The following is an 80984-nucleotide window of genomic DNA, read 5'->3' as shown; positions in this document are numbered from 1 at the left end:
GCCACACGATATGAGAAAACCGTTCGAAACTACAAAGCCATGATCGCTCTGGCCGCAACAATCCTATGGCTCAGATAAGTGTCCACAGCTCCTAGGGTGAGGGGCAGCCACAGGCGCAAAACCTCATCCAGCCATTCTTCTGAATCCCGCCCTACTTGACGATATCGAGATCGTTGATGACGCGCTTGCCGTCGACCTCGGTGTAGAAGACGATCACCTTGACGCCGGCCGCCAGCCCATCGAAATTGAATTCCTCGGGCGCCTGATAGGTCTTGCCGTCATCGAGCGTCAGCACGAGATTGGCGGTGTCGACCTTCTTGATCGTCGCCTCGACATCGGCGCTCTCGGCAAAACCGCTCATTGGCGACAGGAAACTTGCTGTTGCCAAAAGCGTGGCGACGACGAAACGCATGGCGACAATCCTTTTGAAACGCTGCACGAGAACATGACTGGCCACAGATAGCCTCCTGAATATGGCGAAAATTGCCCGTAAGAATGGCTTTTCCCGCCTAATTGATGAATAGGATTTTAAATATAATCAAGACAAAGCGTTAACCGCGGCTTTTCCCTCCCCATGACGTGTCGGCATCGCCTGCGGGCAATCGTAAATTAACCCCCTCGCCCTACAGTTACCCAGAATCTGAGGGTTTCATTTTGCTATCCAGGCTGAGCGACAACAAGCAATTACGGCGCGTGTTGAAGAATACCCGCGTCTCGTTTCTGGTTTCATCGCTTGTCGCCCTTGTCGTCATCATGGTCGGCTTCGGCCTCGACCGGGCCAATACTCAATCTTATGTGCGCGAACTTCATATCCGCACCGAAAGCGAGGCGAACCTCATCCGCGCCCGGGTGATGGCTGAGATCAACATGGATCTCAGCATGGTCCGCGACCTTGCCAATCTGATCTCCGTCAGCGCCGCAAACGGAGAGGAGATGGAGCGGCAGATCAACTGGCTGCTGATCCAGAACCCGTCCTTCATTCAAATCGCCGTCGCACCGGATTTCATCATCGACAACGTCTATCCCAGGCTACCCGGCAATGAGCAGATCGGCCGCGACGTGCGCGCAACGCTGTTTTCACGCCAGGCGATGACGCCGGCGGCCGGCGATCAGTCGGCCCGCTTCTACGGCCCTGTCAGCATCGACGGCCGGGACGGCTTTGCCATATTCTTCCCGGTCTTCGTCAAGGAGAACGGCCAGCGGCGGCTCTGGGGGGCGGTCGAGCTCGTCATCGACCAGCAGATGTTCTACGAGGCGACCGGGCTAATGCCGGCGCGCGACCGCGAGAACCGGGAACGTTTTCCGCATCTCAACCATCTTTCGATCGCCATGCGGGATATCGGCTCACCGGCGAGGGCCGCGACAACAGCGCCCTTCTTCGGGTCGTCCGAGATCGACGACAAGGATCCGATGCGCCAGAAGATCGGCTTTGCCGGCGGCAAGTGGGAACTCTCCGTCGTCCCGAACAGCGGCTGGAACGCGATACCGGAAAACCGAACCGAGCTGCGCCTGATCGTCCTTGCCGCCGGCTGCATCATCATCATCCCGATCTTCTTCGCAACTCTGCTGCTCGGCGAGCGCAATCGCAACATCACCGAGCTGGAGACGCGCGAGACGAAACTCAAGGAACTGTCGCAGCGGCTCGATCTGGCGCTGAAATCCTCGAATATCGGCATCTGGGAACTGCAGGATCATTCGAGCAGCCTGCTCTGGGATGCGCGCGCCGCAGCCCTGCACGGCAAGCCGGCGCAGGAGGGCAGCCGGGCGCTCGACGAATGGCTGGCAGCGATCCTGCCCGAGGACCGCGACATCGCCGAAGTGCATTTCTTCAGCTGCAGCATCGCCGGCACTGCCTGCACGGCGCAATACCGCATCCTGCTTGCCGATGGCGGCATCCGGCATCTGCGCTCGGTCGGCGCCTTCTATACGGATGCCGGCGGCGTCAGCAAGACGATCGGCATCGTCTGGGACGTGACCGCCGATGCGGAAACGACCGACACGCTGCGCAAGGCGAAAGACATGAGCGAGGTCAAGAATGCCGAGTTGGAGCTGGCGCTTGAAGAGCTTTCCAGCCGCGAGGGGCAGCTCGCCGAACTGTCGAGCCGGCTCGATCTGGCGCTCAATTCCTATCAATGCGGCATCTGGGAAGCGCGGCCCGACCGCGGCGGTTCGCTCTGGAACGAGCGTATGCACGAACTCTACGGGCTGGCGCCGCGCAACGGCTTCATGACCGAGGAGACCTGGCTCGGCTGCATCCACCCCGAGGATCGGGGGCTGGCGTTGGAAAGCGCGCGCCACTTCAAGAAGAACGGCGATACCCACACCCTCGTCTGCCGGGTGATCGCCGATAACGGCGCGGTGCGTTATGTCCGCTCGGTCGGCAAGGTCCACCAGACGGGGACCGGCGAGATGAAGATCATGGGCATCGCCTTCGATGCTACCGAAGACGTGCTGATGACGATCCGGCTGAAGGCTGCCAAGGACGAGGCGGTCGCCAAGAATATCGAACTCGAGCTTGCCAAAAACAGGATCGAGCACAATTCGCTGCACGACCCACTGACCGCGCTCGCCAATCGCCGCAAGCTCGACATCGCCCTCGAAGAGCTGACGAATGACGGCCGCCGGCAGCGGCAGAAATTCTCGATCCTGCACATCGACCTCGACCGGTTCAAGGAGATCAACGACACGCTCGGCCACGCCGCCGGCGATGCCATGCTGGTGCATGCCTCGAAGGTGCTCGCCAAGAATGTCCGCGGCAGTGATCTCGTGGCGCGCATCGGCGGCGACGAATTCGTCATCCTCGCCGTCGATGTCGGCGACACGGAGATGGCGGAGCTTTCGACGCGGATCATCGAGGAGATGCGCCAGCCGATCGATTTCCAGGGTTTTTCCTGCCGCTGCGGCGTGTCGATCGGCGTGGCGCTTGCCAACGGCATTCATGTCGATGCGCGCAAGGTGCTGATCAATGCCGATATCGCGCTCTACCGCGCCAAGAGCATGGGCCGCAACCGCTTCGAATTCTTCAACCACAATCTCCAGGCCGATATCATCAACACCAAACGCACCGCCGACGAGATCCTCGCCGGCATCGACAATGGCGAATTCACCGCCTGGTATCAGCCGCAATTCTCAGCCAGGACGATGGAACTGACGGGCGTGGAGGCGCTGGTGCGCTGGAACCATCCGGCCAAGGGGCTGTTGACCCCCGACAAATTCCTGCGCATCGCCGACGAGATCAATGTCGTGCAGATGCTCGACCGGATCGTGCTGGAAACGGCGCTACGCGACAAGATGCGCTGGACGGCGCTGGGGATTGCGGTTCCGAAGGTCTCGGTCAATGTCTCGGCGCGGCGGCTGCATGACGGCAGCCTGCTGGAATCACTTACAGATCTGCAGATCCGCCCCGGCGAGATCTCTTTCGAACTGGTGGAATCGATCTTCCTCGACGAGAGCGAGGATGTCGCGTCGCACAATCTCGAGCGCATCAAGGCGCTCGGCATCGATATCGAGATCGACGATTTCGGCACCGGCCATACCTCGATCGTCAGCCTGTTGAAGCTGAAGCCGAAGCGGCTGAAGATCGATCGCCAGCTGGTGCAGCCGATCGTCGGCGCCACGCAGGAGCGGGCGCTGGTCCGCTCGATCATCGACATTGCCCGCTCGCTCGGCGTCGAGACGGTGGCCGAAGGCGTGGAGACGGCAGCCCATGCCGAACTGCTGCGCGATCTCGGCTGCGATATCCTGCAGGGCTATGCCTTCTCGCGGCCGCTCTCCTTCGACGATTTCACCACCGAAGCCACCGGAACGGGATGGCGGCTGGCGTCCTGACCGTCTTCCTTTGATCTGGACGGAACAGCATTTCCGCCGCCGCCGGTTTGGCGCAAAGAAAGGCTTTTGCCTCGATGGCTTTTTGGCCTATGAGTGTCGCGCCTTTTCAAGCAATGGCGCGACCGGCTTTGGCGCGCCACCGTGGGAACACATGTCGCACAATACATTCGGTCACCTCTTCCGCGTAACCACCTGGGGCGAAAGCCATGGGCCGGCGCTCGGCTGCGTCGTCGACGGCTGCCCTCCAGGGCTGCGCTTCACGCTCGCCGATCTGCAGGTCTGGCTCGACAAGCGCAAGCCCGGACAATCCCGCTTCGTCACGCAGCGGCGCGAGGACGATCTGGTGAAGGTACTGTCCGGCGTCATGCTCGATGCCGACGGCGAGACGATGACGACAACCGGCACGCCGATCTCGATGCTGATCGAAAACACCGACCAGCGCTCCAAGGATTACGGCGAGATCGCCCGGCAATACCGCCCCGGCCATGCCGATTTTACCTATGATCTCAAATACGGCATTCGCGACTATCGCGGCGGCGGCCGTTCCTCGGCGCGCGAGACTGCAGCAAGGGTTGCCGCCGGCGGCATCGCCCGGCTCGTCGTGCCCGGCGTGACGGTGCGCGGCGCGCTGGTGCAGATCGGCAAGCACAAGATCGACCGGCGCAACTGGGACTGGGATCAGGTCGGGCAGAACCCGTTCTTCTCCCCCGATGCGGCGATCGTGCCGGTCTGGGAGGAATATCTCGACGGCATCCGCAAGGCGGGCTCGTCGATCGGCGCCGTCGTCGAAGTGATCGCCGAAGGCGTGCCGGCCGGCCTCGGCGCACCGATCTATGCCAAGCTCGACCAGGATATCGCCTCGCTGCTGATGTCGATCAACGCCGTGAAGGGTGTGGAGATCGGCAATGGCTTTGCCGCCGCCGAAACATCGGGCGAAGACAATGCCGACGAGATGCGCATGGGCAATGACGGCACGCCGATCTTCCTTTCCAACAATGCCGGCGGTATTCTTGGCGGCATCTCGACCGGACAGCCTGTTGTGGCGCGTTTTGCCGTCAAGCCGACCTCCTCGATCCTGACCGAACGCCAGTCGATCGATGCCGACGGCAAGAATGTCGACATCCGCACCAAGGGCCGGCACGACCCCTGCGTCGGCATCCGCGCCGTGCCGATCGGCGAAGCGATGGTCGCCTGCGCCGTCGCCGACCATTATCTTCGCGACCGCGGCCAGACCGGCCGTCTGAAATAGGAGCGCCCCATGTCTTATGATCAGAAGCGCGTCGTCGACGCCATCCGGGCCTTCGAGGCCGGCGAAATCGTCGTCGTCATGGACGACAATGACCGCGAAAACGAGGGCGACCTGATCGTCGCCGCCGTGCATACGACGCCTGAAAAGATGGCCTTCATCGTGCGCCACACCTCAGGCATCGTCTGCGCGCCGATGCCGAAGGAAGAGGCGAAACGCCTCAACCTCAACGCCATGGTGGCGGAAAACGATTCGGCCCATACGACGGCCTTTACCGTCTCGGTCGATTTCAAGCATGGCACGACGACCGGCATCTCAGCCGACGACCGGACGCTGACGGTGCGCAACCTGGCCAATCCGAATGTCGGCGCCGCCGATTTCGTCCGTCCCGGCCACATCTTCCCGCTGGTTTCGCGCGAAGGCGGCGTGCTGATGCGCTCCGGCCATACGGAAGCGGCCGTCGACCTCTGCAAGCTCGCCGGCCTGCCGCCGATCGGCGTCATCTCGGAACTGGTCAATGACGACGGCACCGTCACGCGCGGCCCGCAGGTGGTCGATTTCGCCGAGCAGCACGGGCTGAAGCTCGTCTCCGTCGCCGATCTCATCGCTTATCGCCAGCGCAAGGAAACGCTGGTCGAGCACGGCACCAGCTTCGACATCGACACCCCGTTCGGCAAGGCCAAGGCCCATACCTATGCCCTGCCCTGGGATCCGATGCAGCATCTCGCCGTCGTCTTCGGCGACATCCGCGACGGCGTCGACATCCCGGTGCGCCTGCATCCGGAAAATGTTGCCGAGGATCTGTTCGGCAAGAACAGCCCGGTCGATTTCTACATGCAGAAGATTTCCGAGGAAGGCCGCGGCGTCATCGTCTATCTGCGCGAGGGCTCGGTCGGCGTCGGCCATTACGACAACGGCCGCAAGGCCCGCAACCAGGGCCGCGAAGCCCATGCCGAAGCCCAGAGCCGCGACAGCGAATGGCTGGAAATCGGCCTCGGCGCCCAAATCCTCAAGGACCTCGGCGTCAGCTCGATCAAATTGCTGACCAGCCGCGAGCGCCACTATGTCGGGCTGGAAGGTTTCGGGATCAAGATCAGCAAGACGGAGATTTGCTGAGGTTTCCTCTTTCTCCCCAGCGAGAGAAAGGCCCCTCCCCAACCCCTCCCCACAAGGGGAGGGACTAACCCGTGGCGAGCCCTGCCCCAAAAAATACGCGACCACATGCTGCAGCATCAGGAATGAAATGCGACGGGTGCCACACGGCAGCCCCTCCCCCTTGTGGGGAGGGGTTGGGGAGGGGTTTTCCCACAAGGCGCTACATCTCCGGCGAAGAGACTACCCTCTCCACCCCTCCATCAACACCACCTTCTCCACCCCCGCAAACCGCGCCACCCGGTCGAGTTCCGCCTCCAGCCGCTCCAGCCGTCCCGCCGAAGCCTTCACGCCGGGCTCCAGCCAGAGCCTCTTGACATCGAGCGTCGATTTCTTCCGGTCCGCCTTCATGTCGATGCGGCCGATCAGCCTGTCGCCTTCGAGCAGCGGGAAGACGTAATAGCCATATTCGCGCTTCGGCTCGGGCACGAAAATCTCGATGCGGTAGAAGAAGCCGAACAGGCGTTCGGTGCGGTTGCGGTCGCGGATCATCGGGTCGAAGGGGCTGAGCACGCGGATGCGCGGCGGTGCGCCGGGGTAGCTGTCGAGCGTCGAGAGGAAATCCGCAAAGGCCCAGGAGGGGCGCGGCTTGGCCCCGAGCGCCGGTTCGATCAGCACCTCGATCAGCTCGTCGCGATGAGCGGCGACCCAGGTTTTGGCCTCTTCAGGCGAGACGAGGCTCCAGAAGGCCGATATCTCGCCATGGGTGGCAAAGCCGAGGCGGCTGAGAGCGCTGCGGCAGGCCCAGTCGATAAATTCCTCGCGGCTCACCTCCGGCTCGCGGAACTCGGTCGGAATGACGCGCTCGGTGAGATCATAGATCTTCTGGAAGTTCGAGCGGCCGGCGATGGCGAACTTGCCGGTGTGCCAGAAATATTCGAGCGCCGTCTTGTTCGGATGCCAGTTCCACCAGCCGCCGGAAACATGGCCGTCGGCCTTGATGTCACGCGCCAGGATCGCGCCGTCGCGCTCTACGCGCTGATAGGTCTCGTCGAATGCGGCCTCGAACCCCTCGCCGCGCCATTTGCGCCAGCGCTCGACGATGACCTTCTCCTGATGGCGGAACTTGTGCTTCCAATAGACGAAGAAGGCGCTCGGCAGGATCGAGGCGTCATGCGTCCAGTGCTCGAACAGCGTGCCGTCCTTTTCGAGCAGCGCGGTCAGATGTTCGCGCCTGTAGGTCTGGTTGCGGGAAAACAGGATCTGGTGATGCGCCCGCTCGACCGTCTGGATGCTGTCCACCTGGACGAAACCCAGCTCACGGATGAGCTGCAGTAGGCCCTCCTTGGTCAGGGCGCGGTTCGGTGGCGTGCTCAATCCCTGCTTGGCAAGGAAGACACGGCGGGCGTCGGCATTGGAGAGCAGATTCGTCATGGATGCATCATAACGCGGAAAATCTTCCTAGCCACCCGATATCGAGATTTGCTCTTCATCACCCTCGATTACCCGTATAGAAGCGCTGCTGTCAGGTTGGCGCGAATGGCTGCCCCTCACCCTAACCCTCTCCCCGCTCGCGGGGAGAGGGGACGTGCCCTGCGAGACGTTGGCGAGGGACGGAGAGGTTGCGGCATGTTCCCTTCTCCCCGCGCGCGGGGAGAAGGTGGCGGCAGCCGGATGAGGGGCTGGTCTTCGCAGATCTGCCCATTGAAGGCCGGATGCGAGGAACTGGTTTGGACATACGATTCGAAGGTGCCGGGGTCAGTTTCGGGGCACGAGTGGCGCTGGAGCCGCTGACGCTCGGCATCAGCGGCAAGCGCATCGGCGTCATCGGGCTGAACGGCTCGGGCAAGACCACCTTTGCGCGGCTGATCAACGGGCTGACCAGGCCGACGGTCGGGCGCGTCACCGTCAACGGCCGCGACACGGCCGATGAGAAGGCTGCCGCGGTCGATGTCGGCTTCATCTTCCAGTCGCCGCAGAACCAGATCATCCTGCCGATCGTCCGCGACGACATCGCCTTCGGGCTGAAGCGGCACGGTTTCAGCAAGGCGGAGATCGAGGCGAAGGTCGAGCGTGTTCTCGCTCGCTTCGGGGCCGAAGCGCTCGCCGACCGCCGGGCGCATGAGCTTTCCGGCGGCGAGTTGCAGGTGGCAGCCCTCTGCTCGGTGCTGGTGACGGGGCCAGGCATTCTCATCCTCGATGAACCCACAAACCAGCTCGACCTGAAGAACCGGGCGCTGGTCGAGCGGATTATCGCCGGGTTGCCGGAAAGCGCCATCGTCATCACCCATGATCTGGAGCTGATCGCCGATTTCGAACGGGTGCTGCTGTTTCATCAAGGACGGCTGGCCGCCGATGCGCCGGCGACGGAGGCGATCGCCCGCTACAAGGAGATCGCCGCCTGATGCAGTCGCTCTATGTCGAAGGCAACAGCCCGATGCACCGGCTTTCGCCGCGGGTCAAGCTGGTGTCGCTTGCGGTCTTCGGCATCGTGCTGTTCATCAGCCAGAACATCGCCCTGCTTTCCGGCTTGGTGGTGCTGATGGCGGTTCTCTACCGCACGACCGGCCTACCGCTCGGCGAGGGCCTTCGGCGGCTGCGGCCGGTCTTCCTGACCATTGCGGTGGTGGCGCTGTTCAATCTCCTCTTCAATCCCTGGCAGGCGGCACTCGTGCCGGTGCTGCGGCTGACGGCGCTGATGCTTCTTGCCGCCGCGGTGACGGCGACGACGTCGATCACTGCCTTCATCGACGAGGTGACGGCACTCGCCCGCCCGCTGGAGCGCACCGGCTTTGTGCAGGCCGACGATATCGGCCTGGCGCTCGGGCTCGTCCTGCGCTTCGTGCCCGACATCATCGGCCGTTATCAGGCGATCCGCGAGGCCCATAAAGCGCGCGGGCTGAAGGCCCGGCCGACGACGCTGCTGGCGCCGCTGATCATCCTGACGCTCAGGGATGCGGATAATGTCGCCGCGGCGATTGACGCGCGCCGCATTCGGCGGCATGGGAGTTAACCAGTTTTAACCACGGAGTTCATGATGAGCACCCGCGACCTCGTCCTTACCGCCCTCTTCGCCGCGATCATCGTGGCACTGGGCCTGCTGCCGCCGATCTCCCTCGGCTTCATTCCGGTGCCGATCACCGCCCAATCACTTGGCGTCATGATGGCCGGTGTCGTGCTCGGCGCCCGCCGCGGCGCGATTGCCGTGCTGATCGTGCTGCTGCTCGTCGCCATCGGCCTGCCGGTGCTTTCCGGCGGCCGCGGCGGCCTTGCCATCTTCGCCTCGCCGTCGGCCGGCTTCCTCGTCGGCTGGATCTTCGGCGCCTTCGTCACCGGCTATCTCAGCGAGCGCCTGGTCAACCACGGCCAATCCGGCCTGGTGCAGACGGTGAGCTTCTTCCTCGCCGCCATGGTCGGCGGGGTCGTCGTGCTCTATGCCTTCGGCATTGCCTATCTCGCCACCGTCGCAGGCCTCGGCTTCACCAAAGCCTTCGTCGGCTCGATGGCCTTCATTCCGGGCGACGTCATCAAGGCGTTCGTCGCAGCCCTCCTCGGCCGCGCCGTCATGGTCGGCTATCCCCTGCTGCCGGCGCGCGCATAACCGTCCCTTCGCAAATGCTCGCAATGGCCGTCTTCGTCAAAAGGCGGCCATTGTGCGTTAATGGCGCGCGCAATATCCATCGCTCGACATAGGAGGCGAGCCACACGTCTCTATAACGTGGGATAAGGGACCGTCTTCGTTGCGATCTTGGCATGACCTGGAATCCGGGCAACAAAAAACCGCCTTGAGGCGGTCGGGCATTCTATCGATTTCAGTTTGATTTAGTCTCCTCCTCCATCTCCACCTCCTCCGTCGCCACCGTCACAGCCGCCACCGTGGCAGTCGCTGCCATGTGAGACATCGCACCCAGCTCCAGCTCCATCGCCATCACTGCCCAACTTATTGCTAGTGACGGAGATCACGGCAAACAGGATGAAGCAGGTAATGAACAAGCCATCCGAGAAAAATTTGTCCAATCAGTGTCCTTTCGTTTGCATCGGGAAATCTCGTTTCCCTATTGAAATAATAGAGTAATTTCCCGATCCCGACAATTGCTGCAATATGAAACTTTTATGACATCCGGGATCGCGTCGAAACGCCCTCTCTTGTCACCGCCAGGTAGCCCCGGCTCTGCGCTGCGTGACAGCCCAGAGTCGGGCTGGGTTGATTCAAGCCGTCGCCCTTCGGGGAAAGAGCACGGCTTGCGGGGCGGCTTTGGCCCCTGCCACGATCAGGGGATCCCGATAGAGACGCGGGGACGCTATTCCCAGCCTGGAATGCAGCGTTGCGGCCGAGCCGGGTAGAAACGGGAGGAGGCAGCGGGCAACGATCGCCAGGCCGTAGATCTGCTCGGCCAGGCAGGCGCCGAGACGTTCGGCGGTCGCCTTGCGATCCTGCGGAGAGGGATGACCAAGCAGCGTTTTCGCATCCGCCCATGGCGCCTGCTTTGTAAACTGCCGGTTCGCCTCGCCGACAAACTCAAAGATATCGGCGAGGCCGACATGGAGCTCGTAGGCCTCGAAAGCCTCCACCACCTTCCCCGGAAGGCAGGCGGCCTGCTGGACGAACGCGCTGTTCGGCACGGGTGGTACGATGCCGTCGAACGATTGATTGAGAAGAGCAAGGACCCGGTTGGCGAGGTTGCCGAGCTGGCCTGCGAGCTCTCCCGACCATGCGGCGTCGAGACGTTCGCCCGAGAAGTCGCCATCATCTCCCGAGCGTATATGCCTGAGCAGGTAATATCGCAGTGCATCCGGCGTTCCGTAGGCGTCGATGACGCCTTCCGGATCGATGCCGTTGCCGGCCGATTTGCCGATCTTCCTGCCGTCCAGCGTGACGTAGCCGTGCACGAGGATCGACGATGGCGGCGGCAGGCCGGCGGAGAGCAGGATGGCCGGCCAGTAGATGGCATGGAACTTGGAGATGCCCTTGCCGACGACATGAATGCGGTCTCCACCGTTCCAATAGCGCTGGAGGAGCGCCCGATCGGACCCGTGCCCCAGGCCTGTGAGATAGTTCGCCAGGGCATCGAACCAGACGTAGACGACGTCACCTCCACTGGGCTCTTCGCCATCGGGAACCGGCACGCCCCAGCCTCGCGCCCGTTCGGCGCTGCGCGACACGCTGATGTCGGTCAGGCCGCGCCGCAGCAGGGCAAGGATCTCGTTGCGCCGATGGGCTGGAACGATCCGAAGCTCACCGGTTTCGACGAGTTCGAGAAGCCGGCCGCCATATCGGGAGAGGCGGAAGAACCAGTTCTCCTCGCGGACGACCTCAAGGGCAATGCCATGTTCCGGGCAGCGCCCGTCATTGAGTTCCGATGGCTCGTAGAATTGCTCGCAGCCGACGCAGTAGAGGCCCTCATAGGCCTTGCGATAGAGATCGCCATTTCCCGCGCATGCCCGCCACAAGGCGTGGACGCAGGCGGCATGCCTTGGATCGCGGGAGGTGCGGACGAATTCCTCACTGGAGATATCGAGCCGGCCGCCAAGGCGCGCGAACCTGTCGGCATTGGCATTGACGAAGTCCCTCACCTGCAGTCCCGCGGCCTCCGCCGCCCTGACATTCTTCAGGCTGTTGTCGTCGGTTCCGCACTGGAACCTGACGTCATGGCCGAGAAGCCTGAAATGACGGGCATAGGCATCGGCCTGGACGAGTTCGAGGGCAAAGCCCACATGCGGCGCGGCATTGACGTAGGGAATGGAGGAGGTGATGTAGATCTCGTTCATCGGCGTTTCCTTTCGAAGGCTGTTGTTGCCGGCGAGACGGATCGACCCATGAAAAAACCGCCTCGAGGGCGGTCGCTGGTGCATTATGGACGCACGAAACCCGCCACGCTATGAGCGCGGCATCATCATCACGAAAGTGCTGATCGTGTTGTTGTCCATGCCATTTTCTAGCATCAAGGGCGGTTTCGAACAAGCGCCGCTTGAAGCCGCTGCGCTTTGCCACCCGCCCGTTTGATCATCAAAACGGGTTCTTAGTCTTAGGGTTCTTCTCGACGATCGGGAGACACGGGAGGATTTCGCTTGTCAGCCCAAGCTGAACAAAATGCTTTCCAGAAATCCCGCAACGCCAGTAGGAGTGCGCCGTTGTATTTTCCGTACACGAACGTCACCACGTCATCGGTATCCCACCGCCCTTTCTCTCGCTTGTCTTTCACCGAAAACTCCACATGTGAAGGGCGATCAGCACGTCCGATGACGCGCACCATTTTGCGAGGTGCGAGCCATAGCTCAAAATAAGTTGATGTCAGGTGCCGAATTTTTCAACGGCACCCACCCAATCTTGCCCGTCTATTGCGAAGAAGCTATCCCGATGCGGTCATGCGGAGCAATAGATTCACTTATCCTCGACAGGATGAAGGCGGCCCGTTCTCTCACTGAGGGGCTCGGATCAGATCTCAAAGTCAACGCAAGTTCCTGAGCCTCGCGGCTTCCGCCCCAGTGCTGAATAACCGCCGTCAGTGCAGCGCGCCGGACAATCGGCGATGCATCTGAACCAGCAGCTCTAATGACTCCTGCTTGGTCGATTGAGAGCTTGATATCGCGAAAATCGAATTTAGGCGCTCGCGTCCTTCGTCCCATAGACTTGTCTATCCACTGCCACTCCCTACCCACAAGCCAAGCTGCGCGCATGTCCGCGATGGCTTGAACCGCCACGGCACGGACCCAAGGTTGTCTCGCGTTCGCTGCCAATTGCGGTAAATGGGGATCCATCGAACTATTCTTCAGCACGAGACGAAAAATCCGAGAAACAGGCCCGGTTTGCCCTTCGCGGAGGATACGGGCCAACTCTTCAGCGACGTCAGGCCTTGCCAGCGCTTCTTCCATCGCTTGCCGTTCAACACCCCATCGTCCCCAACTGTCCTGATGCAGAACCAGGGAGGCCGCGGCATTGGCGATCACCTCGGCCGACGTCAGTGGGAAACAGCGTTTCGCACAGGCAAACGCGGCAACGCGAACCGGCTGAGCCCAGTCATTCAGACGCATGGCGACAGCAGCGAACAGAAAAGGACTCTCCAGTGCCCCGGTTATCCTCTGGAGGGCAGCTTCCCTCATTCGCCCGTCGCGGTGAAATATGAACAGGTAACGGAGATCGGGCAATCTCAATAACTGTTCTCGATCTGAGAGATGAGGCCAAAATAGCTTGTCAAGCCATGCGGGCTTGGGACGCCAACGAGTTAGATTTGCAGCTGTCGCGATCGCCGGATCGGCTTGGCTGATCGATGCGGCCGGGAGAGCGGACATGTGAGCCAAAACGGCAGGAAGCTCAGCTTTGACGCTTCGGCCACTATGCAGGCGTTCACCAACGGCAGCGAGCGTTTTTCCAAGATCGGGTGGCAAGATATCTGATTTGGTCATTAGCTCATTTTGGGTCACCAACAACTGCAGATCAATGGGCGTAAAAACATTCTCCTCAAACGGTCGCTTGTGGGGAAAGACCTTTAATTTCCAAGCGTTATGCTCGAGGCTTTCGTCGCCGCTCTGCTCGACCGCGCCCATTGACGCCGGCCGCTTCTCTCAATGTCTTCATCAGCGCATCGAGCGCCCGGCTTGGTGGCGCTTATTCGATGATCGGCGGACCGGCGGATCGGCATTCCTTCATGAACCATTCGGTAAAACGGCGCACCGGCTTTTTCGCCCACGAGCTGGTGATCAGGTAATATCCCTGGGTCTCTGCCGTCGAGATGTCCGAAAGCACGACGAGGTCGCCGCGATCGATCTCTCGCCGAAACACTTCGACCGGGCACAATGCCACGCCATGCCCGGCGATCACCGCCGTGGCAAGAATATTGAAGTCCTGAAATATCGGCCCCCGGACCGGCTCGGGCGGCTTTGCATCGGACTTTCGGAACCATTCTTTCCAGCCGTCCACGGATTCGTCGTGCAGCAGGTCGGCCGCGGCAAAGGAAACGTTGTCGATCGTCCAATTCCGCTTTGCCAGATAGTGAAGGCTGGCCACCGGCTGGTTGCGGCGGGAGAACAGCAGGCGGCTCTCCCGTCCCCCCGACAGGTCTTCTCCCATGGTAATCAGAACATCCAGGCTTTCGTCGTCGAAGCGCTCCTCCGCTTTTGCATAGACGATCCTGACGTCGAGCTCGGGATCGCTCTCCCGGAAGGACGGAAGTGCGGGAACCAGCCAGCGCGACGCGATCGAAGGAATGCATCCGACGGTGATCGAACGCATATTGTGGTCTCGGCGCATATTGCCCGTGGCGTGGGCGATCGCTGCCAAGGAGCCCGAGATCGCCAGATAATATTCGCTGCCCGCCGGGGTCAGCGCAACGCCGCGCCCGGATTTTTGCAGCAGCTTGCGTCCCAGCCATGCCTCCAGATGTTTCAGCTGATGGCTGATCGCTGCATGGGTCACATGCAGTTCGTCTCCGGCCTTTGAGAGACTCATGAGCCGGGCGGTCGCTTCGAAGGCTCTCAAGGCGTTCAGCGGCGGCAGCTGCATATGTTCGAATTCCTCACATGACCGGCAGAATTTATTATCCGGCAGAAATGTCAAATCTATTCAGATCTATCCTAGGATAGCGCAACGCATTCAAACACTATATGTAAATTATTCTAACAGTTTTCGCAATTTTGATCATTTGAAGCAACCGGCGATTTCGATGCCTAATGGATCATGGAGATCGGAAACATTTCCATCATTCACAGGAGAAAGAACATGTTTGTGAGAAGCCTGAAAGACGTGGAGCAGACCGAGCGCTTCGTCGATTGGGGCAATGGCACCAGCCATCGCCTGCTGACGAATGATGACGGGATGGGATTTACGGTCTGCCACACCGTCGTTCGCGCCAACACGCAAGCCCTGCTGCAGTATCGCAACCACCTGGAGGCCTGCTTTTGCATCCAGGGAGAAGGCGAGGTCGAGGATATGGACGGGAACGTCTTTCCCATCCGCGTCGGCGATATCTACGTCCTCGACCAACATGATCGACACTATCTGCGGGGCGGCAAGGACAAGGACCTCATTCTCGTCAGCGTCTTCAATCCGCCATTGAAAGGGACGGAACGTCACGATCTGAACAACAGAAGCGGTTCCGAATATTGAGGCCCGGCGACGCGGCGGGGTGCTGCGATTTCCCGAGCGGTTTCAAGACCTTCACCATCATTGCCGTATTGGTCAGGTGCCGACTATCCTTGGCGAACGGTTCGGCGACGTGATAGCAAGGGGTGGGAATTGCACGCTTCGCTGCGGCGTGCCCACATTGGATGGAGGGGCCTGCTGCCGTGATCCGCACGAAGATCGATACGCTGTGGTTCAAGCGGTGTTGCGCCTTTCACCTGCAGTTTCTTCCCGATCGCGATACGCTGTCAAAGCTCTGCGTCTTGCAAGACAGTATCGAGCGGGACAGCGCCGGCCCGCTCTTACGCGTTCCGGCGACCAGCCTGCACATGACGGTCGTCACCCTGGTCAACGCGGCGGCCCAATTCAGCATTCCGAACAACGAGGTCTGGAAGCGCAACGGGGGAAGATGGAAGGAGATCGTCGCGAGACTGATCGAAGCGACCCCATCGTTTGATCTTCATTTTGATGAGGTGGCGGTTTCGGAAGCCGCTGTCTTCGTCAAAGCGGAAGAACCGGCGGAATTGCGCCAGCTTCGTTCGGCCATTTCGCAGGCCATCGGCTTCGAAGAGTGGCATCCAAGCCCGCCTGATATAGCGCATATGACACTGTTCCGGTTTTTTGCCGAAGAGCCGGTGCCGACGGTCGGCTTCGACGCCGGTTGTTTGCCCATAGGAGTGCGGGCTGGATCCCTCACCTTGCTGGAAGAGCGCGTTTATCCAAATGTCGACACCAATATACTCAGCGCACCGCTCCTTTGCGGCAAAAGCGCGGAATAACAACTCCGGCCGGCGGCCGAACCGCTCAGCTGGCTGATGCCGTTTCAGCGCATCAGCAGCGAGACCAGGCCAGCCTGGGAGTTGACCCCGAGCTTGGAATAGATGTTCCTCAGGTGGGTTCTGACCGTCTCGTAGCTGATGTCGTCGGCGACAGCCACTTCCCTGGCGGAATGGCCCGATGCGATGCTCGATGCGATCCGGACTTCGGTTGCGGTCAGTCTGTAGAGCTGCATCAGCAGATCGCGCCGCTCACCGAGGGGGCTCGCCATCATCGGCTCGGCAATCACGGCCACGGTCGGCCCCTCCAGGAACTCCGTGAACGCATCGGACTGAAGCCGGACGAGCGTGAGGCGGTAGTTATCCTGGTTCCGGCCCTTGACGATCGCCGTGTGCGGTTTTGTCTGCGCACCGTTTCGGGAGGTCAGGAATTCGAGAACGGCGGCGGACTTCTGGCATTGAAGTCCAAGCTTGCCATCAGCGGTGATCCGCACCGGCAAGCCGGCTTCCATCAAGGCGGCCGCGCTTTTATTGCAGCGACGAACTTTCCCTTGCTCCGAAACATAGATCAAGCCGACCCCGATGCTGTCGAACAGGGTCTGGGATGCGTGTTCGTGCGGCGCGAACAGATCGCGCTTGCGAATGAAATCGAACGCCCTCTTCAGATGCGGCGCCAGGATCGTGTACCGCGCGGCCGCCTCTCTGTTGACATCGGGGTCCGCCGAAGACGTCGAGGTCGACAGGATGAAGGTGCGGCTTTCCTCCCGAATGATGGAAACGCCGACACTCGTCTCGCATCCGGCCTGCGACTTCAGCCAGTCATTGTAAAATTCCGATTTGAGCAGCTCTTCCCGCGGAAAGATCTCGTCCCCGCACAGGCCCTGGCCGACGGGCACCAGGCTCAATCTCGGAATCCACGGATTGACCGCGGCAAAGTGGCTGCTGAACTGGTCGACCTCGGCCTGCGAGAAGCCCGACATGAAGGGAACATGGGCAACGGACGCGCTCAGATCGTGGTAATGCAGCGCGGCCTTGCCGCCCGGCGACGTCTGTGCAACCCGATCCAGGAAATCCTGCCAGCTGCACTCGCCGAAGAGGCTCCCGTAAATCAAATCCGTCAAATGAGATGAGACGTCAGTCGAGTGAACCATGATCGATTTTCAACATCGGCGAATAAAAGCATCTTCGAATAATCAATAGGGTTGAATTCGGAAATGCAATGGAATTCACACGTCGATTTCGGATGAAACTGCCGCACGCGTCCTGATGACAGGCTTTAATCCAGAAACCCATAGAGCCAGTCCCGCGTCTCCTCCGGCAAAGACACCGGCTGCTGATCCTCGCGAGCGCGGGCCTGCCAGATGATCTCCACCTCGGCGGCGCGTTCCTCTCCCGTATCGATCGAGACGATGAAGCCGATGGAGCGCACGCCGATCTTGTCGACGGCCGCGGTAAAAAGGGCCGGCTCGTCGTAATGCAGCGGGCGGTGGAGAACGCAGGTAATCTTGCTGGCGCTGTAGACGGGTTCGTCCTCGACCTCGGGCCGCGACGACCAGAAGCTTGCAATGACGGATTCGGCATAAGAAATATAGGAGGCCAGGAACATCCGGCCGGTCATATCGACATCGCGAAACGGCACATGTATTTCCGTCACACCCGGGCGTTTAGACTGACTCATCAACAACTCTGCCTACAAAATTCCCCGTCCATGAGAGTAGCACGGGGTTTTTCGAAGTAAACGGCTGAGATGACAGGAATTTATAATGACGCCGGCGGCGAGATGGTACGGCAGGAGCGCTTGTTGAAATCGTCAGGCGATGCCCCATCTGCTGTGGAACATGACATAAGCGACCGATAGAGTGTCTCCATGAGCACCCGTCTTTATGAACATCCGATCTTCCTGGAACATGTGACGCCCGCCGGCCATCCGGAGCGATCGGACAGGATCCGCGCCATCAATGTCGCGCTCGAACATCCGAATTTCGAGCGGCTGGAGCGCCGGCAGGCGCCTGAGGCAAGCGAGGATGCGGTGCTGCTGGCCCATCCGGAAGAGCATCTCAAAGCCGTGATGCGGGAGATCCCCGACGAGGAGGGTCGGATCAACCAGCTCGAAGCCGATACCTATGCCAGCGTCAAAAGCCTGCAGGCGGCGTTGACCGGCATCGGCGGGGCGATGGCGGCGGTGGACGACGTCTTTTCCGGCGCCGCCGACAATGTCTTCGTCGCCGCCCGCCCACCGGGGCATCATGCCGAGAAGATGACGGCGATGGGCTTCTGCTTCTTCAACAATGCGGCGATCGCCGCCCGCCATGCGCAGAAAAGACATGGCGCCGAGCGCGTCGCCATCATCGACTGGGACGTACACCACGGCAACGGCACCCAGGATATCTTCTGGGACGACCCCTCGGTGCTGTTCTGCTCGACGCATCAGATGCCGCTCTACCCCGGCAGTGGCGCCAAGGACGAGAAGGGCAAGCACAACACCATCGTCAATGCGCCGCTTTCTCCGAATGTCGGCAGCGACCATTTCCGCGAGGCGTTCAAATCGCGCGTGCTGCCGGCCGTTGCCGATTTCCGGCCGGATCTCGTCATCATCTCCGCCGGTTTCGACGCGCATCACCGCGACCCGCTGGCGCAGATCAACCTGACGGGCGAGGATTTCGACTGGGCGACCGGGCGGGTCCTGGAGCTCGCCGATCGCTACGCGAAGAACCGGGTCGTCAGCCTGCTCGAAGGCGGTTATGATCTCGAAGGCCTCGCCGAATCGGCGGGCATGCATATTCTGCGAATGATGAAGGGTTGAGAATGACTGACAGCGCCAAGCCTGAGGTATCGGGCCTTTCCTTCGAAAAGGCGGTGGCCGAACTCGAAAGCATCGTCGCCCGGCTGGAACGCGGCGACGTGGCGCTGGACGAATCGATCGAGATCTATGAGCGCGGCGAAGCGCTGAAAAAACATTGCGAGACGCTGCTTTCGGCCGCCGAGAACCGCATCGAGAAGATCCGGCTCGACCGCGCCGGCAAGCCGCAGGCCGTCGAACCGCTCGACGGGGCCTGAGGCGAAACCGCTGCCGGGGCGCTTGGCGATCGGCTTGCGACCGATCTATGATCCCCTTCCAGAATCTTGAGGGGACAGAAATGACGGACAGATTGAAGGGCAAGGTCGCCATCATCTCGGGCGGCGCGACCGGTATGGGCGGGGCCGCCTCGAAGCTTTTTGCGGCGGAAGGCGCGCGTGTCGCGATCGTCGACCGCAATGGAGAGGCGGCAGCCGAGACCGTCAAACAGATCCGTGATGCCGGCGGCGAGGCCGATTATTGGACGGCCGATGTCTCTGACGAAGCCGCCGTCAACGCCGCCGTTGCGGGCGTCGAGGACCGCTACGGTGCGGTGACCGTGCTCTTCAACCATGCCGGCACCATCGTCATCAAACCCTTCCTGGAAACGACGCTGCAGGAATGGGACTGGCTGCATGCGGTCAATGTGCGCTCGATGTTCCTGATGACCAGGGCGGTGCTGCCGAAGATGATTGCGGCCGGCGGCGGATCGATCGTCTGCACCTCGTCGATCTCGGCGGTCGCCGCCACGCCGATGGAAGTGCTTTACGACACGACCAAGGGCGCCGTGCACATGTTTGCCCGGGCGATCGCGGTGGAATTCCGCGACCGCAACATCCGCTGCAACGCCGTCTGCCCCGGCTTCATCCGCACGCCGCACGGGTTGCGCGAGGTCGCCGACCTGCAGGCGCTCGGCGTCGATGTCTCGGATGCCGCCATCGCCGCGCAGCAGGGGCGGATCGGCGAGCCCGAAGACGTGGCCCGGGCCGCGCTTTACCTCGCCAGCGACGAATCGAACTTCGTCAACGGCGCCCATCTCTTCGTCGACAATGGTTTTACGGCGATCTGAGATAGAGCGGGCTCAGCGCCCGATTGGACGCGCGGCGCTTCAGGCACTATCTCTAGCCCACACCCTAGCGATCGGAGATCCGCCATGTCCTTCTTTCCCGGTAAAGATCCCCTGCCTGGCGATGCCTTCGCTTGTGATGCGATCGAGAATCTGATCATTCCGCGCACCAGCGATATCGGCGGGTTTCAGGTGCGGCGAGCGCTGCCGACGCGGCAGCGGCGCCTCGTCGGGCCGTTCATCTTCTTCGACCGCATGGGGCCGGCGATCCTGAAGCCCAACGAGGCGCTCGACGTGAAGCCGCATCCGCATATCGGGCTGTCGACGGTTACCTATCTCTTCGACGGCGAGATCCGCCATCGCGACAGCCTCGGCACCGAAAAGGTCATCCGTCCCGGAGATATCAACCTGATGACGGCAGGCCGCGGCATCGTGCATTCCGAGCGCACGCCCGACAATCTGCGCGGCCATCCGCTGCTGATGTCGGGGCTGCAGACCTGGCTGGCGCTGCCCGACGACAAGGAGGAGATCGATCCTTCCTTCGCCCATACGGAAAAGTCCGAAATGCCGCTGATCGAGACGCCAGGCGTGCGCGGGCGCGTCGTCATCGGCTCGTTCGAAGGCATGGCATCGCCGGTCGGGGTTTTCTCCGACACGCTCTATGTCGATCTGAGCCTGCAGACGGGCGCAAAGTTTCCCTTCGGCGCGGCGCATGAAGAACGCGCCGTCTACGTACTGTCAGGCGAGGTCGTCATCTCGGGCGACCGTTTCGCCGCCGACCAGCTGCTGGTCTTCCGGCCGGGCGATCCGATCACGCTGGAAGCCGGGACCGACGGCTGTCACCTGATGCTGTTCGGCGGCGCGGCGCTGAATTCGAAACGCTATATCTGGTGGAATTTCGTCTCCTCCTCGAAGGAGCGGATCGAAAAGGCCAAGGAGGAATGGCGCAGCGGCCGTTTCGATATCGTTCCCGGCGACGAAGAGGAATTCGTGCCTTTGCCGGAAGGGTGACGGTGGCGGCGATGCGCCGCCGCCGACGGGCGGCGGAATCTCAACCCGCGAAATACCGCGTCAGCGCGCCCTTGGTGCGGTTCACGTAGCCGTCCTGCCAGCTGTCGTCGACGTTGAGAAAGCCCGACCAGCCCTTCTTGCCCTGGCGCTTCAATTCCGCCTCGACGGCGCGGAAGCGATAGTGGTCATAGACGTCGAGGATATGGACGGAATAGGCCTCGGCGAGCGCGCGGTCGCCTTTGACGATCAGCATGTTTTCGTCATTGGCGTAGGAGGCCTTGAAGCCGAGATTGTGGCTGCCGAGGACGACGACGCATTCGTCCGACAGGGGATCGATCACCAGCACCTTGTCGTGAATGATGGCGCCGACCTTCTTGGCCGTCAGTTCTTCGGCGCCGAAATCCGCCAGCAGCTGGCGGTCGTCAATGCGCGAGGCGCGGACGATCGAGACATTGGCCTCGTCGAACGTATGGGGCGAGATAGCGTCGGTATCGTCGTCCTCATCGTCGGGATCGTTCCCCTTGCCGGCGACGTAGTTGGGCATGGCCTGGGCGCTTGAAACGGCGCCGGTGATGATCAGCTTCTGATCCTTGAGGCCGATATCGATCGCCTCGCCGACAATGCAATCCCTGCCCGACTGGCCGGGATAGAAGGCCAGAAACAGCACCGCGTGCTCGGCACGGCGCATCAGGCGGTAGACTTCACGAAGATCGGGCGGAATTGCCTTGCCTTTTCTGCGGCTCTGCATGTTCGGCGAGAACCAGGCTTCGAGTGAAGCGCCGTTGCCGGCCGAGACGATGGAAGGTGTCTCGTTCGAGCGCCGGAATTTCTTGCTCTGCTGGTTGTCGGGCATGCCGTCATCGAATTCGACGGGCGCCTCCAGCGTCGCATTGTCTTCCAGCATCCGCTCCCAATAGGCGACATAGGCCGCGGCAACCGCATCGTTGCGGACAATCAAGGCGTTGTTGGACTGGCCGGCCAGTCCGGTCGCCGTCCAGTTGGTGCTGCCGGTGAAGACGCTGCGCGGAGCGCCATCCGGCGGTATGTGCACGACGAATTTGTTGTGGCCGATCTGGCTCGAATTGTTGAACATCCGGTGGTGAATCTCGACGCCGGCATCGATCAGCGCCTGGCGTGCATGCTCATTGCGCACATCCCAGGCGTCCCCGACCTTTCCGGTATTGGCAAGGATGATGCGCAGCTTCTCCTTGTTGGCAATCAGCAGCGCCAGCAGCTCCTCGTCCTCCAGTTCGTAGAGGGCGACAAGGAAGCGGCCTGGCGCATTCATAAATTCCCTGAGCATCGGAATGACATCGCCGGCCAGATATTTGCGGATGCCGTTTTCAGGATTGGAAATCATGTCGATCAGCTCGTTCGGCTGTTTCACGCCGTCCTCGAGCAGGACGTTGCGCAGCCACTGCGCGGCGAGAATGCCGTTGGTGAAGGTCGACTCGAACTGGCCGCGCTTGCGCGTCACATGGACCGGGTTGGTGGAGACGGCCGGCCCGAGATAACCGAGCGGCCGCGGGGCGCCCTCATAGGCCTTGACCGCAACCTTCTCGTAGCTGCCGTCGGCCTTCCTGATCGGCTTGCCGTTTTGATCCCGCTTGTTGATCTCGACCAGCGCAGGCGTCGGATCGGGGGCTGCCTGCATGCCCGGCTTCAGATCGCCGAGCGGACGGATCTCGTAACGCACGCGGACCTCGTCCGGCCGCCGTTTCATTTCATTGCGCCGCTTGCGCAGCGTCAGGTCGCGCCAGGAAAGCTTCTGCACCGGCCAGAGCGACGTCGTCTGCGGCAGCCAGTGAGGGTTGCGCTGGCCCTTGAAGGCGACCCAGGCGGCGCAGGTCACGCGGTCCTCGCTGCCATCGGGTCTTTTCGACACGTTTCCCTGCTCGTCGAGATAGACGCGGACGACTTCAAAGCCGAGGCATCCGTCGATCTTGGCGTCGATGTCCCAGGCCACGAAGGCGACCTCGTTGTTCACATAGGCATGCGCTGCAACAATCGTTCCCATGGCCCGCCCCCAAGTCAGTGCGAGCCAACATTGCTACCATTCCGTGTCATATTCAAGCGGCTCGCCGGCGCTTGGCGCTTCGATCGGCGGGGTGGAAAACCAGGGCGGAAGCAGGCCAAGATCAGGTGAATGCAACTCACAGAAATAGAATGTGATATCCCCCGAAACCGCTCACACATTTTTCCGCCATGCTCTAAGGTGAAAACCTTCGGTTCCTGAAACCACTTGTTTTGCCTCGTTCTAATCGAATAAAGCGGTACAAGGAAAAGTAAGAAAGAGCGCCCGCCCGTGACACAACTGCCGAAGACCCCCCTGCTCGACCAGGTCATTTACCCCGCCGACCTGCGCAAGCTCGAGGATCGCGAGCTGCCGCAGCTTGCCCGCGAAGTCCGGGACGAAATGATCGATGCGGTGTCGCGCACCGGCGGCCATCTTGGCGCCGGTCTCGGCGTGGTCGAGCTGACGATCGCCATTCATAACGTTTTCAACACGCCCGACGATCGGCTGATCTTCGATGTCGGCCATCAATGTTATCCGCACAAGATCCTCACCGGCCGGCGCGACCGGATCCGCACGCTGCGCCAGGAAGACGGGCTGTCCGGTTTCACCCGCCGGGCCGAGAGCGAATATGATCCCTTCGGGGCGGCGCATTCCTCGACCTCGATCTCGGCCGGCCTCGGCATGGCGATCGCCGCCGATCTCGACAAGACCGACCGACGCGTCATCGCCGTCATCGGCGACGGGGCGATGTCGGCCGGCATGGCCTATGAGGCGCTGAACAATGCCGGCGCGCTCGACGCGCGGCTCATCGTCATCCTCAACGACAACGACATGTCGATCGCGCCGCCGACAGGGGCGATGAGCGCCTATCTCGCCCGCCTTGCCTCCGGTCGCACCTATATGGGCTTCCGCGACTTCGGCAAGAAGCTGACCGCCTATCTCGGCAAGAACATCGACCGGGCGATCACCCGCGCCGTCGAGCATGCGCGCGGCTACGTCACCGGCGGCACCATGTTCGAGGAGATGGGCTTCTATCATATCGGGCCGATCGACGGGCATTCCTTCGACCATCTGCTGCCGGTGCTGCGCAACGTACGCGATAATGGCCGCGGACCGGTGCTGATCCATGTCGTCACCCAGAAGGGCAAGGGCTATCCGCCGGCGGAAGCCGCGGCTGACAAATATCACGGCGTCAACAAGTTCGACGTCATCACCGGCGCCCAGGCCAGGGTCAAGCCGAATGCGCCGAGCTATACCAGCGTCTTTGCCGAAGCGCTGGTTCAGGAAGCGACCCTCGACGACAAGATCGTCGGCATCACCGCCGCCATGCCGAACGGAACCGGCCTCGACAAGCTCGCCGACGCCTTTCCGTCGCGCTGTTTCGATGTCGGCATTGCCGAGCAGCATGCCGTGACCTTCGCCGCCGGCCTTGCGGCGGAAGGCTACAAGCCGTTTGCGGCGCTCTATTCCACCTTCCTGCAGCGCGCCTACGACCAGGTCGTGCACGACGTGGCGATCCAGGGACTGCCGGTGCGTTTTCCGATCGACCGCGCCGGCTTCGTCGGCGCCGACGGACCGACCCATGCCGGCTCCTTCGACACCGCCTTCCTGACCACCCTGCCCGGCTTCGTGGTGATGGCGGCGGCCGACGAGGCCGAACTCAAGCACATGGTGCGCACGGCTGTCGCCTATGACGCCGGGCCGATCTCCTTCCGTTATCCGCGCGGCGAAGGGGTCGGCGTCGACATGCCGGCGCGCGGCGAAATCCTGCAGATCGGCAAGGGCCGCATCGTCAAGGAAGGCACCAAGGTGGCGCTGCTCTCCTTCGGCAGCCGGCTTGCCGATTGCCTGCTTGCCGCCGAAGACCTCGATGCCGCCGGGCTTTCGACGACGGTCGCCGATGCGCGCTTCGCCAAGCCGCTCGACCACGATCTGATCCGCCAGCTCGCCCGCCACCACGAGATGGTGATCACCGTCGAAGAAGGCTCCGTCGGCGGCTTCGGCAGCCAGGTGATGCAATATCTCTCAAGCGAGGGCCTGCTTGACAACGGCCTGAAGATCCGCTCGCTTGTCATGCCCGACATCTGGATGGAACAAGCCAAACCCGAAGCGATGATCGCCCATGCCGGCCTCGACCGCGCCGGGATTGTTTCGACCGTGTTCAGGGCGCTGGGGCGCGGGGTTGCAGTTGGGGTTGCGGGGTAGGTGAATTTGTGAGGGTGTGCCGTGTGAAGGCCCCTCATCCGCCTGCCGGCACCTTCTCCCCGTAAACGGGGCGAAGGGGATATGCCGTAACCTTTCCGTCCCTCGCCAACGTCTCGCAGGGCACGTCCCCTCGCCCCGTTTTTACGGGGAGAGGGTTAGGGTGAGGGGCAGGCTCTTGCTCCCGCCTATGCCGTTCGACCGTGAAAAAGGGCGCGCGTCGGCTGCTCATCGCTATACTTGCTCCAGCAGCCACCCCACCCTCCGTCATGCTCGGCCTCGAGCAACATCCGCCTCCTAAGAAAAGCGTCTTCAGAACTCCGTCCAGTCTTCCTGAACCGCAACCGCAGCGCTCGCCTGCCTGCCGCCGAAGGCTTTGGTGACCTTGCTGGCGAGGGCGCGGGCGGGAGAAGCGACCGGGCGGGTGTTGGGGGCGGCGACGGTGGCGCGCGGTGCTGCGGCGTCCGGCCTGGTCTGGCCGAGTTTGAACTGGCGCAGCAGCTCGTCCAGCGCGCTTGCCTCGCTGGCGAGCGCATGGCTTGCCGCGGTCTGTTCCTCGACCATGGCGGCATTCTGCTGGGTGCCCTGGTCCATGTTGTTGACGGCGGTGTTGATCTCCTGCAGGCCGATCGACTGTTCGCGGGTGGCGGTGACGATCGCGCCGACGTGGTGGTTGATCTCCTGCACCTCGGCGACGATGGCCTCAAGTGCCTTGCCGGTCTCGCCGACGAGGGAGACGCCGGCAACGACCTGTTCGCCCGACGTGGTGATCAGCGCCTTGATCTCTTTCGCCGCCTTGGCCGAGCGCTGGGCAAGCTCGCGCACTTCCTGGGCGACGACGGCAAAACCCTTGCCGGCTTCGCCGGCGCGCGCAGCTTCGACGCCGGCATTCAGAGCCAAGAGATTGGTCTGGAAGGCGATGTCGTCGATGACGCCGATGATGTTGGAGATCTCGCCCGAGGATTTTTCGATCTGCTGCATGGCGGAGACCGCCTTGCGGACGACTTCGCCGGATTTTTCGGCGCCGAGGCGGGTGCGCTCGACGAGATTGCCGGCATCCTCGGCGCGCTTGGCGCTGTCGCGGACGGTGGTCGTCACCTGCTCGAGCGCTGCGGCGGTCTCCTCGACGGCGGCAGCCTGCTGTTCGGTGCGGTGGGCAAGATCGTCGGCGGCCGAGCGGATTTCGCCGGCGCCGGCATTGATCGCCGAGGCGTTGCGGCCAACCGATTGCAGGGCTGCCTGCAGCTTTTCGACGGCATGATTGAAGTCGTTGCGCAGGCTGTCATATTGCGGCGCGAATGGCGTCTGGATACGGCCGGCCATATCGCCATTGGCAAGCTCGGCAAGGCCGCCGGCCAGGGCATCGATCGCATGGCGGATCTCGCCTTCCTCGCGGGCCTTCTGCTCGTCGGCTGCCCGGCGCTGGCGCTCGGCGTCATCACGCATGCGGTCGGTTTCACCGGCAAGGCGCAGCTTCTCGATCGCCGCCTGCTTGAAGACCAGCACCGACTGGGCCATGCGGCCGACTTCGTCGCCGCGGTCGGTCGCCGGGACCTCGATATCGTTCTCACCGCCGGCGAGGCGATCCATAGCCCCGGTCATGCCGACGATCGGGCGGACGATGGTGCGCGACATCAGCCAGGCGAGCACGGCGGCGGCAAGCGAGGCGACAATACCGCCGGCCAGCAGCGTCGTCTTCAGATCGCTATTGGCCTCGGCGCGGATTTCAGCAAGCGCTTCGGACTTCTCGCGGGCGCTGGCCTTGATCTTGGCCGAGGCCTGGCGGAAGCCGTCGAGCTGGCCCTTGGTGGCGTTGACGCCGATCTTGACGACCTCTTCGATCGGCATGTCGGTCTCCTTGCGCGCCTTGGTCTGCGGCTCGGCCAGTTCATGGAAGTAGAGGTCGGCGGCCTTCTGCATGCCGTCGATCATCTCGACCAGTTCCGGCTCGGCCGCGGCCGTCTGCCTGGCGGCGGCAATCGCCTTCAGCATACGCTCGCGGTTGGCGAAGACATCGCCATAGGTGCTGTCGCTGCGGAACAGGATGAAGCCGCGCAGGTTGACGGCCTGTTCGAGCATCGCCTGCAGCGCATCGTCGATCTGGTTGACGAGCAGCTCCGACTTTTCCTGCTCGGCCGACGCGGCCGCCGACGCCGTCGCCTTGGAATAGACGAAGGCGGAAACGGCGACGAAAATAAGAATGAGGGCTGCGAACGTGGCCGCGAGCTTCCCGTTCAAGGATATGTTTTTAGCGGACATCGGTGAATTTCTCCTGACGACAGTCGACGCGGCGAAAGTGGGTCGCGCGTGAGGCGCAACCGCAAGACCTTCTGAATTGAGACCATGATCGGCGTTGAAACGCTTGCGCCGTCATGGCGCCGAGCGGTCCGGACGAACCGCTGCAATCGAAGCGAAGCTATGCGGGCGAGCTTTAGATTTGCTTAAATTAGCCGCCGTCGAAGCGGCGCGGACCATGATTAAAGTTGCTTAAATCAAGGCTGCTTCGGTTCCGCTTCCGGCGGATTGAGGATGAGAATGTCGAAATCCTTTGCCGGATCGAAATCCTCTGATGTCATCCGGAAGGTCGTCGGGCCGATCTTTTCGACATTGCTTCCGCAGAAGCTGATGAGACTGTCGGGCTTGCCCTTGTCGACCGTCAGCTGGAAGCGCCGGATCGGTCCCGCCCAGTTGGCGCCGGTCGACAGCACATAGGAGATCCAGCTTTCGGTATAGTTGGCGCCGCCCGCCTCGGCTTCGCCTGCACGCTGCTGAGCGACCCTGACGAAGTCCGCATCCAGGCAGTATTTGCGAGAATATTCCTCGAAGCGCTCGCCCTTCGGCTGGCCGTTATCGAGAAAGCTGATGGCGACGGTGCCGCCGACCGCCGGCTGATAGCTGTGTTCGACGCTGACCTTCTTCTTGGCCGGAAAGGTGGTGCGCCACCAATAGGTCGAGCGCAGCGTCCAGAGCGGTACCAGATCGGCGTCGGTCATGGGATAGATCAGCCCGCGGGCGATCCAGTCCTTGCGGACGGTGTCGGGGAGCTTGGCGAGCGCATCGCGGGTCTTCTGGCTGTAAGGCAGGACGGGAATCTTGTTTTTGGCTAACTCGTCGGTGACGTCGATGCCGAGCGAGACGACACGCTGCTGCAGCTTGGCGGTGATCGGCCTGCCATCCTGCACGGTGGAGAAATGCAGGAAATTGTCGCTGTCATAGTCTGAAATGGCGGAGTTGCTGTCAACTTGACCTGAGATATCGGGCATCGGGAAGGCGACCAGGCTTTCGACATCCTTGTCTGATGTGTTCTCGAACACGTAATCGACACGCACCTGCGAAGCGGAGATGAAGAGATCCTCCTGCACCATGCTGACATCGTCGGACTGGGCAAAGATCAGCCCACCGGTCTTGACCTCGGCCATGGTGTCGTTCGCCAGCGCCGGCGATGCGATCCCCGCGGCGACAAGAAGAGTGAAGAGCTTCAGCATAAAACACCCCCGTGTCTGCGGCCCGCCCCGTCATCGCCGCCGCAGGATTATCGCCGAAAGCTTTCGAGGGTCAATGAGGCTGTCTGGAACAAAATGCTTGCAACCGGCGGCTTTGCCGGTCATTCACAGCCGATGTCCGATCAAAACAGCCAACGCCTCGACCAACTTCTTGTCTCCCGCGGTCTCTTCGCCAGCCGCTCGCGAGCCCGCGACGCCGTGCAGCGCGGCACCGTCAGGATCGCCGGCCTGGTGGTGACGAAGGCCGGCGCGCTCGTCGTCGACGACGCTGCCATCGAGATCGACGATCCGGCGCAGGACTATGTCTCGCGTGCGGCGCTGAAGCTTGCTAGCGCCCTCGAGCATTTCCGGCTCGATCCGGCCGGCCATCACTGTCTCGATATCGGCGCGTCCACCGGTGGCTTCACCGAGGTGCTGCTGCAGCGCGGCGCTCGGCATGTGACGGCGATCGATGTCGGCCATGGGCAGATGCATCCGCGCATTGCAGCCGATCCGCGGGTGACCAACAAGGAAGGCCTCAACGCCCGCAACCTGACGGCAGACGATATCGGCGAGCCCGCCACATTCATCGTCTCCGACGTCTCCTTCATCTCGCTGAAGCTGGCGCTGGCGCCGGCTCTCGACATCGCCGAAGCGGGTGCGGTCGCCGTGCTCCTGGTCAAACCGCAGTTCGAGGCGGGGCGCGAGGCGATCGGCAAGGGCGGGCTGCTGAAGGATCCCTCGTCTGCGCCCGCCGTCGCTGCGCAACTCGCGCGCTGGTTCACCGAGGACATGGGCTGGAACAGCCTCGGCCTCATCCCCTCCCCGATTGCCGGCGGCGACGGCAATCAGGAATATCTTCTGGCAGGATTGAAACCGTGAGCACCGAAACCGTCACGATCGAAAAACTCGGCGCCCAGGGCGACGGCATCGCCGGCAGCGCCGGCGGGCCTGTCTATGTGCCCTTCTCGCTGCCGGGGGAAACCGTCGCCATCGCCCGCGTCAAAAGCCAGGGCACGATCATGTCGATCACGACAGCCTCGCCCGACCGGCAGGAGCCGCCCTGCCGGCATTTCGGCCCGGATGGCGTCAACGGCACCTGCGGCGGCTGCACGCTGCAGCATATGGCCGATAGCCCTTATCGCGCCTTCAAGCGCCAGCTGGTCATCGATGCGCTGCGATCGAAGGGGCTGACGCCTGAGGTCGGCGAGATCGTGCCGGCCCGGCCGGGCGAGCGCCGGCGCGTGGTGTTTGCGGCGCGCAAGACCGAGAAGGACATGCTGATCGGCTTCAACCAGGCCGAAAGCCACCATATCGTCGCGATCGAGGAATGTCCGATCTCGTCGGCAGGGCTCGTCACCCGGCTGCCGGCGATCCGGGCGATTGCAGCATCGCTCGCGACCAACGCCGAACCCTTCCGCGTCTCCGTGCTCGAAACGCTGTCCGGCCTCGATATCGCGGTCGACGAGGTGAAAAAACTCTCCGATGCGCAGCGGCGCAAGGCGGTGGAGATCGTGCTCAGCCTGCGCGGCATTGCCCGTGTTTCTTTGAACGGCGAAATCCTCATCGAGCCGTCGAAGCCGCTGATCGATTTCGGCGGCGTCCAGGTCTCGCCGCCGCCGGGCGGCTTTGCCCAGGCGACAAAGCCGGCGGAAGAGGCGATGGCCGAGCTGGTGCTTGCCCATGCCGGCAAGGCCAAACGGATCGCCGATCTTTTTGCCGGCGCCGGCACATTTTCGCTGCGGCTGGCGCGGATCGGCCGCGTGCATGCTGTCGAAGCCGAAGCAAAGGCGCTTGCCGCCCTCGACCACGCCGCCCGCAACACGCAGGGGCTGAAGCCGGTCAGCATCGAAAAGCGCGATCTCTTCCGCCGCCCCTTGATGACGCAGGAGTTCAAGCCCTATGATGCCGTCGTCTTCGATCCGCCGCGCGCCGGTGCGGAGTTCCAGTGCAAGGAGCTTGCCCGCTCCGCGGTGAAGAAGATCGCCGCCGTCAGCTGCAATCCGCTGACGCTGGCGCGCGACCTCGCAATCCTCGTCGAGGGCGGTTACCGGATCACCGGCGTGACGCCGATCGACCAGTTCCTCTGGACCTCGCATGTCGAGGTGGTGGCGACGCTGGAGAAATAGTCGGCCGCCCGCCGACTCACCCCGTCCATATCAATGCCGAGGGCGCGATGCCCTCAAGCATCTTTATTGCGTGCCGGATTCGCGCTCCGCACCCACATTCAGCCGAATTGCCCGCGTTCCAAGTTTCGCACCGCTGACGCCATCGATGGCGATCGGCTCGATCTCCAAGCCCGTTTCGACATCGACATAGCGGGCGAGTTCGCCATCGCAATGGCGGTGCGCCCACGCCCCGATCATCATCAGCACCGGCAGGAAATCCCGGCCTGCTTCCGTCAGCACGTACTCCTCGCGGGGCGGCCGCTCGGAATAGAGGCGCTTTTCCAGCAGGCCGTCATCCGTCAGCGCCTTGAGGCGCTTGGTGAGCATGGTCGGCACGATGCCGAGGCTCTTCCTGAACTGGTCGAAGCGGGTAAGGCCGGTATGGGCGTCGCGCAAGACCAGAATGCTCCAGGCATCGCCGACGGATTGAAGGCCGCGGGCGACCGGGCACTGCGGAATCGGATTTTTTTTCATTAGGTATCTTTTCGATAGTGACACGATATCGAAAAGATAGTAACAGATCGGCCAACAATGATCCACCCTTTGAAAGCGGACAGTATGATCGACAAAAGCAGAAACGTTGCACTGGTCACCGGTGCGTCCTCCGGCATTGGCCTTGTCACGGCCCAATCGCTGGTGAAGGCCGGCTATCGCGTCTATGGAACAAGCCGCAAACCAGTCGCCAACAGGCCCGGGATAACGATGCTGATCTGCGACGTGACGGATAAAGCATCGGTGGAGGCTGCCATTGCCGAGATCCTGCAACAGGCCGGCCGGATCGATCTTGTCGTCAACAATGCCGGGATCGGCCTGCTCGGCGGCGCCGAAGAATCATCGATCGACCAGGCCCAGCGGCTTTTCGACGTCAACCTTTTCGGTGTCGCCCGCGTCGTCAATGCCGTGCTGCCGGTCATGCGCAAGCAGAAGAGCGGCCGGATCGTCAACATGAGCTCGATCCTGGGACTTATCCCATCCCCCTACAACGCCTTCTATGCCGCAACCAAACATGCGCTCGAGGGCTATTCGGAATCGCTCGATCACGAAGTGCGCAACTTCGGCATTCGTGTCGTTCTCGTCCAACCCGGCGTCACCAGAACATCCTTCGAGGAAAACCTGACACGCGCAGACCAACCGCTTCCGGTCTATGCGTCGGAGCGGACCCGCAGCGAAGCGCTGATGCGCAAATGGGTGGAAACGGGCGACGCGCCGCAGGTCGTCGCCGACATGGTCGTCAAAGCCGCAACAGCCAAGAAGCCGAAGCTGCGCTATTCCGCCGGCAAGCAGTCACGCCAGGTCCGCTCGCTTCGTCGCTACCTGCCGGAGCGGCTGGTCGACAGCCTCTTGCGCAAGGTCAACGAGTTTCCGGCCTCGGCTTGAACCTTTTAATCGAGGACAGGATTCAGATTTCGAGCCGACACGCTTAAAGTCACCCTGTTCTCGGCCAAGGAAACCGATTCTGAATGCGCAAGACCAAAAGACGAAATCCCTACTATACCGGCCCGGTGTCCGATCACTTCGACGGCACATACTTCTTCAATCCCGACGGTATTGAGCCCCTTGGTTTCCGCGATTTGCTGCGGTGGCAATTCGGTGGTGGCCGTGAGCGTTGGCCACGGTCGGTCCCAAGCCCATATCCGGCGGTCAAGCCGAATCCACGTGTCGACGGCGGAGATCTGCGGGTGACCATGGTTGGGCATGCGACCATGCTGGTGCAGGTCGCCGGGCTCAATATCCTCACCGACCCGGTATGGTCGGAGCGCGTCAGCCCCTTCACCTTTGCCGGGCCCAAACGCGTCGTCCGACCGGGCATCGCATTCGATGATCTGCCGCCGATCGATCTCGTGCTGATCTCGCACAATCATTATGATCATCTCGATATCGCAACGCTCAGGCGGCTGCATGCGAAGCATCGGCCGCGTGTGGTGACGCCGCTCGGCAATGACACGATCATCCGCCGCGCCGTGCCCGATCTACAGACAACAGTGATGGACTGGGGCGAGTGCATTGCGCACGCCGGAATCAGCATCGATGCGGAACCTGCGCATCATTGGTCCGCCCGCGGCGGCACCGACCGCCGCATGGCGCTCTGGGCCTCGTTCGTTTTGTCGACTCCGGCCGGAAAGATCTATCACGTCGGCGATACAGGCTTTCACCACGGCATCAATTACAAAGCGGCACAGCAGAAGCATGGCGGCTTTCGCCTGGCCATTCTACCCTTCGGCGCCTATGAGCCGCGATGGTTCATGCAAGGCCAGCACCAGAATCCGCAGGAGGCGGTGATCGGAATGACGCTGGCAAACGCTGCCTATGTGGCGGGGCATCACTTCGCGACGTTCCAACTGACGAATGAAGCGGTCGATGCGCCGACGAGGGCATTGCAAGATGCAATGCGCGAGCATGATATTTCCCCGGAACGGTTCCGGCCGCTCAGGGCCGGCGAGGTCTTCGATGTGCCGGCGGTTTAAAGCAGCTCCAGCAAAAATGTGAAGCGCTTCAGCGGCGCATAAAGGCTTCGAAGGCGGCCCGGGCCTCGGCGCTTTTCAGACGGGCGGAGAAATGGCGGGCCTCTTCGTCGATGCGAGCGATGATTTCGTCCCTGTCGCCACGGATGAGATCGCGGGCGATACGCAGCGCCTGCGGCGGCTTGGCGGCAAGGCGAGCGGCGGTCGTCAGCGTCATAGCATCGACTTCACCGGGTTCGACCACCTTCCAGATGAGACCGGCCTCCTTTGCCTCCGCTGCGGAAAAGGCCTCTCCGGCCGCGAGCATGGCGAAGGCGCGCTGGTGGCCCATCAGGCGCGGCGCAACCAGACTGGAGCCAGCCTCCGGCACCAGCGCCAGATCGACAAAGGGGGTACGGAACTGGCTGCGGCTCGAGGCGATCGTCAGGTCACAATGGAGATGGATGGTCGAGCCGATGCCGATCGCCAGACCGTCAACGCCGGAGACCACCGGTTTTTCGGCCTTCACCAGCGCATAGAGGAAATCGAGGATTTCCTGCTCCAGGCCGCCGCCGCCGACCGCGGCGGCAAGGAAGTCGTTCAGATCATTGCCTGAGGAAAAGCAGCCCTCGGTGCCGAGAAAGGCTATGGCGCGGATGGCGGGATCGGCATCGGCCGCCTTCAGCGCATCGGCCATTGTCCGGTACATGGCACGGGTGATGGCGTTCTTCTTCTCCGGCCGGTTGAAGCGGATGAGCTGGACGCCGGGATGGGCGGACGGCTGCTCGACGATGATGTGATCGGTCATGGAATCTCCTCAGAGGTCTTGGGGTCGCCTCAGGCGAGCAGGATGCGGGCGGCGGCAAGGCTTGCCGCGCCATTGACCACGCGGTCGCCAAGGGCTGCGGTCTCGGCCAGCAGGTTTTCGGCGGCGAAGCGGCAGAGCGCGACGCGGCCCTCGCCCCTGCCGTCGCCGCTTTCGGCAAGAGCGCCCTTGGCGAGATAGCAGCCGGTGAGCACGAGGCCGAACAGGCGCTGATAGGGTGTCGCACCCGAGAGCGCCTCGGCCGCCTTGCCATCGGCCAGCATCTTCGTCAGCCAGGCGGTCGCCGCGTCGAGATCTGAAATCGCTGCGTCGAGCCTGACGGCGGTCTCGCCGAAACCATCGAGATTGGAGCGTCGGACGCTATCGGCAATCTCCTTCAATTCAGCGATGAAGCCCGTCACCTGATCGCCGCCCGAGAGCGGCAGCTTGCGGGTGACGAGGTCGATCGCCTGGATGCCGTTGGTGCCCTCGTAGATCGGCGCGATCCGGGCGTCGCGGAGATACCGCGCCGCACCGGTCTCCTCGATGAAGCCCATGCCGCCATGCACCTGAATGCCGAGCGAGGCGACGTCGACGCCGGCATCGGTGGAAAAGGACTTGGCGATCGGCGTCAGCAGCGCGGCGCGCTCCTGCCAGTGGCGGCTGGCATCGTCTGCCCGGTGGGACATGTCGATCGCATGGGCGCAGGCATAGGAAATGGCGCGCGACCCTTGGGTCAGCGCCTTCATCGTCAGCAGCATCCTGATGACATCGGGATGTTCGACGATCGGGCTCATACCGGGCCCGCTCCAGCCGGGCGCCTTGCCCTGGGTGCGCTCCCTGGCATAGGCGAGCGCCTTCTGGGTGGCGGCCTCGGCGATCGCCACGCCCTGCATGCCGACGGCGAGACGGGCATTGTTCATCATCGTGAACATGCAGGCGAGCCCCTTGTTCTCCTCGCCGACCAGCCATCCGACAGCACCTTTTTCGTCGCCGAACCGGCCGTCGCCATAGATCATCGTGCAGGTCGGCGAGCCGTGGATGCCGAGCTTGTGCTCGAGCGAGTGGCAGAACAGATCGTTGCGGGGGCCAAGCGAGCCGTCGTCGTTCACCAGGAATTTCGGCACCAGAAAGAGCGAAATGCCGCGGGTGCCGGCCGGCGCATCCGGCAGGCGGGCCAGCACCAGATGAATGATATTGTCGGCCGCGTCATGCTCGCCCCAGGTGATGAAGATCTTCTGGCCGAAGATGCGGTAGCTGCCGTCGGCGTGGCGCTCGGCGCGAGCTTTCAGTACACCGAGATCGGAGCCGGCATGCGGCTCGGTCAGGTTCATGGTGCCGGTCCATTCGCCGGACACCATCCTTGCCAGATATGTCTCCTTCAGCGCAGCGCTGCCATGGGCGCTGACCGCCTCGATGGCGCCCATCGTCAGCGTCGGGGCGAGCGCAAAGGCCATGGAACCGGAATTCCACATTTCGAGGGCTGCGACATTCAGCATATGCGGCAGAGCCTGGCCGCCGAAAGCTTCGGGCGCCGTCAGGCCGTTCCAGCCGCCGGCGATCCAATTGCGATAGAGATCGCGCCAGCCGTCCGGCAGCCTGACCTCGTCCCCTTCCAGACGGGCGCCCTGGCGGTCGCCGATGTCGGCGAGCGGCGCCACCTCCTCTGTGGCAAAACGTCCCGCTTCGGAGAGGATCGCGTCGATCAGATCTTCGCCGAGATCGCCGAGATGCCCTTGGGAAACCGCCTCTCCCATGCCGGCTACGTGCTTCAACGTGAACGCGATTTCCTCGACGGGCGCCTTGTACATTGTCTTCCTCCGCGGGACCGGCCTGCATTGTCTGCCCTTGGGCAAAGCCTTCCGTGGCAAAGGGCTAATTGATTTTTACGTAAACGTCAATTTCGATTTCCCGGCCTGCCATGTGATAATTCACCGGAAACAGCGCTTGGCCCTTGCACCCTCGCACAAATGGACGTCATGAAGTCTCTCTAGGGGAAATCTCCGAAAACGACATCGCCTTCGCAAAGGATCGGCGACCAATGGATACATTGCCCGCCAACATACCCGGCTTCGTCTGGGCCTACCGCTTTTCGCCGGGTGAAAAGACCGCGGTGCGGCTGAATAACAGTGCGACGGTGGCGGATCTGACCGCCGACGATTGTTTCTACTGGCTGCACCTCAACCTTGTCGACGCCCGCGTGCCGGCATTGCTCGAAACCCTCACCGGGCTGACGGAGGATGCGAAATCGGCACTGACGACGCGTGACACGCATGCGACCATCACCGTCGACGAGCAGATGCTCTACGGCACGCTCGTCGACTGCCAGCGCGATTTCGCTGAGGACACCAGCAATCTCGGCTGGCTGCATTTCGCCATGTCCGACCGCTTCATCATCACCACCAGGCTGCAGCCGCTGCGCAGCGTCGAGCGGGCGCGGGCGCTGATCGAGAAGAATCCGGGCAAATTCTCACGGCCGGTCGATCTCTTCGAACTGCTGGTGATCGAGTTTCAGCGCACGCTGATCGCCATCGTCATCGAGCTCACCGATGAACTGAACCTGATCGAGGATTTCGTCTACGACAATGCGCCGCGCGACGAACGCCGACGGCTGGCGCCGGTGCGGCGCACCGTGGTCAGGCTGCACCGGCATCTGCGCACGGTGCTGGCGCTGATGCGCCGCGCGGCGGCCGCCGACGACGACGAAATGCCCTTCGGCTTCGACGATGTGGCGCGGCGGCTGACGAGCCGGCTGGAAACGGTCGACCACGACATCTATGCGCTGCAGGACCGGGCGCGCCTGCTGCACGAAGAAATCGACTCGAAGCAATCCTCCGAGACCAACCGCCACCTCTATCTGCTGTCGATCATAACGGCCTTCCTGCTGCCGCCGACCCTGGTGACCGGTTTCTTCGGCATGAACACCGCCAACCTGCCCTTCGCCGTCGGCGACTACGGCACCGAATACGCCGTCGCCCTCATCGTCGCCTCGATCGCCTTTGCCTGGTGGCTGCTGCGGCGGGTGGATATTCTTTGAATTGAGACGGTGGGTGTTGGCAATTCCGCTGCTATTCAGCAAACGTCACCGTTCTAGCCGCAGAGATTGCCCCACGCTCCGTCCTCCTCGGGTTTGACCCGAGGAGGACGGAGCGTGGGGTTACGTTCGGCGAAACTCACCGTCGGCACAACGCAATTGCGCGACGCTGCGCGTACCCCACCTCACCCGGAACGGTTCTTGCACGGTTACTAATACATTTACCGTGGGGAGGCCAATTGTTATGGAATGGTGCATATCCGAAGAGTTCGTCCCTCTGATGCTCGTTGTGAGTGGGCCGGAAAAATACAAGCTTGTTGCAAGTCTTGTGCAGGCTGCCGAGATGCTGACGGTTGGCTGGCCGATCGACGATGGAGACGAATATCTCATTGCGATTAGGGCATGCCGGGATGCGATTCGTGGGGAAATTCCGGCTGACGACGCGCGAGCAGCGCTGATCCGGGCCGCCGACGAAGCTGGCATGTCGGTGATAACAGCCGTTCACTGAGTTTTTCGCAGCCGACGATGAAATGGTTCACCGGCTTTCATGCCAGCGCCCTCTCGTTGCGCCGCATGCGCAGGTCCATGAGCGGTTGCTGACGGAAGCCCGTCCAACAAAGTCGCGGCGCATCGTATCTCGGACCACGGGCGCTTCTGACCCGGATATCCCACGGAATTAGGGGCAGAGCTTCCCCCACCCTCCGTCATCTCGACTCAAGCCCGAGGAGGAAGGAGGGTGGGTGATGTTTCGGCCAATTCCTCCGCCGAAGCAACTCGCGTCGCGCTTGCCTCAGCTCACCTCAATACGGCGAATAGCATTGCTGGCGGGGGCCGTTATAGGGCTGGAAGGTGTTGTCGTAGGCGCGATAGGAGCGGTAGCGGTTGGCGCACCAGGCGACGTGGCTTGAACCCATGCGGGGCGCGGGCTCGACATAACGCGGCTGGGCGACAATGGCGCCGCCGATGACCGCGCCGGCGCCGAAGGCGGCGAGCGGGTACCAGTAGCCGTTATAGTGACGATAGCCCGGGCGGTAGTAGGAATATCCGCGATAGCCGCCGTAATAGCCGGGACGGTAATAGGCCCCGGGGCGATAGCCGGGACGGTAATAATCACGGCGATAGTAGCGGCGGTATTGGACATTCTCGACGGCGGAGGATTTTTCCACCTGCGGGGCGGTCGGCATCTGGATTGCCTGCGACGGCACGAACCCTGTCAGAACGACGGCGGCAGCCAGAACTGCGGTCGCGATCTTGTTACTCAAACCGAACATTCTTCTCTCCCATTCAACAGCGGTAACCGCCTGCTCAGCAACGCTTTCGTGCCGGAATGGTTCCGAAAGCGGCCGGGGGGCCGGCTGCTTTCGTATTTTTAAAGAAATCGATCTGAACCGGGCATTAACCGGGACGGAGCCCGTTCAATCCATCTCTTCCGAAGTGTGGTTAGGCAACGGCAGAGATCTTGGCCTTATCACCCTGCAGACGGTTGACCATGAAGTTCGAATACCATTCGAGGAACTGCATGACGCCGCCCTCGTGCAGGGAAGAATAGGGGCCGGGTTCATAGGCCGGAGAGTGAATGCCGAAGGCGTTCTCCTCGACGATGCGGCGGTCCTGGTCGTTGGTCTCGGTCCAGACGTGGGTCAGTTCCTCGAGATTGTAATCCACGCCTTCGACGGCGTCCTTGTGGACGAGCCACTTGGTCGTCACCGCCGTCTCGTTGGCGCTGAGCGGCAGCACCCGGAAGGAGATGGCATGGTCACCAAGCAGGTGGTTCCACGTCGTCGGATAGTGGAAGAGCAGCATGGTGCCGATACGGTCGATCGCGATATCGTCGGCAATCCGGCGCTTGACGGCCGGCTTGCCCGACATGGTGTAGCTCTCGGCATCCTCGATCAGCGGCATGCGGGCGGTGCGGAACTGGCCGTCCGGCGAAATCTGGAACTTGCTCGGCAGGCCGGCGGCCTCGCAGCGCGCCCAATGGCCGGCAATTTCTGGATCGTCGGCGCCGCCATCCGTGCCGGTGACGCTCGGGGCTTCGGGATAGGTGCGGCAGAGTTCGGGGTGATTGGCGGCGCAGTGATAGCACTCGCGGTTGTTTTCCCAGACGAGCTTCCAGTTGCCCTTCTCGATGATCGTGCTCTGGAAGGCGACCTTGCTCTCGCTGATCCGGTGCGGCGCGACATAGGGCTCGATCTTGTCGCGCACCGGCTGGAAGTCCGGAGCAGTGTCGGCAAGGCAGATGAAGACATAGCCTGCGACGATTTCGCAATGGACGGGCTTCAGGTTGAAGCCGGTCTTGTCGAAATCATCGCCCATGTGGCGGGCGAAGGCGAGCTTGCCTTCGAGATCGTAGGTCCACTGGTGATAGGGGCAGACCAGACGCACGGAGGAGCCGTGCTCCTTGGTGCAGACGCGCGAGCCACGATGGCGACAGCTGTTGTGGAAGGCGCGGATGACATTGTCGCGGCCGCGGACGACGACGACGGGGTAGCTGCCGATCTGGACGGTGAAATAGGCGCCCGGCTTCGGCAGCTCGCAATCATGGCCGATGAACAGCCAGTCGCGATAATAGATCATCTCCATGTCGAGCTGGAAATAATCCTCGTCGATGTAGAATGGCCGCTCGAGGCTGAAGCCCTCACGGCGGTTCTTGAGCTGACGCAAAACGTTGTTGCGAATATCCATCTTCATGTCCTCGTGCACCCGGCGGAAGCGCGCCCGCTTCCTTCTCCTTCGGGAGAATTGTTCATGGCGCCCATTTAATCACCTGGACCCATTTAATCACCTGGCATCTCTGCCGCTCGGTTGTAATGCGACATCGGCTTCGAAATTGACGACAGGATGCGGCAGGGCTTAAATTCGCTCACCCGGTCGATCGCCTCGGCCGACTCTGCCGGCAATTATCGTCAATTGCGACATGGCGTAAAGACCCGATCCACAAAGAGGCCTGCGGCCCGACAGAGACCGCCATCGCATTTGCGACATGGGCCGATATCTGCCTGCCACGCGGGCGGCAACCCGCACCATTTTAACACCGCCTTAAGCATACGGTCCTATCCTCATGATGATCCGAGACCGACGAAGCACGCGAACCATGGCCAAACTCCGTTATTTCGACGCTAGAGATGCAAGCAGATCGCAGGAGCGGCAGCCGATTGCCGCGCATTCCGAATTTCTGCGCACCGGCCGCATCCCCCGCGAGCGGCGGCACTGGTTAGCCGAGGAAAAGCGCTATTTCACCCATGACGAAGTCGCTGCAAAGACCGGCCGCAAGCTGCAGGTGGCCGGCGAGAAGACGCATCAGCACATCAACGGCTTTCACCACTCGATCCAGTTTCCGAAGATGATCTTTCACCGGACGCTGGAGGACAGCCCGCATCTCGGCTATTGCCACGTCACCGCAGCACGGACGAAGTTCGCCCATTACGAAGAGGTCAGCTGGGCCTTCTACATCGCCAATTTCTATTCCGACATCGGCGAGAACGACAATTTCTTCGAACGCATCGATGTCGGCTATTCCCGTATGTATTTCGCCGTCGCCATCAAGGCGGGCGAGAACTCCCAGGAAAAGATGAGCATCGACCGGTCGGTGCGCGGCAACGGCCTGCTCTTCCGCACCCACGATCCGCAGGCGGCGATCCGCAACATCCTGCTGCTCGGCGCCCGCAACGAACAGCTGCGCGAAATCATCCGCCAGCTGTGACGCGTACGCATGGGTGAGACCAACAACGCGATTGATCGCAAGCAGCGGAAAGCCTAATGACTGCCGGGACCAAAGCATCGGGCAGCACATGGCACGCATCATCGACATAGAGGCAGACAGGCGGGCAGCACTCGAGGCGGCCTCAGCCGCTCTTGCCGACGGCTTTGCCATCGCCATCCCGACCGAGACCGTCTACGGCCTTGCCGCCGACGCCACCAATCCGGCGGCGATCACCCGCATCTACGAGACCAAGGGACGGCCGCGCTTCAATCCGCTGATCTGCCATATGGCCGATCTTCAAATGGCCGAGGAGCACGCCGAATTCGACCCCGTCTCGCGGGCGCTCGCCACGGCCTTCTGGCCGGGGCCATTGACCCTGGTGCTGCCGCTGAAACCGCAAAGCCCGATCCATTCGCTGGCGACCGCCGGTCTCGACAGCGTCGGCGTGCGCGTGCCGAAAGGTTTTGCGGGCGCCCTGATCGGCGCCTTCGGACGGCCGCTCGCCGCCCCCAGTGCCAATACGTCGGGCGCCGTCAGCGCGACGAGTGCGGCCCATGTCGAGGCCGATCTTGGGGCGAAGGTCCCGTTGATCCTCGATGCGGGCCCCAGCACCGTCGGTGTCGAATCGACCATCGTCAAGGTGGAGGGTGACCGGGTGAGGCTGCTACGCCCTGGCGGCCTGGCGGCGCGCGAGATCGAGCGGGTCGCAGGCCGGCCGCTGCTCCGGGCGAAGACGGCATCGGCGGCGATCGAAGCGCCGGGCATGCTGGCCTCGCATTACGCGCCGGGCGCTTCGGTGCGCCTCAATGCGACGACGGTCGAACCCGGCGAAGCGCTGATCGCCTTTGGCGGCGCGGCCGTCTCCGGCACAAACAGTGCCCGGATCGTCCTCGATCTCAGCCCGCGCGGCGACTTGGCGGAGGCGGCGGCCAATCTTTTCGACTATATGAAGCGGGCCGATGCCAGCGGCGCGTCGAGCATCGCCTTCTCAGCCATTCCCGAGGAGGGGCTCGGCGAAGCGATCAACGATCGCCTGCAGCGGGCGGCGGCTCCGCGCGACTGACAGACCTGATCAAATCGACGAAGGACCGACCCCGATGAGCAGCACCGGCATTTCCACCGAACTTCTCGACCGCTTCGCAGCCATCGTCGGCGACAAATACGCGCTTCGGGGCGAGGCCGATCTTGCACCGCATCTGATCGAGAATCGCGGGCTCTATCACGGCTCCTCCCCTCTCCTGTTGAGGCCCGGCTCGGTCGAGGAAGTCTCCGATATCATGAAGCTGGCGACCGAGACCGGGACGGCGATCGTGCCGCAGACCGGCAATACCGGTCTCGTCGGCGGCCAGACGCCACGCGCCGGCAAATGCGATATCATCCTGTCGCTCGAGCGCATGAACCGGATCCGCGATGTCGATCCGGTGGCGAACGTGCTGGTGGCCGACGGCGGCGCCATTCTGGCCGAGGTGCAGAAGGCGGCCGAGGCGCATGGGCGGCTGTTTCCGCTGTCGCTCGGCTCGGAGGGCTCCTGCCGCATCGGCGGCAACCTCTCCACCAATGCCGGCGGCACGGCGGTGCTGGCCTACGGCAATATGCGCCAGCTCTGCCTCGGCCTTGAAGTGGTGCTGCCGACCGGCGAGATCTGGGATGGCCTGCGCCGCCTGAAGAAGGACAATACCGGCTACGACCTGCGCGACCTTTTCATCGGCGCCGAAGGCACGCTCGGCATCATTACCGGCGCGGTGCTGAAGCTGTTTCCCCAGCCGCTCGGCCATCAGGTGGCATTCGCCGGGCTGAATTCGGTGGCGGATGCGCTTGGTCTCTTCAACCTTGCCTCCAGCCTCTGCGGCGCCTCGCTCACCGGATTCGAGCTGATGCCGCGTTTCGGCGTGGAAATCACCACCCGCCACATCGACGGCGTGCGCGATCCGCTGGAGGCGGCCTATCCCTGGTACGTGCTGATCGACATTTCGACGTCCGATTCGGCGGAGACGGCCGAGCGGATGATGAACGGCGTGCTCGAACAGGGTTTTGAGGCCGGGCTGGTGCTCGATGCGGCGATTGCCGCATCCGTAGCACAGCAGAAAGCCATCTGGCACATGCGCGAAAGCATGTCGGATGCCCAGAAGCCGGAAGGCGGCTCGATCAAGCACGATGTTTCCGTGCCGGTGTCGCGGATCCCGCATTTCATGGCCGAGGCCGAAGAAGCCGTCATGGCGGCGATGCCCGGAGCCCGCATCTGCGCCTTCGGCCATATGGGCGACGGCAATATCCATTACAATATTTCCCAGCCGGTCGGCGCCGACAAGGCCGCCTTCATCGCCCGCTGGCGCGAAATGAACCACATCGTGCATGGGCTGGTGCTCGCCCATGGCGGCTCGATCTCGGCCGAACACGGCATCGGCCAGTTGAAGCGCGACGAATTGGCGGCGATCCGCCCGGCCATCGAAATCGAGCTGATGCGCCGCATCAAGCGCGCCTTCGATCCGGCTGGTGTCATGAACCCGGGGAAGGTGGTCAGCCTCGACGTGTGAGGGTGGCGGTCACGGGGTCCCCTCATCCGCCTGCCGGCACCGACCGGGGTCGAACCGCGGGTCTCGACCCGTCCTTCGGACCCCCGCTTGCGGGGCGAAGGGCATATGCAGCGATCTCTCCGTCCCTCGCCCACCTCCCGCAGGGCACGTCCCCTCGCCCCGTTTTTACGAGGGAGGATGAGGGGCAAACTATTGAAACTGAAGGGTAATTATGACTGCGTACCGCCGCCGGTCAGGATCTGCAGGGCCGGCGATTGCTGGGTGGCGTTCTGGACGTCGTACATCGCGGTGAAGCGGCGCAGCAGCTTGTCGACCTTCTTCGGATCCTGGAGATCCTCGAGCTTGACGAAGCGATTGATAAGGTCGGCCTGCTTGGCAACGTCCATGCCCGATATCTGCGAGGGCAGGCTGTAGGCTGTCGTGATCACCTGATACAGCGCCTTGTCGCCGAGGATCGAATAGATCGAAGTGATGCTCGGGGCCTTGCGGCTGAAATAGAGCGCCAGGCGCACACCATCGTTGCTTTCGCCCTGCTGGGCTTCCAGCGTCTGCTGGACGAAAAGCTTCTGGGTGTGATCCTCGGCCGCCTTGTTCTGGATGGTGCCTATCTTGGCGCGGGTCAGATTGCCGTCCTTGTCGAAGTTGAAGGCAGCGACGATATCCTGGAAGCGGGCATCGGCCTTGGCGTTCAGGTAGCTCTTCTTGTCGTCGGGATCTGACGTGAAGATCTTCTTCAGCGTCGCCTTGTCGTAATCCTTCGGGTCGAGGTTATTGGCCTTCAGCACCAGACCGGTCAGACGGCTGTCGTCGAGGAAATCGTCGAGCGACTTCACCTTCGCCATGCCCTTGGCGAAATAATCCACCTCGGCCGTCGCGTCCTTCGATGCCTTGTCCTTTACCGGGCCGGCCTTCAGCAGCATGGTCATATGCGCCTTGTAGTCGGTGGCGTATTTGGCCATGGTCGCGTCGGGCAGCGCCTGGAAGGGTGACGCCGCCTTGCCGTCGGGGCCGAAGTTGAAGGCCCGGGCAAGATTGGTGATGCGTTCGTCCTTCAAGGAGGCGATATAGCCGTCCGGATCATAGGCATCGCTCGTCAGGATCTTGCGCATCATCGAGCGCGGCACCTCCTGGTCGGTCAGACCGAAGGCCTGCAGCGCCACATGATAGGGATCCGGCAGTTTGTCGTTGCTCTTCTTGAAATCGGCCGCGGAATTGGTGCGCAGGAAATCGTTGACGGACTTGATCTCGGCAGTATCGAGCAGGCTGGTGCTGTCGGCCATCATGCTCGAATAGTTGGACACAACCTCGTCGATCGCCTCGTCGCGCTCGTCGTCATAGCGCGCCATATAATTGTCATTGGTGGTCTGCGCCTGATCGGCCGTCTGGACCGAGCTTACGACCGGCAGCGAGCCATCGGCGGCGAAGTTGAAATCGGCGTTGAGATCGGCATATCCGGCGGCCGAGGCGGCGGTCGCATCGGTCAGGAAGCTCTTCAGATCGGCGTCCGAAATATTGGACGGCAGATTGTAGGTGCTCTTCAGGAAATTGGTTATGGCGGGATCGGCGATGAGATCGTCGACATTGGCGATCGTCGCCATCCGGGCGGAATAGTCGTCGGTGCGGGCTCCGGCAGCAATTTTCGTGTTGGTGATCTGTGCCGCCGTCTGCGCCTGCATGCCGTCCTCGAGCGTGCCGTCCGCCTTGAAATTGAAGGCGGCGGCGACGTCGGCATAGGTGCCGGTGCCGCTCTGATCGGTCAGGATGGCGCGAAGAGCGACGTCGGTCACGGTGGACGGGATGCCGAAGGCGTTGCGGACGAAATTGTTGAGCTTCTGGTCAGCCAGCAGCTGATCGACGTTCGAGATCCCGGCGATGGTCGACTGGTAATAGACCGCCGCGCTGTCGGCCTTGCTTGATGTGCTTGCGCTTTGCGTAGCCGTCTGCGAGGCGTAGAGGGTGGCGACCGAACCGTCCGTCTTGAAATTGAAGAGATCGTGGACGTCGCTATAGCCCTGGGCGCTGGCGGCGGCGGGATCGACGAGGAAGGTCCTCAACGTCGCATCGGAGACGCTGTCGGCGATCTGCATGCTGGTTCTGAGATAGCTGACCGCGACGGGATCGGACATGATGTCGTCGACATTGGTGACATTGTCGATCATGGCGTTGAAGTGGGCCGCGTTCGCCGCCGATTTGTCGGTGGTCGACTTGCGCTGCGTGTCCGTCTGGATCACCGCACCGTTGATCGAGCCGTCGGCATTGAAGTTGAAGTCGGCATTGATGCCGGCCTTCCCCTGGGCGGTGGCATAGGCCGGGTCGGTCAGGATGTTCTTCAGCTCGGCATTGCTGAAATCGGTGCCGAGACCATAGGCGTCCTTGATATAGCGCGCCATGTTTCCATCGGCGAGCAGGTCGTCGACATTGGTGATGCCGCTCGATTGCGACGTCACCTTATAGTAGTTGGCGGTCTGCGACGCCGCCGACGACAGCTTGTTCGCCTGGTCGAGCGTGCGGACGCGCGCCGTGTTCGAGGTCGAACCGTCCGACTTGAAGTTGAAAGCGTTATAGACATTGGTAAAGCCCATCAGCTGGGCATAGCCGGGATCGGTCAGGACCGTGCGGAGCGCCGCCGCAGTGAAATCGGCGCCCATGCTGTAGGCCGTCGTGATGTAGGAGGTCAGGCGTTTGTCGGCGACCAGATCGTCGACGTTGGTGATCGTGCCGATCTTGGCGGTATAATAGGCCTTGTTGTAGTCGGCCGCCGTCTTGTTGACGTAGACGACGTCGGAACCGACCGAATTGTCGATGATGACGGACTGGGAATTCAGCGTATAGGCCTCGATGACCGAAGCCTTCTGCGCCGCGGTCTGGGCCGTGCCGGTGACCGTGCCGTCGGCGTTGAAGCTGAACTGGGCGGCAAGCGCCTTGTACTTGTCGCCGCCCTGCGTGTTGACGAAGCTTGTGGGGTCGCTGAGATCGCTCGTCAGCACCTGGCGCAGAAAATCCTTCGACGCATAGGTGGGATCGATGTTGAAGGTCTTCAGCACATAGGTGCGAAGCCTTGTGTTGTTGACCAGATCGTCGACGCTTTGCACGCTGTCGATATTGTTGCCGTAATAGGTGCTCTCGGCGGTCGCCGCCTTGTCGGCGTCGACGAAGGACTGCTTGTAGAGGCCGATGAGATCGTCCTCCTGCGCGTCCGTCTGCACGTCCTTGTCAGGCGCGTTGAAATTGAAGGCGGCGGCGAATTCGCGGTAGCGCGTATCGGAGAGCTTGTTGGCGTAGCTGTTGGGGTCGGTGAGATCGCTTTCCAGCACCTTCTTCATGAAGGCCTTGGCGTAGGTCATGTCCTCGAGGCCATAGGCCTTCATCGCATAGCTGTAGAGCTTGTAATCGCCGAGGAAGTCATCAACATCAGTCACCTTGTTGATATGGTCGGCGTAATACTGAGCGTCCTTCTTGACCGTCGCCTGGGACGCGACCTTGTTCAGGCTCGACGTCATGTCCTTCGACAGGATCGTGTAAGCGAGGGAAGCCGTGATCATTAAACGCGCCCTTTTCGGCAGAATCTCTAAAAGAACGAACTGCTGGTAAGCATATTTTGCCACAGAAAGCTTACCTGAGACTTACCTCAGGATGCATCACTTCAGCACAGCATGGCGTTCACCTTCCGGAAACCCTGCCGGATTCGGTTTTGATAACCATCAGAGGACGCAAAGTTTTCTTAACCGCAATTTTTAAGCTGTACGGAACGGCAGGCCCCTATTGTCGGCCATAGAGGACGAAAAGTCCCAAGGAGAAGACCGGAAATCGGCTCTCAGGTAAGACAAGGGTAGAATGACATGAACAATCCCGTAATGAAGCCCGCCTGGGCTGGTACGACGCTGCGCCTCGATCCGTCCCGCTTTCCGCAGCAGGTCAGCTACGCCATCCATGATTGTTCGGATGACGTGAATATTACCATAGACGAACGCGGTGCGGTCCTGCGCAAGGTCCTCCCCTCCAGCGGCCTGCCGCTCTCGATTGCGCTACCGAAGCGCGTCTTCCAAGGTGTCGCCGCCCGCGCCATCGACCATGGCGACGGCGAAGTTACCGTCACCCTCGAACTCCATCATGCCGATCCGGAGCTCTGCATTCCGCTGCTCGTCGCCCATGATCTCAGCGATATCGCCGCCGACTGGCGCGGCTGGTCGGAAGCTTTCCGCATTCCGATGCTGATGGTCGAGGCCGACGGTGTCGCCCGGCCGCTCGAAGACCATATCGGCGGCTTACGCACCAGCGATCTCAAGCCGCGCCGCCGCCATTCCTACTTCGCCAACCGCCGCCCGCGCTTCCTCGTGCGCCGCACCACCGGCCAACTCGGCGTCGCCATGCGGATCGAGGGCAAGGAAATCATCGCCCGCAACTGAGCGATTTCGCGACACTTCGTTTTCGCACGCATTTGAAACCCGGCGCCCGCGCCGGGTTTGTCGTTTTACCATCGCTGCAATCAGGGCCCCAATCAGGGAATCGCGAAGAGCAGCGAAATGAAGAGGCCGAAGAAGATGATCAGGCCGACACGATTGTTCGACTTGAAGAGCGCCAGGCATTGGGCGGCATCATCGATATCGAGCCGAACGATCTGCCAAGCAAACATGCCGGCGGCGCCGAGCAAGGCCAGGAAGGCGATGAGATTGGCGCCGGCGAGCGCGAAAGCGGCAAACATCAGCACCAGCGTCAGCCCGTAAAGGCCGATCAGCCATGCCCTCGTCCTGTCGCCGAAGAGGCGCGCGGTCGAGCGGACGCCGATGAGTTCGTCGTCCTCCTTGTCCTGATGGGCGTAGATCGTGTCGTAGCCGATCGTCCAGGCGACCGAGGCGGCGTAGAGCAGGACGGAAGCAAAAGAAAACCCGCCCAAAATGCCGGCCCAGCCCATCAGCGCGCCCCAGGAAAAGGCAAGCCCCAGGTAGAATTGCGGCCAGTCAGTGAAGCGTTTGGCATAGGGATAAAGCGCGACGATGCCGAGCGACAGCAGGCCGAGGAAAACGGTGAACCAGTTGAACTGCAAGAGCACGAAAAACCCGACCAGCGCCTGCAGGCCGATGAAGATCTTCGCATGGGCGCGCGTTACGCGGCCGGAGGGCAGCGGACGCGAGCGCGTGCGCGCCACTTCCATGTCGATCTCGTGGTCGACGAGATCGTTATAGGTGCAGCCGGCACCGCGCATGGCGACCGCGCCGATGAAATAAAGGAACAGGTGCGACACCAGCAGGCTGCCGGAATAGAGCCCCTCGCCGATCGCCGCATTGGCGGCAAGGGTCGCCGACCAGAAACACGGCCACATCAGCAGCTGCCAGCCGATCGGGCGATCCCAGCGCGCGAGCTGCGCATAGGGCCAGAGCCATGGCGGCAGGATCCGGTAGACCCAGTTGTCGGAAGGTGCGTCGGAGACGCGGTCGTTGAAATCGCCGGAATCTTGCATGCCGCCATCTAGCGACCGGCCGGCGATCCGGTCAAGAAGCGATCTCTCCGTCTTATGCATGTCGTTATCCCGGAACCGCGCACACTTCCGGGCGACATGCACTGGATGTTTAATGCATGTCGTTATCCCGGAACCGCTACACACTTCCGGGCGACATGCATTGGATCACTGCAGGGAGAAATTGAACTTGTAGGTCGCCGAAACGCCGATCACGATCTGGTTCTTCGAACCGCGGTCGCGCACCAGGCTGCTGTCGGCGGCCGGACCGGCCAGCCGCTTATATTCGAGGAAGGAGCTGGCCGAGAGATTTTCCGTCGCCTTCCAGGTGATGGCCGTTCCGGCGCCGTAGGACTGGATGCCCGACGACGGCTTGTAAGGATCAAGGCCGCTTGCCGCGGCATGTTTGGCGCTGACGCCGTAATAGGCGTCGTAATAGCCGGCGGTGGCAAATGTCGCGCGCGGGCCGCCCGACAGCTGCAGGTTGGGCGCGATATCGGTGAAGGCATCGACGGCGAGATCGGCGACGATGCCGTCGTGGGAACGAATGCCCTGGCGGACTTCGGCGCGGGCGCGCAGGAAATCTGTGGGGTAAACCTCGACGAAGCCGCCGGCTTCCGCCCCCCATTTGACCTTCCTCAAGCCCTTCAGGTCACTGTCGTCACCGGCATCGCGCGACGGCACGAATTTGCCAACGAGGCCGGCGCGGAAGGCGCCCTTGTCGATGAGGGCGAAGGACGGGTTGTCGTTGCGCGAGGAAAAACGCGGGCCTGCACCCTGGCGGCCGACCGAGATCAGCGGGCTGAACTTGAATTCATTATGCGACGAGCCTTCGAATTTCGGCGCGGAGAAGCCGGCGACGCCGACGCTCAGATACCAGTCGCCGGACCAGAAGGGCTGGCCGCTTTCTTGCGCGAGCGCCAAAGCTGGGGATAAAAGGGCAATAGCCAAAGAGATCGATACGACTGATCGATGAGACACGTCCGCACTCCAGAAAAACGCAAAAACAAAGCCGCGGAGAGCGGCGATGGCTACATTTATCGTGAGGTCGTTACCCCAATGTTAACCACGGGGGACAAAGGACGCTATTGAAAGTCATGCCGGGCGGGCCACACGGCTGATGGCATCCTATCTCTGGTTCCACCGGCGAATGACCGGCTCCGTCAGATCATGTTCGTAACCGAGCACGCTGATAGAAGCCGTATCCAGCACGAAATGCGCGCCGCCTTGCGGCGGCAGGCCGAGCCAGCGGGCGGCGAGCACGCGCAGGAAATGCGAGCTTGAGAAGATCAGGATGCTGCCAGCCGCCTCGCGAAGCGCGTGGATGATGCTGTCTGCACGGGCGCCTGCGTCGGCGGCGAATTCGCCATCCGGGCAGCCGTCGCGAAAGAGCTGCCAGCCGGGGCGCTCCGCCAGGATCGCCTTGGTGGTGATGCCTTCATAAGCGCCATAATCCCATTCGGCGAGATCGTCGCGGATCACCGCACCCGATCCGAAGCCGGCGAGCGCGCAGGTTTTGCGGGCACGCGCCGAAGGGCTCGACCAGACGGCGGAGAAGGTGTGGCCGGCGAGCCGCTCGGCGAGCTTGCGGGCGGCGACCTCGCCGTTTCCCGTCAGCGGAATATCGCTGCGGCCGGTATGGCGGCCGGACAGGCTCCATTCGGTTTCACCGTGGCGCACCAGATAGATCTCGGGAAACGCACTGCTCATCGGCATGTCCTTTCATCACATCTCGCTGCTGCCGCTCAGAACGTCACCTTTTCGAGCGGCGGGCGCCTTGCCTCGAATTCCCTGAGCCTGGCTTCGTTTCGGGCGATATAACTGCGATTGTCGGGAACGGTGAACTGGTTCTTGGCGATCTGGACCTGCAGGATGAAGAGCTCATCCCAGCGGAAGCCCATTTCCGAGCCGGCCAGATAGAATTCCCACATGCGGAAGAACTGCTCGTCGTAAAGGGCCACCGCTTCGGCCTTGCGCGCCACGAAACGCTCGCGCCAATGGCGCAGCGTATAGGCATAATGCATCGGCAGGATTTCGACGTCCCTGACCAGGAGCCCGGCCTTTTCGAGCGGCGGCACGACCTCGCCGACGGAGGGGATATAGCCGCCGGGGAAAATATACTTCTCGATGAAGGCGTTGGTGCCGAAGCTCGGCTTCGGACGGGCGATCGAATGCAGCACCATGACGCCGTTGTCGTCGAGCAGGTCGGCGACCTTGCGGAAGAAATTGGGGTAATTGCCGATCCCGACATGCTCGAACATGCCGACCGAGACGATGCGGTCGAACTTCCTGCCGGTTATGCTGCGGTAATCCTGCAGCTCGAAACGCACGCGCTCGGCAAGGCCGCGCTTTTCGGCGCGGCTGCGGGAAACCTTGAGCTGCTCTTCGCTCAGCGTAATGCCGGTGAAATCGGCGCCTTCGGTCGCCTCGGTCAGATACATGCCCATACCGCCCCAGCCGGAGCCGATCTCCAGGATGCGCTGGTTGGGCTCGAGCAGCAGCTTGGCGGCGATATGGCGTTTCTTGGCGAGCTGCGCCTCGTCGAGACCGATGCCGGCCGGTTCGAAATAGCCGCAGGAATATTGCCAGTCCTCGTCGAGGAACAGATCGAAGAGCTTGGCCGACAGGTCGTAATGATGGGCGACATTGTGCTTGTTGCGATTGACCGGCACGCGGCTCTTCAACTGCTGCCAGGCAATACGGCCGACGAGCAGTGCCGCCATCTTGAAATCGAAGATTTCATTGGTGGTGTTCTGTTTCACCAGCGACAGGAAATCGTAAATATTGCCCTGTTCGAGAATGAACCTGCCCTGCATGTACATCTCGCCGAGCTTCATCGTCGGGTCGCGGCGGATGGCGTCCTCAGCCTCCTGATCGGCAAGCCGGGCGACCACCGTGTCGCCGGTGCCGTCGCCGATCATGTAGGTGTCGCCATTGGCAAGGGTAAGTTCCAACGAACCCTTGCGGATGATTTGCTGGACGATCGAAAGGAAAGCCGACGCCATGGACGCCTCGCAAATGTGACAGGATGGTCACATCAACTTAGGCGATCTCTTTCGCCTTACAAGCGCCGGATTTAGCACTCTCGAAATTACGCTGCCAAACTGTTGCATTTTTGCCGATATGGCGGCTAAGCCTTTATTTTCGCTTCATGGCCTCGGCAAGGGCGGCGCCGAAAGCGCCCTGGCTCTCCGGCTTCGGTGCGGCCGGCCGGCGCTCGTTCTGCGGCCGCGAGCCCTGGTTTGCGCGAGAATCACCACGGGGCGGCGGCGCTGCGGAACCGTCGTCGCGTTTCATCGACAGAGCGATGCGCTTGCGCTTGGCGTCGACCTCGACGACTCGCACCTTGACGACATCGCCGGCCTTGACGACCTCGTGCGGATCCTTGACGAAGCGGTCGGCGAGCTGGGACACATGCACCAGGCCATCCTGATGCACGCCGATATCGACGAAAGCGCCGAAGGCGGCGACATTGGTCACCGTTCCCTCAAGCACCATGCCGGGCTTCAGGTCGGAAATTTCGTTGACGCCCTCGGCGAAGGTCGCGGTCTTGAAGCTCGGGCGCGGGTCCCGGCCGGGCTTTTCCAGTTCCGAGATGATGTCCCTGACGGTCGGCAGACCGAATTTCTCGTCGATGAACTGCCGCGGATCGACCGATTTCAGCATGGCGCTGTCGCCCATCAATGCGCGCAGATCGCGGCCGCAGGCGGCGACGATCTTCTTGGCGACGCCATAGGCCTCCGGGTGAACCGAGGAGGCGTCGAGCGGCTCCTTGCCGTTCGGGATGCGCAGGAAGCCGGCACATTGCTCGAAGGTGCGGCCGCCGAGCCTGGCGACCTTCATGAGGTCCCGCCGGGTCTCGAAACGGCCCTCGCTGTCGCGGTGGCGGACGATGGCATCGGCAATCGACGGACCGAGGCCGGAGACGCGGGAAAGCAGCGGCGCCGACGCCGTGTTGAGATCGACGCCAACGGCGTTGACCGCGTCTTCGACCACGGCATCGAGCGAGCGCGACAGCTTCTGCTGGTCGACATCGTGCTGATACTGGCCGACGCCGATCGACTTCGGCTCGATCTTGACCAGTTCGGCGAGCGGATCCTGCAGACGGCGGGCGATGGAGACGGCGCCGCGTAGCGACACGTCGAGATCGGGAAACTCGGCCGCTGCGGTTGCCGAGGCGGAATAGACCGAGGCGCCGGCTTCCGAGACGATGACCTTGGTCGGCTTCGGCGCCGGCAGTTCGGTCAGCATGTCGGCCACCAGCTTTTCCGTCTCGCGGCTGCCGGTGCCGTTGCCGATCGAGATCAGCTCGACATTGTGCTTGCGGATCAGCGAGGCGAGTTCGATCTGGGCGCCGCGCACGTCGTTTCGCGGCTGGAAGGGATAGACGGTCGATGTCGCCACGACCTTGCCGGTGCCGTCGACGACGGCGACCTTGACGCCGGTGCGGATGCCGGGGTCGAGGCCCATCGTCGCGCGCGAGCCGGCGGGGGCGGCGAGCAGCAGATCCTTGAGATTGCGGGCGAAGACATGGATCGCCTCCTCTTCGGCCCTCTCGCGCAGTTCGCGCATCAGATCGAGCGACAGCGACATGGAAAGCTTGACGCGCCAGGTCCAGCTCGCGACCTCCATCAGCCAGCGGTCGCCGGGGCGGCTCGTCCCGATCTCATAGGCCGCGGCGATCATCCGTTCGACCGGCTTGTTCGGCGAGGCGATCTCGGCGTCGGCCTCGATCGTCAGCGTCAGCACCTCCTCGTTCCAGCCGCGCAGCATGGCGAGCGCGCGGTGGCCGGGGGCGGTCGCCCAACGTTCGGAATGGTCGAAATAATCGGAAAATTTTTCGCCCGCCGCCTGTTTGCCGTCGACGACCTTGGCCTTCAGCAGCGACGCCTGGCGCATATGGCCGCGCAACCTGCCGAGCAGGTCGGCATTTTCGGCAATGCCTTCAGCGATGATATCACGCGCGCCTTCGAGCGCCGTCTTCACGTCGGCCACATCTGCGGTGACGAAGCCTTCGGCGAGCCCCACCGGTTCCCTGTTGCGCTCGGCAAGGATCGCCTCGGCAAGCGGGCCGAGGCCGCGTTCGCGGGCAATTTCGGCCCGCGTGCGGCGCTTCGGCTTATAGGGCAGATAGAGGTCTTCGAGTTCGGCCTTGGTTTCGGCGCCGGCCACTTTACCCATCAGTTCGTCGGTCATCTTGCCCTGACCGGTGATCGATTCGACGATCGCCGCGCGCCGGGCTTCGAGTTCGCGCAGATAGACCAGCCGCTCGGCGAGATTGCGCAGCTGCGTGTCATCGAGCCCGCCCGTCACCTCCTTGCGGTAGCGCGCGATGAAGGGCACGGTGGCGCCCTCGTCGAGCAGCTCGATCGCGGCTTTGGCCTGATCCGGCCGGGCATTGATTTCGGCCGAGATGCGGGCTGCGAGAAAACGAAGGTCAGCGGCCATAGGGTTTCCTGGGATTTCCTGTTTCGACGAAAGTTGCGGGACCATAGCGGCGAAAAGCGGCAAGGCAATGCCCGACTGTGGTTTTCACAGCGGAAGTTGAAGGATGGAGGATCATCGGCATTGTGCCGTGTGGCCCCCTCATCCGACCCTACGGGCCACCTTCTCCCCGCTGGGGAGAAGAGGGGAACAAGCCGCTTGCCTCTCTTTCCACTGCAGACGTTTCTAGGAAAAGGGACGTTGCCACGATTCCCCTTCTCCCCAGCGGGGAGAAGATGCCGGCAGGCAGATGAGGGGGCCATGCGGCAACACGCCTGCCAGGTCGCCCCACCCTATCGCCCTCTTCCGTTTTTGCGGTTGTGCAGATGCGGCATTCTTTGATAGCAGAAGCAACGTTTTGGATCGCCCTGCCCGCGGGCGCAAGGAAAAGTGTGACATGCCAAACCTTCTTCTCGAACTCCGCTCCGAAGAGATTCCGGCCCGCATGCAGCGCAAGGCTGCCGGCGACCTGAAGAAGCTCGTCACCGATGCGCTTGTCGAAGCCGGTCTTTCCTATGAGGGCGTCCGCGAATACTGGACGCCGCGGCGGCTGGCGCTCGACATTCACGGGCTGACGGCGCGCTCGGCCGACGTGCGCGAGGAGCGAAAGGGGCCGCGCACCGACGCCAACGAGAAGGCGATCGAAGGCTTTCTGCGCGGCGCCGGGCTGTCGTCGGTCTCCGAGGCGCAGGTGATCAGCGATCCGAAGAAGGGCGATTTCTACGTCGCGGTCATTTCGAAGCCCGGCCGCGCGGCCGAGGAGATCGTCGCCGAGGTAATGCCCGGCATCATCCGCGACTTTCCCTGGCCGAAGTCGATGCGCTGGGGCACGGCCTCTTCCAGGCCGGGCGCACTGCGCTGGGTGCGGCCGCTGCAGTCGATCATCTGCACCTTCGGGCCTGAGCACGAGGAGACTGTCGTCATCCCCTTCGAGATCGACGGCATCACCGCCTCAAACGTCACCTACGGCCATCGTTTCCACGCGCCCGAGCCGATCACTGTCCGCCGCTTCGACGATTATGCCGCGAGCCTGGAGAAGGCGAAGGTCATCCTCGATGCCGAGCGGCGCAAGGACATCATCCTGCATGACGCCCGCGACATCGCTTTTGCCAACGGTCTCGAACTGGTCGAAGACGAGGGCCTGCTTGAGGAAGTCTCCGGCCTCGTCGAATGGCCGCAGGTGCTGATGGGTTCCTTCGAGGAGGATTACCTGTCGATCCCCTCCGAGATCATCCGGCTGACGATCAAGACCAACCAGAAGTGCTTCGTCACGCGCAAGCAGGGCGAGGAAACGCTGTCGAACCGGTTCATCCTCGTCTCCAACATCCAGGCGCATGACGGCGGCAAGGAAATCGTCCACGGCAACGGCAAGGTGGTGCGGGCCCGGCTTTCGGATGCGCTGCATTTCTGGAAGCGCGATCAGGGCGACCTGCCGGATCTGGAGACGCTCAACGCTTCGGCGGCAAGGTTCGGCCTCGATCTGCAGAAGCCGCTCGACCAACGTATGGCCAAGCTCGATGCGCTCGACGTGACTTTCCATGCCAAGCTCGGCACGCAGGGCGCGCGCGTCGCCCGCATCCGCGCACTGGCCGGTGAATTGGCAAAGATCACTGGCGCGGATACGGCGCTCACCGATCGCGCCGCCGTGCTCGCCAAGGCCGATCTGCGCACCGAAGCGGTCGGGGAATTCCCGGAACTGCAGGGCCTGATGGGCCGCAAATATGCGGGGCTGCAGGGTGAGAATGCCTCGGTTGCCGCGGCCATCGAAGATCATTACAAGCCGCAAGGCCCATCCGATCGTGTTCCCGCCGACAAGGTCGCGATCACCGTCGCGCTCGCCGACAAACTGGACACGCTTATCGGCTTCTGGGCGATCGGCGAAAAGCCGACGGGCTCGAAGGATCCCTTCGCGCTGCGCCGTGCCGCTCTCGGCGTCGTCAGGATCCTGCTGGAGCGCAATGTCAGGCTGCCGCTGCTGAAGATCATGAGCCGGACGTCGCTGCTCGCCAAGACGAGCGGCGAGGCGGTGTTTGCATTCGCAGGCGATCCGGCCGAGACTTTCTTCGACCTCCTCTCCTTCTTCCACGACCGCCTCAAGGTCTATCTGCGCGACCAGGGTGCCCGCCACGACCTCATCGACGCCGTGCTGACTTCAGATGCCGACGACCTGTTGATGGTGGCGCGCCGCGTCGAAGCGCTGACCGCCTTCATCACCTCGGAGGACGGCAAGAACCTGCTCGCCGGCACCAAGCGCGCCACGCAACTGCTTGCCGCCGAAGAAAAGAAGGGCACCGTGATCGCCGACGGCGTTTCGGCAGCGCTGCTGAAGCTCGACGCCGAGAAGGAGCTGTTCGCGGCGATTTCCAGTGCATCGAAAGAAGCGGCTGACGCCGTCGCCGGGGAAGATTTCCGCTCGGCGATGGCAGCCCTTTCCAAGCTGCGCGGCCCGGTCGACCGCTTCTTCGAAGACGTGCTCGTCAACGACGAGGACGCCGCCATCCGCGCCAACCGCCTCGCTTTGCTGCGGCTGATCCGTCAGGCGACGGGAACGGTGGCGGATTTCTCGAAGATTTCGGGGTGAGAGCCGGGTTTCGGCTGGGTGCTTGAGGGAGACGCAGTGCTTGCGGCCATGGGTCCTCGGGTCAAGCCCGAGGACGACGGAGGGTGGGGGAACGCATGCGTTAAATAGCGACGTGCGTGGTGGTATTGTTGGAATTGCCGCTGTCTGCCTCATTCCCGGTCAAAGCCGCCCGCTCGATTTCGCTGAAACTCCTCCGGACCTCTCGCCTCTTGCCGCTCCTTACCCCCACCCTCCGTCATACTCGGGCTTGACCCGAGTATCCATGCCGCACGCGCTTCGCGTGATTTTTGGCTCCAGTCGGCGTCTAAAACAACACAGCCGCCGGAGAACCGGCGGCTGTGTTGTTTGGCAATACGAATGCCTGTCGTCCCGACGCCGTTTAAGCGGCGCGACGACCTTGATGCATGGCCGGGGCGGCGCTTTCGCCGCTGACGCGGAAGCCGCGGATCAGGTCGATCAGCTCGTCGGTGTCACTGGCGAGCGTTTCGGCCGATGCCGTGGTTTCCTCGGCCATGGCGGCGTTCTGCTGGGTGGCCGCGTCGAGCTGGTTCATCGACGATGAGATCGAGCGCAGCGTCGTGTCCTGTTCGGAGGCGCTGTGGGCGATCTTGGCGACGATTTCGTTGGCGGCCTTGATCTGGTCGGAGATGCGCTTCAGCGCCTCGCCTGCCTCGCCGACCAAGCGGACGCCGTGGTCGACCTGGCTGGAGGAGCGGGCGATCTGGTCCTTGATCTCCTTGGCGGCAGCGGCAGAGCGCTGAGCAAGTTCGCGCACTTCCTGGGCGACGACCGCAAAGCCCTTGCCGGATTCGCCGGCACGGGCCGCCTCGACACCGGCATTCAGCGCCAGGAGGTTGGTCTGGAAGGCGATCTCGTCGATGACGCCGATAATCTTGGTGATCTCCGATGACGACTTCTCGATGCCGCTCATCGCCTCGATCGCCTGGCCGACGATCGCATCGCTATGGGTGGCTTCGGTGCTGACCGAGTGGACACGCTTGCTGGCTTCGTGGGCGCCATCGGCCGTCTGGCGGACGGCGACGGTGAGTTCGTCGAGGGCCGCCGAGGTTTCCTCGAGGCTGGCGGCCTGGCGCTCGGTGCGCTGCGACAGCTCGTTGGAGGCACGGCGGATCTCTTCCTTGCTGGTGCCGATATCGCTGCCCTTGGCGCTGACCTTGGCCATGGCGGCTTCGAGATGCGACAGTGCATCGTTGAAGTTGTCGCGCAGGGCGGCATATTTCTGGCCGAGATCGGCGCAGCGCACGGTGAGGTCGCCGCGAGCGATCATCTCCAGCGCCTGGCCGATCGTCGCCACCACACGGGCCTGGAGGGCTGTCTCGTCCTGCTGCTGGCGCTGATTGTTTTCACGCTCGTTTTCCAGCGCCAGCTGCTGGGCCGCCTCGCGATCCGACATCGCATGGCGTTCGCGGATCTTTTCCTGCAGCGCCAGCGTGGCTTTCGCCATCTTCCCGATTTCATTGTTCATGGCCGTATGCGGGATGGCGATGGAAACATCCTCTTCGGCCACCGCCTGCAGGGCGGCATGGACGTTGTTGAGAGGGCCCGATATGCCGCGGATGATGAAATAGGCGGCGGCCATGGCAAGAAAGAACAGAACGATGCTGCCGGAGAGCGCGGTCAGGATCGTGCTGTCTATCTGCGCATCGAGATCGTCCATGTAGACGCCGGTGACGACGACGACTTTCCAGGGCTCGAAGGCCTGTCCATAGGCCGTCTTGCGGTAATCGCCGGCCGGCTGGCCCGGTTTGCTGGTGGAATAAAATTCGACGAGACCGCCGCCCTGCTGGCCGAGCTTGACCAGTTCTTCGCGATAGAGCTTGCCCTTGCTGTCCGCCTGCCCCTTCAGGTTCTGCCCGACTTTCGCGGCGTCGTAGTGAAACATCATCTGGACGTCGTAGCTATAGCCGAAGAAATAGCCGTCCGGATCGTATTTCATTCCGTTGACGGTGGCGTAGGCCTGCTTCTGGGCATCCTCGAGCGTCATTTCGCCGGCGGTGACCTTGGCCTGGTAAAGCTTGAGAACGGAAACCGCCGACTGAACCTCGGCGCGGAGCATGTCATAACGCTCCTTGTAGATCGCATCGACCGAGGAGCGGATCTGCAGGGACGTGGCCACCGCAAAGGCGATCATCAGGCCGACGACCAGCAATATGAGCTGCTTCGATATTTTCAGATTTTTCATGATTCCTCGCAACGGGAACGGCAAAGTACATTCCGGTGCGGTCTTCTACCGCCTGTGCGAGCACGCCGAAGGGACGACGCGTCTACCGCTGCTAAATAACATGCTGCGACCGGCGAGGAAGCATCACCGCTTATCCCATAAGAAAGCTTTAATTTAACGAAAAACGATGCAAAGTTTCCCTAAAAATCTGGGGTGGGAATTAAGCGGAAAACGCCGGACTTTGATCCGCTGGTCATAGACCGATCGTTTTTCAAAGAGCGTCTCAAAGTAAGAATGCACCCCCGCTTCTCTTCGAGGGTGCATTCGGTCCACCCGAGGTGGAACCCCAAACGATCGAAACCTTGATCGGGCCGGGGCAGGGAACTTTAGAAACGCAGCTTGAATTCGGAAACGTTCAGGGCGGCCGGTTGTTCCGCCATGCCGGCCACAACAGGCCTGGCATCGCCGCCGATGACAGCCGCGGTCGTCGCGCTCATATCGATGCCATCCGCGGATGGGGCTGAAGGCGCGGCGGCGATCATCGCTTCCGGGGTCGCCTTGCTGACGAAGACGACGGGCGAGCCGCCCATCCAGCCTTCGGTGCGATAGATCTTCTTTTCGCCGCCGACATCGCGGACTTCACTCGCCTGGAGGACGCCGGGCTTCAGCTCCGGCACCGTATAGTCCTTTTTGACGAGTTCGGCCTGGAGCGGCGGGCAATCGGCACAGCGTTCGGTGACGATGCTGCCGTCAGTCCGCGGCGCTGTCTTGCCGACCACCTCGATCGAGGAGGCCATTGCCGACCCTGCCATCAGCAGGATTGCCGCACCGAGGAAAATCTGACGCATCAACGCACCTCCGTCTCACTATGGGAGCGGTATAGCGCAGCTTTGTTTCCATCCCGTCAGGGGAAAAGGTAAAGTTTTAAAGAACGCGGCGATTTATACTCTACAGCGCCGCGCGTCTTTTCAGACGCGCAAAAGGACGCTGTAGCACTCTGAATGCTGCATAATTTTGTCCTTAAATCGATTCCGATTTAAGGAATTATGCAGTGCCTGCGGCCGTTTCGCGCTCGATCGCCCGCCAGCCGATGTCGCGCCTGGAGAAGCCGTTTTCCCACGTCACCCTGTCGAGCAGCGCATAGGCGCGGTCCTTGGCCTCGGCTACCGTGCCGCCTGACGCGGTGACGTTCAGCACGCGGCCGCCGGTCGCAACCAATGCGCCGTCCTTCAGACCCGTGCCGGCATGAAACACCTTCTCACCCTCGCCTGCCTCAGGCAACGAAAGGATCGGCGTGTTCTTTTCATAAGCGACGGGATAGCCCTTCGAGGCCATGACGACGGTGAGGGCCGGATCATCGCTCCACTCGGCGCTCACCTGGTCGAGCGTGCCGTTGGCCGTGGCGAGCAGCAGCGGCAGCAGATCGCTCTTCAGCCGCATCATCATCACCTGGCATTCGGGATCGCCGAAGCGAACATTATATTCGATGAGCTCCGGACCCTTCTCCGTGATCATCAGCCCGGCGAAAAACACGCCGGAGAAGGGATGGCCGCTCTCGGCCATGCCGCGGATCGTCGGCTCGATGATCTCCTTCATGGTGCGCTCGACCATGTCGGCGGTCATGACAGGCGCCGGCGAATAGGCGCCCATGCCGCCTGTATTGACGCCGGTATCGCCCTCACCCACCCGCTTGTGATCCTGGGCGGTTGCCAGCGGCAGCGCGTTCTTCCCGTCGCAGAGGCAGAAGAAACTCGCTTCCTCGCCGTCGAGATAGGCTTCGACGACAACTTCGGCGCCGGCGGCGCCAAAGGCGCCCTCGAAGCAGTCGTCGACCGCATCAAGCGCCTCATCCAGCGTCATCGCCACCGTCACGCCCTTGCCGGCGGCAAGACCATCGGCCTTGACGACGATCGGCGCGCCCTGAGCGCGGATATAGGCCTTGGCCTTCGGTGCATTGTTGAAGCGCTGGTAGGCGCCGGTGGGAATTCCGTAGCGGGCGCAGATATCCTTGGTGAAGCCCTTGGAACCTTCGAGCTGGGCAGCGCCGGCCGAGGGGCCGAAAACCACAAGGCCATCGGCGCGCAGCCGGTCGGCGAGGCCGGCGACAAGCGGCGCCTCGGGGCCGACGACGACGAAATCGATCGCCTTCTCCTTGCAGAAAGCGGCGACCGCTTCATGATCCTCGATATTGATAGGCACGAGCACGGCGTGTTCGCCAATGCCGGGATTGCCGGGCGCGGCGTAGAATTCCGTCATCAACGGCGATTGCGCCAGCTTCCAGGCGAGCGCATGCTCGCGTCCGCCCGATCCGATCAACAGAACCTTCATGCGCCACCCTTTCCTTTTGCCTCTGGCGGTTAAGGGGCAAGCGCCGAAAGGTCAAGCGGGAAAGCTTACCAGCCCCCGCCTCCCCCGCCACCGCCACCTCCGCCGGACGAGCCGCCGCCGGAAAAACCGGAGGATGAACTCGAGGGCGGCGGCGAAGGGATCGTCGAAGCGATGGTCGAGGCCATCGACGAGGAGAAGCCGCCGACACGGTCGGAAAAGCTGCCGCTGTTGAAATCGCCGGAATACCAGGCCGGCGCATAGGCTGCGGCCGCACCGGCAGCGGCAGCGGCGAGCCAGGTCTCAAAAGTACGCGACCAGGGTTTTTCGACGCCGAGCGCCACCGCATAGGGCAGCAGCGTCTCGAAATGCTGCGGCGACATCTGCGGCGCGCCTGCCGTATTCATCCGGTCTTTCTCGGCCAGCGTCAGATATTGGCGCAGGCCATCTATACCGTCCATCATCCTGGCGCCGAGCGGGGTCGGCGCGCCCATGATGAAGAAATAGAGGATGTTGAGCAGCACGATGCCGCCGACGGCAAAGAGCATCGGCGTTTCGTGCAGTTCCACCAGCGACGAGGCAAGCGCCAGGATGACGACCGCAAGAATGCTGATGCCGACGAAAACGCCGATCGCCGTGGCGATGATGGCAATGATTTTGCCGAACAGCGACGTGCCACGATGCATCGACCGCATGAAACCGGCGACGAAGACGGCGACGAAAACCGCGATGGCGGTCGGGATCAGCATCAGCGCGATCGTCTCCGGTTCCAGCGAGCCGAAGACGAACAGCGCCACCAGGGCGGCGGCGCTGAGCGCGATGCCGCCGGTGGTGTAGCCGAGGTTGGAATTGTAATATTTGCCGCGGTGCTCCTTCTCGATCGCCGAGCGGAAGGCCTGGCCGACCGATTTGACCCGCTCGCCGTTGGCCTTGTCGATCGTCAGCGTCCTGCCTGCGCCGCCGGCGGCTTTCAGGAGCTCGGTCTCGCCGGCCTGGAATTTTTCCTTGCCGAGCGCTTTGCCGGTGCCCTGGATGACGATCGAATTCTTCAGGTCTTCAAGCTTGACGTAGCCGCGGACCGCAAGATTGAGCGCGGTTGAAGCAAGCGCCGTCCAGCCTCCGCCGGAGAAACCCTTATTGTCGATGTAATTGACCAGCGCCGGAGAGATGCCCTCAGGCGCGTCCCAGCGCGGCACGACGACGCCGCGGGCGGGATCGCGGCCGACCTTCAGCCAAGCTCTGAGGTAATAGGCAAAGACCAGGATCAGGCCGCCGAAGCCGATGAAATAATTGCGGTTGTCCTTGAGCCACCAGGTGCTTTCCATATCGGCGCTCGGCGGATCGATCGATCCCTTCGGCATGCGGATCGCAAAGGTCAGGCCCTCCTTGGCATCGAGCGGCGCGGTGGTGGCAAAGACGAGGCCGGCCGGAGTTTGGCCGACCCGGGCATTCTTTCCCGTCGCGCCCTGAGGACCGGTGAAGAAGATCGTGTCCGTGGCTGCGACACCCGGCGGCAGCCGTACCATCGCGGTGGCCGAGCGGATCGGAAAGATCCAGCCATTGCCGGTGACGTTCCAGTAGAGTTCGTCGTGATCGGCGAAATAGCGGATCTGACGGTCGGTCTTGTAGGTGAAGACGTAGCGATGGCGCCCCGGCGTCACCGTCACCTCGGCCGAACCGGCATAGATGCGGATGCCGCCCGAAATCGACTCCGTGTGCCAGGGCTCGTCCGCACCGTCGCGCTTGACCGAGACCATATCGAAATCGACGCTGCGGCGACGGCCCCCGGCATCGGTGAAATAGAGCGGAAAATCACGGAAGATGCCGTGATTGATCCGGTTGCCCTCGGCATTGACGGTAATCGTTTCCGTCACCGTCATCGCGCCGTTCTTTTCCAGCGCAATGTCGGAGGCGAAACTGTCGATGACCTCGGCGGCGAAGGCCGCCGGAGCGGCGAGCATCAGCAGCAGTGCAAAACAAAACCCGAAAAACCGACGCCCCATCCCTGTCTCCCCGCCGGCAGCCTCGGCTGCTTCTCGTCAATCCTTGTCCCGATAGGTCACGCCGAGGGTGGCGAGCGTCCGCCAGTAGGCGGGGAAGGTCTTGCCGACACAATCGGGATCGAGAATGGTAATGCCGTCGATCTTCAGCCCGGCAAGCGCGAAGCTCATGGCGATGCGGTGATCGGCGAAGCTGTCGATCTCGGCCGGCAGGCGTTTTCCCGCAAGGGCCGGATCGGACTTTACGATCAGATCGTCGCCCTCTTCGCGGGCAAGGCCGGGAAGGATGCGGTTGAGGCCGGAGGAAAGCGCCCGAATGCGGTCGCATTCCTTGACGCGCAGGTTGGCGATACCGACGAAGCGGACCGGCGTCTCGTTGAAGGCGGCGAGCACGGCAAGCGTGGGAACCGCATCCTGCATCTGCGACCCGTCGATTTCGGCGGGCAGCTGCGGAAAACGGGCGATCATGTCGTAGGCGCGCGCATCCGGCTGCGAAAAGGCGTCGGCGGGAACACCGAGATCGATCGCGCCGCCGGTCAGGATTTCGGCGGCCCAGAGATAGGTGGCGGCCGAGGCATCGGGCTCAACGATGAAGTCGGCGGCGCTGTAGCCGGTCGGCTCGACGCGCCAGGTGACGGGGCTGGTCTTTTCGACCCTGGCGCCGAAGGCCTTCATCGCCGCCGTGGTCAGATCGATATAACCGAGCGCGCCGATATCCTCGCCGACAAGTTCGATATCGACCGGCCGGTCGCCGCCGGCCGCCATCATCAGCAGCGCCGAGACATACTGGCTGGAGAGGCCGCCATCGATGCGGATGCGGTCAGCCTGGAAGCGGCCGGTGCCTTTGACGGTGACCGGCGGGCAGCCGGTTTCTGATGTCACGTCGATACCGAGCGTGCGCATCGCCTCGACCAGCGGGCCGATCGGGCGCTTGCGCATATGTTCGTCGCCATCGACGACGACGGTGCCATCGACCAAGGCGGCGGCGGCCGTCAGGAAGCGCGTCGCCGTGCCGGCATTGCCGAGAAAGAGCGGCGCCTTCGGCGGTTGGAGCCTGCCGCTGCCGGTGACGACAAAGGTGGTGTCGTCGGGTTCGTCGATCGAAACGCCCATGGCGCGCAGCGCATCGGCCATATAGCGCGTATCGTCGCTCTTCAGCGCACCGGTCAGCCGGCTCGTGCCCTTGGCAAGGCCGGCGAGCAGCAGCGCCCGATTGGTGATCGACTTCGAGCCCGGCGGCATGGCGCGGCCCGAAAGCGGCCCGCCCGGCGGGATGATCGTGAGTTTGGCTGTAGGTGTCATGTTGTTTCTTCCATGGAGCGACCATTGCCGGCCGCAATCTGCCCTTGCTCTTAATCGCTTTCTTGCAAAGGCAAAATGCCGGATCGTCAGAATTTGACGCTGGGGACAGCGCGATCGGCCTCGTTGGTGATTTCGAAATAGTCCCGCTTGGCAAAACCGAACTGGCCGGCGACGAGATTGGAGGGGAAGCTTTCGACCTTGACGTTCAGGTCGCGCGCCGCGCCATTGTAATAACGCCGCGCCATCTGCAGCTCGCCTTCCATGGTTTCGAGCGAAGCCTGCAGCTCGGCAAAATTCTGGTTGGCCTTGAGATCGGGATAGGCTTCGGCAAGCGCGATGACACGGCCGAGCGCCTGGCCGAGCAACCCTTCCGCCTGCGCCCTGCCGGCGACATCACCTGCTGGCACGGCCTGCGCCTTGTTGCGGAGCGCAACCACCTCTTCGAGCGTCGACTTTTCGTGGGCGGCATAACCCTTGACCGTCTCGATCAGGTTCGGGATCAGATCGGCGCGGCGCTTCAGCTGCACGTCGATGCCCGACCAGGCTTCCTCCGCCATCTGCCGCGAGCGAACCAGGCCGTTGTAGATGAAGACGATGTAGAGTGCGACGACAACGATAATTGCGAGTATTACATACATGCAGATGGGCTCCCCGATTTGATCATCGCACGTTAGTGATTCGGCATGACAAAGTCATCTTGGCGAAACAATTCTTCGCAGCTTCCACGAGACTTCGACGAATACCCTTGTGTTTAAGTGGTTATCAGCCAATCCGGAGCATAAGCATCCATCTTCTGGCTTTCTCGCCAGAGATTGAAGCGTTCAGTCCAACGATGTTCGATGTCGAGCGCAACGGCGAAAGGCAGATAATGCTCGTAGCATTCGACCGACATTGCCGGGCCGCCTATCTCGCCGCTGATATAACGGTTCAAAACGAGCATATTATTCTGGATCTGCCGCTGCTTCGGAGTTGGTATGCGCAGCATCGCCAAGACGGCGATCACGCCGACAATGTGCAGCAAGATCGCCATTAGATATGGCCACTGCTCGCTGATCACCTCAGTCGTGCCGATATAGACAAGTGCAACAATCGCCATCATCGGAAGACCCACCATCAAACTCATCGCCTGTTTGAACTGCTCGAAGGTGCCGGTGGCCACGGGAAACCGCTCTGGATGGCGGAACATCGCAACCACGAGAAAAACAGTGAGCAATAACCCTGAGATGGCCGCGGAAAAAAGAAAAAGGCCTGAGAAAGAGGCGACGGCAATGCCGAGAGCCAAAATGGAGGCTGCAGCCGACAAGGTCCACCGATCTATGCCTCTGATCTTCTGATATTCCTCAGTGATTGTTCTGTGCAATTCATCTCTCACATCAGGCCGGGCATTTTTAACTCTGCGCCGATCGCCGACTGGCGGCTCCTTTGCAATGCCGCCGAATACCAAGCGCGTCGCAGCCGGAAGATCATACCATTTGGCGCGACCCGCCTTGCTCTTCCTTCGGTCTTGCTTTGCCAATAAGTCCGAGGCCTCAGCATCCTCACCCAGGCTGGAAATGCGAAGCGTTCGCTTGACTGCGAGATGACAGACAGACGCCATGAAGGCCGCCTTTGCCGCATCTGCCTTCCAGCCCCGGAACAGATAGGCTGCCAGAGCAGGGGATATGCTTTCCGTCATTTTGGTGTCGACAGTTATCAGTGGTGCAGGCACAAGCCATGACGGTCGAAATTTGAGGATAACGACCAGACCGACGATCAGCGGCCCTAAAATGCTGAGGAATGGGAGAAAGTGATCGGAAAGCCACCACTGTACCCGCTTGCCGCTCGTTAGGGTCACAAAGGTCCCTGCGGGATATTCGATCTCAATGTCCGGCAGGACTCGATCCCCTTTGCCTGCTGGAATAGACACCAAGATCTCATTGGGTGCGCTGCGCATGATGGCATAGGCCGCCGCCCGACCCTGTTGCGCGGGGCGTAACGTTCCGCCCGGCGGCAGCTTCAGAGTAAGCGTTTTTTTCGCTCCCTGGCCGTGCACGCGGCCCATATAGGCCGGCAGGAAGAGAACCTCGCGGTCGCCTTCCTGACGAACGAGGCGTCCGAGCCAGTAGGCGATCTGGATCTTTGTAAGGCCGGTGGGCAGATCTGCAGAGCAGCCTTTGCAATGCTCTGCTCCTATGTAAATCGAGTGGCCCGGCACATTATGTTCCCGGGAATAGTATTCGTCTTGTCCGTCACGCCGGGCTGCGGCCAGTTCGAAGTCTCGCCAATGAATACCACCTGACGCATCCTTGAAACGTTGAGGGATATCAACGTAAACGCCGCCGTAATTTACCGCCCTCTTGACCAAGAGGTCGAAACTTTCGGACACGAAGGCAGTGCCGTCGGTGGAGACTTCGATCGTGGTGTTTGCCGACTGGACGGTGAACTCGTTGTCAAAATCGCTGCATGACGTCAGCAGCACAAGCATTGCGCATGAGACAAGCCACGAGAAAAAGCGCAGCATCCCGGTTGCGCAGTTTTCGAATGCGATTTTGAAATAAAAAATAGCGCTTTTCAAAAGACAGACCGAATCTATACCTGATCGAAACACCGATAAGATAGTGGTCGAGCGGTTCGCGCAAAAGAAGCGCTGTCGCGGAAGCAGTGGTTTTTTTCGGGGCGGCTTTTATGGCTGTCGTCAAACACCGATATGCGCGAGAATTCGGGCCGCCGTCCGCTCCGGCGAAAGGTCCGTCGTGTCAATTTCGACGGTGTGTTCAGCCAGTCCACGCAATAATTTATAGTTTGCCCGGAGCTGTTGCAGCCTCGCCGTATCCGTCAGCTTGAGGGCCTCGGATCGGCCGGAAGAGATGAGGCGCCTGGCATTCTCCTCCGGCGCGCAATCGAGGAGAACCGCGACCAGATCCGCGCCTCTGGCGGCCGCCAGATCGGGATACCAGGAGAACATCGCACTATCATGCTCGTCATCCGCAAGAGCATCGGTAAAGACGAAACTGTCAGCCGGATCGGCGCGCACGGCATGGTCGAAAACCGCTCGCCGAATCTGCTCACGCAGTGATGCATGCAGAGGGTTGCTGCGGGCGAAAAGAGCTTCGGCCGGATTGAGCAGCATGTGATTGTCGATGAGGCGGGCGCCGAGGCTTTTCGCCAGCAAGCGGCCGACAGTCAGCTTCCCGGTGCCTGGCCAGCCATTGATATGGACGATACGGCTGGCAGGATTCTGCGTCACGCCGCCTCTTTGCCCAGATTGACGCCGCCGGCATCGGTCAGCAGGAAGGCTTCGCCGCAGGCTTTCGCGAGGGTGCGCACCCGCAGGATATAGCTCTGGCGCTCGGTGACCGAGATGACGCCGCGGGCATCGAGCAGGTTGAAAACATGGCTGGCCTTGATGCACTGGTCATAGGCCGGGAAGACGCATTTGTGCAGGCGCTGGTTGGCATTGTCGCCGGGAGCGCCGGCATCGAGCAGCGCCCGGCATTCCTTCTCCGCGTCGACGAAGTGGCGATGCAGCATCTCGGTATTGGCGAATTCGAAATTGTGGCGGGAATATTCCTGCTCGGCCTGCAGGAAGACGTCGCCATAGCTGATCTTTTCGTCGCCCTCGCGGCCGTTGAAGTTCAGGTCGTAGACATTGTCGACGCCCTGGACATACATGGCGAGGCGTTCGAGGCCATAGGTCAGTTCGCCGGCGACCGGCGCGCATTCGATGCCGCAGACCTGCTGGAAATAGGTGAACTGCGACACCTCCATGCCGTCGCACCAGCACTCCCAGCCGAGCCCCCAGGCGCCGAGCGTCGGGCTTTCCCAGTCGTCCTCGACGAAACGGATGTCGTGCAGCAGCGGATCGAGGCCGATCGCCGCCAGCGAACCGAGATAGAGCTCCTGCAGATTGGGCGGGTTCGGCTTCAGGATGACCTGATACTGGTAATAATGCTGCAGCCGGTTGGGGTTTTCGCCATAGCGGCCGTCCGACGGGCGCCGCGACGGCTGGACATAGGCCGCCTTCCACGGCTTCGGCCCGAGGGCGCGTAGCGTGGTCGCCGGGTGAAAGGTGCCGGCGCCGACTTCCATGTCATAGGGCTGCAGCACCGCGCAACCCTTGTCCGCCCAGTAGCTATGCAGGGTCAGGATCAGCGCCTGGAACGAGCGCTTCGGGTTCATATGGTCTGGGATGGCTGACATGAAACGGCACCGATTGCGTGGGGATTATCGGCGCGACAGGTGCCATGGAGGGCGGCAGGGGTCAAGGGTTTTGCGGCGGTCGCGAGATCTAAGACCCCTCCCCAACCCCTCCCCACAAGGGGAAGGACTAACCCGGAGCGCCCGCCTCGCTCCTCCCGAAACGTCGAATATCTGGAACGCGGGTGCGGCAAGTTAAGCCTCTCCCCCTTGTGGGGAGGGGTCTAGGATGCCGGATAGGGCAGAGCAGTGGCGACGCCCTTAATTTTATTCCTCATCCCGCTTCAGCCGGTATTCCCCGGTCACGGGATCCTTGACCAATGTGCCGATCGCCCCGGTCTGGCGTTCCTTTTCGGCGCGGCGGGATTTTTCGGCGAGCTTGCGGGCATCGGAGACGAAGCGGCGGTAGAGCCACCAGGCCGAGAAGACCAGCACCAGGATCGTGATAAGCTGCGCCATTCCCCTCTTCCGCCTTCCTCAAAGCCCGAAACGGCTCCACAATGCTCTTTCTTCGGCCGCTTCGACAAGCCCTGTCGCAAGGCCGGATGCCGCCGCTTCGAACGAAACCGGCGACACGCCCGGAATTCGGCGGCCGAACAGGCCGCGGCCGGCGGTGACGAGCTCCAGCTTCGTCTTCTGGCCATAGCGCCGCTTCAACTCCTGGCGCATGTCGCCGAGGCCGTCGACCAAGCCGAGTTCGAGGCCGCGGGTGCCGCTCCAGAACAGGCCTGAGAAGACCGCGGCATCGTCCCTCAGCTTGCCGGCGCGACGCTCGCGCACCATCGAGATGAAGACCTGGTGGATTTCGAGCTGCAGGCTCTTCAGATACTCGATGTCCTTTTCCTTTTCTGGCTGGAACGGATCGAGGATTACCTTGTTCTCGCCGGCGGTATAAACGCGGCGTTCGACGCCGATCTTCTTCAGGAGCTCGGGAAAGCCGAAACCGCCGGAGACGACGCCGATCGAGCCGACGATCGAGGTGGCGTCGGCGATAATCTCGTCACCGGCAAGGGCGATCATGTAACCGCCTGAGGCGGCGACGTCCTCGACGAAGACCAGCACCCTCTTCTGCTTCTCGCGGGCGAGCTCGCGAATGCGGGTGAAGATCAGGCGGGACTGGACGGGCGAGCCGCCCGGTGAATTGATTGAGATGGCGACCGCCGGCGCGTCCTTCATGGCGAAGGCTTTTTCCAGAACCGGAGCGATATTGGCGAGATTGAGGGCCGGCCGGAACGGGCCGCCGCCGCTGACGATCGCGCCTTGCAGCCGGACGACCGGGATGGTGATGCCGTCCTTGCGGAACCGTTTCGGCAGCAGCTTTCTCAACAATCCGGCCATTTCCAATCCTTCGCTTCAGGTCGTCCCGATCGTCAATCCGCGATCGGCATCCATGTATGCGCTGGAACGACAAACGCAATGGCCGCGTTCTCGAAAACATTAGGCCCGAAAACATCGGATTGATTTTGTTGTTGCGAATGACTTGCATTATCATTCTAATTCGGCATAGTGCAGTTGAGATAAACAGGTGGAAATCGCATGGACGCCCTGAATCCGAATGCCACAAGCGGCTGGCGGCACGAACGCGGAGAAGGGTCGCTGTCGGACGTCTACCGCACGATCGGAACCGGGCGTCACAGCTCCAGGTGGCGGCGGGCGGCGGCCTTCGCCGGGCCGGGCTACATGGTCGCCGTCGGCTACATGGACCCGGGCAACTGGGCGACTTCGCTCGCCGGCGGCTCGAAGTTCGGCTATGCGCTGCTGACCGTCGCGCTGCTTTCCAACCTGATGGCGATCGTGCTGCAAGCGCTCTGCGCGCGTCTGGCGATCGCCTCGGGCCGCGACCTTGCGCAGGCCTGCCGCGACGCTTTTCCGAAATGGGTTTCGGTGCCGCTCTGGGCCTTTGCAGAGATCGCCATCATCGCCACCGACATCGCCGAGGTGATCGGCACGGCGATCGGCCTCAACCTCTTGATGGGCATCCCGCTCGAACTCGGCGTGCTGATCACCGCGCTCGATGTCTTCGTCATTCTCTTCCTGCAGAAACTCGGCTTCCGCTGGGTGGAGGCCTTCATCATCGCCCTGCTCGGCGTCATCGCGATCTGCTTCGGCGTGCAGATCCTGCTGGCCGACCCGCAATGGGGCGCCGTCGTCACCGGCTTCTTCCCGACGACCGAGATCGTCACCAATCCGGAGATGCTCTATCTGGCGCTCGGCATTCTCGGCGCGACCGTCATGCCGCACAATCTCTACCTCCACTCCGGCATCGTGCAGACGCGGGCGTACGGCCATACGGTTCCCGAAAAGAAAGAGGCGCTGACCTATGCGACGATCGACTCGACGGTGGCGCTGTGCTTCGCGCTGCTGATCAACGCTTCGATCCTGATCCTGGCGGCCGCCGCTTTCAATGCGCATGGCAGGACCGACATCGTCGAACTCGGCGAGGCCCATTCGCTGCTGTCGCCGCTGCTGGGCCTGGCCATCGCGCCGACGCTGTTCGGCATCGCGCTTCTGTGCTGCGGCCTCAACTCGACGGTGACGGCGACGCTTGCCGGCCAGATCGTCATGGAAGGTTTCCTCAAGATCCGGCTGCAGCCATGGGTGCGCCGGCTGATCACCCGGGCGATCGCCATCGTCCCGGCGGCAATCGTCACCATCTGGTACGGCGACCAGGGCACGGCGCAGCTTTTGATCCTCACGCAGGTGGTGCTCAGCCTGCAGCTTTCCTTCGCCGTCTTCCCGCTCGTGATGTTCACCGCGAGCAAAGCCAAAATGGGCGAACTCGTTGCACCGCGCTGGCTGAGCGGCATCGCCTATGTGATCGCGGTCGTGATTGCCGGGCTGAACGTCAAGCTGCTCTTCGACTTCGTCACCGGCTAGCTGCTGTGGATCGAAGCCTGGCATAGGCGGCCCGGCCATTGTTGAAATCATCGACGAGAGGGGAGAACTTGTGGCTCCCCTCTTCGTGCATGATCAAAGGCGCGCGCAGCGACAGCCGCGCCCTCGACCCCTTGATACCCGTCACCAGGATACGCACGGCGTTTTCGCCGGCGCGCGGATGGATCGCCGTGATCTCGATGCCGCCGAAGCGCCGGCCGCAGGCGGTAACGATCTCGGCGATCGATTCGGGTCTGGCGATCAACGACAATTGCCCGCCCGGGATCATGATCGCACCCGCCGTGCGGATCCAGCTTTCGAACAGGCCGTCGGTCATCGCATGGGCTTCGGCCTTCAGCGCATCCGGCGTGCGCCGGTCGCCGGCGTCGTTGAAGGGCGGGTTCATGATGACGTGGTGGAAGCTCTCATCGATGAGGCCGGCATCGTTGCGCGCCTTGGCGGTCAGCGTCACATCCGCCTCGACGACACTGAGGCGGCCGGCGAGATGGGCATTTTCCGGCAGGAGGATGCTGCGGCGGGCATAATCGGCCATTTCAGCCGAACGCTCGAAGAGCACCACCTCAGCATCGGCAAGCCGCGAGGCGACGGCAAGGCCGGCCGCACCGGCGCCGGCGCCGAGATCGGCGACCCTGATGGGGCGATCGTCGGCGACGAGAGCGGCAAGCAGCATCGCGTCCATGCCGGCGCGATGGCCCCTGCCCTTCGGCTGCACCAGATGGAAGGCGCCGCGATGGAAGGCATCGATGGTTTGGGCAGGCTCGCCGGTCATCGCCCGCTCACGTTCTGTCGCGCAATTCGCCGCCGAGACCGGCGTCGATCAGGATGCGGCGCGCCTGATCGGCCATCTCCTCATCCACCAGCAGACGGCGCGGCAGCATGCCGAGCGAGCCTTCCAGCACGCTCATGCCCTGATCGGCGATGAAGCAGTGAATGCCCGCATCCTTCATCAAGCTCTCGGCAAAGGAAAGCAGAACGGGGTCGTTGGCGCGGATAAGTTCATGCATTTGCCGTCGTTTTCCTTCCAATTTCGCCTTGCGCGACAATTCACCCCTTGCCGCGTCCATCGCCCCTTTCTATTGTCGGATGCAAAGAATGAACAGGAGTCCGGGTCGTTGGGCGTGGTCATACCGCTTGAAGAAAGCAAAAACAAACTGGCATCCATCAAGCCATTGGTCGATCTCACCAGGGCGGATATGGAGCGGGTGAACCAGCTCATTCTGTCCAAGGCCGGCTCCGACGTGCAGATGATCCCCGAAGTGGCGAACCATCTGATCTCCTCGGGCGGCAAGCGGCTGCGGCCGATGCTGACGCTGGCGTCCGCCTCGCTGTTCGACTATCGGGGCGAAAACCACGTCAAGCTCGCCACCTCGGTCGAGTTTATGCACACCGCGACGCTGCTGCATGACGACGTCGTCGACGAAAGCGACCTGCGCCGCGGCAAATCGACGGCGCGGATGATCTGGGGCAACCAGGCAAGCGTGCTGGTCGGCGACTTCCTGCTCGGCCAGGCCTTCCGCATGATGGTCGATGTCGGCTCGCTCGATGCGCTCGACGTTCTGTCTTCCGCCGCCTGCATCATTGCCGAAGGCGAAGTGCTGCAGCTTTCCGTCGCCAAGAACATGGAGACGACGGAGGACGATTATCTCTCCGTCATCCGCGCCAAGACGGCAGCGCTGTTTGCCGCCGCCGCCGAAGTCGGGCCGATCGTCGCCGAGGCCGGCAAATCCGGCCGCAACGCGCTGAAATCCTACGGCATGAATCTGGGGCTCGCCTTCCAGCTGGTCGACGACGCGCTCGACTACGGCGGCAAGGCGGCCGATCTCGGCAAGAATGTCGGCGACGATTTCCGCGAGGGCAAGATCACCCTGCCGGTTATTCTCGCCTATCGCCGCGGCACCGAGGACGAGCGCGCCTTCTGGCGCGATGCGATCGAAGCCGGCAACAGCACCGACGCCAACCTCGAAAAAGCGCTGGGACTGATCACCAAATACGGCACGCTCGCCGACACGATCGGCCGGGCGGTCCATTACGGCACGATCGCAAGGGACGCGCTTGCGCCGCTTCCCGATACGGTATGGAAATCCTCCCTGATGGAAGTGATCGACTTCTGCATCGAGCGCGTCAATTGATCAAACGTCCTTGATCGCAGGCTGAATTTCTTGCGGCGCCGCTTCAAAAAAGCCATCCTGTTATGAATCAGTGAACACAACTGATTTTTGCGACCGGCACCATTGTCGGGACGCTGTCGAAGAAAGGTTTCCTAATGCGGCAGAGATTTGCCATCCGTCTTCTTACGAGCGCAGCGCTTGCCGCTGTTCTTTCGCTGGGCGGTGTCGGCGGCGTGAGTGCCGAGGATGCGGCCAAGCCGGGCGATGCGGAGAAGACCGATAGCTTCAATGCCGATAGCGTTACCACTTTCTCCGGCGCCTTCCTTGCGGCGCGCACGGCCGATGTCGATCACGACTACGAAACGGCGATCGAACTCTACAAGAAGGCGCTGCAGATCGAGCCCGGCAATCCCGAGATCCGCCAGCGGCTGATGATCTCGCTGCTGCTCAACGGCGACATCAAGGAAGGCGTCAAATATGCCGACGACCTGAAGGCCGATCCTTCCGTCGAGCGCATCACCACGATCGTGCGCGGCATGGATGCCGTGCGCCGCGACGACTACAAGACCGCCGAGGCCATCCTCAAATATAAGGGGCCGAACGATCTCGACCGGATGATGAACGACCTGCTGCTTGCCTGGGCCCGCGTCGGCGCCGGCCGCGGCAAGGATGCGCTCGCCATGGTCGAGAAGATGAAGGGGCCGGACTGGGTCCGCATCTTCCAGAATTACAATGCCGGCGCGATCGCCATCGCCACCGGCGACGTCAAATCCGCCCGAAAGCATCTGAACGATGCCGTGCTCGACAAGGAAGGGGGTGCGACGGCGCCCGACACCTTCATGCGCGCGGTGATGGCGCTTGCCCGCCTCGAAGCGACACAAGGCAACAAGCAGAAGGCGCTCGACGCCGTTTCCGTCGGCGACAACCTGCTGCCGAACTATGCGCCGCTGAACGCGCTGCGCGACAGTATCGAGAAGGATGAAAAGCAGGAACAGCAGGTCAAGACGGCCGAAGAAGGCGCTGCCGGCGTGCTGTTTTCGGTCGGCGGCGCTCTGAACCGCGACGGCGCCGAGGACATCGTCTCGCTTTACCTGCAGACCGCCAATGCGCTCGATCCGAACAGCGCCGATACGCTGGTGCTGCTCGGCGGCATCGCCGAGAAGCAGAACCAGATGGACCGCGCCATCGCACTCTACAAGAAGGTGCCGGAGAATTCGCCGATGCGGCGCATCTCCGAGCTGCAGCTCGGCCTTGCCCTTGCCCAGGGCGGCAAGGTGGACGAAGCGCGCAAACACCTGCAGGCGCTGATCGCCTCCGACCCGAAGGACATCCGCAGCTACCTCGCCTATGGCAGCGTGCTCTCCGACGCCAAGGACTATGAGGCGATGGCCGCCAATTACGACAAGGCGGTCGAAGCGATCGGCCCCATTCCCGGCCGCGTCAACTGGAGCGTCTTCTTCCAGCGCGGCATCGCCTATGAGCGGCTGAAGAAGTGGGACCAGGCGGAGCCGAATTTCCGCAAGGCGCTGGAGCTCAATCCCGACCAGCCGCAGGTGCTGAACTATCTCGGCTATTCCTGGATCGACATGAATCGCAACCTCGATGAAGGTCTCGGCATGATCAAGAAAGCCGTCGAGCTTCGCCCTGACGATGGCTACATCATCGATTCGCTCGGCTGGGCCTATTTCCGCCTCAACCGTTTCGACGATGCCGTCGACGAATTGGAGCGGGCAGCCCAGATCAAGGCCGGCGACGCGACGATCAACGACCATCTCGGTGACGCCTATTGGCGCGTCGGCCGCAAGCTCGAGGCCGTCTATCAGTGGAACCGGGCGCTTGCCTCCGAGCCCGAAGCCGCCGAGATCCCGAAGATCAAGGACAAGGTCGCCAACGGCCTGCCCGCCGTCAGCGACGATGCCAAGGCGGCCGACAAGAAGCAGCCGGACCCGGCACCCGTCACCCCGCCGCCGGTCGACAAGAAATCCTGACGGGCGAGACGCATGCCTGAAGAGGGCCTCGCCCAGGCGTTCGGCGTCATCGAAGCGGCGCGCGCGAAAATCAACCTCGCTTTGCATGTGACGGGCCAGCGGGCAGATGGCTATCATCTGCTCGATATGCTGGTGACCTTCGCCGATTGCGGCGACCGGCTGGGCTTCCTGCCTGCGCAGGCCGACGCTTTCACCCTGTCGGGCCGTTTCGGCGAGAGGCTTGCCGGCGACGGCGGCACCAATCTGGTGCTGCGAGCCCGCGATCTCCTGCGCGAAGCGGTCGGCGCCCTCGCCTTCCCTGTCCATATCCACCTGGAAAAGAACCTGCCTGTTGCCTCCGGCATCGGCGGCGGCTCGGCCGATGCGGCCGCGGCGCTGCGCGGGCTGATGCGGCTCTGGGGCATGAGCCTACCGGTGGAAGCGCTTGCCGGCCTCGCCCTGAAGCTCGGCGCCGACGTGCCGATGTGTCTTGAAAGCCGGCCGCTGATTGCCCGCGGCATCGGCGAACAGATCGAAGCCGTGCCTGATCTGCCGGCCTTTGCCATGGTGCTCGCCAATCCGTTGAAAGGTGTGTCGACACCCGAGGTTTTTCGCCGGCTGGCGGCAAAGAACAATCCGGCTCTGAGCCTCGCTCCGGCTCTTGCCGGCAGTGCCGATTGGCTTGAAGTGATTGCTGCTGCCCGCAACGACCTGGAGCCGCCGGCGCGCGCAATCGTGCCGGAGATTTCGGAGATCGCGGCGATGCTGCAGGCGCGCGGCGCCCTGCTCACCCGCATGTCCGGCTCCGGCGCCACCTGTTTCGGCATTTTTGCGACCATGGCGGCGGCACAAGAGACGGCGGCAGCTCTTCACGACGAGCGGCCCGACTGGTATGTCCAGGCGACGGAAACGGTTTCGGGAGGCAGGTGATGGCAGGTCTGGACGAAAAGCGGCCCTTCATCGCCGTCGGCATTGCGATCCTCACCGTCTCGGATACGCGCACGCCGGAGACGGACAAATCAGGCGACACACTGGCGGCGCGGATCGCCGAAGCAGGCCACCGGCTGGTCGACCGGGCGATCGTGCCCGATGATCGCGAGAAAATCGCCGCACGGGTGAAGGCCTGGACCGAGCGCGATGAGATCGACGTCGTCATCACCACAGGCGGCACCGGATTTACCGGCCGCGATGTGACGCCCGAGGCGCTGGAGCCTTTGTTCGAAAAGCGCATGGACGGCTTTTCCGCCGTCTTCCACCGTATTTCCTATGAGAAGATCGGCACGGCGACGATCCAGTCGCGCGCCACGGCGGGCGTTGCCAACGCCACCTTCATCTTTGCGCTGCCGGGCTCGCCCGGCGCCTGCCGGGATGCATGGGACGGCATCCTGAAAGGACAGCTCGACTACCGCAGCGTTCCCTGCAATTTCGTCGAGATCATGCCGCGTCTGGACGAGCACCTGAAACGCGGCGCCAAACCATAGGCTGCCTGCCACCGGCGTCGGCTATGTGGCAAGGCCCGGCAGAGCCGGCATCGTTTCCCAGCTGTCACCCGACAGCAGGATGCAGCTGATGCCGCGAACATCCGTGACGACGAGCGTCCAGGTTCCGCTTTCGGCGGCATAGACCTCGAGAACGGCGTTCTGGTTGACCAGTCCGACCGCTGTCAGCTTTTCAGCAAAATTCCTGTCGAGGAAATTGACGACATCGGATCGGCCTGCGCAACTGAGCATCGTTTGCGATGCTGCCGAATGCGGATGCGCGATCACCAATGTCGGCAATATGACGGCCAGCAGGCCGTAGACCATATTGCGTACGCCGTAGATCCTACCGCGTGTCATGACGCACCTCCTTTCGCCGGGAACCCGGCAGAAGAGGAGATTGTCGCCGACCTGATCTGCCGTCCACCGGCATTCCATGGCCATCCGTTGCGAAGCGCGGCGCTTCGACGGCGCCATGGTGAATTATAGCGCGAAATCCTATTGGGCGCCATCTTTTGCACGATGGTGGAAGGGTGCGATCGCCGCGAAAGAACCCCTCCCCACAAGGGGGAGGGGCTAGGCGCGGCACCGCCCCACGACAAACATCAACGATTCTGCGGATGAGACGGTGAAAGGGATAGCGTCAGCGCGGCATTATAGCCCCTCCCCTTGTGGGGAGGGGTTGGGGAGGGGTTTTTGGGCGGTGGAAACCGGCCAGCCGTGGATGACCGAGAGCTTACCGCGCCGCGCGCGCCACCCAGGAGGGAATCAGTTCGCTGGCGAGCTTGCGCGGCTTCTGGCCCTTGGCGAATTCGGCAAGGGCCATGCCGCTTCTGGCAGTGGCCAGCGCCTGGATCTTCGGCATCAGCAGACCGAGCTCCAGCGGCGGCACGGCGCGGCCGAAGCGCTTGAGAAACGGACGCCGGTAGCCGCGCGAGGCGGTGAAGCGCGCCGGCAGCTTGTTGAGCGCGATATATTCGGCAATCTCGTCGATCCAGCCGGCCTGAGGCCGGGCGCCCGGCTCGACGAAGAGCAGCCATTCGCCGCGGGCCGAGCGAACGATGTCCTTGATATCCCATCGCGAATGAAAACGGCAGCCAGCGGCGTCGGCGACCCGCGAGGTGCCGTCCTGCGAGCAGTGATCGAGCACGATCACATCGCTGACAAGCCCCTCCACGGCACCTGCCACCAATACCGATAAAGTCTGGGCCAGCTCAGATTCCTGATCCTGACATTCGAGAACAACCGTCAACATTGCTCATTCATAATGCGCCGCACAAATTTTTGCCAGCGGCGTTTTCCGCATTTTGTTCTTGCATTGTTCCTGCTTTGCGGATAGGAATTTAATCATCAAAACGGGCGGAAGCGATGGCTTTTGCCGCGGGAGAATCCGATGAGAGAGCAGTCCCTTGCAGGGCAGGCCGCATTCGCGCCTGCCAATACGGCAGATATTGCCGATGCGATGATCGTGTCCTCCGGTCTGAGGATCGAGGTCGATCGGCGACGCGGGCGTGGGGCGGGACTGAACCCGACGGGGCGGTTCGAGGCGCAGCAGCGCGAGACCTTCGACGACGGCTGGCAGACGCTGGAAGAGCTTCCGCCGTTCAAGACGGACGTGCAGATCGAGAAGCCGCGCACGGCCATCACCCGTAATGAATCGCCTGACATTGGCTTCGACCGCTCGATCAATCCCTATCGCGGCTGCGAGCATGGCTGCATCTATTGTTTCGCCCGGCCGACACACGCCTATATGGGGCTTTCGGCGGGGCTGGATTTCGAGACGAAGCTGTTTGCCAAGCCGGATGCGGCAAAGCTGCTGGAGCGGGAACTTGCCAAGCCGGGCTACAAGGTGCGGGCGATCGCGATCGGCACCAATACCGACCCCTATCAGCCGGTCGAGAAGGAGTGGCGCATCATGCGCGGTATTCTCGAGGTTTTGAACAAGGCGAACCATCCGGTCTCGATCGTCACCAAGTCGGCGATGATCCTGCGGGATCTCGACATTCTGCAGGAGATGGCGGCGAAGAACCTGGTGCGCGTCGGCATCTCCGTGACCACGCTTGACCGCAAGCTTGCCCGGACGATGGAGCCGCGCGCCGCCACGCCGCCGCGCCGGCTGGAGACCATTCACACGCTGTCGGAAGCGGGCATCCAGACGGCTGTGATGGCCGCGCCGCTGATCCCGGCGCTGAACGATCACGAGCTGGAGCGCATTCTCGAATCGGCCAAGGCCGCCGGCGCCGCCGAGGCGAGCTATGTCATCCTGAGGCTGCCGCTCGAAGTCAGCCCGCTCTTCCGCGACTGGCTGCTGCAGCACTATCCGGATCGCTACCGGCATGTGATGTCGCTGGTGCGCTCGATGCGCGGCGGCAAGGATTACGATGCCGAATTCGGCAAGCGCATGAAGGGCGCCGGTCCCTATGCCTGGCAGATCGCCCGCCGTTTCGAAATGGCCGCCAGGCGTTTCGGCCTGACGCGACGCGGCATGCCGCTGCGCGACGATCTGTTCGTGCCGCCGGATGGCAGCGGCGTGCAGCTGTCACTGCTTTAGGCTTTGTTCTTACGCAATTTTTGGCAAAAGCGCTTCGCGCTTTGCTCAGGGAAAACCGCAAAACACTTTTCCTGGAATTAATCTGACCTTTTACGCAATTCCGGACGGAAAATCGCAAGGCACTTTTCCTGGAATTGCTTGAAGCTTGCGCATCGGCTGCTCAGAAAAACCGCCCTGTTTTCGAGCCCCGAGCGCAATTCCCGCGGATGGCAATGACCGCCACCATCCGCCGGACCCGGTCCCCGACCGCCGCCCTGATCGGGGACTTGCGGGCAATCGGGTTGGCGTGCGAGGTTCAGCCGCATGAAACCTCGCACGCCACCCGATTCTCCCCAGCTTTTCCAAGCGGCTCCGCTGGTGCCGGATTTTCGGCTGGAACTCAAAGCCCGCAAGGCCGGCCATTGGCCGGTCGCCGGCGCCGACGAGGCAGGCCGCGGGCCGCTGGCCGGGCCGGTCGTCGCGGCCGCCGTCATCCTCGATCCGAAGCGCATCCCGGAGGGTCTGAACGATTCCAAGCAGCTTTCGGCGCAACGGCGCGAGGAACTGTTCGTGCAGATCCTGGCGACCGCCACCGTCTCCATCGCCTCCTCCAGCTCGACGCGGATCGACGAGACGGATATCCGCAAGGCGAGCCTCGACGCCATGCGTCGCGCCATCTGCAGCCTTGCCGTTCCGGCAAGTTATGTGCTGACCGACGGGCTCGACGTGCCGCCCGGCCTCGACTGCCCCGGACAGGCCGTGGTCAAGGGCGACGCCCGCTCGGTCTCGATCGCCGCCGCCTCGATCGTCGCCAAGGTGACACGCGACCGGATGATGGCGCGCGCGCATCATGTCTTTCCGGCTTACGGTTTTGCCGCCCATGTCGGCTACGGCACGGCGCAGCACCGCGCCGGCATCGAAAAGCTCGGCCCCTGCTCGCTGCACCGAATGAGTTTTCGGCCGCTGCGCAAGGTCGAGGACGATCCTGAGATGGACGAGCTGATTTCGGAATAGGTCTGGGCTTCAGACTGCCGAGAGCTACTTAAGACCCCTCCCCACAAGGGCAGGGGAATCGCATATAAGTATTGCGTCTTTGGATGTGCTGGATTCAGTAGGGGCTTTCTCTGATTTGGGGAGAGCCG

The 80984-nt window shown here is 62.4% G+C and carries 67 protein-coding genes and 1 pseudogene; 32 read left to right on the top strand and 36 right to left on the bottom strand.

Translation table 11 applies throughout. The features are described 5' to 3' along the window. Positions 1–78 (top strand): annotated as a pseudogene (locus BBJ66_RS34975) (IS5/IS1182 family transposase); the annotation flags it as partial. Between the two features lie 73 nt (positions 79–151). On the opposite strand, the gene BBJ66_RS16935 reads toward BBJ66_RS34975, so the two are convergent. Further along, positions 152–412 carry a DUF1344 domain-containing protein gene (locus BBJ66_RS16935; protein WP_049736051.1) on the bottom strand — a complete coding sequence of 87 codons (261 nt, stop codon included), beginning with the start codon at positions 410–412 and terminating at the stop codon, positions 152–154. 242 nt (positions 413–654) lie between these two features. Here BBJ66_RS16935 and BBJ66_RS16930 point away from each other — a divergent pair, with 242 nt between their 5' ends. From BBJ66_RS16930 to ribB, 3 genes are all read left to right on the top strand, one after another. Further along, positions 655–3828 (top strand): bifunctional diguanylate cyclase/phosphodiesterase, encoded by a 3174-nt coding sequence (locus tag BBJ66_RS16930; protein WP_071088516.1) that lies wholly within the window; start codon positions 655–657, stop codon positions 3826–3828. A gap of 151 nt (positions 3829–3979) precedes the next feature. Next, positions 3980–5077 (top strand): chorismate synthase, encoded by a 1098-nt coding sequence (aroC, locus tag BBJ66_RS16925; RefSeq protein WP_049736050.1) that lies wholly within the window; start codon positions 3980–3982, stop codon positions 5075–5077. Between the two features lie 9 nt (positions 5078–5086). Beyond that, on the top strand, positions 5087–6190 hold the full coding sequence (gene ribB / locus BBJ66_RS16920) for a 3,4-dihydroxy-2-butanone-4-phosphate synthase (RefSeq protein ID WP_049736021.1): 1104 nt from the start codon (positions 5087–5089) through the stop codon (positions 6188–6190). A 219-nt stretch (positions 6191–6409) separates the two neighbouring features. Here ribB and BBJ66_RS16915 read toward each other — a convergent pair whose 3' ends face one another. Beyond that, positions 6410–7600 (bottom strand): winged helix-turn-helix domain-containing protein, encoded by a 1191-nt coding sequence (locus BBJ66_RS16915; RefSeq protein WP_071088513.1) that lies wholly within the window; start codon positions 7598–7600, stop codon positions 6410–6412. Between the two features lie 296 nt (positions 7601–7896). Between BBJ66_RS16915 and BBJ66_RS16910 the strand changes: the two genes are divergently transcribed. The 3 genes from BBJ66_RS16910 to BBJ66_RS16900 are packed head-to-tail and all read left to right on the top strand — an operon-like array spanning position 7897 to position 9767. Continuing rightward, on the top strand, positions 7897–8571 hold the full coding sequence (locus tag BBJ66_RS16910) for an energy-coupling factor ABC transporter ATP-binding protein (RefSeq protein WP_071088511.1): 675 nt from the start codon (positions 7897–7899) through the stop codon (positions 8569–8571). Next, positions 8571–9179, top strand: coding sequence for an energy-coupling factor transporter transmembrane component T family protein (locus BBJ66_RS16905; RefSeq protein ID WP_071088509.1), 609 nt, complete (start codon positions 8571–8573; stop codon positions 9177–9179). The genes BBJ66_RS16910 and BBJ66_RS16905 overlap by 1 nt, the downstream gene beginning before the upstream one ends. Positions 9180–9203: 24 nt before the next feature. Next, entirely contained in the window at positions 9204–9767 is a 564-nt protein-coding gene (locus tag BBJ66_RS16900; RefSeq protein WP_049736017.1) for a biotin transporter BioY, read from the top strand. 608 nt (positions 9768–10375) lie between these two features. Here the strand turns inward: BBJ66_RS16900 and BBJ66_RS16895 are convergent. The 3 genes from BBJ66_RS16895 to BBJ66_RS16885 all read right to left on the bottom strand — a co-directional run bounded on the left by BBJ66_RS16895 (position 10376) and on the right by BBJ66_RS16885 (position 14666). After that, on the bottom strand, positions 10376–11935 hold the full coding sequence (locus tag BBJ66_RS16895; RefSeq protein WP_071088507.1) for a methionine--tRNA ligase: 1560 nt from the start codon (positions 11933–11935) through the stop codon (positions 10376–10378). A gap of 567 nt (positions 11936–12502) precedes the next feature. Further along, positions 12503–13711, bottom strand: a complete 1209-nt coding sequence (locus BBJ66_RS16890) for a hypothetical protein (protein ID WP_083335575.1) — start codon at positions 13709–13711, stop codon at positions 12503–12505. A 61-nt stretch (positions 13712–13772) separates the two neighbouring features. Continuing rightward, the gene (locus BBJ66_RS16885) at positions 13773–14666 is read right to left on the bottom strand and encodes a LysR substrate-binding domain-containing protein (RefSeq protein ID WP_071088505.1); all 894 of its coding nucleotides are present in this window, start codon (positions 14664–14666) and stop codon (positions 13773–13775) included. Between the two features lie 216 nt (positions 14667–14882). Here BBJ66_RS16885 and BBJ66_RS16880 point away from each other — a divergent pair, with 216 nt between their 5' ends. Continuing rightward, the gene (locus BBJ66_RS16880; RefSeq protein ID WP_071088503.1) at positions 14883–15269 is read left to right on the top strand and encodes an ectoine synthase; all 387 of its coding nucleotides are present in this window, start codon (positions 14883–14885) and stop codon (positions 15267–15269) included. Positions 15270–15448: 179 nt separating this feature from the next. Continuing rightward, entirely contained in the window at positions 15449–16063 is a 615-nt protein-coding gene (locus tag BBJ66_RS16875; protein ID WP_071088525.1) for a 2'-5' RNA ligase family protein, read from the top strand. Between the two features lie 44 nt (positions 16064–16107). Here BBJ66_RS16875 and BBJ66_RS16870 read toward each other — a convergent pair whose 3' ends face one another. Together BBJ66_RS16870 and BBJ66_RS16865 are read right to left on the bottom strand one after the other, a co-directional pair. Next, positions 16108–17211, bottom strand: a complete 1104-nt coding sequence (locus BBJ66_RS16870; RefSeq protein WP_071088501.1) for a helix-turn-helix transcriptional regulator — start codon at positions 17209–17211, stop codon at positions 16108–16110. A gap of 125 nt (positions 17212–17336) precedes the next feature. Next, positions 17337–17738 carry an acyl-CoA thioesterase gene (locus tag BBJ66_RS16865; RefSeq protein WP_049736012.1) on the bottom strand — a complete coding sequence of 134 codons (402 nt, stop codon included), beginning with the start codon at positions 17736–17738 and terminating at the stop codon, positions 17337–17339. A gap of 189 nt (positions 17739–17927) precedes the next feature. On the opposite strand from BBJ66_RS16865, the gene BBJ66_RS16860 reads away from it, so the two are divergent. The 4 genes from BBJ66_RS16860 (at position 17928) to BBJ66_RS16845 (ending at position 20973) form a co-directional block, all read left to right on the top strand. Continuing rightward, positions 17928–18863, top strand: a complete 936-nt coding sequence (locus tag BBJ66_RS16860; protein WP_071088499.1) for a histone deacetylase family protein — start codon at positions 17928–17930, stop codon at positions 18861–18863. A gap of 2 nt (positions 18864–18865) precedes the next feature. Beyond that, positions 18866–19117: an exodeoxyribonuclease VII small subunit gene (locus BBJ66_RS16855; protein WP_047613900.1), complete on the top strand. Its 252-nt coding sequence runs from the start codon at positions 18866–18868 to the stop codon at positions 19115–19117. Positions 19118–19197: 80 nt separating this feature from the next. After that, positions 19198–19965 carry an SDR family NAD(P)-dependent oxidoreductase gene (locus BBJ66_RS16850; RefSeq protein WP_071088497.1) on the top strand — a complete coding sequence of 256 codons (768 nt, stop codon included), beginning with the start codon at positions 19198–19200 and terminating at the stop codon, positions 19963–19965. A gap of 84 nt (positions 19966–20049) precedes the next feature. Further along, entirely contained in the window at positions 20050–20973 is a 924-nt protein-coding gene (locus BBJ66_RS16845; RefSeq protein WP_071088496.1) for a pirin family protein, read from the top strand. 40 nt (positions 20974–21013) lie between these two features. Here BBJ66_RS16845 and BBJ66_RS16840 read toward each other — a convergent pair whose 3' ends face one another. Then, the gene (locus BBJ66_RS16840; RefSeq protein ID WP_071088494.1) at positions 21014–22990 is read right to left on the bottom strand and encodes a phospholipase D-like domain-containing protein; all 1977 of its coding nucleotides are present in this window, start codon (positions 22988–22990) and stop codon (positions 21014–21016) included. A 288-nt stretch (positions 22991–23278) separates the two neighbouring features. Between BBJ66_RS16840 and dxs the strand changes: the two genes are divergently transcribed. Further along, the gene (gene dxs, locus BBJ66_RS16835; protein ID WP_071088492.1) at positions 23279–25195 is read left to right on the top strand and encodes a 1-deoxy-D-xylulose-5-phosphate synthase; all 1917 of its coding nucleotides are present in this window, start codon (positions 23279–23281) and stop codon (positions 25193–25195) included. A 309-nt stretch (positions 25196–25504) separates the two neighbouring features. Here the strand turns inward: dxs and BBJ66_RS16830 are convergent, their stop codons facing one another. Further along, positions 25505–27451: a methyl-accepting chemotaxis protein gene (locus tag BBJ66_RS16830; protein ID WP_071088490.1), complete on the bottom strand. Its 1947-nt coding sequence runs from the start codon at positions 27449–27451 to the stop codon at positions 25505–25507. A 233-nt stretch (positions 27452–27684) separates the two neighbouring features. Next, the gene (locus BBJ66_RS16825) at positions 27685–28677 is read right to left on the bottom strand and encodes a DUF4424 domain-containing protein (RefSeq protein ID WP_071088488.1); all 993 of its coding nucleotides are present in this window, start codon (positions 28675–28677) and stop codon (positions 27685–27687) included. Between the two features lie 132 nt (positions 28678–28809). Here BBJ66_RS16825 and BBJ66_RS16820 point away from each other — a divergent pair, with 132 nt between their 5' ends. Then, positions 28810–29556, top strand: a complete 747-nt coding sequence (locus BBJ66_RS16820; RefSeq protein WP_049736049.1) for a TlyA family RNA methyltransferase — start codon at positions 28810–28812, stop codon at positions 29554–29556. Next, positions 29553–30803 carry a class I SAM-dependent RNA methyltransferase gene (locus tag BBJ66_RS16815; RefSeq protein ID WP_071088485.1) on the top strand — a complete coding sequence of 417 codons (1251 nt, stop codon included), beginning with the start codon at positions 29553–29555 and terminating at the stop codon, positions 30801–30803. Before BBJ66_RS16820 ends, BBJ66_RS16815 begins: the two co-directional genes overlap by 4 nt. A gap of 63 nt (positions 30804–30866) precedes the next feature. On the opposite strand, the gene BBJ66_RS16810 is transcribed toward BBJ66_RS16815, so the two are convergent. Beyond that, positions 30867–31316, bottom strand: a complete 450-nt coding sequence (locus BBJ66_RS16810; RefSeq protein ID WP_049736003.1) for a winged helix-turn-helix transcriptional regulator — start codon at positions 31314–31316, stop codon at positions 30867–30869. A gap of 84 nt (positions 31317–31400) precedes the next feature. Here BBJ66_RS16810 and BBJ66_RS16805 point away from each other — a divergent pair, with 84 nt between their 5' ends. Continuing rightward, positions 31401–32219: an oxidoreductase gene (locus BBJ66_RS16805; RefSeq protein WP_071088483.1), complete on the top strand. Its 819-nt coding sequence runs from the start codon at positions 31401–31403 to the stop codon at positions 32217–32219. 83 nt (positions 32220–32302) lie between these two features. Next, a complete protein-coding gene (locus BBJ66_RS16800) occupies positions 32303–33307 on the top strand; it encodes an MBL fold metallo-hydrolase (protein WP_071088481.1) in 1005 nt (334 codons plus the stop codon). A gap of 28 nt (positions 33308–33335) precedes the next feature. Here BBJ66_RS16800 and BBJ66_RS16795 read toward each other — a convergent pair whose 3' ends face one another. Then, entirely contained in the window at positions 33336–34091 is a 756-nt protein-coding gene (locus BBJ66_RS16795; RefSeq protein ID WP_071088479.1) for a crotonase/enoyl-CoA hydratase family protein, read from the bottom strand. Between the two features lie 29 nt (positions 34092–34120). Then, positions 34121–35899 (bottom strand): acyl-CoA dehydrogenase, encoded by a 1779-nt coding sequence (locus BBJ66_RS16790; RefSeq protein ID WP_071088477.1) that lies wholly within the window; start codon positions 35897–35899, stop codon positions 34121–34123. Between the two features lie 230 nt (positions 35900–36129). On the opposite strand from BBJ66_RS16790, the gene BBJ66_RS16785 reads away from it, so the two are divergent. After that, on the top strand, positions 36130–37125 hold the full coding sequence (locus BBJ66_RS16785) for a transporter (RefSeq protein ID WP_071088476.1): 996 nt from the start codon (positions 36130–36132) through the stop codon (positions 37123–37125). A gap of 241 nt (positions 37126–37366) precedes the next feature. Continuing rightward, complete coding sequence (locus tag BBJ66_RS16780) at positions 37367–37630, top strand: DUF982 domain-containing protein (protein ID WP_049735997.1); 264 nt, start codon at positions 37367–37369, stop codon at positions 37628–37630. A 292-nt stretch (positions 37631–37922) separates the two neighbouring features. On the opposite strand, the gene BBJ66_RS16775 is transcribed toward BBJ66_RS16780, so the two are convergent. Both BBJ66_RS16775 and BBJ66_RS16770 read right to left on the bottom strand, forming a co-directional pair. Next, positions 37923–38393, bottom strand: a complete 471-nt coding sequence (locus tag BBJ66_RS16775) for a BA14K family protein (protein ID WP_049735996.1) — start codon at positions 38391–38393, stop codon at positions 37923–37925. A gap of 169 nt (positions 38394–38562) precedes the next feature. Continuing rightward, positions 38563–39807, bottom strand: coding sequence for an aromatic ring-hydroxylating oxygenase subunit alpha (locus BBJ66_RS16770; protein WP_049736048.1), 1245 nt, complete (start codon positions 39805–39807; stop codon positions 38563–38565). Positions 39808–40216: 409 nt separating this feature from the next. Here BBJ66_RS16770 and BBJ66_RS16765 point away from each other — a divergent pair, with 409 nt between their 5' ends. From BBJ66_RS16765 to BBJ66_RS16755, 3 genes are all read left to right on the top strand, one after another. Continuing rightward, positions 40217–40825 carry a DUF6656 family protein gene (locus BBJ66_RS16765; protein WP_049735995.1) on the top strand — a complete coding sequence of 203 codons (609 nt, stop codon included), beginning with the start codon at positions 40217–40219 and terminating at the stop codon, positions 40823–40825. An 88-nt stretch (positions 40826–40913) separates the two neighbouring features. Then, positions 40914–41888 carry an L-threonylcarbamoyladenylate synthase gene (locus BBJ66_RS16760; protein WP_049735994.1) on the top strand — a complete coding sequence of 325 codons (975 nt, stop codon included), beginning with the start codon at positions 40914–40916 and terminating at the stop codon, positions 41886–41888. A gap of 34 nt (positions 41889–41922) precedes the next feature. Further along, on the top strand, positions 41923–43359 hold the full coding sequence (locus BBJ66_RS16755) for an FAD-binding oxidoreductase (RefSeq protein ID WP_071088474.1): 1437 nt from the start codon (positions 41923–41925) through the stop codon (positions 43357–43359). 209 nt (positions 43360–43568) lie between these two features. Here the strand turns inward: BBJ66_RS16755 and BBJ66_RS16750 are convergent, their stop codons facing one another. Next, complete coding sequence (locus BBJ66_RS16750) at positions 43569–46901, bottom strand: DUF1217 domain-containing protein (protein ID WP_071088471.1); 3333 nt, start codon at positions 46899–46901, stop codon at positions 43569–43571. Between the two features lie 297 nt (positions 46902–47198). Between BBJ66_RS16750 and BBJ66_RS16745 the strand changes: the two genes are divergently transcribed. After that, the gene (locus tag BBJ66_RS16745) at positions 47199–47765 is read left to right on the top strand and encodes a DUF6101 family protein (protein ID WP_003588186.1); all 567 of its coding nucleotides are present in this window, start codon (positions 47199–47201) and stop codon (positions 47763–47765) included. Between the two features lie 92 nt (positions 47766–47857). On the opposite strand, the gene ubiA is transcribed toward BBJ66_RS16745, so the two are convergent. The 5 genes from ubiA to BBJ66_RS16720 all read right to left on the bottom strand — a co-directional run bounded on the left by ubiA (position 47858) and on the right by BBJ66_RS16720 (position 54262). Beyond that, the gene (gene ubiA, locus BBJ66_RS16740; RefSeq protein ID WP_071088522.1) at positions 47858–48817 is read right to left on the bottom strand and encodes a 4-hydroxybenzoate octaprenyltransferase; all 960 of its coding nucleotides are present in this window, start codon (positions 48815–48817) and stop codon (positions 47858–47860) included. 165 nt (positions 48818–48982) lie between these two features. After that, a complete protein-coding gene (locus BBJ66_RS16735; protein WP_049735991.1) occupies positions 48983–49795 on the bottom strand; it encodes a MipA/OmpV family protein in 813 nt (270 codons plus the stop codon). Positions 49796–49942: 147 nt separating this feature from the next. After that, a complete protein-coding gene (locus BBJ66_RS16730; protein ID WP_071088520.1) occupies positions 49943–50524 on the bottom strand; it encodes a histidine phosphatase family protein in 582 nt (193 codons plus the stop codon). Positions 50525–50559: 35 nt separating this feature from the next. Then, entirely contained in the window at positions 50560–51819 is a 1260-nt protein-coding gene (locus BBJ66_RS16725; RefSeq protein ID WP_071088469.1) for an SAM-dependent methyltransferase, read from the bottom strand. 133 nt (positions 51820–51952) lie between these two features. Continuing rightward, on the bottom strand, positions 51953–54262 hold the full coding sequence (locus tag BBJ66_RS16720) for a Tex family protein (RefSeq protein WP_071088467.1): 2310 nt from the start codon (positions 54260–54262) through the stop codon (positions 51953–51955). A 433-nt stretch (positions 54263–54695) separates the two neighbouring features. On the opposite strand from BBJ66_RS16720, the gene glyS reads away from it, so the two are divergent. Next, on the top strand, positions 54696–56879 hold the full coding sequence (gene glyS / locus BBJ66_RS16715; protein ID WP_071088465.1) for a glycine--tRNA ligase subunit beta: 2184 nt from the start codon (positions 54696–54698) through the stop codon (positions 56877–56879). A gap of 379 nt (positions 56880–57258) precedes the next feature. Here the strand turns inward: glyS and BBJ66_RS16710 are convergent, their stop codons facing one another. From BBJ66_RS16710 to BBJ66_RS16660, 11 genes are all read right to left on the bottom strand, one after another. Continuing rightward, positions 57259–59082: a methyl-accepting chemotaxis protein gene (locus tag BBJ66_RS16710; protein WP_071088463.1), complete on the bottom strand. Its 1824-nt coding sequence runs from the start codon at positions 59080–59082 to the stop codon at positions 57259–57261. Positions 59083–59447: 365 nt separating this feature from the next. Beyond that, positions 59448–59909: a plant virulence effector HPE1-like domain-containing protein gene (locus BBJ66_RS16705; RefSeq protein WP_071088461.1), complete on the bottom strand. Its 462-nt coding sequence runs from the start codon at positions 59907–59909 to the stop codon at positions 59448–59450. Positions 59910–60105: 196 nt separating this feature from the next. Then, positions 60106–61389 carry a phosphoribosylamine--glycine ligase gene (gene purD, locus BBJ66_RS16700; protein ID WP_071088459.1) on the bottom strand — a complete coding sequence of 428 codons (1284 nt, stop codon included), beginning with the start codon at positions 61387–61389 and terminating at the stop codon, positions 60106–60108. A gap of 65 nt (positions 61390–61454) precedes the next feature. Continuing rightward, on the bottom strand, positions 61455–63389 hold the full coding sequence (locus BBJ66_RS16695) for a DUF2207 domain-containing protein (protein ID WP_071088457.1): 1935 nt from the start codon (positions 63387–63389) through the stop codon (positions 61455–61457). Between the two features lie 36 nt (positions 63390–63425). Beyond that, the gene (gene aroA / locus BBJ66_RS16690) at positions 63426–64688 is read right to left on the bottom strand and encodes a 3-phosphoshikimate 1-carboxyvinyltransferase (protein WP_071088455.1); all 1263 of its coding nucleotides are present in this window, start codon (positions 64686–64688) and stop codon (positions 63426–63428) included. Positions 64689–64774: 86 nt separating this feature from the next. Continuing rightward, positions 64775–65326, bottom strand: a complete 552-nt coding sequence (locus tag BBJ66_RS16685; RefSeq protein WP_071088453.1) for a LemA family protein — start codon at positions 65324–65326, stop codon at positions 64775–64777. Positions 65327–65439: 113 nt separating this feature from the next. After that, positions 65440–67188, bottom strand: coding sequence for a DUF2207 family protein (locus tag BBJ66_RS16680; protein ID WP_071088451.1), 1749 nt, complete (start codon positions 67186–67188; stop codon positions 65440–65442). Between the two features lie 174 nt (positions 67189–67362). Then, positions 67363–67914: an AAA family ATPase gene (locus BBJ66_RS16675; RefSeq protein WP_049735981.1), complete on the bottom strand. Its 552-nt coding sequence runs from the start codon at positions 67912–67914 to the stop codon at positions 67363–67365. Continuing rightward, entirely contained in the window at positions 67911–68867 is a 957-nt protein-coding gene (locus BBJ66_RS16670; RefSeq protein ID WP_010069596.1) for a glycine--tRNA ligase subunit alpha, read from the bottom strand. Before BBJ66_RS16670 ends, BBJ66_RS16675 begins: the two co-directional genes overlap by 4 nt. A gap of 264 nt (positions 68868–69131) precedes the next feature. After that, positions 69132–69323: a hypothetical protein gene (locus BBJ66_RS16665; protein WP_003584596.1), complete on the bottom strand. Its 192-nt coding sequence runs from the start codon at positions 69321–69323 to the stop codon at positions 69132–69134. Positions 69324–69341: 18 nt separating this feature from the next. Further along, positions 69342–70202 (bottom strand): S49 family peptidase, encoded by an 861-nt coding sequence (locus BBJ66_RS16660; protein ID WP_049736045.1) that lies wholly within the window; start codon positions 70200–70202, stop codon positions 69342–69344. A 198-nt stretch (positions 70203–70400) separates the two neighbouring features. Between BBJ66_RS16660 and BBJ66_RS16655 the strand changes: the two genes are divergently transcribed. Continuing rightward, complete coding sequence (locus tag BBJ66_RS16655; RefSeq protein ID WP_071088449.1) at positions 70401–71741, top strand: Nramp family divalent metal transporter; 1341 nt, start codon at positions 70401–70403, stop codon at positions 71739–71741. On the opposite strand, the gene BBJ66_RS16650 is transcribed toward BBJ66_RS16655, so the two are convergent. Continuing rightward, a complete protein-coding gene (locus BBJ66_RS16650; protein ID WP_071088447.1) occupies positions 71731–72528 on the bottom strand; it encodes a tRNA1(Val) (adenine(37)-N6)-methyltransferase in 798 nt (265 codons plus the stop codon). The genes BBJ66_RS16655 and BBJ66_RS16650 overlap by 11 nt on opposite strands. Positions 72529–72535: 7 nt before the next feature. Next, positions 72536–72763: a putative signal transducing protein gene (locus BBJ66_RS16645; protein WP_003569978.1), complete on the bottom strand. Its 228-nt coding sequence runs from the start codon at positions 72761–72763 to the stop codon at positions 72536–72538. A 108-nt stretch (positions 72764–72871) separates the two neighbouring features. Here BBJ66_RS16645 and BBJ66_RS16640 point away from each other — a divergent pair, with 108 nt between their 5' ends. The 4 genes from BBJ66_RS16640 (at position 72872) to moaB (ending at position 77315) form a co-directional block, all read left to right on the top strand. Then, a complete protein-coding gene (locus BBJ66_RS16640) occupies positions 72872–73888 on the top strand; it encodes a polyprenyl synthetase family protein (RefSeq protein ID WP_049735978.1) in 1017 nt (338 codons plus the stop codon). A 134-nt stretch (positions 73889–74022) separates the two neighbouring features. Beyond that, positions 74023–75855: a tetratricopeptide repeat protein gene (locus BBJ66_RS16635; protein ID WP_049735977.1), complete on the top strand. Its 1833-nt coding sequence runs from the start codon at positions 74023–74025 to the stop codon at positions 75853–75855. A 12-nt stretch (positions 75856–75867) separates the two neighbouring features. Then, on the top strand, positions 75868–76764 hold the full coding sequence (locus tag BBJ66_RS16630; RefSeq protein WP_071088445.1) for a 4-(cytidine 5'-diphospho)-2-C-methyl-D-erythritol kinase: 897 nt from the start codon (positions 75868–75870) through the stop codon (positions 76762–76764). Next, a complete protein-coding gene (gene moaB / locus BBJ66_RS16625) occupies positions 76764–77315 on the top strand; it encodes a molybdenum cofactor biosynthesis protein B (protein ID WP_049735975.1) in 552 nt (183 codons plus the stop codon). The genes BBJ66_RS16630 and moaB overlap by 1 nt, the downstream gene beginning before the upstream one ends. Positions 77316–77336: 21 nt before the next feature. Here the strand turns inward: moaB and BBJ66_RS16620 are convergent, their stop codons facing one another. Continuing rightward, entirely contained in the window at positions 77337–77672 is a 336-nt protein-coding gene (locus BBJ66_RS16620; RefSeq protein ID WP_071088518.1) for a hypothetical protein, read from the bottom strand. A gap of 376 nt (positions 77673–78048) precedes the next feature. Continuing rightward, positions 78049–78567 (bottom strand): glycosyltransferase family A protein, encoded by a 519-nt coding sequence (locus BBJ66_RS16615; protein WP_071088443.1) that lies wholly within the window; start codon positions 78565–78567, stop codon positions 78049–78051. 138 nt (positions 78568–78705) lie between these two features. On the opposite strand from BBJ66_RS16615, the gene BBJ66_RS16610 reads away from it, so the two are divergent. Beyond that, positions 78706–79863: a PA0069 family radical SAM protein gene (locus BBJ66_RS16610; RefSeq protein WP_049735973.1), complete on the top strand. Its 1158-nt coding sequence runs from the start codon at positions 78706–78708 to the stop codon at positions 79861–79863. Positions 79864–80166: 303 nt separating this feature from the next. Next, complete coding sequence (locus BBJ66_RS16605; RefSeq protein WP_049735972.1) at positions 80167–80856, top strand: ribonuclease HII; 690 nt, start codon at positions 80167–80169, stop codon at positions 80854–80856. Positions 80857–80984 lie beyond the last annotated feature (128 nt).

Source organism: Rhizobium sp. RSm-3 (assembly GCF_001854685.1).
Lineage (GTDB): Bacteria > Pseudomonadota > Alphaproteobacteria > Rhizobiales > Rhizobiaceae > Rhizobium > Rhizobium ecuadorense.
This window is presented reverse-complemented; position numbering and strand designations above follow the sequence as displayed.

Excerpts from the sequence above, each read along its gene's own strand:
- BBJ66_RS16935 (WP_049736051.1), bottom strand. The coding sequence starts at position 412 with ATGCGTTTCGTCGTCGCCACGCTTTTGGCAACAGCAAGTTTCCTGTCG.
- aroC (WP_049736050.1), top strand. The coding sequence starts at position 3,980 with ATGTCGCACAATACATTCGGTCACCTCTTCCGCGTAACCACCTGGGGC.
- ribB (WP_049736021.1), top strand. The coding sequence starts at position 5,087 with ATGTCTTATGATCAGAAGCGCGTCGTCGACGCCATCCGGGCCTTCGAG.
- BBJ66_RS16915 (WP_071088513.1), bottom strand. The coding sequence starts at position 7,600 with ATGACGAATCTGCTCTCCAATGCCGACGCCCGCCGTGTCTTCCTTGCC.
- BBJ66_RS16905 (WP_071088509.1), top strand. The coding sequence starts at position 8,571 with ATGCAGTCGCTCTATGTCGAAGGCAACAGCCCGATGCACCGGCTTTCG.
- BBJ66_RS16900 (WP_049736017.1), top strand. The coding sequence starts at position 9,204 with ATGAGCACCCGCGACCTCGTCCTTACCGCCCTCTTCGCCGCGATCATC.
- BBJ66_RS16895 (WP_071088507.1), bottom strand. The coding sequence starts at position 11,935 with ATGAACGAGATCTACATCACCTCCTCCATTCCCTACGTCAATGCCGCG.
- BBJ66_RS16890 (WP_083335575.1), bottom strand. The coding sequence starts at position 13,711 with ATGGGCGCGGTCGAGCAGAGCGGCGACGAAAGCCTCGAGCATAACGCT.
- BBJ66_RS16885 (WP_071088505.1), bottom strand. The coding sequence starts at position 14,666 with ATGCAGCTGCCGCCGCTGAACGCCTTGAGAGCCTTCGAAGCGACCGCC.
- BBJ66_RS16880 (WP_071088503.1), top strand. The coding sequence starts at position 14,883 with ATGTTTGTGAGAAGCCTGAAAGACGTGGAGCAGACCGAGCGCTTCGTC.
- BBJ66_RS16870 (WP_071088501.1), bottom strand. The coding sequence starts at position 17,211 with ATGGTTCACTCGACTGACGTCTCATCTCATTTGACGGATTTGATTTAC.
- BBJ66_RS16865 (WP_049736012.1), bottom strand. The coding sequence starts at position 17,738 with ATGAGTCAGTCTAAACGCCCGGGTGTGACGGAAATACATGTGCCGTTT.
- BBJ66_RS16860 (WP_071088499.1), top strand. The coding sequence starts at position 17,928 with ATGAGCACCCGTCTTTATGAACATCCGATCTTCCTGGAACATGTGACG.
- BBJ66_RS16855 (WP_047613900.1), top strand. The coding sequence starts at position 18,866 with ATGACTGACAGCGCCAAGCCTGAGGTATCGGGCCTTTCCTTCGAAAAG.
- BBJ66_RS16850 (WP_071088497.1), top strand. The coding sequence starts at position 19,198 with ATGACGGACAGATTGAAGGGCAAGGTCGCCATCATCTCGGGCGGCGCG.
- BBJ66_RS16845 (WP_071088496.1), top strand. The coding sequence starts at position 20,050 with ATGTCCTTCTTTCCCGGTAAAGATCCCCTGCCTGGCGATGCCTTCGCT.
- BBJ66_RS16840 (WP_071088494.1), bottom strand. The coding sequence starts at position 22,990 with ATGGGAACGATTGTTGCAGCGCATGCCTATGTGAACAACGAGGTCGCC.
- BBJ66_RS16830 (WP_071088490.1), bottom strand. The coding sequence starts at position 27,451 with ATGTCCGCTAAAAACATATCCTTGAACGGGAAGCTCGCGGCCACGTTC.
- BBJ66_RS16825 (WP_071088488.1), bottom strand. The coding sequence starts at position 28,677 with ATGCTGAAGCTCTTCACTCTTCTTGTCGCCGCGGGGATCGCATCGCCG.
- BBJ66_RS16820 (WP_049736049.1), top strand. The coding sequence starts at position 28,810 with ATGTCCGATCAAAACAGCCAACGCCTCGACCAACTTCTTGTCTCCCGC.
- BBJ66_RS16810 (WP_049736003.1), bottom strand. The coding sequence starts at position 31,316 with ATGAAAAAAAATCCGATTCCGCAGTGCCCGGTCGCCCGCGGCCTTCAA.
- BBJ66_RS16805 (WP_071088483.1), top strand. The coding sequence starts at position 31,401 with ATGATCGACAAAAGCAGAAACGTTGCACTGGTCACCGGTGCGTCCTCC.
- BBJ66_RS16800 (WP_071088481.1), top strand. The coding sequence starts at position 32,303 with ATGCGCAAGACCAAAAGACGAAATCCCTACTATACCGGCCCGGTGTCC.
- BBJ66_RS16795 (WP_071088479.1), bottom strand. The coding sequence starts at position 34,091 with ATGACCGATCACATCATCGTCGAGCAGCCGTCCGCCCATCCCGGCGTC.
- BBJ66_RS16790 (WP_071088477.1), bottom strand. The coding sequence starts at position 35,899 with ATGTACAAGGCGCCCGTCGAGGAAATCGCGTTCACGTTGAAGCACGTA.
- BBJ66_RS16785 (WP_071088476.1), top strand. The coding sequence starts at position 36,130 with ATGGATACATTGCCCGCCAACATACCCGGCTTCGTCTGGGCCTACCGC.
- BBJ66_RS16780 (WP_049735997.1), top strand. The coding sequence starts at position 37,367 with ATGGAATGGTGCATATCCGAAGAGTTCGTCCCTCTGATGCTCGTTGTG.
- BBJ66_RS16775 (WP_049735996.1), bottom strand. The coding sequence starts at position 38,393 with ATGTTCGGTTTGAGTAACAAGATCGCGACCGCAGTTCTGGCTGCCGCC.
- BBJ66_RS16770 (WP_049736048.1), bottom strand. The coding sequence starts at position 39,807 with ATGGATATTCGCAACAACGTTTTGCGTCAGCTCAAGAACCGCCGTGAG.
- BBJ66_RS16765 (WP_049735995.1), top strand. The coding sequence starts at position 40,217 with ATGGCCAAACTCCGTTATTTCGACGCTAGAGATGCAAGCAGATCGCAG.
- BBJ66_RS16760 (WP_049735994.1), top strand. The coding sequence starts at position 40,914 with ATGGCACGCATCATCGACATAGAGGCAGACAGGCGGGCAGCACTCGAG.
- BBJ66_RS16755 (WP_071088474.1), top strand. The coding sequence starts at position 41,923 with ATGAGCAGCACCGGCATTTCCACCGAACTTCTCGACCGCTTCGCAGCC.
- BBJ66_RS16750 (WP_071088471.1), bottom strand. The coding sequence starts at position 46,901 with ATGATCACGGCTTCCCTCGCTTACACGATCCTGTCGAAGGACATGACG.
- BBJ66_RS16745 (WP_003588186.1), top strand. The coding sequence starts at position 47,199 with ATGAACAATCCCGTAATGAAGCCCGCCTGGGCTGGTACGACGCTGCGC.
- ubiA (WP_071088522.1), bottom strand. The coding sequence starts at position 48,817 with ATGCAAGATTCCGGCGATTTCAACGACCGCGTCTCCGACGCACCTTCC.
- BBJ66_RS16730 (WP_071088520.1), bottom strand. The coding sequence starts at position 50,524 with ATGAGCAGTGCGTTTCCCGAGATCTATCTGGTGCGCCACGGTGAAACC.
- BBJ66_RS16725 (WP_071088469.1), bottom strand. The coding sequence starts at position 51,819 with ATGGCGTCGGCTTTCCTTTCGATCGTCCAGCAAATCATCCGCAAGGGT.
- BBJ66_RS16720 (WP_071088467.1), bottom strand. The coding sequence starts at position 54,262 with ATGGCCGCTGACCTTCGTTTTCTCGCAGCCCGCATCTCGGCCGAAATC.
- glyS (WP_071088465.1), top strand. The coding sequence starts at position 54,696 with ATGCCAAACCTTCTTCTCGAACTCCGCTCCGAAGAGATTCCGGCCCGC.
- BBJ66_RS16710 (WP_071088463.1), bottom strand. The coding sequence starts at position 59,082 with ATGAAAAATCTGAAAATATCGAAGCAGCTCATATTGCTGGTCGTCGGC.
- BBJ66_RS16705 (WP_071088461.1), bottom strand. The coding sequence starts at position 59,909 with ATGCGTCAGATTTTCCTCGGTGCGGCAATCCTGCTGATGGCAGGGTCG.
- purD (WP_071088459.1), bottom strand. The coding sequence starts at position 61,389 with ATGAAGGTTCTGTTGATCGGATCGGGCGGACGCGAGCATGCGCTCGCC.
- BBJ66_RS16695 (WP_071088457.1), bottom strand. The coding sequence starts at position 63,389 with ATGGGGCGTCGGTTTTTCGGGTTTTGTTTTGCACTGCTGCTGATGCTC.
- aroA (WP_071088455.1), bottom strand. The coding sequence starts at position 64,688 with ATGACACCTACAGCCAAACTCACGATCATCCCGCCGGGCGGGCCGCTT.
- BBJ66_RS16685 (WP_071088453.1), bottom strand. The coding sequence starts at position 65,326 with ATGTATGTAATACTCGCAATTATCGTTGTCGTCGCACTCTACATCGTC.
- BBJ66_RS16680 (WP_071088451.1), bottom strand. The coding sequence starts at position 67,188 with ATGCTGCGCTTTTTCTCGTGGCTTGTCTCATGCGCAATGCTTGTGCTG.
- BBJ66_RS16670 (WP_010069596.1), bottom strand. The coding sequence starts at position 68,867 with ATGTCAGCCATCCCAGACCATATGAACCCGAAGCGCTCGTTCCAGGCG.
- BBJ66_RS16665 (WP_003584596.1), bottom strand. The coding sequence starts at position 69,323 with ATGGCGCAGCTTATCACGATCCTGGTGCTGGTCTTCTCGGCCTGGTGG.
- BBJ66_RS16660 (WP_049736045.1), bottom strand. The coding sequence starts at position 70,202 with ATGGCCGGATTGTTGAGAAAGCTGCTGCCGAAACGGTTCCGCAAGGAC.
- BBJ66_RS16655 (WP_071088449.1), top strand. The coding sequence starts at position 70,401 with ATGGACGCCCTGAATCCGAATGCCACAAGCGGCTGGCGGCACGAACGC.
- BBJ66_RS16650 (WP_071088447.1), bottom strand. The coding sequence starts at position 72,528 with ATGACCGGCGAGCCTGCCCAAACCATCGATGCCTTCCATCGCGGCGCC.
- BBJ66_RS16645 (WP_003569978.1), bottom strand. The coding sequence starts at position 72,763 with ATGCATGAACTTATCCGCGCCAACGACCCCGTTCTGCTTTCCTTTGCC.
- BBJ66_RS16635 (WP_049735977.1), top strand. The coding sequence starts at position 74,023 with ATGCGGCAGAGATTTGCCATCCGTCTTCTTACGAGCGCAGCGCTTGCC.
- BBJ66_RS16630 (WP_071088445.1), top strand. The coding sequence starts at position 75,868 with ATGCCTGAAGAGGGCCTCGCCCAGGCGTTCGGCGTCATCGAAGCGGCG.
- moaB (WP_049735975.1), top strand. The coding sequence starts at position 76,764 with ATGGCAGGTCTGGACGAAAAGCGGCCCTTCATCGCCGTCGGCATTGCG.
- BBJ66_RS16620 (WP_071088518.1), bottom strand. The coding sequence starts at position 77,672 with ATGACACGCGGTAGGATCTACGGCGTACGCAATATGGTCTACGGCCTG.
- BBJ66_RS16615 (WP_071088443.1), bottom strand. The coding sequence starts at position 78,567 with ATGTTGACGGTTGTTCTCGAATGTCAGGATCAGGAATCTGAGCTGGCC.
- BBJ66_RS16610 (WP_049735973.1), top strand. The coding sequence starts at position 78,706 with ATGAGAGAGCAGTCCCTTGCAGGGCAGGCCGCATTCGCGCCTGCCAAT.
- BBJ66_RS16605 (WP_049735972.1), top strand. The coding sequence starts at position 80,167 with ATGAAACCTCGCACGCCACCCGATTCTCCCCAGCTTTTCCAAGCGGCT.